Origin of the sequence: Hyunsoonleella ulvae (assembly GCF_016827605.1) — a bacterium.
Taxonomy (GTDB): domain Bacteria; phylum Bacteroidota; class Bacteroidia; order Flavobacteriales; family Flavobacteriaceae; genus Jejuia; species Jejuia ulvae.
Window position 1 is genome coordinate 57,672 of the sequence record NZ_JAEPJQ010000006.1, and the last position, 115,343, is coordinate 173,014.

General features: G+C 34.5%; 84 protein-coding genes and 1 tRNA gene (1 of these 85 only partly in view). 54 read left to right on the top strand and 31 right to left on the bottom strand.

Annotation, left to right across the window (positions count from 1 at the left end; all coding sequences use genetic code 11):
* Window positions 1-133: 133 nt before the first annotated feature.
* Both JS605_RS14470 and folP read right to left on the bottom strand, forming a co-directional pair.
* Window positions 134-517, bottom strand: coding sequence for an endonuclease domain-containing protein (locus tag JS605_RS14470; RefSeq protein WP_203258440.1), 384 nt, complete (start codon window positions 515-517; stop codon window positions 134-136).
* 145 nt (window positions 518-662) lie between these two features.
* The gene (gene folP / locus JS605_RS14475; RefSeq protein ID WP_203258441.1) at window positions 663-1,484 is read right to left on the bottom strand and encodes a dihydropteroate synthase; all 822 of its coding nucleotides are present in this window, start codon (window positions 1,482-1,484) and stop codon (window positions 663-665) included.
* A 110-nt stretch (window positions 1,485-1,594) separates the two neighbouring features.
* Here folP and JS605_RS14480 point away from each other — a divergent pair, with 110 nt between their 5' ends.
* The 12 genes from JS605_RS14480 to JS605_RS14535 all read left to right on the top strand — a co-directional run bounded on the left by JS605_RS14480 (window position 1,595) and on the right by JS605_RS14535 (window position 12,821).
* Complete coding sequence (locus JS605_RS14480) at window positions 1,595-2,134, top strand: DUF1599 domain-containing protein (RefSeq protein WP_203258442.1); 540 nt, start codon at window positions 1,595-1,597, stop codon at window positions 2,132-2,134.
* A gap of 43 nt (window positions 2,135-2,177) precedes the next feature.
* On the top strand, window positions 2,178-2,534 hold the full coding sequence (locus tag JS605_RS14485; protein ID WP_203258443.1) for a four helix bundle protein: 357 nt from the start codon (window positions 2,178-2,180) through the stop codon (window positions 2,532-2,534).
* A 178-nt stretch (window positions 2,535-2,712) separates the two neighbouring features.
* The gene (locus tag JS605_RS14490; RefSeq protein WP_203258444.1) at window positions 2,713-4,026 is read left to right on the top strand and encodes a BT_3928 family protein; all 1,314 of its coding nucleotides are present in this window, start codon (window positions 2,713-2,715) and stop codon (window positions 4,024-4,026) included.
* A 6-nt stretch (window positions 4,027-4,032) separates the two neighbouring features.
* A complete protein-coding gene (locus tag JS605_RS14495; RefSeq protein WP_203258591.1) occupies window positions 4,033-5,109 on the top strand; it encodes an ABC transporter permease in 1,077 nt (358 codons plus the stop codon).
* Window positions 5,110-5,118: 9 nt separating this feature from the next.
* The gene (locus JS605_RS14500; protein WP_203258445.1) at window positions 5,119-5,607 is read left to right on the top strand and encodes a TlpA family protein disulfide reductase; all 489 of its coding nucleotides are present in this window, start codon (window positions 5,119-5,121) and stop codon (window positions 5,605-5,607) included.
* A 64-nt stretch (window positions 5,608-5,671) separates the two neighbouring features.
* Window positions 5,672-6,421, top strand: a complete 750-nt coding sequence (gene tpiA, locus JS605_RS14505) for a triose-phosphate isomerase (RefSeq protein WP_203258446.1) — start codon at window positions 5,672-5,674, stop codon at window positions 6,419-6,421.
* 360 nt (window positions 6,422-6,781) lie between these two features.
* Complete coding sequence (locus JS605_RS14510) at window positions 6,782-7,243, top strand: hypothetical protein (RefSeq protein ID WP_203258447.1); 462 nt, start codon at window positions 6,782-6,784, stop codon at window positions 7,241-7,243.
* Between the two features lie 59 nt (window positions 7,244-7,302).
* On the top strand, window positions 7,303-9,240 hold the full coding sequence (locus tag JS605_RS14515) for a tetratricopeptide repeat-containing sensor histidine kinase (RefSeq protein ID WP_203258448.1): 1,938 nt from the start codon (window positions 7,303-7,305) through the stop codon (window positions 9,238-9,240).
* Window positions 9,237-9,872 carry a response regulator gene (locus JS605_RS14520; protein WP_203258449.1) on the top strand — a complete coding sequence of 212 codons (636 nt, stop codon included), beginning with the start codon at window positions 9,237-9,239 and terminating at the stop codon, window positions 9,870-9,872. The genes JS605_RS14515 and JS605_RS14520 overlap by 4 nt, the downstream gene beginning before the upstream one ends.
* Before the next feature lie 155 nt (window positions 9,873-10,027).
* Window positions 10,028-11,638, top strand: coding sequence for a T9SS type A sorting domain-containing protein (locus tag JS605_RS14525; protein ID WP_203258450.1), 1,611 nt, complete (start codon window positions 10,028-10,030; stop codon window positions 11,636-11,638).
* 42 nt (window positions 11,639-11,680) lie between these two features.
* A complete protein-coding gene (prmA, locus tag JS605_RS14530) occupies window positions 11,681-12,517 on the top strand; it encodes a 50S ribosomal protein L11 methyltransferase (RefSeq protein ID WP_203258451.1) in 837 nt (278 codons plus the stop codon).
* A gap of 28 nt (window positions 12,518-12,545) precedes the next feature.
* Window positions 12,546-12,821 carry an ATP-dependent Clp protease adaptor ClpS gene (locus tag JS605_RS14535; RefSeq protein ID WP_203258452.1) on the top strand — a complete coding sequence of 92 codons (276 nt, stop codon included), beginning with the start codon at window positions 12,546-12,548 and terminating at the stop codon, window positions 12,819-12,821.
* 62 nt (window positions 12,822-12,883) lie between these two features.
* Here the strand turns inward: JS605_RS14535 and JS605_RS14540 are convergent, their stop codons facing one another.
* The 5 genes from JS605_RS14540 to JS605_RS14560 form a co-directional block, all read right to left on the bottom strand.
* On the bottom strand, window positions 12,884-14,296 hold the full coding sequence (locus JS605_RS14540) for an MBL fold metallo-hydrolase (protein WP_203258453.1): 1,413 nt from the start codon (window positions 14,294-14,296) through the stop codon (window positions 12,884-12,886).
* A gap of 107 nt (window positions 14,297-14,403) precedes the next feature.
* Window positions 14,404-15,195, bottom strand: a complete 792-nt coding sequence (locus JS605_RS14545) for a sulfite exporter TauE/SafE family protein (protein WP_203258454.1) — start codon at window positions 15,193-15,195, stop codon at window positions 14,404-14,406.
* Window positions 15,196-15,609: a DUF6691 family protein gene (locus tag JS605_RS14550; RefSeq protein ID WP_203258455.1), complete on the bottom strand. Its 414-nt coding sequence runs from the start codon at window positions 15,607-15,609 to the stop codon at window positions 15,196-15,198.
* Between the two features lie 4 nt (window positions 15,610-15,613).
* Window positions 15,614-16,171 carry a YeeE/YedE family protein gene (locus JS605_RS14555; protein WP_203258456.1) on the bottom strand — a complete coding sequence of 186 codons (558 nt, stop codon included), beginning with the start codon at window positions 16,169-16,171 and terminating at the stop codon, window positions 15,614-15,616.
* 188 nt (window positions 16,172-16,359) lie between these two features.
* Window positions 16,360-16,989: a Crp/Fnr family transcriptional regulator gene (locus JS605_RS14560; protein ID WP_203258457.1), complete on the bottom strand. Its 630-nt coding sequence runs from the start codon at window positions 16,987-16,989 to the stop codon at window positions 16,360-16,362.
* Window positions 16,990-17,072: 83 nt separating this feature from the next.
* Between JS605_RS14560 and JS605_RS14565 the strand changes: the two genes are divergently transcribed.
* The 4 genes from JS605_RS14565 (at window position 17,073) to JS605_RS14580 (ending at window position 20,203) form a co-directional block, all read left to right on the top strand.
* Window positions 17,073-17,146: transfer RNA gene (locus JS605_RS14565), tRNA-Arg, on the top strand.
* A 499-nt stretch (window positions 17,147-17,645) separates the two neighbouring features.
* The gene (locus tag JS605_RS14570) at window positions 17,646-18,083 is read left to right on the top strand and encodes a sigma factor-like helix-turn-helix DNA-binding protein (protein WP_203258458.1); all 438 of its coding nucleotides are present in this window, start codon (window positions 17,646-17,648) and stop codon (window positions 18,081-18,083) included.
* Between the two features lie 37 nt (window positions 18,084-18,120).
* Window positions 18,121-18,621, top strand: a complete 501-nt coding sequence (locus tag JS605_RS14575) for a LytR/AlgR family response regulator transcription factor (RefSeq protein WP_203258459.1) — start codon at window positions 18,121-18,123, stop codon at window positions 18,619-18,621.
* Window positions 18,622-18,814: 193 nt separating this feature from the next.
* Entirely contained in the window at window positions 18,815-20,203 is a 1,389-nt protein-coding gene (locus JS605_RS14580; RefSeq protein ID WP_203258460.1) for a sigma-54-dependent transcriptional regulator, read from the top strand.
* Window positions 20,204-20,206: 3 nt separating this feature from the next.
* On the opposite strand, the gene JS605_RS14585 is transcribed toward JS605_RS14580, so the two are convergent.
* From JS605_RS14585 to JS605_RS14640, 12 genes are all read right to left on the bottom strand, one after another.
* Window positions 20,207-21,043, bottom strand: a complete 837-nt coding sequence (locus tag JS605_RS14585; protein WP_203258461.1) for a TauD/TfdA dioxygenase family protein — start codon at window positions 21,041-21,043, stop codon at window positions 20,207-20,209.
* Window positions 21,044-21,251: 208 nt separating this feature from the next.
* Entirely contained in the window at window positions 21,252-23,351 is a 2,100-nt protein-coding gene (locus JS605_RS14590; protein ID WP_203258462.1) for a histidine kinase dimerization/phosphoacceptor domain -containing protein, read from the bottom strand.
* Window positions 23,352-23,557: 206 nt separating this feature from the next.
* Entirely contained in the window at window positions 23,558-24,301 is a 744-nt protein-coding gene (locus tag JS605_RS14595) for a cysteine hydrolase (protein WP_203258463.1), read from the bottom strand.
* A gap of 64 nt (window positions 24,302-24,365) precedes the next feature.
* Entirely contained in the window at window positions 24,366-24,776 is a 411-nt protein-coding gene (locus JS605_RS14600; RefSeq protein ID WP_203258464.1) for a DUF1348 family protein, read from the bottom strand.
* Between the two features lie 65 nt (window positions 24,777-24,841).
* Window positions 24,842-27,094, bottom strand: coding sequence for a catalase/peroxidase HPI (gene katG, locus JS605_RS14605; protein ID WP_394369025.1), 2,253 nt, complete (start codon window positions 27,092-27,094; stop codon window positions 24,842-24,844).
* A gap of 42 nt (window positions 27,095-27,136) precedes the next feature.
* Entirely contained in the window at window positions 27,137-27,547 is a 411-nt protein-coding gene (locus JS605_RS14610) for a nuclear transport factor 2 family protein (protein ID WP_203258465.1), read from the bottom strand.
* Between the two features lie 513 nt (window positions 27,548-28,060).
* Window positions 28,061-28,780: a glycosyltransferase gene (locus JS605_RS14615; RefSeq protein WP_203258466.1), complete on the bottom strand. Its 720-nt coding sequence runs from the start codon at window positions 28,778-28,780 to the stop codon at window positions 28,061-28,063.
* Window positions 28,777-30,147, bottom strand: a complete 1,371-nt coding sequence (locus tag JS605_RS14620) for a dihydrolipoyl dehydrogenase family protein (RefSeq protein ID WP_203258467.1) — start codon at window positions 30,145-30,147, stop codon at window positions 28,777-28,779. Before JS605_RS14620 ends, JS605_RS14615 begins: the two co-directional genes overlap by 4 nt.
* A 20-nt stretch (window positions 30,148-30,167) precedes the next feature.
* Entirely contained in the window at window positions 30,168-31,157 is a 990-nt protein-coding gene (locus tag JS605_RS14625; RefSeq protein ID WP_203258468.1) for a type I glyceraldehyde-3-phosphate dehydrogenase, read from the bottom strand.
* A gap of 1,480 nt (window positions 31,158-32,637) precedes the next feature.
* Complete coding sequence (locus tag JS605_RS14630) at window positions 32,638-34,278, bottom strand: M56 family metallopeptidase (RefSeq protein WP_203258469.1); 1,641 nt, start codon at window positions 34,276-34,278, stop codon at window positions 32,638-32,640.
* Window positions 34,279-34,280: 2 nt separating this feature from the next.
* Complete coding sequence (locus tag JS605_RS14635; RefSeq protein WP_203258470.1) at window positions 34,281-34,640, bottom strand: BlaI/MecI/CopY family transcriptional regulator; 360 nt, start codon at window positions 34,638-34,640, stop codon at window positions 34,281-34,283.
* Window positions 34,641-34,809: 169 nt separating this feature from the next.
* Window positions 34,810-35,178, bottom strand: a complete 369-nt coding sequence (locus JS605_RS14640) for a hypothetical protein (protein ID WP_203258471.1) — start codon at window positions 35,176-35,178, stop codon at window positions 34,810-34,812.
* A 182-nt stretch (window positions 35,179-35,360) separates the two neighbouring features.
* Here JS605_RS14640 and JS605_RS14645 point away from each other — a divergent pair, with 182 nt between their 5' ends.
* Entirely contained in the window at window positions 35,361-36,302 is a 942-nt protein-coding gene (locus tag JS605_RS14645) for a calcium/sodium antiporter (protein ID WP_203258472.1), read from the top strand.
* Between the two features lie 13 nt (window positions 36,303-36,315).
* Window positions 36,316-37,056 carry a DUF6503 family protein gene (locus JS605_RS14650; protein ID WP_203258473.1) on the top strand — a complete coding sequence of 247 codons (741 nt, stop codon included), beginning with the start codon at window positions 36,316-36,318 and terminating at the stop codon, window positions 37,054-37,056.
* 51 nt (window positions 37,057-37,107) lie between these two features.
* Here JS605_RS14650 and JS605_RS14655 read toward each other — a convergent pair whose 3' ends face one another.
* From JS605_RS14655 to JS605_RS14675, 5 genes are all read right to left on the bottom strand, one after another.
* Window positions 37,108-38,688: a hypothetical protein gene (locus tag JS605_RS14655; RefSeq protein ID WP_203258474.1), complete on the bottom strand. Its 1,581-nt coding sequence runs from the start codon at window positions 38,686-38,688 to the stop codon at window positions 37,108-37,110.
* A 73-nt stretch (window positions 38,689-38,761) separates the two neighbouring features.
* Window positions 38,762-40,036: an adenylosuccinate synthase gene (locus tag JS605_RS14660; protein ID WP_203258475.1), complete on the bottom strand. Its 1,275-nt coding sequence runs from the start codon at window positions 40,034-40,036 to the stop codon at window positions 38,762-38,764.
* Between the two features lie 16 nt (window positions 40,037-40,052).
* Window positions 40,053-40,523, bottom strand: a complete 471-nt coding sequence (locus JS605_RS14665) for a Fur family transcriptional regulator (RefSeq protein WP_203258476.1) — start codon at window positions 40,521-40,523, stop codon at window positions 40,053-40,055.
* A gap of 22 nt (window positions 40,524-40,545) precedes the next feature.
* Complete coding sequence (locus tag JS605_RS14670) at window positions 40,546-42,765, bottom strand: RelA/SpoT family protein (protein WP_203258477.1); 2,220 nt, start codon at window positions 42,763-42,765, stop codon at window positions 40,546-40,548.
* A gap of 54 nt (window positions 42,766-42,819) precedes the next feature.
* Complete coding sequence (locus JS605_RS14675) at window positions 42,820-43,401, bottom strand: non-canonical purine NTP diphosphatase (RefSeq protein ID WP_203258478.1); 582 nt, start codon at window positions 43,399-43,401, stop codon at window positions 42,820-42,822.
* 49 nt (window positions 43,402-43,450) lie between these two features.
* Here JS605_RS14675 and JS605_RS14680 point away from each other — a divergent pair, with 49 nt between their 5' ends.
* Window positions 43,451-43,840 (top strand): hypothetical protein, encoded by a 390-nt coding sequence (locus tag JS605_RS14680; protein ID WP_203258479.1) that lies wholly within the window; start codon window positions 43,451-43,453, stop codon window positions 43,838-43,840.
* 11 nt (window positions 43,841-43,851) lie between these two features.
* On the opposite strand, the gene JS605_RS14685 is transcribed toward JS605_RS14680, so the two are convergent.
* Window positions 43,852-44,223 carry a thiol-disulfide oxidoreductase DCC family protein gene (locus JS605_RS14685; protein WP_203258480.1) on the bottom strand — a complete coding sequence of 124 codons (372 nt, stop codon included), beginning with the start codon at window positions 44,221-44,223 and terminating at the stop codon, window positions 43,852-43,854.
* Between the two features lie 155 nt (window positions 44,224-44,378).
* On the opposite strand from JS605_RS14685, the gene JS605_RS14690 reads away from it, so the two are divergent.
* On the top strand, window positions 44,379-44,678 hold the full coding sequence (locus tag JS605_RS14690) for an HPF/RaiA family ribosome-associated protein (RefSeq protein ID WP_203258481.1): 300 nt from the start codon (window positions 44,379-44,381) through the stop codon (window positions 44,676-44,678).
* A gap of 1 nt (window position 44,679) precedes the next feature.
* Here the strand turns inward: JS605_RS14690 and rlmH are convergent, their stop codons facing one another.
* Window positions 44,680-45,153: a 23S rRNA (pseudouridine(1915)-N(3))-methyltransferase RlmH gene (rlmH, locus tag JS605_RS14695; protein ID WP_203258482.1), complete on the bottom strand. Its 474-nt coding sequence runs from the start codon at window positions 45,151-45,153 to the stop codon at window positions 44,680-44,682.
* 110 nt (window positions 45,154-45,263) lie between these two features.
* Between rlmH and nadC the strand changes: the two genes are divergently transcribed.
* From nadC to priA, 4 genes are all read left to right on the top strand, one after another.
* On the top strand, window positions 45,264-46,124 hold the full coding sequence (nadC, locus tag JS605_RS14700; protein WP_203258483.1) for a carboxylating nicotinate-nucleotide diphosphorylase: 861 nt from the start codon (window positions 45,264-45,266) through the stop codon (window positions 46,122-46,124).
* Between the two features lie 93 nt (window positions 46,125-46,217).
* Window positions 46,218-47,171 carry a YihY/virulence factor BrkB family protein gene (locus JS605_RS14705; protein WP_203258484.1) on the top strand — a complete coding sequence of 318 codons (954 nt, stop codon included), beginning with the start codon at window positions 46,218-46,220 and terminating at the stop codon, window positions 47,169-47,171.
* On the top strand, window positions 47,161-47,589 hold the full coding sequence (locus tag JS605_RS14710) for a DUF2147 domain-containing protein (RefSeq protein ID WP_203258485.1): 429 nt from the start codon (window positions 47,161-47,163) through the stop codon (window positions 47,587-47,589). The genes JS605_RS14705 and JS605_RS14710 overlap by 11 nt, the downstream gene beginning before the upstream one ends.
* A 24-nt stretch (window positions 47,590-47,613) precedes the next feature.
* On the top strand, window positions 47,614-50,064 hold the full coding sequence (priA, locus tag JS605_RS14715) for a replication restart helicase PriA (protein WP_203258486.1): 2,451 nt from the start codon (window positions 47,614-47,616) through the stop codon (window positions 50,062-50,064).
* A gap of 98 nt (window positions 50,065-50,162) precedes the next feature.
* On the opposite strand, the gene JS605_RS14720 is transcribed toward priA, so the two are convergent.
* Complete coding sequence (locus JS605_RS14720) at window positions 50,163-50,858, bottom strand: LytR/AlgR family response regulator transcription factor (RefSeq protein ID WP_092580221.1); 696 nt, start codon at window positions 50,856-50,858, stop codon at window positions 50,163-50,165.
* A 200-nt stretch (window positions 50,859-51,058) separates the two neighbouring features.
* Here JS605_RS14720 and rpsF point away from each other — a divergent pair, with 200 nt between their 5' ends.
* The 6 genes from rpsF to hisS all read left to right on the top strand — a co-directional run bounded on the left by rpsF (window position 51,059) and on the right by hisS (window position 55,197).
* Window positions 51,059-51,397, top strand: a complete 339-nt coding sequence (gene rpsF / locus JS605_RS14725) for a 30S ribosomal protein S6 (protein ID WP_203258487.1) — start codon at window positions 51,059-51,061, stop codon at window positions 51,395-51,397.
* Window positions 51,398-51,399: 2 nt separating this feature from the next.
* Window positions 51,400-51,696 (top strand): 30S ribosomal protein S18, encoded by a 297-nt coding sequence (gene rpsR, locus JS605_RS14730; RefSeq protein WP_130938278.1) that lies wholly within the window; start codon window positions 51,400-51,402, stop codon window positions 51,694-51,696.
* A gap of 13 nt (window positions 51,697-51,709) precedes the next feature.
* Entirely contained in the window at window positions 51,710-52,162 is a 453-nt protein-coding gene (gene rplI / locus JS605_RS14735; protein WP_203258488.1) for a 50S ribosomal protein L9, read from the top strand.
* A gap of 105 nt (window positions 52,163-52,267) precedes the next feature.
* Window positions 52,268-53,158, top strand: coding sequence for a glycerophosphodiester phosphodiesterase family protein (locus tag JS605_RS14740; protein WP_239000367.1), 891 nt, complete (start codon window positions 52,268-52,270; stop codon window positions 53,156-53,158).
* Window positions 53,159-53,208: 50 nt separating this feature from the next.
* Window positions 53,209-53,679, top strand: coding sequence for a DUF6495 family protein (locus tag JS605_RS14745; RefSeq protein WP_203258489.1), 471 nt, complete (start codon window positions 53,209-53,211; stop codon window positions 53,677-53,679).
* Window positions 53,680-53,817: 138 nt separating this feature from the next.
* Window positions 53,818-55,197: a histidine--tRNA ligase gene (gene hisS / locus JS605_RS14750; RefSeq protein WP_203258490.1), complete on the top strand. Its 1,380-nt coding sequence runs from the start codon at window positions 53,818-53,820 to the stop codon at window positions 55,195-55,197.
* 70 nt (window positions 55,198-55,267) lie between these two features.
* On the opposite strand, the gene JS605_RS14755 is transcribed toward hisS, so the two are convergent.
* From JS605_RS14755 to JS605_RS14770, 4 genes are all read right to left on the bottom strand, one after another.
* Window positions 55,268-58,480 carry a LamG-like jellyroll fold domain-containing protein gene (locus JS605_RS14755; protein ID WP_203258491.1) on the bottom strand — a complete coding sequence of 1,071 codons (3,213 nt, stop codon included), beginning with the start codon at window positions 58,478-58,480 and terminating at the stop codon, window positions 55,268-55,270.
* Window positions 58,481-58,622: 142 nt separating this feature from the next.
* Entirely contained in the window at window positions 58,623-61,814 is a 3,192-nt protein-coding gene (locus JS605_RS14760; protein ID WP_203258492.1) for a LamG domain-containing protein, read from the bottom strand.
* 252 nt (window positions 61,815-62,066) lie between these two features.
* Window positions 62,067-69,164, bottom strand: a complete 7,098-nt coding sequence (locus tag JS605_RS14765) for a choice-of-anchor D domain-containing protein (protein WP_203258493.1) — start codon at window positions 69,162-69,164, stop codon at window positions 62,067-62,069.
* 224 nt (window positions 69,165-69,388) lie between these two features.
* The gene (locus JS605_RS14770) at window positions 69,389-77,224 is read right to left on the bottom strand and encodes a M14 family zinc carboxypeptidase (protein ID WP_203258494.1); all 7,836 of its coding nucleotides are present in this window, start codon (window positions 77,222-77,224) and stop codon (window positions 69,389-69,391) included.
* 534 nt (window positions 77,225-77,758) lie between these two features.
* On the opposite strand from JS605_RS14770, the gene JS605_RS14775 reads away from it, so the two are divergent.
* The 24 genes from JS605_RS14775 to JS605_RS14890 form a co-directional block, all read left to right on the top strand.
* On the top strand, window positions 77,759-78,760 hold the full coding sequence (locus tag JS605_RS14775; protein WP_203258495.1) for a GntR family transcriptional regulator: 1,002 nt from the start codon (window positions 77,759-77,761) through the stop codon (window positions 78,758-78,760).
* A gap of 326 nt (window positions 78,761-79,086) precedes the next feature.
* Complete coding sequence (locus tag JS605_RS14780; RefSeq protein ID WP_203258496.1) at window positions 79,087-79,914, top strand: SDR family oxidoreductase; 828 nt, start codon at window positions 79,087-79,089, stop codon at window positions 79,912-79,914.
* Between the two features lie 21 nt (window positions 79,915-79,935).
* Window positions 79,936-80,904 (top strand): Gfo/Idh/MocA family protein, encoded by a 969-nt coding sequence (locus tag JS605_RS17725; protein WP_203258497.1) that lies wholly within the window; start codon window positions 79,936-79,938, stop codon window positions 80,902-80,904.
* Window positions 80,905-80,914: 10 nt separating this feature from the next.
* Window positions 80,915-82,090 (top strand): mannonate dehydratase, encoded by a 1,176-nt coding sequence (gene uxuA, locus JS605_RS14790; RefSeq protein ID WP_203258498.1) that lies wholly within the window; start codon window positions 80,915-80,917, stop codon window positions 82,088-82,090.
* 18 nt (window positions 82,091-82,108) lie between these two features.
* Window positions 82,109-82,951: a 5-dehydro-4-deoxy-D-glucuronate isomerase gene (gene kduI, locus JS605_RS14795; protein ID WP_203258499.1), complete on the top strand. Its 843-nt coding sequence runs from the start codon at window positions 82,109-82,111 to the stop codon at window positions 82,949-82,951.
* A 3-nt stretch (window positions 82,952-82,954) separates the two neighbouring features.
* Window positions 82,955-83,749, top strand: coding sequence for a gluconate 5-dehydrogenase (locus tag JS605_RS14800; protein ID WP_203258500.1), 795 nt, complete (start codon window positions 82,955-82,957; stop codon window positions 83,747-83,749).
* A gap of 1 nt (window position 83,750) precedes the next feature.
* Window positions 83,751-84,929: a DUF4861 family protein gene (locus tag JS605_RS14805; protein WP_203258501.1), complete on the top strand. Its 1,179-nt coding sequence runs from the start codon at window positions 83,751-83,753 to the stop codon at window positions 84,927-84,929.
* 8 nt (window positions 84,930-84,937) lie between these two features.
* Window positions 84,938-86,353: a glucuronate isomerase gene (gene uxaC, locus JS605_RS14810; protein WP_203258502.1), complete on the top strand. Its 1,416-nt coding sequence runs from the start codon at window positions 84,938-84,940 to the stop codon at window positions 86,351-86,353.
* A gap of 7 nt (window positions 86,354-86,360) precedes the next feature.
* On the top strand, window positions 86,361-87,332 hold the full coding sequence (locus tag JS605_RS14815; RefSeq protein ID WP_203258503.1) for a TRAP transporter substrate-binding protein: 972 nt from the start codon (window positions 86,361-86,363) through the stop codon (window positions 87,330-87,332).
* A gap of 3 nt (window positions 87,333-87,335) precedes the next feature.
* Window positions 87,336-87,827: a TRAP transporter small permease gene (locus JS605_RS14820; protein WP_203258504.1), complete on the top strand. Its 492-nt coding sequence runs from the start codon at window positions 87,336-87,338 to the stop codon at window positions 87,825-87,827.
* 2 nt (window positions 87,828-87,829) lie between these two features.
* The gene (locus tag JS605_RS14825; RefSeq protein WP_203258505.1) at window positions 87,830-89,134 is read left to right on the top strand and encodes a TRAP transporter large permease; all 1,305 of its coding nucleotides are present in this window, start codon (window positions 87,830-87,832) and stop codon (window positions 89,132-89,134) included.
* Between the two features lie 474 nt (window positions 89,135-89,608).
* Complete coding sequence (locus JS605_RS14830; RefSeq protein WP_203258506.1) at window positions 89,609-92,752, top strand: SusC/RagA family TonB-linked outer membrane protein; 3,144 nt, start codon at window positions 89,609-89,611, stop codon at window positions 92,750-92,752.
* A gap of 12 nt (window positions 92,753-92,764) precedes the next feature.
* Window positions 92,765-94,666, top strand: a complete 1,902-nt coding sequence (locus JS605_RS14835) for a RagB/SusD family nutrient uptake outer membrane protein (RefSeq protein ID WP_203258507.1) — start codon at window positions 92,765-92,767, stop codon at window positions 94,664-94,666.
* Window positions 94,667-94,715: 49 nt separating this feature from the next.
* A complete protein-coding gene (locus JS605_RS14840; protein ID WP_203258508.1) occupies window positions 94,716-97,760 on the top strand; it encodes a SusC/RagA family TonB-linked outer membrane protein in 3,045 nt (1,014 codons plus the stop codon).
* A gap of 25 nt (window positions 97,761-97,785) precedes the next feature.
* Window positions 97,786-99,513 carry a RagB/SusD family nutrient uptake outer membrane protein gene (locus tag JS605_RS14845; protein WP_203258509.1) on the top strand — a complete coding sequence of 576 codons (1,728 nt, stop codon included), beginning with the start codon at window positions 97,786-97,788 and terminating at the stop codon, window positions 99,511-99,513.
* A 38-nt stretch (window positions 99,514-99,551) separates the two neighbouring features.
* Window positions 99,552-100,691 carry a DUF5627 domain-containing protein gene (locus JS605_RS14850; protein WP_203258510.1) on the top strand — a complete coding sequence of 380 codons (1,140 nt, stop codon included), beginning with the start codon at window positions 99,552-99,554 and terminating at the stop codon, window positions 100,689-100,691.
* A 262-nt stretch (window positions 100,692-100,953) separates the two neighbouring features.
* Window positions 100,954-102,357, top strand: a complete 1,404-nt coding sequence (locus JS605_RS14855; protein WP_203258511.1) for a 3-keto-disaccharide hydrolase — start codon at window positions 100,954-100,956, stop codon at window positions 102,355-102,357.
* Entirely contained in the window at window positions 102,347-103,690 is a 1,344-nt protein-coding gene (locus tag JS605_RS14860) for a Gfo/Idh/MocA family protein (RefSeq protein WP_203258512.1), read from the top strand. Before JS605_RS14855 ends, JS605_RS14860 begins: the two co-directional genes overlap by 11 nt.
* Before the next feature lie 3 nt (window positions 103,691-103,693).
* Window positions 103,694-104,887, top strand: a complete 1,194-nt coding sequence (locus tag JS605_RS14865; protein ID WP_203258513.1) for a Gfo/Idh/MocA family protein — start codon at window positions 103,694-103,696, stop codon at window positions 104,885-104,887.
* A 2-nt stretch (window positions 104,888-104,889) separates the two neighbouring features.
* Window positions 104,890-106,311: a sialate O-acetylesterase gene (locus tag JS605_RS14870; protein WP_203258514.1), complete on the top strand. Its 1,422-nt coding sequence runs from the start codon at window positions 104,890-104,892 to the stop codon at window positions 106,309-106,311.
* Window positions 106,312-106,470: 159 nt separating this feature from the next.
* Entirely contained in the window at window positions 106,471-110,001 is a 3,531-nt protein-coding gene (locus JS605_RS14875) for a family 78 glycoside hydrolase catalytic domain (protein ID WP_203258515.1), read from the top strand.
* 104 nt (window positions 110,002-110,105) lie between these two features.
* On the top strand, window positions 110,106-112,205 hold the full coding sequence (locus tag JS605_RS14880) for a BNR-4 repeat-containing protein (protein ID WP_203258516.1): 2,100 nt from the start codon (window positions 110,106-110,108) through the stop codon (window positions 112,203-112,205).
* Window positions 112,206-112,379: 174 nt separating this feature from the next.
* On the top strand, window positions 112,380-113,723 hold the full coding sequence (locus JS605_RS14885) for a family 43 glycosylhydrolase (protein WP_203258517.1): 1,344 nt from the start codon (window positions 112,380-112,382) through the stop codon (window positions 113,721-113,723).
* A 20-nt stretch (window positions 113,724-113,743) separates the two neighbouring features.
* Window positions 113,744-115,343, top strand: partial view of a glycoside hydrolase family 3 N-terminal domain-containing protein gene (locus tag JS605_RS14890; RefSeq protein WP_203258518.1) — the 5' portion only. 665 nt of this gene lie beyond the right edge of the window; only the first 1,600 of its 2,265 coding nucleotides appear in the window; it begins with the start codon at window positions 113,744-113,746; the stop codon falls past the right edge of the window.

Sequence of the window (115,343 nt, forward strand, 5' to 3'; positions counted from 1 at the left end):
TATTTTTACACACCCCTTAATCCCCTCTTTCTAGAGGGGAAACTGTTGCGAATAATTTACCATTAATGGATTTTCAATATCATATATATTTTTATTTTTGAAAATATGAGTGTCCCTCCTCGGAAGGAGGGAGTCAGGGAGGTGTAAATCCATTTTCTTCAAATTTAAAAATATAATCCTCTATAGCCCTTATAACATTGTCAATATCATTCATTATTTGATAATCTGAAAATCTTAGAACATGAATCTCTAATTCATTTAAGCGTCTGGTTTTCTTTACATCTTTTTCGTAAACTTCAATTAATTCATGCAAATAACCATCACATTCAATAACTAGCTGTAGTTTATTGCAAAAGAAATCAACAATGTAATTGTCAATTGGTTTTTGTCTATGAAAATCATAACCATACATTTGCTTTCTTCTTAGGTAAGTCCAAAGTCTAATTTCAGACTTGGTGGAGTTATTTCGAAGTTGTCTGGCGAGCTCCTTAAGTTTTGGATTGTAATAGATTTTCATTTTTTGCGTTTTACACACCCCTTATTCTCCTCTTTTTAGAGGGGAAACTGTTACTTTTACTTTTTTGTGCTACAATATAATAAGTCTGTAGTTTTAAGAGTTTGAGTGTCTTTTCTATTTAGGGAAGGAGTAAGGGAGGTGTTTTTTAATGTAAAGCCTCTACCAATTTTATAGCTTCCACAGCCTCCTTAACATCATGTACACGTAAAATAGAAGCTCCTTTTTGTAAACCGATGGTATTTAAAACAGTAGTGCCATTTAAAGCGTCTTTAGCTGAGGTTTCTAAAGTTTTGTAAATCATAGATTTTCTTGAAACACCAACTAGTAAAGGTTTTTCAATTATTTTAAATAATTCCAGTTTATTTAAAAGCTCAAAATTTTGTTCCAAAGTTTTAGCAAATCCAAATCCAGGATCAATGATAATATCAATAACACCCAGATTCCTCGCTGCTGCAATTCTTTCAGAAAAATAGAAAAGGATGTCTTTTACCAAATCTTCATATTGCGTTAATCCTTGCATAGTTTGTGGAGTGCCGCGCATGTGCATCATAATGTACGGTACTTGCAATTCAGCTATAGTTGGTAACATGTTGTTATCCAATTGTCCTGCCGAAATATCATTAATTAAAGCGGCGCCTGCTTCTATAGATCGTTTCGCAATAGTACTTCTAAATGTATCAATAGAAAGTAATGTTTCCGGAAATTCGTTTAAAATTAAGTTTACAATTGGTAGAATTCTACTTAGTTCTTCATTTTCGGTAACATGATCTGCACCAGGTCTGGAGCTATAAGCACCTACGTCAATAAAAGTAGCACCTTCATTTAATATTTGTGCTACTTGTTTTAAAATAGAAGCTTCATCCTTGTATTTCCTGCCATCGTAAAAAGAATCTGGTGTTACATTTAAAACACCCATTACTTTTGGGGTTGATACATCAACAAGTTGGCCTTTACAATTTATGGTCATTATTAGGTATGGTGTAGTGTTTGTATCTGGTTTAAAACTTTAAACCCTAAACTTTGAACATTCTAATTATTTATGCGAAATTTACGCAAATTTAATGCTAAATATCCCAGATGCAAGATACTTCAAAACAATATGATGCGGTAATAGATACCTGTAAAAGTTTATTTGTGAAAAAAATGAGCGATTACGGTAGTGCATGGCGTATATTGAGATTACCGTCATTAACAGATCAGATATTTATAAAGGCACAACGCATAAGAGGTTTGCAACAAAATGACGTGCAAAAAGTAGATGAAGGACAAGAAAGTGAATTTATAGGTATTATAAATTACTGTATTATGGCATTAATTCAGTTAGAGAAAGGTGTTGTGGAGCAACCCGATATGTCTACTGATGAGGCCAAAGCGTTATACGAAAAACAAGTAGCCATTACTAAAAAGCTAATGGAAGATAAAAACCATGATTATGGTGAGGCATGGAGAGATATGCGAGTGAGTAGTTTAACAGATTTGATTTTGCAAAAGTTATTGCGTGTAAAACAAATTGAAGATAACCAAGGTAAAACATTGGTAAGTGAGGGTATTGATGCTAATTATCAGGATATGATTAATTACGCAGTTTTTGCTTTAATTCTGCTTGGGCAGAACTAAATCAAAAATAAAATTCCAAAAAATAAAACTCTAAATTCCAAAAGTGTTAGAAAGTAAAAGAGCATACAATCTAGAAGAAAGAACTTTTGAATTTGCTAAAGATTGTAGGTTTTTGATAAAAGACTTAAAACCGACAATTTCTAATATTGAAGATGGGAAACAGTTGGTAAGGTCGTCTGGTTCAGTAGGTGCTAATTATATTGAAGGCAATGAGAAATTGGGAGACAAAGATTTGAAATTCAGATTAAAAATTGCCAGAAAAGAAGCTAAAGAGAGTGAATATTGGCTGAAACTGCTTAAATCACTTAATAAAAAGGATCAGGAAAGGATTGAAATGTTACAATTAGAAGCAAATGAATTACGTAAAATATTATCAGCCATTATCAATAAACTTGGATGATTTTAGCACTTTTATAGTACTAAGTAAAGTTTAATAACTTATGATAGTTGAGTTTTTAATTAGGGATTTATATAGAATTTGAGTGAGCTTTGGAATTTAGTTTTTTGGAACTTGGAATTTATAAAGAATTTGAGTGGGCTTTGGAATTTAGTTTTTGGAACTTGGAATTTATAAAATTATGAAAGTATTAGTAGCAATAAGTAGAATCTTAGTAGGAGTATTATTTATCTTTTCTGGGTTTATAAAATTGAACGATCCTATAGGGTTTTCGTATAAACTTCAGGAGTATTTTAGTCCAGATGTATTAAATATTTCATTTCTAGAACCTTATGTACTTCTAATATCAGTTTTTGTAGTCGTTTTTGAAGTAGTTTTAGGGGTGTTTTTACTAATAGGTTACAAACCTAAATTTACAGTTTGGAGTTTGTTACTCATGATTGTATTCTTCACTTTTTTAACGTTTTATGCTGCTTATTTTGAAAAAGTAAAAGATTGTGGCTGTTTTGGAGACTTTTTAAAATTAGAGCCTTGGGAATCTTTTGGTAAAGATGTAGTGTTATTGCTATTTATCCTGATTCTTTTCTTTGGTGTTAAATACATAAAACCAGTGTTTTCAAAATTACCTACAACAGTAATGGCTTTATTAGGTTTTATTGTAAGCTTGTGGTTTGGGTATCATGTGCTCATGCATTTACCTTCTATAGATTTTAGAGCTTATGCCATTGGTAAGAATATTAAAGAAGGTATGACAATTCCAGATGATGCGCCCAAACCAATACAAGAGTATAGCTGGAAGTTTAATGTAAACGGAGAAGAGCAAGTTATAAAAACTAAAGGTGCTTACCCTGATGTTAAAGGCGAATTTGTTGGTGTCGAAACCAAAGTAATTCAAGAAGGTTATACGCCTCCTGTAGTAGATTTTTCAATTGAAAGTGAAGATGAAGATTTAACCACTCACTTTTTGGATCAAGACAATCTAATAGTTGTGATATCATATAGTCTAGAAAAAATAGATCCAGACGGTGCTTCTAAATTAAAGAAATTGCAGGATAAGGCCAGAGTCAATAATTATCATATTATTGGTTTAACAGCTTCAGGGGCAGATGCCAAAGAGCGAATAAATGAGGCTTACACTATAGATTTTGAATGGTACTTATGTGATGAAAAGGCCTTAAAAACCGTGGTGCGTTCTAATCCTGGAATTATTGAGTTAGATAAAGGTACTGTAATGCAAAAAGTACATTGGAATGATATTGAGTATTTGGAGTTGCCTGAAGTAGAGAAGAGACCTGAAAATGTTAAAGAGCATGAATCCATTTTGTATTTGATAGATGGTGTAGTTTCAACAAAGGAGGATGCAGACAAATTAAACCCAGATACTATTGAGTCAATTTCGGTTTCGAAAGATGGTTCGGCAAAAAAAGAATTAGATTCAATTAATTCAGTTAATAACAGCAATTATAAATCCTTAGTCGTGATCGAAGTAAAATAAGTTGTTCTGATAAACTACTTCCTAAATAAAACCCTCTACGCTATACTCACACTATTCGGAGTGGTAACCGTCATATTCTTTTTGTTCAATGTGCTTCCGGGTGACCCTGCACAAATGATGATGGGGCAAAATGAAGATAGTGAACAACTTGCCAAAGTAAAAGCAAAATATGGTTTTGATAAGCCAGTTTTAATGCAGTATGCCTATTACATTAATGATTTGTCTCCATTGTCATTTCATTCTAAAAACAAAGAGGATTACACGTATTTGGGAGAAAATAAATATAGTGCTACACCGTTGTTTTCTTTAGGGAATACAACCACAGTAATAAAATTTCCATATTTACGAGAGTCATTTACCAAACAAGGTAAAAAAGTAACACAAGTTTTAGGAGAAACATTGCCTAATACATTCGTCTTGGCAGTATCAGCAATTATTATTGCTATAATTTTAGGGATTTTATTGGGAATAGTCTCAGCGCTTTATAAAGATAGGTGGTTGGATAAAACCATTCAAATCTTTAGTACCCTTGGTATGAGTGTTCCCTCTTTTTTTAGTGCAATTCTGTTTGCATGGTTATTTGGATATGTGCTGCATGAATTCACTAATTTAGAAATGACAGGTAGTTTATATGAGTTAGACGACTTTGGAGAAGCCATGCATATTAAATGGAAAAATCTCATTTTACCAGCTATAGTTTTAGGTATTCGTCCGCTGGCTGTAGTTATTCAGTTAATGCGTAATTCACTACTAGAAGTTTTTAATCAGGATTATATCAGAACTGCTAGGGCGAAAGGACTAAGCGAATTTCAAATTATAAAACGTCATGCTGTCAAAAATGCATTAAACCCTGTAGTTACAGCTATTTCTGGTTGGTTTGCATCTATGTTGGCAGGTGCCGTTTTTGTGGAATTTATTTTTGGTTGGAACGGATTAGGTAAAGAAATAGTAAATGCATTAAATACATTGGATTTGCCTGTAATAATGGGATCCGTTTTAGTAATAGCTACCTTATTTGTAATGATTAATATTTTAGTCGACTTAATCTATGTTTGGTTAGATCCAAAAGTTAAATTACACTAAAAGTATAATATGAAAAAGATAAGTTATTTATTATTAATGGTGTTAAGCTACTTAAGTTGCGCAGAACCACCAACACAATTTAATGAAGCCGCATTAAACGATACATTTATAGATTTAGAGGGAAACGAAGTCTCTTTACAATCAATCTTAGAGAAGCATAAAGGTAAAACTATAGTTATAGATATTTGGGCATCTTGGTGTGGTGATTGTATAAGAGGTATGCCTAAGGTAAAAGCACTTCAAAAAGAATATACAGATGTGGTATATCTATTCTTTTCATTAGATAAAGGAATAGAAGCTTGGAAACGCGGAATAAAACGTTACGATGTTGTAGGCGAGCACTATTATTTGCCAAAAGCCAAAAAATCAGCCTTTGGAGACTTTGTAAATATTAGTTGGATTCCACGATATATGGTAATAAATAAGGCTAGCGAAATCGTTGTATTTAATGTTATTGAAGCTGATGACGATAAGTTGATAAAAGCTCTGAAAAATTAAGTAGTTTTGCAGTAAATATTCAATTACTAAAAAACATTTTTTACAGAAGTTTTAAAACAATATTATGAGAAAACATATCGTAGCTGGAAACTGGAAAATGAATAATGATTTGGTGCAAACCGAAGCGTTAATTTCAGATTTAAAACAACAAACCAACTCTGGCGATGCAGAGGTAATGGTAGCACCAACATTTACAAACTTAGCATTAGCAACAAAAGCTTTAGAAGGTTCAGGGATAGAAGTTATAGCACAAAACATGCATTTTGCGTCAAATGGTGCCTACACGGGCGAGGTAAGCGCAGATATGCTAAAGAGTGTTGGTATAAATACTGTAATTTTAGGACATAGTGAGCGTCGCGAATATTTCAACGAAACAGATGCGTCATTAGCTCAAAAAGTAGATGCGGCATTAGCCAATGGTATGCGCACTATTTTTTGCTTTGGAGAAGAATTGGCTGATAGAAAAGCAGGAAATGAAGAAGCTGTTGTAGAAAGTCAAATTAAAAATGCGTTATTTCATTTAGAAGCAAGCGCATTTAAAAATATAGTTTTGGCTTACGAACCAGTTTGGGCTATAGGTACAGGAGAAACAGCAACACCAGAGCAAGCACAAGATATGCATGCCTTTATCAGAAAAACGCTAGCAGCCAAGTATGGTGCTGAAGTTGCTGATGAAGTGTCTATCCTTTACGGTGGAAGTGTAAAACCAGCTAATGCGCAAGAGATTTTCTCTAAACCTGATGTAGATGGTGGCTTAATAGGAGGGGCTTCGCTAAAAGCAGAAGATTTCTTTGCTATTGTAAACGCATTCTAAGGAATAATATATTTTGTCATGCTGAACTTGCCTGTACTGAATTTGTTTCAGTATTTCAGCATCTTATAATAAAAAACCTGTCAGGTAATACCTTTCAGGTTTTTTTATTTTCAAAAAAGTACCAAAATAGAGAGGAACTTTTGTTTTAAAAGACTGTTTTTTGCTGGTACTTCCGCATTAGGGATTGAGTAGTGAAAGCCTGCCAGCCGGCAGGCCTGACCCCTTGTGGGTAATGCCCCAAATAAAAAATACTACAGGCTTAAGGGTATTCCCTGATTTTTTACAAATCAAGGAATGCCCTTAACTGTTTTATATTGATATACAATAGCTTGCAACTATAAATATTAATACAAATAAGATATGAAAATTTTATGCAGATGTTTAGCTATAGTAATAATGGTTGCTACAATTTTAAGTTGTAGTAAAGATGATAATGACATTACAACTATGGGATTCTCGCCAGAGCTTCTTAACGGAACTTGGCGCATTAGTTTATTTACCGATGAAAGTAGTAACCGAACTTCAGAGTTTAATGGCTATGAATTTACTTTTAATGTTGAGCAGGAAACTGCTATTGTGTCTTATAACGGGGCATCTCAATCAACTTTGGTTGAGGTGTTTCAACAAGACATTGAAGGAGAAGATATGTGGGTGGTTTATACTGATTTTGATCTGGACGATCTTGGTAATGCTGATTTAGACGATTTAGTTGAGGATTGGTTAGTTACAGAGGTTAATAGCGATGCTACTGTTATAAGCTTTAGAGAACTTTATAGTAACAACACACCAGAAGTTTTACAATTGTCTAAAGTTTCAAATTAGTCATTTAAAAGAATTAATATGAAATTAGGTATCTTGTAAGTAACTATAAAAACTTTTAATTGAAAAATTGCGTTCTGTATATAACCCTAATTGTAATTGCCGGTAGCAGTTATTCCCAAAATGAAAATTTTTATGATAGCATTGCAAAAGTTATCGTAGAGCAAAAGTCTGATAGTTTAAAGGCAAGTAAATATTATGATGCTGCAGCATATAGTGCTCAAAAATTATCTGATCTTAAACTAATGCGATTATACACAGACAGTTCAATGTATTATGCATTGCGTTCTGGTCATAAGGATTTAGAGGCAAAGAATCATTTTGCATATGGTGTTTTAGAGCGATTGGCCGGCAATTATTCTAAAGCATTATCTCATTTACACAAAAATATAAACTATTTTGAAAACGACTCTTTAATGAAACCTTATGCAATGTTTCAGGTTGGAGTTATACATAGAAATTTAGGGGATTTAGAAAAAAGTTTAAGTACTTATTTAGAGATACTAAGTATTTTTCAAACACGTAAAGATACTTTTGCAATAGCATCTACTTTAAATAGTATAGCTGTATTGTACGGGGAAATGGAAAGCTATGATAAAGCAATTTCTAATTTTAAAAATGCCAAAGCACTTTTTATTGCCAAAAACGTTGAACGGGATATTGCCAATACAGATAGTAATATTTCTGAGATGTATTCTAAAAAAGGAGATTATAAAAGTGCTTTAGAATATGCTAATAGTGCACTAGAGGTAGCTAAAAAGATTCAGCATAAGAACTTGATAGGGAAATCCCTGCATTCCTTAGGGAGTATACATGCTTTATTTGATGTTGATAAGGGGATAAAGTATTTGCTTGATGCAAGGGAAATCCTTTTTGAATCTAATTATTCAAGAGAATATATCAATATCAATAGAGAAATAGGTTATTTATACTTCAAAAATAATCAATATTCCAAGGCAAAATCATATTTGAATGAAGCTCTAGAATTGGCTATTGAGAGCGAAGTTTTGTCTGAGATAAAAATAGTAACAAAAATTTTAGCAGATATTTATTCTAAAGAATCAAATTTTAAAAAAGCTTATGCATACAGATTACAATATGAAACTGCCCGAGACTCAATTTTTAACAAAGAAAGCGAGGAAAGTTTAAATGCATTGCAAGTAAAATTTGAAACAGCTAAAAAAGACAAAGAGATTGCAGAACAACAGCTAAATATTGAGCAACAAGAACTAGAAATTCAAAGGAAAAACTTCCAACAAAAAATTATGATAGTGTTGGTTATAGCACTTTTGCTAACATCAATTTTAATTTGGTTTTTATACCAACAACGTCAAAAACGGAAAGATCAGGAAATCATAAGTTTAAAACGTGAAAAGCAAGTGAAAACATTGGAACTACTTATGGAAGGCGAAGAAAAAGAGCGTTTACGCATTGCTCAGGAGTTGCATGATGGTGTTAATGTAGATTTATCAGCTATAAAGTATAAACTTACCTCGCTTTTAGAAAAGAATAACCAAGTGATAAACGAAGCTGTATCCATGATTGATAAATCTTGTAAACAAGTACGTGCCATTTCACATAATTTGGTACCACCTGCACTCAAGAATTTTAGTTTAGTTGAAGCTATTGAAGACTATTGCAGTACATCAAATGCTATTCATAATATCCATATTAGGTTTCAACACCTGGGTAATGCAATAGCGCTCTCTAAAAAGGCAGAAGCAAACGTATTTAGGATAGTACAAGAATTGGTAAATAATAGTATTAAACATGCTGAAGCTACAGAGATTGATGTGCAAATAAGCCATCAGGATGATAGTATTCAATTAACAATAGAGGATAACGGAAAGGGATTCAACATCAACCAAGAAGGAAATCATGGTATTGGACTTCAAAATGTTTACTCTAGAATAAAATATCTTAATGCCAAGTTAGATGTTACTTCTGATAATAAAGGGACGTCTTATGTTATAGATATAGATGCAAAAGAAATTATATGATAACCAAGATAGCAATAACTGATGATCATCAAATGGTTTTAAAAGGCATTGAAACTATGCTTGCAGAAACTAAAGAGATTAGTATTGTGGGACTTTATAATAGTGGAAAACAAACACTGGATAATGTTCAAAAAGATAATCCAGATATATTATTATTAGATATTAACCTTCCAGATATTAACGGCATTAATCTTTGTAAAGAATTAAAATCATCTAACAAAAATTTAAAAATAATAGCCATATCTAATTACGATGATGTGTCATTTATTAAAAGAATGCTCAGCCATGGAGCAGATGGCTATTTGTTAAAAAACACTGATAAGCTAGAATTATTAACAGCCTTTAAAGCGGTGTTAAATGGCGAGCAATATTTACAAAGAGATATAGAAAAGAAACTGCTTGATCTTTCCATTGGGAAAACATCAAAAAACCCACTTTTGGTAAAATTGACAAGACGGGAAAATGAAGTTTTACTTGCTATTGCTGAAGAATTGACAACCCAAGAAATATCTGAAAAACTCTTCATCAGCCCAAAAACGGTGGAAACACACCGTATGAATATTATGAGTAAACTTGGTGCAAAAAATAGTGTTGGAATTATTAAGGCAGCAATTGAAAATGGATTGATTTAGAATGCCTCGTTAAGTAGAATCTAAAAATAGTTTTTCAATATTAAAATTATAATCTAAGGGTATTCCCTGATTTTTTACAAATCAAGGAATGCCCTTAACTATTATCGATGCAGACAAAGTAATTTTATTAAGGTTTTTAATTATAAAATTATACTATGTTTCGTTTATTACTTTTTACTGGATTACTCGTTATTTCAAATTATTTAAATGCACAAGGTTGGGGAGAAATACAAAAACTTACACCTGATGACAGAGCTATAGGAGATGAATTTGGTTGGTCTGTTGTCATGCAAGGAGATTTAGTTGCAATTGGAGCTAAATCTGAAGATGGTTCAAGTAGTGATTATGGCGCAGTTTATATTTTTGAAAAAGATGCTACAGGTAATTGGGTGCAAACTCAAAAATTCCGTAATTCTGATGTAAGACAGTTTGATAGATTCGGGCAATCTATAGCTATAGACGGTAATTATATGATTATTGGTGCGCGCAGTCAAGATTTTGATGAGAATGGAAATAATTTTATAGATTCTTCAGGTGCTGCTTATATTTTTGAAAGAGATAACAATGGTAATTGGAATGAAATCCAAAAACTTGTAGCTTCAGATAGAGAAACATTTCAACCACTTTTAGGAGAAACGGTTGCTATAAATGGTAATTATGCTGTAGTTAATGCTCCTTTGGAAGATAAAGGACTTGCAGGGCAGGAGGATATTGATAAATCAGGAGCATGCTATATATATGAACGGGATACCAATGGTGTTTGGAATGAAGTGCAGAAAATAGTATCGAGTTTTAGAGGTGTAAATGAGCGTTGGGGAGATACATCTCTTGCTGTTTTAGGGGATATTATTGCTGTTGGTGCATTTAGGGACGATACAGATGTTCTAGGAGAAAATGAAATTCCCAGTGCAGGAGCAGTGTATCTTTTTCAGCGCGATACTAATGGTGTTTGGAACCAAATTCAAAAAATTGTAGCGTCAGGTAGAGAACAAGGAGAATGGTTTGGTCGGTCAGTCGACCTGTATGGGAACACATTAGTAATTGGTGCTGCTAACGAATATTTACAAGGTAATTTAAGCACACAATATGGTGCTGTATATGTGTTTGAAAGGGATGTAAATGGCGTTTATATTGAAACTCAAAAAATTAAACCAGATGCATTAATACATCAATCAAAATTTGGACATTCTGTAGACATAGATGGTAATCGTATGATTGTTGGAGCTCATTTTATGGATATAGGAAGTGTATCCTTTGGAGGTGCAGCTTTTATATTCGAAAAAGATACTAATGGGGATTGGAATCAAACTGCTGTCATGTATGATGATGCAGTAAATTCTGGAGATGATTTTGGATATGATGTTGCGATTAGTGGCGGTTTTGCAATAGTTGGGGCTTTTGAGCAAGATGAAGATAATATGGAATTAAATCCATTATCGCAGGCAGGTGCAGCATACCTATTTGATGTTAATGAGCCTAATACTTTAAGTTCATTAGCTACGTTAAGCATAGTTGATAAAGATGCTAATTCTAACATTAGGGCTTACCCAAACCCAATTAAAGAAATGCTTAATCTTGATTTAGGAATGTATTATGCTAATGCTACTATTCATGTAAGTAATATTTTAGGGCAAAAAATTATTTCTAAAACATATCTAAACTCAAAATCAATTCAGTTAGAATTTTACCAACCAAAAGGAATATATATGGTTAAGATAATGACCGAAAATAAAATCATTTCTGTATTGAAGGTCGTTAAATACTAATTTGAGAAAATTACGTGTAACTTTGCAGTCTAAAATTGTTACATGTCAAACATTATTTACATTGGCTACTATTTCAAAGTAAAACCATTGCAGCCAGCAGTAGAAATTCTAATTGCAGAATTAGGATATGCAGGTTTTGAGAGTTTTGTGGAAACAGAAGAAGGCGTAACAGCATACATTCAAAAAGAAGAGTGGAGAGCAGATATTTTAGAAGATATTCAAATATTGAATTCTGAAGAATTTAATATAACATTCACTTTTGAAGAAATAGAACAAACCAATTGGAATGCAGAATGGGAAAAGAATTTTAATCCTATTATTGTTGATGGTATGTGTGCAGTACGTGCACCGTTTCATGAGTCTTTCAATACTGAATATGATATTATTATTGAGCCCAAAATGAGTTTTGGTACAGGGCATCATGAAACTACACACATGATGATTCAGCATATTTTAAAGAACGATTTTAAAGACAAAACAGTCTTAGATATGGGCTGTGGTACAGGCGTTTTAGCAATATTAGCAGAACAAAAAGGAGCAAAACCTATAGATGCTGTAGATTACGATAATTGGTGCTATTTAAACAGTATAGAAAATGTAGAGCGTAACCAATGTAAACACATTACAGTGATAGAAGGAGATGCATCTGTATTGGGTAAAAATAAGTATGACATCATTATAGCGAACATTAATCGTAATATTTTGATGCAGGATATGGAAACTTACATATCATGCCTCAATAAAAAGGGAATGTTGTTTTTAAGTGGATTCTACAACAATGATATACCGATGATTAAGGCAGAATGCGAAAAGCATCTGTTAAAATTTGAAGAAAAATTGGAGAAGAACAATTGGGTGTCATTAAAATTTTTAAATTAGTGTAAAAATTGCTCCCTAAAGATTAAAAATGAGTTCAAAAGAAAAAGTATCCGAAGAGTTATTACTCGAAGAAGACGTTTTAAAACAAAACGAAATTGTATTGTACAATGACGATGTAAATACATTTGATCATGTTATCGATACATTAATTCATGCTTGTGACCATACTGCAGAACAAGCAGAACAATGTTCTTTAATTGTTCATTATAAAGGAAAATGTACCGTTAAAACAGGAGAATATGATGATTTAAAACCACGCTGTTCTAAACTTCTTGAAGCTGGACTGAGTGCTGAAATCGTTTAGATATTTTTATTAAAATATATGCTGACCTACTGGATTTTAGAATCTGGTAGGTCTTTTTTTATTTATAAGGATGAAGGACAAACAAAATCAGTAGTAGGTAAACTTGTTTTTTTAATGGCAGCAAAACCACCTGCAATGTCAACCAGTTTATCAAATCCACGTGCTTTTAAAATAGATGCAGCAATTACAGACCGATACCCGCCAGCACAGTGTACATAATAGGTTTTGTCCTTATCAATAACATTCATGTTGTCATTAATATAATCTAAAGCAAAATGTTGCACACTATTTCCTTTAAGATGTTCTGCAATATACTCGCCCTCCTTTCTCACATCTAAAACATGAATTGTTTCATTATTAAACTGATTTGAGAAGGCTTCGGCAGAGATTGAAGTAATAGTTTCTATGTCCTTACCAGCATTTTTCCACGCTTCAATACCTCCTTGCAAATACCCTAAGGTGTTATCGTAGCCTACACGAGATAATCTTGTAACGGTTTCCTTCTCGCGTCCTTCTGGTGTTATCAATAAAATAGGCTGTTTTAAATCTGTAATTAAGGCGCCAACCCAAGGTGCAAAACCACCATGAATCCCAATAAAAATAGAATTTGGGATATGGGCTTTAACAAATTCCTTTTCGTTGCGAACATCTAATACCAAAGCACCTTCTTGATTGGCTATGTTCTCAAAATCTTCAGGTAACAAAGGGGTGTTACCTTGTTTTAATATAGTTTCGAATGTATCATAGCCTACTTTATTCATCATTGCATTTTTTGCGAAATATTGCGGAGGAGGCGTGATGCCATCTAAAACTTCTTTAATAAATTCCTCTTTGGTCATATCTGCTCGTAAAGCATAATTGCTCTGTTTTTGCTCTCCTAAAACACCTATGGTCTCCTTACTTAAATTTTTACCACAGGCAGAGCCGGCACCATGAGCTGGATATACAATAACATCATCAGATAAGGTCATGATTTTATTTCGTAGTGAATCATATAACATTCCAGCTAAGTCTTCTTTGGTTAAATCAGATTTAATGGCTAAATCTGGGCGACCAACATCGCCTAGAAACAGGGTGTCTCCTGAAAAAATAGCATGTTCTTTCCCGTTTTCGTCTATGAGTAAAAACGTAGCAGATTCTAATGTATGCCCAGGTGTATGCAGTACCTTGATGGTAACATTACCTAATTGGAATTCTTCGTTGTCTCTAGCTTCGTGAATGTCATACTCTGTTTTAGCACCAGGTCCAAAAATTATTGCAGCACCAGTTTTTTTTGCTAAATCTACATGACCAGAAACAAAATCTGCATGGAAATGTGTTTCAAAAATATACTTGATTTTAGCATTTTCTTTTTCTGCTTTATCTATATATTGTTGTGTTTCTCTAAGAGGATCTATTATGGCTACTTCCCCATTAGATTCTATGTAGTATGCTCCTTGCGCCAAACAACCTGTGTAGATTTGTTCTATTTTCATTACAAAACTATTTTGTCATTCCCTCGAAGGAGGGAATCTTTTAAATAATACATTATAAAATTACTAATCCTGCTTGTTATGGTATGTAACTATTATCACATTTAAATTTATTTTAACTCTCTGTAAATAATATAGGTAGCCATAATGAGTATGAAATACCCAAAACTTTTTTTGAGTTTTTCTCCACTGATAAATTTTGATAGATACACACCTAAAATAATACCTAATATTGCTATACCTGTGAATGTTAAAAGAAATCCCCATTCTATATTTAAAGTTTGTACATCTCCAATAAAGCCTATTAAGGAATTTATGGTTACTATAATTAAAGATGTACCTACTGCTTTTTTCATGGGAATATTTGCCCAAAGTACAAGTGCTGGTACGTATAAAAAACCGCCACCAGCTCCTATAATTCCTGTAATTGTACCAATAACTAAACCTTGTGCAAATGTTTTATAATAAGGTTGACTTTTAGAATTTGTTATCTTGTTTTTTCCATTTTTTATCATGGAATAAGAGGCAATTATCATGATGATGGCGAAAAATATCATCATACCCATATCCTTTGTAAGGTTGAAACTTCCTATGCCGAATAATGTGTCTGGAATCCCGGGTACTAAATAACGCCTTGATAGATATACCGCAACAAACGATGGGAATGAGAATGCTAATCCTGTTTTAAAATCTACCAATCCTTTTTTGTGTTTTTGATATGTACCTACCAAGGACGATGTCCCCACCACAAATAACGAATAAGCTGTTGCTAACACTGGGTTATAGCCTAGTAGGTATACCAGTAAGGGAACGGTCAATATGGAGCCACCACCGCCAATTAGCCCTAAAACCAAACCTACAATTAGAGCACCAATATATCCTACAATGTGTACGGAATTCATTTAATGGGGCAATTTGTTTTTTAGGAGTCCGTAAATAAAGGTTCCAAATATGGCAGCTGTTATAACGATTAGCATACTCCACACTCCTGTACCTAAAAGAATATACATGGGGCCAGGACAAGCACCGATAAGCGCCCAGCCAAAACCAAAAATTGTCCCACCAATTATGTAGCGTATAAATCCGTTCTCCTTTTTTGGTACAAAAATAGCTGCACCCTTTATGCTTTTTATGTAACCTCTTTTAGAAATCTGTAAAAACAAAATACCTGATGCTATAGCAGTACCTATGATGCCATACATATGAAAAGATTGGAAACGAAACATCTCGTAGATGCGATACCATGATACGGCTTCTGATTTTACTAGAACTATGCCGAAAAAGATACCAACCAATAGAAATTTTAATGCTTTCATAAGGTTAAAAAATTAAGGGTAAAATAAAGTTTGTCATGATTAGTCCACCAATAAAAAAACCGATAACGGCTATTAGTGATGGTTTTTGTAAACTGCTCAAGCCAGTAATGGCATGACCAGAGGTACAACCTCCTGCATATCTGGTTCCGAAGCCAACTAATAAGCCCCCTATTACCAATAGTAAAATTGCTTTTGGAGATGCCAAAACATCTAGGCTATACATTTCGTTGGGTACTAATGTTTGTCCCGGGTTGTTAAACCCCATAGTTTTGAGTTCTGTTATTGTGGTTGGGTTTAAATCTGTATTTGAGTTGTTTGACAAAAATTGTATTGCAATAAAACCACCAATAATGGCACCTAAAACAACGGTAAGATTCCATATTTGTTCTTTCCATTTAAAATTGAAAAAGTCGGCAAACTTCCCTGCTCCGGCTATAGTACACAGGGTTCGTAGGTTTGAGGACATACCAAATGTTTTTCCAAAGTATAGCAGTAGCGCCATGACTAAGGCAATTAGTGGACCTGAAATATACCAAGGCCAAGGATTTAAAATAGTTTCCATGTTTAGAGTTTTTATGCGAATTTATGATGAGAACTTGTAAGTTCTTGTAATACATGTTACATAACAAGAAGTTACAAGTGATAATTTTATAATGAAGTTGGTGGATGGGGGAGTTGGGAATGGAATCTTCGCACATGTTGGATAGAAGTTGTTGTTGTCATACTTGTCGGTAAGTAGACTCAAAAAAATTAAAACACTTCTATTTTGTTTCGGCTTAGTTTTATTTTGTTTTGGTTTTCTAACTGTTTTAGTATACGTGACACTACTACACGCGAGGTGTGCAAATCTTCAGCAATGTCCTGGTGTTTTACAATAATGGTGCTAGAGTTGTAGAGTTGGGTTTTGTTGATGAGGTACTTGTAAAGGCGTTCATCCATTTTCATGAATGCTATATTATCTATGGCTTCTAACATTTCGTCAAAACGGGATTGGTAACTTTCCAAAATAAAATTTCGCCAGCTGGCATTATTGTGAAACCATTTTTGCATGTTTTCAACGGGAATAAGTAGTAGTTTAGAATCTTTTTCGGCCACTGCTCGTATTTTACTTTTTGTGGTGCCCATACAGCAGGTAAGTGACATGGTACAGGTTTCCCCAGCTTCTAGAAAATAAATTAAAAGTTCGTTACCTAGATGGTCCTCACGTAATATTTTAATGTTTCCTTCTAATAGTAAAGGGATATGTAGTAGTGGTTGGTTAATGTCAATAATAATATCATTAGCAGTGTACGTGGCTATTTTGCCTATACTTTCTATTTCTTGTAAAAGCGTATGGTCTAGAACGTGACTAAATTTTTGTTGTAGTAGTGTGGAAGTCATAGTCAAAAATAATCATTTCGAATTTTGAAATAAAAGTTTGGTTAAGATTTAATAAAAAATGTATATTTGCAGCCACTAAAAAAGGCCTCGTAGTTCAACTGAATAGAATACCTGATTACGGCTCAGGCGGTTGCAGGTTTGAATCCTGCCGAGGTCACGAATAAAACAAAATCCCAGTGTTAAATCAAGCTTGCTTGAATTTATAAGCTGGGATTTTTGTTTTTCAAAGCGGAGCTTTGTTAGGATATATTATCCTGCCGAGGTCACGAAACGGGACAAATTCTTAAAATTAAGATTGTTTCGTTTTTTTGTCTCAAATCTTTTGTTGATGCTGGAAATTCTCCAAAGTAGTAGATTAATATGCATGGTATGATTTTTTTTATTTGGAAAACTGAATTTATTTTAAAATATCAAACCAGTGAGCAGTCTTTTACTACCAATATATGATTCAATGTGTTTTTTGTCTTAATAAAACTACAAGAATCAAAGCATTTAGATTTTTTGTTTAACCTTATATATTGTATGAATCTCATATTTTGTATTTTCTATTTAAATAATTAATGTTTTTGTAGTTTGTAACATGTTGTTTTTTAGTTATTTGTATTAATTATTTGTTAATGGCATAGCTTTGGCTTATCTATAAATCATTAAGAACAATGATTAAACAAAATATGGAAAACTTAAATATTAGTACGGATATGGAAATTACGAAAAACTTAGATTTAAATAGTAGTATTATCAAGAATAGTATTGATAGACTTACTTTAAAAATGCAATTTTTATTAAAAAAACTTTCATTCAGAAAAACAGAATTAAAAGTTTTAAAAAATCCAGTAAGTAATGAGAATATAAACACTAGGAATTTTAATAGAGCCTCAGCTTCAACAAACTTATATAGTGTTGATGACAAATATTCGAAATTCAATGAATGCCTTGATAACATGCCAACGATCCAAAGAAAAGCATTTAAAATGAAAACGTTTGCGCAATATAAAACAGCTTTTATTTGTAAAGATTTGGGTATTACCGAAGATGCGTTTTGGGGTTACATAAGTAAGTCTAGAAAAGAACTAATGATAGCTTTGGATCTTTAACTTTTTGAAATATTATTAACTTAAAACTGATAAGGCTATGTTATCATTTAATTACCAAGCACCAATTTATACATTCATGTCTATCGTGGATAATATTAACTATCTCTATGAAGAAGTATCTGCAAATAAAATTAATGCCGACACTAATGCTTTAGAGGAAGAAGTTGATCAAAATAGTGATACTTCTGTAGAACCCATAAATTGTAAAGGACGTATTTTAACATGTTACCGTAATGACCTCTTAGTTGTAAATGCCTCTGACATAGCTTTTATTTACAAAGAAAATGCTATTACCTATGTTGTAACTCTTGACGGTAAACGAAGCATTACCAATGATAGTTTAGATAGTTTGTTTGAAGTATTAGACCATCATTTTTTCTTTAGGGTAAATAGACAAATTATAGTAAGAGTTTCAGCTATAAAAAGGATAATTAAAATGGGTAGTGGACTAAAAGTTGAAACACATCCGTCATCTGAAAATCTAATTATTGTAGGGAAAAACAAAACCTTTGCTTTTAAGAAATGGCTGAATGGTTAAGTTTTTTTTGAAAGATTAAACAAAGCGAAACTAAAACTAATTCTTTTAAGAAAAATAAGCGCATAATACATTATTTAACAATCAAATAGGTAAAAATACTTTATATTTATTAGGTTATTGGTTAACTTCCAAAAGTTTGATATAGAAACATCAGTATAGTATTCTGCTGTTTATTTTAAGATAGAAACGTATAATGGGGAAAGTTCTTATTGTAGAAGACGAATTTATAATAGCTCAAGATTTACGAGGTATAGTTTCCGGTTTGGGTTATGCAGTAATGGGCATGGCAAAGTCAGCAAAAGAAGCCATCGCGAAAATAGAAAACGAACGTCCCGATTTAGTTTTACTTGATATTAATTTAATTGGAGACGTTAAGGGTACAGATCTAGCAATAACACTAAAGGAGCAATATGGACTAAATTTTATATACATTACTTCGTTCTCAGACTCGGAAACCCTTCATGAAATGATGCAAACAGATCCGTTAGGTTATATACTTAAGCCATTTGATGATCGTGATATTAGGGTTGCTTTAGAATTAGGTTTTAGTAAAATGGATGCCGAAGTATCTGTAGTAAAGAAGCCAAAACAAGACGCCTCTTCCTCATCTGAAATCTATACAGATCTAGATGCTACACATATTATAGGAGAAAGCAATGTTATAACAAATACATTAAAACAAGTACAAAAAGTTGCATTTACTGATGTAACTGTACTTATTCATGGTGAGACAGGAACTGGTAAAGAACTAATTATGGAAGCCATTCATAAAAGTTCACCAAGAAAAAATAAGCCATTGATAAAAGTAAACTGTGCCGCCTTACCTGCTGATTTAATAGAATCTGTGTTATTTGGTCATGAAAAGGGAAGTTTTACTGGAGCTACCGAAAAAAAAATTGGAAAGTTTGAACAGGCCAATGGTGGTACTTTATTTTTAGACGAAATTGGAGAACTGCCTTTAAGTAGTCAATCTAAGTTACTGCGTTGTATTCAAGAAAAAGAAATTGAAACAGTAGGCGGTATTATGTCTAAAAAAATTGATGTTCGTATCATTGCTGCTACCAATAGAACTTTAGAAGAAGAAGTAACTAAAGGAAACTTTAGAGCAGATTTGTTTTTTAGATTAAGTATTTTTCCAATAGCTGTGCCTCCTTTAAGAGAGCGTGGAAAAGATATTGAATTATTAGCCAATTATTTCATGGATCGTTTTTCAAAAAAAATTAATAGACCACGTCCGGAATTGGGAAAAGATAATCTTAAACATATAATGAATTATAATTGGCCAGGTAATGTAAGAGAGCTGCAGCATTTTGTAGAACGTGGTATTTTATTGGCGGAGGATAATATATTATTTAACTCATTAACTACTAAAGGTACAACGCACTCTGATAATTCAGAGAAATCGTTCGAACTAAAATCACTTCAAGATGTAGAACGAGATCAAATTATTCAAACTTTAAAGTTTTGCAAAGGTAAAATACGTGGTGCAGGCGGTGCTGCAGAAATTCTTAAACTACACCCAAGTACTCTTGATTTTAGGATTAAAAAGCTTGATATTAAAAAAGATAGCGATTACAAGTAAGTATTAAAAATAAATACCTTCTGTTGTGCTGCGTCTTGCTAATGAGGTTTTAGTTGTATCTGGTGTAGAAACTTCCCTGCGCGATATAGTATAGTTATCTATGATAACAATATCACCCGAGCACCATTTATGATTGTATACTGAGATGTGTTTTGAGAACAATTCATTTAATTTAAAAACAATTTCATTACTGTTTTTAAGCATAATTTCTCCAGTTGCCTCACAAATATTAAATACTTCTTTCACAAATCTAAAATCAAAATAAAGACTTTGTTTTCCGGTAAAAGGATGAACGCGTAATAATGGATGCACAATATCTTCTCCAGAGTACATAACATTAATACCCAACCAGTCTTTTTTTTGTTCTTCACTAATATTAGAACAAACTTCATGTAAGCTAATAAATGCAGTTTCCCAGTTGGAATTTACATCATCTAATATTTGGAAAACACTTATGTGCGGAGGGTTTTTTAAATTTGGATGATCACAATGCCATAAGGCACTAGATAGATATGTATTATTGTTAGTTACTACTTGTTCGTTAATAATAGTATGAGGGCTAATGTAGCTTACATTTTTATTTGCTCGACCAAAAAAATTAGTGATTTTAATTTGTTCTTCTTCATTTAATATGCGGTGAGATGGTATAACTAACATGCCTTTATCCATTAATAAAGTTTTTAGTTTAGTTATATCTTCATTGCCAATATTAGTTAAATCTATTTTAGCATTTACTCTTGTACCAAATGAATTTTCTATATTCTCAACTTCAAGATCATTACTTTTTATTAGTTTTTTTAAACCTATATTATTTAAAATTCTTTTAAACTCTATGCTCATCCTTTTAGCTATTAATTGGTAATAGATTTTGTATTGCTACTATCCACACATAAAGATGCAATAGACATGCCACATAATGGTAAAAACTTATTTAATTTATGTTTCTAAAAATCAGTGTGTTAAAAGACTTTTTATTTGGTTTAATTTAGATTTTAATTGAAAATAAACACAATATTTAATGGAAGTTACTATATACTGTGTATTTAGGCTAGGTATTGGGTTCTTCTAATATTATATTAAAACGAGTTCCATTATCCTTTGTAATTTCTATATTACCATGTAATTGCGACACCAGACCATGTACCAATTGAAGACCATAAGAAGTTACATTCTCCAAGTCAAAATCAGCGGGAAGTCCTTTGCCATTGTCCGCAATAATAAGCTTGTATTTAGTGGTGTTTTCAATTTGATGAAATCCAATTGTAATGGTGTTATCCTGGTCTTTAATATCTGTAAATGCATATTTGTATGAATTTGTTATTATCTCGTTAATAATGAGACCTAATGGAACAGCAAGTGCTATTTGGATATCTTTCTTTAACAAGTTAAATTCAAATTGAATAGAATTTTTACCTACATCAAGACTCTTTTGAATGTTAGCAACTAACTCTTTAATATAAGAATATACTGCAACTTTAGAGAATTGATTGCTGTTATATAGGTTTTGGTGTATAATGGCCATAGATTTTATTTTATTATGGCTCTCCGTTAGTATATTTTTTAATTCCTTATTACTACTATTATTGATTTGTGCTCCGAGAAGACTTAAAATAATTTGTAGATTATTCTTTACACGATGATGAATTTCTCGCATTAATAATTTGTTTTCTGCATTTTTTTCCCTAATTATCTTTAAGGCTTTTTGTTTTAAGCGGTACCTATTGAACATAACAGCTAAAAGTGTGGCAATGAGTATTAAAAACAAAACCAAAGCCAGTTTGATGTTATTGTCTTTTTTAGTTCTTAGCTCTTGTAGTTTATTTTCATTTTCTAAGTTTTCTATCTCTTTGTTTTTAGCTGCGGTATTTTTAAAAAAATCAAAACGTTCTGTAACTTTTAAATTTTGCTCATTATATAATATTTTTAGATTTTTAGTGTATAATTTGTAGTATTCAATACTTTTTTTATGCTTATTTTGAAGTTCAAACATCTCAGCTATACGAAGGTAAGCCTGGGTAATATCAGTGTTGATAAACCCATTCGCCTCATTTTTTGCTAAATATTTTTGGTATTTTTTTATTGCTGCATCATAAAATATGTTGGATTGTTTTTTTAAACCTTTTCCTAGATAGACATTCCCCAACCCCATCAAACAAGCTCCCTCTCCAAAATAGTCTGTAACTTTCTTATAGTGATCTAAAGCTTTCTTATGATACAATTCAGCATTATCATAATTCTTTAATCGATAGTGACAAAGTGCAAGACCATAATAAATATTTGATTTAGAGTTTTTTATATCAAGAGCTAAAGCTTCTTGGTAATATTTAATAGATTCAGAATGATTGTAAAAATGAGTATAACAATTGGCTAAATTTATTAAAGGTGCATAGACGAATGCTGTATTATTATCTTGGTAAAATAGCGCTACTGATTTTTCATAGTTAGGTATCGCTTTTTCAGGCTGATTATTAGCTTCATAGGCCTGCCCTAAATTCAAATAAAATAGTCCTTTACTTTCTAAGGAAATATTAGGGTTCTCCGCTAGGGGTAACACTTCAAGCAACACTTTGGTGATAATATCTGTACCATAATTGTATTCAATGTACCATGACGTTAAATCTACGGCTCTATCAAACAGAATAGGCTCGGATATTTTATAAGACTTTGCCACTTTATAGGCATTTTCTAGATGATAAATATGCATGTCATCATCATATTCTAAATAACTGATGCTAGAATAGCGAAAGTTTAATAAACTCAATCCCTCTCCGTAATCCAAACGTTCAGAAATCTTCTTAATTTCATCAATAAAAACTTTTGCACTATCAATCTCTTGTAATTCCAAGTGCTTAAAAGCCAAATGGTCCAAGGCATCAATTCGTTGCTTTGGTAAGGTGTTTTCATCTTGAGTGAGTTTTAAAATTTTATGGGCATAATGCGATAAACTATCATAATTTCTAGTGCTATACTTTTTATAATAACTGCATAAGGCCAGTAGCGAGGTTACTTTTTCTTGTGTATCATTGGCCTTATTTACTATGTTATGTAAGCTGTCTAAAGTTTTTGTATTGGCTTTGGTTTGTGTAAAACCATAGGAAGGAAGTAATAGAATAGCAAATACGCAAAAAAAGCATTTGTAAGGATTCATAATTAACTAATTAGTTTATAATAAAAAGGATATACTTTTTAAACTAAGCTTCAGGTGCTTCTAAGGTAATCAAAAAAGATTTACAGCGTATTGATAGTTAGGTTAACATGATTAAACTAAACCCGTTGCGCATTTTGGTTATACTTTACTTTAATGTTGTACCAAAATGTTCAACGGGTTGATCAACTAACTAAAAACCCTATACTTTAATTTTTTTTCATCATCTTAAAATCTTTTAAATCTGTAACTAACTCTTCAGTGGTATACACTTTACTGGCTATCATTTTGTAATTGGTTTGTGCTGCTTGGTTTCCATCTAATCCAGGAAGTTTAGCCGAAGCTGTAGCATCGCCTACAACAGCAACTTCAAATCCGTTTTCCCCAAGTTCTCTCATATGCGATTCTGCACAAAGATTACCAGACATACCAGCTAATATTATCTTATCAATTTTTTGCTTTCTAAGTTGTAAAGCCAAATCATTAGATTCTGGCCCGAAAACTTTATGCGGACCTGTTACTACAACTCTGTCTTTGGCAATATATTTTTTATAACGTGGTAACCAATCTGCTCCAGAGCCTTCAAAACCTTCAATTTTTAATTGATCTCCTCTATCAAACATGCTTATATTGTGCATCAATTTTTCCAATACCCCTTCAAATTTCCATACATGGTCGTGTACATAGTAATAATGAGGAGATACAAAAACCGGTATATCATACTGTTCTGCAAGTTTAAAGATTGTTTCTAAGTTTTCAATAGTATTGTTTTCTTTTACGCTTTCTCCAACTGCGCCCCAAGCTACGCCACTAGGACTAAGAAAATCGTTTTGAGGGTCAGTAATCACTATAGCTGTGGTTTCGTCTATTACAAAACCAGGTTCTGGTAATTGTGCATACACACTTGTAATTCCTGTAAGGATTGCTAAAATCGTTCTAATTAAATTTTTCATATTTACTGATTTTTATAGTTTATATTACATTGTTAAATGATTTGGGTGTTAACATATAGGTCTTCTAAAGTTTTCTTTCTGATGCTGTAATTTTTTCATCAATAATACTAGTGTATCTTCTTAGGATTAGACCGTTGGTATCATATTCACAAATTTCATTACCATTTGCTCTATACCATTCATTCTCACTATTTTGATATTCATACTCAAAGTGTCCCGCTATTATATGATCAGTAAATACTGCCAATTCTTTTTTGAGTTTGAAATTAAATTCATTGTTCCATTTTTTGATTAGAAAGTTTTTAACTTCAGTTCTATTTTTGATAATTGTACCTACAATATGCCATTCCGTATTAACGGCATAATTCTTAGATACTTTTAGCGGGTCTTTGCTGTTCCAAGAATCTTCTGATAATTGCACTTTTTGTTTTGCAGTTTCTTCGATAAAAGGTGGTAATGGAAATTTTTGTTCCATAATACATAATTCTGTGATTATCAAATCAGTATTTAAAATACTTATATGCAATGTTAGTAGCTAGGTTAGTTTTTTAAATCAAATCGGTCCGCATTCATAATCTTCGTCCATGCTTTAACAAAGTCCTTCACAAATTTTTCTTTATTGTCATCCTGGGCATACATTTCGCAATAAGAACGCAATACGGAATTTGAACCAAAAACCAAATCAACCCTTGTAGCTTTCCATTTAGTAGCTCCTGTTTTTCGGTCTACAATGTCATATAAATTTTTAGAGACAGGCTTCCATGTATATTTCATGTCTGTAATATTTATAAAGAAGTCATTACTTAGTTGTCCTATATTTTCTGTGAATACACCATGATTTTGATTCTCGTAATTTACTCCTAGAACTCTCATTCCACCAACTAAAGCAGTCATTTCAATAGCGGACAATCCAAGTAATTGAGCTTTATCTAACATCAATTTTTCAGGCTCTACGTCATAATCTTTTTTTAGCCAATTTCTAAATCCATCATGGAGAGGCTCTAGTACTTCAAAAGATTCTTTATCAGTATGCTCCTGCAAAGCATCTCCTCTTCCTGGACTAAAAGGAACGGTAATAGTTATATCTGCATCTTTTGCTGCTTTTTCAATAGCAGCGGAACCAGCTAGCACAATAAGATCTGCTAAACTGATATCTTTTGAGAATGAAGTTTGAATTGAGGTTAATTTACTTAAAACCTGTTGTAATCTTTCGGGTTCATTTCCTTCCCAATCCTTTTGGGGAGCTAATCTGATACGTGCTCCATTTGCGCCTCCTCTAAAATCTGAGTTTCTAAAAGTTCGTGCACTATCCCAAGCTGTGGCAATCAAATCTGAAGTACTTAAACCTGCATTCAGTATTTGTGTTTTTAAATCTGCAATTTCAGATTCTGATAAGGTGTAATTTACAGAAGGAATAGGGTCTTGCCATATTAAATCTACTTCTGGAACATCTGCTCCTAAGTATCTTTCTTTAGGCCCTAAATCTCTATGCGTTAATTTGAACCATGCTTTGGCAAAAACTTCTTCAAAATATGAAGGGTCTTTATGAAATTTTTCTGAAATTTCACGATACTTTGCATCCATTTTCATTGCCATATCGGCATCTGTCATAATGGGGTTTCTACGAACACCTTTAATATGAGCATCAAAGGGTTTGTCTTCTTCTTTAATATTGATAGGTTCCCATTGCCATGCACCAGCAGGACTTTTTTTCAATTCCCAATCGTGGTTAAGCAGTAAATGAAAATAAGTATGATTCCATCTATCAGGTGTAGAAGTCCAAGCACCCTCAAGACCACTTGTTACTGTATCTTCTGCATTTCCTTTTTTGGTTGGATTGCTCCATCCTAAACCTTGTTCATAAAGATGAGCACCCTCTGGACTTTCTCCTAATATGTCTGCATCACCATTTCCATGACATTTTCCTACCGTATGCCCACCAGCGGTTAAGGCCACGGTTTCTTCATCATTCATAGCCATTCGTTTGAAAGTCAATCGAATGTCGTGTGCTGTTTTTATAGGATCTGGGTTTCCATCAACACCTTCTGGGTTTACATAAATCAACCCCATTTGTACAGCAGCTAAAGGATTATCTAGTGATTCTCTATTCGTATCATCTTCATAACGATTATGGGTAGCCGCTAACCACTCTTTTTCCGAACCCCAGTAAGCATCTTTTTCTGGGTGCCAAATATCTTCTCTTCCTCCAGCAAAACCAAAGGTTTTAAAACCCATAGATTCATAAGCCATATTGCCTGCTAAGATTATTAGGTCTGCCCAAGAAATTTTATTTCCATATTTCTTTTTAATGGGCCAAAGTAACCTTCGCGCTTTATCAAGGTTGGCGTTATCTGGCCAACTATTGAGAGGTGCAAATCTTTGATTTCCAGTTCCTGCACCACCGCGACCATCTGCAATTCGATACGTTCCTGCTGCATGCCACGCCATACGAATCATTAATCCTCCGTAATGTCCCCAATCAGCTGGCCACCAATCTTGGCTGTCAGTCATTAACTTTTTTAGGTCTAATTTCAATGCTTCTAAATCTAATTTTTTAAATTCATCTGCATAATTAAAATCTTCTCCGAAAGGATTTGTTTTTGTATCATGTTGGTGAAGTATATCTAAGTTCAATGCTTTTGGCCACCAGTCCATCACATTGTTTTGTGATTCAGAATTAGCCCCATGCATTACAGGGCATTTACCTTGTTCTAAACTGTCCATAGTATTGTTTTGTGATTTAGAATTAGCCCCATGCGTCACTGGGCATCTACTTTGTTTTAAACTGTCCATAGTATTGATGTATTTTTTTATTTTGGTTATTCTATTTTTATTTTATAGTTTTCTTTCAGATGCATTAATTCTTAGATCGTTAATACTAGCATACCTTTTTTGCATAAGACCATTGGCATCAAATTCCCAATTTTCATTTCCATAAGCACGATACCATTGGCCTTCTTTGTTCTGATATTCATACTCAAACCTAACGGCAATTCTATTATCCTTAAATGCCCATAATTCTTTTTTGAGCTTATAATGCAATTCGTTTTTCCATTTGTCTGACAAAAAGTTTTGAACTTCTTCCCTGCCGTTAATAAATGTATCTCTGTTACGCCATTCCGTATCTACGGTATATGCTTTCGACACCTTTACAGGGTCTTTACTATTCCAAGCATCCTCTGCCAATTGAACTTTTTGTTTTGCCGTGTCTTCGGTAAAAGGTGGCAGTGGTGGTTTTTGTTCCATGAATCATTTTTTTTGAGTTCTATTTAATAGTTCAAAACTAGCTTTAGGTGCTGTTTTTTTTATCCTCTTAATCATTAGGGGCTTAGATTAAGAAAAGTATACAACATTAGAATAAACTAAACACGTGCCAAAAGCGTATTATGTTTTTAAATTATTAATTTTCAGTTATTTATGTATATTTTTAGATTTAAATACAACTACAAAAAGCACAACATATTAAATATATACAGTATCTACTACTCTGAAATTTTATAATGGCAAGTGAAGTTATTATTATAGTCTGATAACAACTTAGTTAATGAAGGTGCTGGTCAAGTGTATTTATCTAAGAGTTATTTAAATGATATATATCCAGCCCTAGGTTTATTACCCATTGTATTCCAATGAAAATCTTGAGTATCTGTTTAGAATATTCGTTGTTTAGCGCGTAGTTCGTTTAATTTTTTCGAAAGTAATTTAGACTTTATGGCGTAGAACCCAATTCTGTTTGATTTCTTTTAGGATTAATGCTTCTCAACGCACATCTTTATACAACTTCACAAGAGTATGTGGTGACACTCCCATTTTAAAAAGTATTCGTATAAAAACCCATTGGAGTCTTGTTTTAGTAAAGCCAGCCTTGATATGTCGTCTTGCAGAAACAACAATTTTGGGCTCTCTTATCTTTATCGTTTGAAAACTTTCACTCATCCTTTTGGAAAAATCATAATCCTCCATAATAGGTATTTCGTTGAATCCATTTAATTTATCAAAAACGTTTCGTTTCACAAAGATACCGTTGTCTCCATAAAAAATTCCTTTATCCGATTGTTCCCGTTTATCAAATATTCTCAAGTTTAAAATATTACCTAACCGTTTAATTTTAGCATTATGACTATCGAAAATATTAGCAAAACCACCTCCATCAAAGCCTTCTCTACAAACTTGAGCGATTGACGAAAACGTGTTTTCACTAAGTTGCATATCTGCATGAACAAAAAATAATAAGTCACCAGTTGCTACAGAAGCAGCTTTGTTCATTTGACTAGCTTTTCCTTTCTTCTTAGTAGCAACAACATTGACCGATTGAAGTAAAGCCAAAGTCACTGTACTGTCTGTGCTACCTCCATCTGCCAAAATAATTTCTACCTTACCATCGTAATATTGTTTTTTTAGCTCAGTGATAATTTTATTTATCAGCAGCTCTTCATTATAAGCCAAAATAATAGCAGATATTTTTAATTGACTGCTCATGGTAAGGTTCTTAAGTATCGGGTAAATGCTTTTTTTACGATTTCTGTATAAGTGGGGTAAGCGAAAATAGTATCTGCCATTTTTGTAGCGGGAATTCTATTTTTTATGGCTATGGTTAAAATTTGAATCCATTCACCTGCATGGGCGCCGACTGCTTCTGCTCCAATGACTAAATGATCTGTATCAAAAATTACTTTTAAAAATCCACCAGTATTTCGATCTGTAATAAATCTATCTATTGAAGCATTTACTGTAAAGACTCTTATATTGCTTTTTCCAATTTTTGCAATAGCTTCTGCTTCGTTTAAGCCTACATGTCCAATCTGAGGCGTAGTAAAAATTGCCCAGGGCAATACACTCAAGTCATCCTCTTTAGATTGAGGTTTCAAAATATTATGAATAGCAATATTGGCCTGATGGGAGGCGGTATGCGTAAATTTAAATCGTGTTGTAACATCACCGCAGGCATAAATGTGAGGTACCGAAGTTTGCAAGTATTTATTGGTTGAAATGCCATGCGGTAAGTATGCTATGTTTGCATTTTCCAAGTCTAACCCCTTAACATTGGCAGACCGACCTGCGGCTGAAAAGAAATAGTCTGCTTGAATGTTTTTTTGAACTCCATCGACTTCGTAGATTAAAGTGTTTTTATTTTTAAATGCCTTAATATTGGCATTTAAAATTGATTGAATGCCGTCCTTTTCTAAGGCTTTAGTAAGATGCGCTCCTATTTCAGGATCAGTTACCTTTAAAATACGTTCATTCCTCTCAATAAAAACAACTTCAGAACCCAATTGTGCTAGGGCTTGTCCTAATTCTACAGAGATTACGCCTCCTCCAATAAATACAATTTTTTTAGGTTGCTTCCTTAATTCCCAAAAGTTTTCATTATGCAATAGTTGTACCTTTTCAATCCCTTCAATAGGTAATATTCTAGGTGACGAACCTGTACAAATAATAAAGTTTTTTGCTTTTAATGTTTTGTCTCCAACACTTACAGTATTTTGGTCTAAAAACATGGCTCCTGATGTATTTACATAAACATCAATACCCATTTTTTCAAAAACATCAGGTGTCTCATGAGCATAAATACCTTGCACGACCTTATCTACCTGCTCCATAATTTTTTTGAAATCTACTTGAGGTTGTTGGATATCTATTCCCAAGTCCTTCATTTTAGAGATGCTTTTGTAGGCTTTTGCAGCATTCAGTAAGGCTTTACTTGGCACACAGCCATAGTGAGTACATTCGCCTCCGATTTTATTTTTTTCAATCAAAGCAGTTTTCAGTCCTTTACGATGCCCAGTAGTAGCTGCTACTAGTCCTCCTGAACCTGCCCCAATCACAATTAAATCGTATTCTACCATTTTTTTATTGTTAAATTTGGTTAAATGTTTTCTAAGATCTGGCGAATCATTTGGTTGGCAAATCCCCATTCATTATCATACCACGCCAATACTTTTACCAAATCTCCGTCCACAACCTTCGTCATTTCTAAATCAATAATGGCCGCATGAGGGTCTTTGATAATATCACTTGAGACGATAGCATCTTTGGTTGCTCGTATCACATTTCTGTAGCGGTCTGTTTCTGCTTCTTCTCTAAATATTTGGTTCAATTCTTCTTTAGAGGTATTCCTGTCCATCACAAGGGTAATATCCGAAATTGAACCAATCGCTAGCGGTACTCTTATTGCCATTCCATCAAAGATACCCGCATATTCGGGCATTGCTTTGGTAGTGGCAGTCGCAGCACCTGTAGTAGTGGGAATTAGATTATTCATCCCCGTTCTTCCCATCCTAGTTTTTTTAGAAGGTGCGTCTACCATACTATTAGATGAGGTGTTGGCATGAATTGTAGTCATGATAGCTTTTTTAACACCAATCCTTCTCCCCAAAATTTCGATAACTGGACTAATATTATTAGTTGTACAACTGGCACAGGAAAATATGGTGCTTTTTCCATCTTTTGTGTTTACTCCATGCACTACGGTTGGTACACCACCACTTGAAGTTGGTCCGGAAATGACCACTATTTTTGCGCCCGCATCCACATGTTTTAGGGCGTCTTCTTCTTTGGTAAAAAAGCCTGTGCTTTCGATAACGATATCTACGTCCAGTTTTTTCCAAGGCAGGTCAGCTGGATTTCTTTCGGAATAGAAAGGAATAGATTTGCCACTCACTACTAAAGTGTCTTCAACAACTGTTACTTCTTTTTCAAAAACGCCATGGACACTATCGTATTTTAACAGATAAGCAATATTGTCGATAGAAGCAATATCATTGACTGCTACTATTTCTAATTCAGGATTTTCTAATATTATTTTTAATGAGGCCCTTCCTATTCGCCCCATGCCGTTTATTGCTATTCTTTTCATTTTAATTATGGTTATTTAGTATAATGTCTTCATGAATACTTTTCTTTTTTCGGCGTTCTATTTAATAGTTAATAACACACTCATTTAGTTGCTATTTTATTTCATCTTATTGATTATCAGGATGAATTCATTTAGATTAAGAAAAGTATACTACACTAGAATAAACCAAACATGTGCCAAAATCGTGATTTAATTTAAGTTATTCTTTTTCAGAAAGTTATGATTATTTTAGGTTTAAGCAGAACTACAAAAAGCACAACATACCGTACATATACAGTATCTACCTCTCTTTAATTTCATGATGGCATGTGATGTCTAGTTCTGAAATATCGCTACAGATTTTTAAGCTGGGTTTCGATATATCATCTCAGGGCTTTTTTAAGGGCTTTTACGAAGCTTGTCAGTTTAAGGCTTTAACTAAGGTAGCTTAACTTGCACGCTATAAGATTATAGCATTTGTGTTTACTAAAGTTAAATTTTGAAGAATTGTATTATGAATTTTTTTTAAAATGATATCATTCTATAATGCTTAATGTCACCTACTTTAAATTAATAAAAAGATAAATTATCTACAGAAGTTTTTTAGTAATAAAGAAAAGTAAATTCATATAGGAGTTAGACATGTAATATGCTTAGTTAATAGTGTCCTTTTCCTGTTAAAGTGTTAACTACCATATATTCTATCACAGTATTGTAGCTAATAATTTATTTTAGTTCATAACATAATATTTATTAAGCTTTAGTGATGAGGTTTTTTGTAAGTAGTAAATATTGAGAATGACACAAATATGGAAGAAGATATTGATTTAGGATGCATGAATATATTGGTCTTTTATTAATCCAACACATTCTTAGTTACATACCAACGCCAACCAATTATAGCCAACTGTAGTTTATTGGCCTTGGCTAAGTCTAATTTTTGTTTGGAGTAGCTTGGTAGAATAGTTTTGTTAACCTTAGCTAAAAATTTAAAAACTTGCTTTTTCACTTAAAATTGTTGTACAACAAAAATAGTAAAACTTATTCTAGACTAAGTTTTACTTTTTTAAGTTAAATACTAGAAATAATTAATAGTATTACATCAACTAAAAATTTGGCAAGAGTTATCATTTTATTCGGTTTTAAGGTTAATAATTATCAATGTTTTCTCAATATATAGATTGGCGATATTGTTTACCAAACGTTTTACGTAAAATCGATGAATTTGAATAGTGATTTGTAAGTAAAAAAATGATATTGATTTCGATATTTATGTGACTCTCTATAGATATGTATTAAAATGAAATTTTTATTTCAATTTTTATTTCATTTTGTAATAATTGTAGGGGTTTTTGAGAGCGTATTTTTAAAACCAAGGGGGATTTTATCTTGAAATCTTTGTTTTTATATAGTTTTATCTTTTTTATCTTAAAAAATTTAACAAAAAAGACTGTCCTTTAAGACAGCCTTTGCTAAATATTTAGTAATAAGTTTAATACTATTATTTTTTCTTTTTAGTAGTAATCTCAATTACACCGTTTTCTCCTTTCTTCCCATATTTTTTAATAGCCTTTTTGCCTTTCAGGACTTTTATACTCTTTATATGTTTAGGGTCAATGTTTTTAAATTTATTTTTCCCTATTTCTTTTCCGTTAACTATATAAAGGGGGGCTAAATCATTCTTACTTAAAAAAACTACGTTTTTCTCATTACTATTCTTTTCCTCCTCTATTAACATTTCAAATTTCTTTTCATCCCCATCATCAGAGATAATTTTTACATGATTGTCTTTGATAATAGCATGATTTCCCGTTTTACCAGAAGACTCAAAAATAATTGAATCTGTACTAATAATACGCTTTCCTTGTTTAAAAACGACACCCTCTTTATTATTCGTTGTGTCATCTGTTTCAATATGTAATGTAAGTTTACCGTCATAATAATGTGTTTCCTTATGGCCTGAAGTAGTGCCTACAGATAAGACTCGATCTTTACCTTTCCCCTCTACTATGATATTTATGGTTTTAATTGGGTCTTTTGAATCTGCTTGATACCTAACACTCGAATATGGTGAATTTAGTTCAATTTTAATAGCAATTATCTCATCATTATTGTTGCGCTTTAAAGCTTCAAATTTAGAACTAACCCCTATCTTTTCTAGTTTCTGTGCTAATTTACTTATAGCGATATCTGTATAGTTTTTAGTTATTAAAAAAATATCGGTGCCTTTATTTAAAGGTTCTGTTTCTTGAGTGTTGTAGGTTTTAGTTTTGGATTCAGAATTGGGTACTTCTGCTTCGATAAAAACTTCTTTTGTGCTAAAACTCATCAGAAATACTGTTAATAGAGGTAGGATAAGTAAAAGCTTTAGTTGATTTGATTTTTTTGATTTCGATTTGTGTAACATAACGATTCGTTTTTTGATGAATGAATTATAAAAGTTATTATTTGATGCCAATTGATGAGTTGGCATACTTGTTTTTAGTAATGTATATTGGTATGATTTTTTACATGTAGCGTTTACAACGGCAGTTCTATCAGCCAAAAACTCTAAATTTTGTTTTAAACTTCTAGCATAAAACCATACAAAAGGATTAAACCACAATGAGATACATGCTAATTGCATGAGCAAAACATCAATAGAATGGTGCTCCTTTACATGCACTTTTTCATGTGATAAAATTTGTTCTAGTTCTTCAGAGTTAAATTGATTGGGGTTGTAAACTATCCATTTGAAGAATGAAAATGGAGAAATGCTTTTTTGGGTTTCTATATATATAAACCTACCTACTTGTTTTTGCTTATTACCCCAAAAAATACAGAGTAAAGTGCACAACTGTAATGTAAACCGGGCTAAAAATAGTACTAAACCTATACAGTAAATGACCAATACATAATTTAAATTAGTATTTGATGTTTCAACTTGTGCAACTTCGACAGTTTCAAGAGCAAAGTTGGAAACATCCACTGGGGTATATTCTATATAAATTGGAATTACTACAACTGGCAATATAAAGGTTGCTGCTAAACCAATTAGTAAAAACACCCTGTTCCATTTAAAAAATGTGTCTTTTCTTAAAAAGACAATATAAAACATAAAGAAAATTGTAATGATACCGCAGGCTTTTAGTATATAACACATGGCTATTTTCCTTTTTCAATTAGATCGATAATTTCTTTTAAATCGGAAACACTTATTTTTTCCTCCTTTGCAAAAAACGATACTACGTTTTTGTAGGAGTTATTAAAATAATTATCAATAGCCGCCGTCATAAATCCTTTTCTATATTCCTCTTTTTTTACGATAGGATAATACTGGTGTGTCTTTCCATAGGCGTTATAAGCTACATATCCTTTATCCTCTAGGTTCCTTATTATAGTAGAGAGAGTATTGTAATGCGGTTTCTCTCCTTTAATTTCGGCAAGTACATCTTTTACAAAAGCTTTTTTTAGCTTCCATAGTATATGCATTATTTCTTCTTCTTTGTTTGTTAATTTCTCCATGTATTTAAAATTAGACGTAATACTTTGATAAACTAGGATAGTACAAATATAACTATTTTTATAGTTATAAAACTAAAAATATAGTTATTTAACGAAATTTTTAGTTTTTTGCATAAAAAAAGCAGCACTTAGTTATGTGCTGCTTTAACATATTTTATAATTAGGTTACTTAATTTCCATATATAGGAAAACATCTAAATTTATCTTTATCGACACCTACACCGCATTCCCAATCACGTTCTGGAGGTACTCCTCCTTCTTCTTTCTCAATTTTGTAAACTAAGTAATTTTTGTTCATTAACCCCCACATCTCAACACCATCATCATTATACGTAATTAAACGTTTAGAGCTGTCTTCATCGTTTACATACTTAGGGCCTTTAGTATGGGTTTCATCTATGGTGTAAGTCCCATTAAGACTACTAGTGCCACTAATTTCTAGGGCAATAACCCTATCTGGTTCGTTTGTGCAGGAATACAGGAGTATTAAGATAAAGCCCAACACTGAGTAAAGTTTAATTTTAATCAATTTTTCCATAAGGTTAAGTTTTTAATTTGGTTTTTTAAATCTAACTATAGATTTTTCATTTACTTATTCAATTATAGTTTATTCGATAAATAACAATTACAGGTTGTAGTTTATCGGTATTACATCAATAATATGCTTTTCTTAATGTAATACGATTTGAATCTAAATAGTATCTTCGTAAAAAAAAGTGTATGAGTATCCTTTGGGTAATTTTTGGTTTTATTTTGCTTGTTGTAGGAGGGGAGTATTTGGTACGTTCTTCCGTGGCATTGTCGTTTAAATTCAATATTTCTAAAATGGTAATAGGTATGACGGTTGTGTCCTTTGCAACCTCTGCCCCAGAGCTGTTAGTGAGTTTGCAAGCAGCATTTTCTGGTTCTCCTGCTATAGCCATTAATAATGTGGTAGGATCTAATATTGCAAATATAGGTCTAGTATTAGGGGTTACCGCTTTGGTGGGGCCTATAGTTGTAGATAGGTCGTTCTATAAGTTGAATTGGCCTGTAATGATGGTATTTTCAATCTTACTGTATTACTTTTTAAAAAACGATAACGTATTGTCGGCTATTGAAGGCGGCGTCTTATTTTCAGGATTAATACTCTTTATAGTGGTATTAATTAAACATGCCAAAAAGGATTCTATACCAGATGAGGTGGATGATACATTGGCCACAGTTTCAAATTTTAAAATTATCATTTGGCTGTTGATAGGAGCAGTAGCATTGTATTTTGGTAGCGAGTGGCTTGTAGATGGTTCTAAGGAAATAGCACGCTCAGTAGGTGTTAGTGAAGCTGTAATAGGCGTATCTTTAATAGCCATAGGCACTAGTGTACCAGAGTTAGCAGCATCAGTAATTGCTGCTGCTAAACAAGAAAAGGCTATTTCTCTGGGAAATTTAATTGGATCTAATATTTTTAATATAGCATCGGTTTTGGGTTTGACATCACTTGTAAAACCAATTGAAGTTACTGCATCCCAAATTCTAAACAACGATATTTTTTGGATGTTAGGTTTTGCAGCGGTACTGATTCCTCTTATTTTTATCCCTAAGCAAATGCAAATAAGCAGGTTTAAAGGCTTTTTTTTAGTACTGGCTTATAGTGTTTTTATGGTTTTTGTTTTTAAAACTTAAACTTTATATTTCAATGAAATTATTCTACATTTTTGTTTTCGTTAGTTTTTTATACGCCTGCAACGCATCTAAAAAAGTATTAACTGCTCAAGATATCGTTAACAATGCTATTGCTAAACATTGTAATGGGAATTGTGAGAACAGCACTATTACTTTTAGTTTTAGAAATAAAACATATAAAGCGTTTAAAAACAAGGGGATATACGAATATGAGCGCACATATAAAGATAGCTTACTTGCTGTAAGGGATGTCTTGACCAACGATGGTTTTAAACGTTATGTTAATGATACTTTGGTTGTACTGAATGATGACGAAAAATTTAAATATGCCAATAGTGTAAATAGTGTGCATTATTTTGCCCAATTGCCTTATGGCTTAAATGCGCCAGCAGCTAATAAATTATTGTTGGGAGAAGCCACAATAAAAGGAAAGCAGTATTATGAAATTGAAGTAACTTTTGATGAAGAGGGTGGGGGGAAAGATTTTGAAGATGTATTTGTATATTGGATAGGCAAAGATGATTTTGCATTAGATTACTTAGCTTATAGTTACGCAGTGAATGGCGGAGGTATAAGATTTAGGGAAGCTTACAATAAAAGAGTTGTAAATGGCATTACATTTATGGATTACAATAATTATAAGCCAGATAATTTAAATATAGAGTTAATTATACTGGATGATTTATTTCAAGAGGGAAAACTTAAATTAATATCTAAAATAGAAACTAAACATATTGAGGTTAGTGTAGAGTAATAGTGTAAAAAAAAGAGACCGCCGTAGCGATCTCCAACAAATCTAATATGTTTAATTTACTTTTAGTTTAACAATCCTGCCATTTTTCTTTTTTTCTCCTAAAAGAAATACCGTTTGGTTATTTAAATTAGCGATGCCGTTATTTACTTTATAGTATACTTTTGAGTCTTTATCGTCAATTAATTTCTTATAATCAAAGTTTCCTTCTTCATTAACTGATACGATATAAAGATTAGATTTTTTTGACGAGGTTTGTCTAAACGCTATTCTACCATTATTTAGTTTAGTAATGTTGTCTGAACAGTTGATAAAGAAAAAGGTTGAGTTTTCAATAGGAAGCGTCGTAAAAGAACTAGTAGTAAAGCCAGTTTGGGCTTTGTTAATATTTCTAGCCCATTTTAAATTTCCATCTGCATCCAAACGGACAGCCATTATATCGTTAAAGTGATAGACCGTATAAGTATTCCATCCTCCATTAGCATTCATTGTTGTATAAGTTGATATGAAAAATTCTTCAGCATTTATTACGATGTCCCCATTGGCCATGAGGTAAACCCCCTTAAAGTCAATGTTTTTTATCCCCTTGTCTTTTTTACGTTTTTTCTTATTTTGTTTGTTTCCGTATTTGTCATTTAAAAATTTATCAGAAAAATTATTGAATTTGCTGTAATTTATTTCAAGGCTATTGGGATCCAAATCATATACGCAAACCCCATTAATTTTACTCTCTTTATCATTACCAAAAAAACCTGTACAAACTAACCTGTTGTTATTTTTTAATAAATGTAAAGATTCAATTAATTTACCTGTCGTTTTAAAGCTGGTGTTTTCTGTGTTTGTTGCACTGACTTTGTAAAGCTCAAAATGATAATTTACTTTACCATCTTTTTTATCTCGTTTAGTACCTTTTTCGTATGATTTTCCTAAAAAGTATACGGTGCCATCAGTATCATCAACTTCAAAGCTATTGTATTCAAAAAGGTTGTCCTTTATATCTTTTGTAATAAGCTTATCAAATACTAATTCGAATTCATCATTAAAAACAAACACTTTATGAGTTTCTTGATCCTTGTTTTTAATGTCAAAATTAATAGCGAAGAATTTATTATTAGAAGAAAAGATAACTTCTCCCATGTGATTGCCATCAATTTGTCCCCATCCATTATTTATAAAAAAAGGAAATAGAAATACTCCAAAATATTCTTTGATATTCTCCTCAGAGAATTTGAGTAAATTTTCGGTAGAGAAATCTAGTGTAGATATATTGGATGAAGAGACATTAATGGCAATAGCTTTTTCTTTCTTTAACTCTTCAATTTCTATTAAGTGAAGTTTGTCATTTTTTAAAAAAGCGTTCTTAATGGTCTTATTTTTAACTTCGTAGTCTAATGTTTTGATTTCGTTTAAATCCTGATCAAAACATTGGATATAGTAGCCCTTAAGCTTTTGCATCATACCTCCGTAATATGATCTGATAGTAACTATGCCCCCATTTTCACTTTCCAGTGTGAATGACAACCTGGAGTTTTTTTTCTTATCCTTAAATATTTCGCTTTTAGTTATAGAAACATCTTGAGAATAAAGTATTGTGCTTATTGAGATAAAAAAAAGCAGTAAGAGAGATTTTTTCATTTATGTTTAGATTTTTTGGTGGTTACAAATCTAACAAAATAAACGAAAGCAAAAACTGACTTAAGTCAGATGTTTAACCTCTAAAAATAGTCTGTTTCCTATCTGGCCCTACAGAAACAATGGTAATTGGTATCTCCAATTCTTTTTCTAAGAAATCTATGTATGTATTCAGCTCCTCAGGAAATTGTGAAGCCTCCGTCATAGTGGTTAAATCTTCACTCCATCCTTTAAATTCAGTATATACAGGAGTAACGTTTTCTGGCTCTATGTTATAAGGTAAATGTTTAATTTCTTCGCCTTTATAGTTATATGCTGTACATACTTTAAGGGTTTTAAAACCGGAAAGTACATCGCCTTTCATCATATTTAACTGGGTAACACCGTTTACCTGGCATGCGTATTTTAGTGCTACTAAATCTAACCAGCCACAACGTCTTGGTCGGCCTGTAGTGGCCCCAAACTCATGACCTACTTTTGCCATAGTAGCGCCATCTTCATCAAATAATTCTGTAGGGAAGGGGCCAGAGCCAACTCTGGTTGTGTAGGCCTTAAAAATTCCAAATACCTCTCCTATCTGGTTAGGCGCAACACCTAAACCTGTACACGCTCCAGCTGCTGTTGTATTACTTGACGTTACAAAAGGATAGGTTCCAAAATCTATATCCAACAACGAACCTTGCGCACCTTCTGCTAGTATTGATTTCTCACTTTTTTGAGCTCGATATACATATTCCTCAGAATCAATAAATGTAAGAGACTTTAATACTTCAATAGCTTCAAAAAATTCAGTTTCTAATTCTTTTAAGTCATATTCTATGGATGCATCATAATAGTCTATCATAGATTGATGTTTGTCAGCCAAACTTTGGTAGCGTTCCTTCCAATCTGCAAGCTCTAAATCTCCTACACGAATACCATTTCTACCAGTTTTATCCATATATGTTGGACCTATACCTTTTAGTGTAGAACCTATTTTAGCTTTACCTTTTGATGCTTCACTAGCTGCATCTAAAAGGCGGTGTGTAGGTAGTATGATGTGTGCTTTTCTTGAAATTAACAACGATTTTCTGTAATCTATGTTTTGTTCCTCAAGTTTATCTAACTCTTTTTTAAAAATTACAGGATCTATTACTACGCCATTGCCTACTAAATTAATTGCATCGTCATGAAAAATTCCAGAAGGTATTGTGTGTAATACATGTTTTCTGCCATTAAATACTAAGGTGTGTCCTGCATTTGGACCTCCTTGAAAACGTGCTATAATATTGTAGTTTTTTGTTAATACGTCAACAATTTTTCCCTTGCCTTCGTCTCCCCATTGTAATCCTAGTAGTAAATCTACTGCCATTTTAAAAGTAAATTAGTTAGTTGTCCTCGTCGTTAGTTTTTGAAGTTTTTCTGTTTCCGTAGAAATATAACGAGTGGTTGTTAATTTCAATATTAAAAACCTCTTCGATAGTTTTTTTGATGGATTGAATTCTTGGATCGCAAAATTCTATAACCTCACCAGTATCTGTTAAAATGACGTGGTCGTGTTGCCTGTCAAAATATGATTTTTCGTAATGCGCTTGGTTTTGTCCAAATTGGTGCTTTCTTACCAGTTTACATTCCAAAAGTAGTTCTATGGTGTTGTATAGTGTTGCACGAGAAACGCGATAATTTTTATTTTTCATATTGAGGTATAAAGACTCAATATCAAAATGCTCATTACTATCATATATTTCTTGAAGTATAGCGTAGCGTTCGGGCGTTTTTCTATGTCCGTTTTCTTCTAAAAAGGTAGTAAATACACTTTTTACAATCTCTTGGTTTTTGTTATCTGTATTTGAATTCATAAATGCGCTGCAAATTTACACTTTAAACTCTGGAAACCTTATCAATACCATTAATTTTTTTAAGATTATCCAATATTTTTTTTAACAATGCTTTGTTCTTAACTACAAGCTTAATTTTACCGGAGAAAATACCATCATCGGTTTCAAAGCTTAAGCTTTTCATATTAATGTGTAAGTTGTTAGAAATAACTTTAGTAATGTCGTTAACAAGTCCCATGTGATCAATACCAGAAATTCTAATCTCAGTGGCATATTCCTGTTGGCTCGAATCAATCCATTTTGCTTGCATAATCCTGTAAGCATAATTGGATTGAAGACTTAAGGCATTTGGACAATTGTGCTTGTGTACTTTAATACCTTCTGAAACTGTTAAGAACCCAAAAACGTCATCGCCAGGTATAGGGTTGCAACAGTTTGATAGTTTATAGTCTAGCTTTTCTCCTTCTTTACCAAATACCAAAGAATCGTAGTTAGAGGTAATCTCATCCTTATCTATTTGTTCTTTTGAAATGGTTTGCTTTCTTGTGATTTTGTTCTTTATGAAACTAACAAGTACATTGTTTCGTGAAGCAGCAAAATCCTTAAGCATAGCGTTGTCTATAGAGCCAATACCAACCCTGTAAAATAAGTCTAAACTGGTTTTGAGTTTAAAATGCCTTACTAAATGGTTTACTGAAGATTCGTTTAGTGTTATTTTAAGCTGTTTAAGTTTACGTCTTAAAACCTCTTTACCTTCTTCTGCAATAAGTTTTCTATCTTCCCTAAGCGCAGATTTTATTTTTGCTCTTGCCCTAGCTGTGGTAGTATAATTTAACCAGTTAGCATTGGGTTTTGAGCTTTCTGATGTAATAATCTCAACCTGATCCCCACTTTTTAATTCATGGCTTAGCGGTACAAGTTTTCCATTAACACGTGCACCACGGGTGTGCATTCCCACTTCTGTATGGATATGGAACGCAAAATCTAGAGAAGTAGCCCCTTTTGGTAATGATTTTAATTCCCCAGCGGGTGTAAACACAAATATTTCTTGTGCGTATAGATTAAGTTTAAATTGCTCTACAAAATCAACCGCGTTTAAACTTGGATTTTCAAGAGCTTCTTGCAGTCTGTTAATCCAGTTTTCTAAGTTATCTGTTTTTTCAGCGCCTTGTTTATATTTGTAGTGTGCTGCATACCCTTTTTCTGCAATTTCATTCATGCGCTCACTACGTATTTGTACTTCAACCCAATTGCCTTTGGGGCCCATCACGGTAATATGTAGTGCTTCGTAACCTGTTCCTTTTGGGGATGTAATCCAATCTCTAAGGCGTAGTGGGTTGGGTCTAAAATGATCGGTAACTATTGAATATATTTTCCAAGCTAAAAACTTTTCATTTTGTTTATCGCTCTTGTAAATAATTCTAATGGCAAATTTGTCATAAACCTCATCAAAAGACACGCCTTGGGTTACCATTTTCTTTCTAATGGAAAAAATGGATTTTGGTCGTCCTTTTATAGTATAATTAAAATCTTCTTTATCTAGTGATTTTTTGATAACGGCACTAAACTGTTCAATATATTTATCCTGCTCCTCCTTACTTTCCTTAGTTTTTAGAAGTATGTCATTGTATACTTCAGGTTCGGTATATTTTAAAGCTAAATCCTCAAGTTCGGTTTTAATATTATAAAGCCCTATTCTATGAGCTAACGGCGCATAAATATATAGGGTTTCTGAGGCAATTTTTACCTGTTTATCAGGGCGCATGGCGTCCATGGTTTGCATGTTGTGCAAACGATCTGCTATTTTTATTATGATAACGCGTACATCATCATTTAAGGTTAGCAGCATTTTCCTAAAATTTTCGGCTTGTAACGAGACATCCATATCCTGTTCCTTACTTAAGGAGGATATTTTTGTGAGCCCATCAACAATTCTGGCAACCGTTTCGCCAAATAATTGCTCTATATCATCAATGGAATACTCTTCGCAGTCTTCAACTACATCATGAAGTAATGCGGCAGCAATAGAGGTGGCATCCAAGCCAATTTCTTGCGCCACAATTCTTGCCACAGCCAAAGGATGGAAAATATAAGCTTCCCCAGACTTTCTACGCTGGTCTTTATGCCCATCCAAAGCCACTTCAAACGCTTTTCTGATGAGTTTTTTATCATCGTCAGACAGGGTGGTATAACTAACCTTTAAAAGGTTTTTATACGCTTTGGCTATTTCCTTATTCTCTTTTTCAATTTCTTCTTCAGACATCGAATAAAAATAAGATAAACCACTTTAATAGCCAATACAGTTTTTCTCTTTTTTTTAAGAAAGTGTATTTAGAAAATTAACAAGCTGTTTTACTGCTTTTCCACGATGTCCTATTTGATTTTTTATAGATAAATCCATTTCAGCGAAGGTTTCATCATAGCCTGTAGGCTTAAAAATAGGGTCGTAACCAAATCCCTTACTACCATACTTTTCTCTGGTAATGTGACCTTTGCAGATTCCAGTGAAATTAGATAGCTTGCTGTTTAATGAAAGTGCAATTACGGTTTTAAATTGGGCACTCCTACTGTCAGCAAACTTCAAGTTTTTAAGTAATAAATCCATATTGTTTACTGCATCTCTTTGTGGACCAGCATACCGTGCTGAATAAACTCCGGGAGCACCATTAAGTGCATCGACCTCTAAACCTGTATCATCAGCAAAACAATCATAGCCGTAATTTGTTTTTACAAATTGTGCTTTTTCAAAGGCATTACCTTCTATAGTTTCCTTAGTTTCTGGGATATCTTCAAAACATCCAATATCTTTTAAACTTAGAAGTTTTATGGTTTTAGGAATTAAAACTTGAACTTCTTTGAGCTTATTAAGGTTGTTGGTAGCGAATACGAGGTGTGTCATTATTTTAATTAGCTTTATGAGCAATAAAACAAATCAAAATTTATTAGATATGAAAAAAATATTATTAACCATATGCATAGTTTTGTTTTGCTTTTCATTTGGGCAAAGTCAAACCGTTAAATTAAAGGCAAAAAAGCCTAAGTATGAAAATGTAAAATATAGGAATCCTGGAGAGACAACAAGTCCTTTTTTTATTGATAGAATTGTGTATTCAACAAATTATAAGGGAAGAGATAAAGAAAATTTATATCAAATTTCTATTTATGGGAAAGCAAATGGAAAAACCAAGCAGGTGCATTACACAGCGAAATCTGTAGAAGAATTTGATTATTATAGAAGGGTTTTTAACGGCAACTATAAAGAAATATTGGTGTTTGAAAATGATTATAAGGTAGGTGGAAAAACCTATTTTAACGTTGCCATAGCAGTGGAATACTAAATGTATTTAGATTAAAAACTGATAGTGCAACTTTTAGATTTTCCGAACCAGGCCACACGGTTTTTTGATGCCATTTTGTAAATACCATCTCTAATTAATCTTGGAATAAAGGCCAAAAGTGCAGCTACGCGTTGCCATTTAGGTATTTTAGATACAATTTTTAAAAAGCCATCAGAGTGTGTTTTTACACCAGCCTCATCAATTAAGATAACAGTATCTAACTGATGGGTAGGATAACCGTACGTTTTGAGGAGTTGTTGGCCGTAAGGCGATTGAAAGGCTACAAATTGAAATAAATTAGCTGGAGCAAATTTTAATAACCAGCCCACAACACCGTTGCATAGGTTACACTCGCCGTCAAAAATAATAATGTCTTTTTTCATGATGTATCAAATGTCTTTTATTGTAGACGAAAAATGTGGAGCTAGCTTTCAGAGGATTATAAATTTTTAATTTTTTTTATGATTTAGGTCATCAATCATAAGAGACGAAATTTGTATCTTAGACTATGTATTAACAATTAAAAAGTAAATGGATTATGACAGTAAATTTTCAATATGTAGATGTAGACGTAAGTAAAACACTTTCGGCGTTTACCGAGGAAAAGTTAGGTAAATTGTTTAATAAATATGAATTTTTGATAAGTGCCATGGTGTACTTTAAGCAGGATGAAAAAGACCATGATGCTGGAAAAATATGTAATATAGAATTAAGTCTACCAGGGCCAAGAATCTATGCCACATCTAACGAGCATAATTTCGAGGTGTCAGTACGGGAAACAATTAAAGACCTAGACCGACAACTAAAAAAGCGTAAACAAGTTTTTAATGCGTACTAAACTATCGATGATGGTAGGGTTCGTTTCTTAAGATAGTAAACCCTCTGTATAATTGTTCGATAAAAAATAAACGTACCATTTGATGGGAAAATGTCATTTTTGAAAGTGATATTTTCCTATTTGCTATTTTGTATACGTCCTCAGAGAATCCATAAGGCCCACCAATCACAAAAACTAATTGTTTTTTTCCAGAATTCATATGCTTTTGAAGGTAACCAGAAAAATCTACCGAAGAATATTGTTTCCCATGTTCATCCAAAAGTATTAAAACATCATGAGGTGATACCTTTTTTAAAATAAGTTCGCCTTCTTTTTGTTTCTGTTCTATTTGGCTCAGGTTTTTAACCTTTTTCAAATCAGGAATTATTTCAAAATCAAAAGAGATGTAATGGGAGAGGCGTTTTTTATAAATATCAATTAAGGCAATAAGTTCTTTATTGTCCGTTTTGCCAATAGCTAATAGTTTTATAGTCATATTGCAAAATTACGATTTCCTTAATTTATCAGATTAGCATTTTTTACCATTAAAACTAAAAAATTCGCAAATTAAAGTTCCATTTATTATTTTAGCGCAAATTCCCTAATATGATTACGAAAGAGTATTTTGAAAAAGAAGTAGCTTATATTATCGAAAATGCTATAAGAGAGGATGTTGGAGATGGAGACCACAGTTCACTAGCATGTATTCCAGAGAACGCCAGAGGAAGAGCTAAGCTTTTAGTAAAGGATAAAGGTGTAATAGCAGGTGTTAATTTTGCGAGACGTGTTTTTGACTATGTTGATAAAAAACTTAGGGTAGAAGTTAAAATTGAAGATGGTACTCCTGTATCTTATGGAGACGTAGTGCTTTATGTTGAAGGGCCTTCGCAATCTATATTGAAAGCAGAGCGAACACTATTAAATGCAATGCAGCGTATGAGTGCCATTGCTACTAAAACGCACTCTTTTGTTGAGCTTCTAAAAGGAACAAATACCAAGATTTTAGATACCAGAAAAACCACCCCTGGCATTAGGGTTCTTGAAAAGTGGGCAGTACAAATTGGAGGAGGTAAAAACCACCGTTTTGCACTCTACGATATGATAATGCTAAAGGATAATCACATAGATTTTGCAGGCGGTATAACCAAGGCTATAAACATGACTAAAAATTATCTAGCCGAAACGGGAAAAGATTTGCAAATCATGGTAGAGGCGAGAGATTTGGTTGAGGTAGAAGAAATTCTGCAGAGTGATGGTATATATCGTATACTTTTAGACAATTTTGATTATGAAGATACCAGAAAAGCTGTTGAGCTTATAGGCGATAAGTGCCTTACGGAGTCTTCAGGAAACATCAATGAAACTACCATTAGGCATTATGCAGAGTGCGGTGTAGATTATATATCTTGCGGCGCTTTAACACATTCTGTCCATAATATGGATCTCAGTTTAAAAGCTGTTAAATAAGCTTGTTGTTTTTTTATACTATTACTTAAACTTAGTGCTACTAATTTTTTAACTTGCATACTGTAAGGCAAAAAAGAAAAATTTTAGCAGTTAATGACAAAACCTATTGAAGACAAGCTAGATAGCATCCCAGTAGTTAATCTCTTGGTTAGGTTTTTAAAGCAAATTAAACTACCCGGTTTTGAAGGTTTGTCTGTTTACGATTTATTGGAGCTTTATGCTTTAGGGATTGTAAAAGGGGCACTCACTACTAGAGCCAGTGCCATAGCTTTTAGTTTTTTTACCGCTATTTTTCCGTTTTTACTGTTTGTAATTATCCTTATTCCGTACATACCAATAGATAATTTTCAAGCTGAATTTCTAGAATTTTTGAATTCTTTTTTACCACCCCAAACCTCAGATTTTTTCTTCTCTAATATTTTTGATAACATCAGTGGTAGTGGTGGGGCAGGGTTGATCTCTTCGGTGTTTTTGTTATCGATGCTATTAATGGCTAATGGTGTTAATGCTGTGTTTTCTGGTTTTGAAAACTCATACCATCAACAGCTTACGCGCAATGTGTTTCAACAATATTTATATGCTTTGGGCATTGCATTAATATTGGCATTTTTGGTATTGCTTACTGTTGCCGTTTTTGGGTATTTTCAAATTTATATTTTAAGCCCTATTTATGAAAGCCTGAGTGGAGAAGTTTTAACCGATGACAACAATGGTTTGGGTTGGGTAGTTTTTGCAAAGTATACGTTTTTTGTAATCATGGTGTATTTGGCAACGGCAACCCTTTATTATTTTGGAACGAAAGAGGGGAGGAATGCGCGATTTTTTTCTATTGGTGCCTTATTAACCACCTTGCTTATTATTTTAACATCGTATCTGTTCGGTGTCTATATAGATAATTTTTCAAAATATAATGAGTTATATGGTTCAATAGGAGCTTTGTTGATCCTGTTGTTATATTTATGGCTTAACTCTAATATTCTACTGTTAGGATACGAATTAAATGCTTCATTAAATATTTTAAGAAAAGTGAATAGAGATGAAAAATAGGTATTTTATTTTGATATTGTGTTTGGTATCATGCGCTGTTTCTGCTCAAGACATTTTTGGAACATGGAAAACCATTGATGATGAAACAGGAGAGGCAAAATCCATAGTTGAAATTTATGAAGAAAATGGTAAGGTTTTCGGTAAGATTATAGATATTCTAAATCCAGAAAGGCGTAATGCAATTTGCGATAAATGTGAAGGAGAAGATAAAGGAAAACCCGTTATTGGTTTTGTACTGATACGCGATATGGAAAAAGACGGTTATTATTACGAGGGAGGTACTATTTTTGATCCGCAAAAGGGGAAAGAATACAAGTGCCGGCTTGGTTTAGACAAAGATGATAAAGATGTATTGCAAGTACGTGGTTACATAGCTTTTTTCTACGCAACGCAATATTGGCAGCGCATAAAGACCTAAATCTAAAAATAAGAATTTCTCAGCTTGTCACATTTTATAGATGTTATATTACCCATTCCATTACAGAAATTATTTACTTATAGGATAACTTCTGCTGAAGCTACATATTTAAGTGTAGGGATGCGAGTTTCAGTGCCTTTTGGTAAATCTAAAATATATACAGGAATTGTTTCTAGAATTCATACTGAAGCGCCTTTAGTTTATGAAGCCAAAGACATTCATCAAATTTTAGATGAAACCCCTATAGTAAACAAAATCCAATTAGAATTTTGGGAATGGATTGCTAACTACTATATGTGTACGTTAGGTGACGTTATGCGCGCAGCTTTACCAAGTGCTTTTATTTTAGAAAGTGAAACCATAATCACAAAAACAAAGGAACAGCTTAACGATGAGGATTTAAAAGACGACGAGTTTTTGGTGTACGAAGCCTTACATCATCAATCTTCTCTTAAAATTCAAGATGTGATGAGCATTTTGGATAAGAAAACTGTTTTACCAGTAATTAAGCGATTAATTGATAAAGATGCCATTTCTGTAGAGGAGGAAATTTTTGAAAAATATAAACCAAAGCTGGTACGCTATGTAAAGCTGGGATCAAATTTTTCTTCGGAAGAAGGTATTGAAACATTACTAGAAGATTTAAATAGAGCACCAAAACAACGGCAAGTGGTTATGACTTTATTTATGCTTTCTTCAAAAACCAAAAAACCTATTAAGGTTTCAGATCTGGTTAATGAAAGTGGAGCCTCATCTTCAATCATAAAAGCATTAATAGAAAAAGCTGTTTTAGAGGAATATCATATTCAAACAGATAGGATTGAGTTTTCTGGAGAAGTAGCTTCTGCTTCTAAAACGTTAAATGCGCATCAAGAGCATGCTTTGTCAGAAATAAAATCAGAGTTTGAGCATCATCATACGGTTCTGTTACATGGTGTAACCTCTTCAGGTAAGACGGAGATATACGTTAAGCTTATAGAAGATGTATTGGCAAAAGGAGCGCAGGTGTTGTACTTACTACCAGAAATAGCATTAACTACACAATTGGTAAGTAGGTTGCAGAACTATTTTGGGGAAAGAGTAGCGATATTCCATTCTAAATATTCTTCCCATGAACGTGTTGAAGTATGGAATAATGTTTTAAAAAACGTTGAAAAAGCACAAATAGTTTTAGGTGCCCGTTCGTCGATATTCTTACCATTTACAAACTTAGGACTCATTATCGTAGATGAAGAACATGAACAATCCTTTAAGCAGTTTGATCCCGCACCGCGTTATCACGCCAGAGATGCAGCTATAGTATTAGCGCACAAGCACCATACAAAAACACTTTTAGGGTCTGCAACACCAAGTTTAGAGAGTTTTTTTAATGCAAAGCAACAACGTTATGGTTTTGTAGAATTAAAGTACCGTTACAATAACGTATTAATGCCAGATATAGAGCTTGTAGATATAAAGGACAAGCATAAGCGAAAACTCATGAAAGGGCACTTTAGTGACAGACTCATTGAAGAAATGACAGAAACGCTCTCAGAGGGACATCAAATTATTTTGTTTCAAAACCGTAGAGGGTATTCCCCAATAATAGAGTGTAATACTTGTGGGCATGCACCACAATGTCCTAACTGCGATGTGAGTTTAACATACCATCAATACAGAAACCAGTTGCGCTGCCATTATTGTGGCTATAATACCCCTATGCTAAAGACCTGTAGTGCCTGCGGAAGCCCAGAATTAGATAATAAAGGTTTTGGTACGCAGCAAATAGAACAGGAAGTAAAACTATTGTTTCCAGAGCGTAAAGTAGCCCGCATGGATTTAGATACCACAAGGGGGAAATATGGTTATGAAAAAATTATCACAGCGTTTGAGCAACAAGAAGTAGATATTTTGGTAGGCACACAAATGCTTACCAAAGGTTTGGATTTTAGAAATGTAAGGTTGGTAGGTGTAATGAATGCTGACAATATGTTGAATTTCCCTGATTTTAGAGCACACGAGCGTAGTTTTCAACTTATTACGCAAGTATCAGGTAGGGCTGGTAGAACAGATAAAAGAGGAAAAGTGTTGGTGCAAACTTATAATCCATATCACAATATCTTACAGCAAGTATCTTCCAATAATTACGATGCTATGTATAAGGAACAAATGGACGACCGTTTTAACTACAAATATCCACCTGTTTACAAACAAATAAAAATAACATTAAAGCATAAAGACTATAATAGGGTAGAGCAGGCCTCTATTTGGCTGGGTAAATCGCTACGTCAAATATTTGGAGATAACGTTTTGGGGCCAGAGTCGCCACCAATCTCAAGAATACGAAATCAGTTCCACAAAAATATCTTAGTTAAGATTCCAAAAAAACAGTCTTTATCAAAAACTAAAGAAGCTATTATTAAAATTAACAATAGCTTCTTTAGCGTTAAAGATTTTCGGTCGGTTAAAATAATTTTAAATGTCGATAATTATTAGTAGTATATCATTCTGAAGGTTCTTTCAGAAAATATGAGTTAAAATAATTTTTATAAACTGTAATTGTTAGTTCAGTTTGACAATAACCTAATTAAGGTCTAAATATTATTTAAAGCATCAACCAATTGTGTCTTTTTGTTGCGGCTTAACGGTATTTCGTAAGCGCCAACTTCCACATTTTTACTGTTAAATCTATCAATCTTATCAAGATTTACAATATAAGATTTGTGAATTCTTAAAAATTTGTTTTCGGGTAATTCAGCTTCAAAAGCTTTCATAGTAGATAATACTACTAGGCTTGTTTCTTCTGTAACTAATTTTACATAATCACCAAGTGCTTCAATCCATTTAATGTCCTTAATGTATACTTTACGTTTTTTAAGGTTACTCTTCACAAAAATATGCTCACCTTCTTCTTCATGGAAATCAAGCGTTAATTTATGTTGTTCAAGAGCTTTTTCAACAGATGTGTTAAAACGTTCTTTGGTAATTGGTTTGTGTAAATAATCGGTAGCATCATAATTAAATGCTTTAAAAGCATATTCAGTTTTACCGGTTACAAAAATAATTTGGGGTTTTTTGTTTAATACGTCTAAAAGTTCAAAACCATTTAGCACTGGCATTTCAATGTCTAAAAAGATTAAGTCTACTTGATGCGTATTTAAACCATTTTTTGTTTCGAGTGCGCTACTGTACTCCGCTATTAAGTTTAGTGAAGGGTGATTTTCGACTAACTTAACAATAGAGAGACGTTGTATCGCTGAATCGTCTACTACTACACAGTTTAAAGTCATAACATTTTATATTATTTCGGTTAAGATATCGACAATAGTACGATAATTTCCGCTAAAAACCAAAAATCATCGGTAAACTGTTTGTTTTAACATAATTTTAACAGTTTTTTGCTACTATCAATTTAATGCTTGGAAAGTGTTGTAATATAGTAAAAAATGGTTATTTTTGCAGCCAATTTTTAACAATAAAATAGATTTTTATGAATCATTATGAAACTGTTTTCATCTTAAATCCCGTTTTATCTGAAGATCAGATAAAGGAAACAGTAAAGAAATACGAGGATTATCTCGTTTCTAAAGGTGCTAAGATGATATCAAAAGAAGATTGGGGGCTTAAAAAATTAGCTTATCCAATCCAGAACAAAAAAAGTGGTTTTTATCACTTATTTGAGTATCAAGTTGCTGGAGAAGCTATCGAGCAATTAGAGGTTGAGTTTAGACGTGATGAGCGTTTCATGCGTTACTTAACAGTGAAATTAGACAAGCACGCTGTGGCTTGGGCAGAAAGAAGAAGAGAAAAACTTAACGCTAAAGCTTAATTATGGCATCAATAGATCAACAAGCAAAAGGAAAAAAAGACGGAGAAATTAGATATTTAACTCCGCTTAATATAGAGACGAATAAGCAAAAGAAATACTGTCGTTTTAAAAAGTCTGGTATTAAGTATATCGACTATAAAGATCCAGATTTCTTATTAAAGTTTGTAAACGAGCAAGGTAAAATTTTACCAAGACGTTTAACAGGAACATCATTAAAGTACCAACGTAAAGTGTCTGTTGCTGTAAAAAGAGCACGCCATTTAGCATTAATGCCATACGTTGCAGATTTATTAAAATAAAACAATCATAACAATGGAACTTATATTAAAACAAGACGTTGAAAATTTAGGATTTAAAGACGACATTGTAACAGTTAAGAACGGTTATGGTAGAAATTACTTAATTCCTCAAGGGCATGCTGTTATCGCAACGCCTTCTGCAAAAAAGGTATTGGCAGAAAATTTAAAGCAGAGAGCTTTTAAAGAGAAGAAAATAGTTGAAGATGCTAATAAGGCTGCAGAAGCAATCAAGGCATTAGAGATTAAAATAGCGTCTAAAGTTGGTGCAGGAGACAAATTATTTGGTTCTGTAAACAATATAGATGTTGCTGCTGCTCTTGAAAAAGAAGGTCATGCGATAGATAAAAAATTCATCTCTGTTGCTGGTGGAAATGTAAAACGTTTAGGGCAGTACAATGCTACTATCCGTTTACACAGAGAAGTATCTGTAGAATTACCATTTGAAGTTGTAGCGCAGGCTAACTAATTTCAAAATTCTTAATACATTTAAAACCGTTTGGAGATACTCTAAACGGTTTTTTTATTAAAGCTAATGGTGCATTCTAAAAAATGAGCATCAAATTTAAATTTAATGATGAAGAGAATATGTATTGTTTTTTTAGTATTTCTTTGTGTTTCATGTAAAAGTGAAACGCAAAAACAAGAAGGGATTGTTGTAAAAAATTACAATACACCGTCTGTTTTACTAGAAACTTTTAAATATACTCCAAACGCAAAACCTTTAATAAGTGTACATCGAGGGGGAAAGGGCATTAAGCATTATCCAGAGAATTGTTTAGAAACTTTAACATATATAAGTGATAGTATACATGATGCTATTTTTGAGATTGATGTAGCAAAAACGAAAGATGGTATTTTGGTATTGATGCACGACAATACACTAGAGCGTACATCAACAGGAAAGGGAAAAATTACAGATTATACATTTGCAGAATTGCAAAACTTTAATTTAAAGGACGATTTTGGAAATATAACAATATATACAATACCTTTATTTAGTGATGTATTAAAATGGGCTAGGGACCATAACGTAATTTTAACCATTGATATTAAACAAAGTGTTGCAGTAGAAAACGTAGTTGCATTAATTAGGGACGCAAAAGCACAGGATATTTCTGTAATTATCACTTACGATTTAAAGCAGGCAGAACGGGCTAATGCAATTGCGCCAGAGCTATTGCTCTCGGTTTCCGCTAGAAATAATAAAGAATTTGAATGGTTGTTGCATTCTGGTATTCCTACCGAAAATATGTTAGCTTTTACTGGTACACGCTTATCGCCAGACAGTCTTTACCATAAGATTCACAAAAATGGTATTAAAACTATGCTTGGTACGTTAGGAAACTTAGATAAACGTGCAGAAGCTAGAGGAGATTCTCTTTATAGGGTATGGGTTAGTAAAGGCATAGATATTATAGCTACCGATAGGCCTTTTGCAGCAGCAACTGCCATTAAAAATTAAAAGTTTAACCAATAGTATAATTTTTCTAGATAGAATAATTAATTAGGTATATGAAGTATAGAAGACTTACAAAAGAACAATTTGAAGAGTTGCACCAAGAATTCATCAACTTTTTGGCAACACAATCTATAACAGCTGATGAATGGGCTAATTTAAAGGAAAATAAGCCTGAAGTAGCAGAAATGGAACTAGATGTGTTTAGCGATTTAATTTGGGAAGGTGTACTAAACAAAGCAGAATATTTAGAGCATTTTGCCCCGCAACATATGTATCTATTTAATTTAGGGGAAGAAAAAATGCACGCCATAGTGGTTAATGTTAAGAACGATGCTGTAGATATTACAACAAAAGAAGGTTATAATTGGTTGCGTGAAAACTTAATGGACGATAGTGTGGAGTTTTTACAGGCAGACAAAGATTATTCAGAAGATAAAAATCTGGATAAATTTATGATGATTGAACAAGGTGCATCCATAACCAAAGGCGAGTTATATCATTATTTTGATAATTTAATTAATTAGTTCCGTCATTCCTGCTTAGGCAGGAATCTATTTCAAGATAATCTATTATTTTTGTTGCTCTTCATCATAAATTAACTATTATGGTAGTATGATGCGGAGTAACACCTAAAACAAATACCTGCGGTAGCAGGCTGTAATATGGCACAAAAACCATCTATCCCAAAAGGTACAAGAGATTTTAATCCAGAGCAGGTAGCGAAGCGCAACTATATTTTTAATACCATTAGAAGCACTTTTGAAACTTTTGGATTTCAGCCGATTGAAACGCCGAGTTTTGAAAATTCTAGTACGTTAATGGGAAAATATGGAGATGAAGGCGACCGTTTAATTTTTAAGATTTTGAATTCTGGGGATTATTTATCAAAAGCTAATGAAAAAGCTTATTCTGATAAAGACTCCAATGCATTAACTCCAAGTATTTCAGAAAAGGCGCTTCGTTACGACTTAACAGTGCCATTTGCCCGTTATGTTGTACAACACCAAAACGATATAGAATTTCCTTTTAAACGCTACCAAATACAACCTGTTTGGCGTGCCGACAGACCACAAAAGGGACGTTTTAGAGAGTTTTACCAATGCGATGCTGATGTGGTAGGAAGCGATGCTTTGTGGCAAGAGGTAGAATTTATTCAGCTTTATGATACCGTATTTTCTAGTCTGAAATTAGAAGGTGTTGTGATTAAAATTAATAATCGTAAAATACTTTCAGGCATTGCAGAAGTTATTGGAGCAAGCGATAAATTGATTGATTTTACTGTTGCTCTAGATAAGCTTGATAAAATAGGAGAGGAGAAGGTAAAACAAGAGATGTTGGGTAAAGGTATCCCACAATCTGGAATAGATAAATTGGCACCTTTATTTTCTATCTCTGGTAATTTTGAATCTCAAATTGATAGTTTAAAAGCTATTTTATCTGTCTCTGAAGAAGGAAAAAAAGGGATTGAGGAATTAGAATTTATAAATAATGCCATTTCTGAGTTAGGCTTAAAAACGGCAGTACTGCAATTAGATGTTACTCTGGCAAGAGGACTCAACTACTACACGGGTGCAATTTTTGAAGTTGCAGCACCAGAGGGTGTAAAAATGGGATCTATTGGTGGCGGTGGTCGTTACGATGACTTAACCGGAATTTTTGGTATGCCTAATATAAGTGGTGTAGGTATTAGTTTTGGTTTAGACCGTATTTATCTAGTGTTGGAAGAATTGAACTTGTTCCCTGAAACTGTTTCTAAAAACGTTGAGGTATTGTTTATTAATTTTGGCAACAAGGAGGCTTTGTTTAGTATGAAAGCCATTAAGCAGTTACGTGAAGCTGGAATAAACGCAGAGCTATATCCAGATGCAGCTAAGATGAAAAAGCAAATGACGCATGCGAATAGGCGACACATACCTTATGTAGTATTGGTTGGGGAGGAAGAGATGAGCTCTAATACCTATGCGCTTAAAGATATGGTATCTGGTACACAGGAAAAGCTTTCAATAGAGGCGTTAATTTCTAGCGTAAAAAAGAAGTCCTGAAGGTCAGTTCAGGACTTGAAATAGTTATTTTCGAAATTAGATTTGGGGTATTATGACTAACTCAAATAAACTATTGTATCACTATCTTTTTTGATATTTTTCCAGATTCGGCTTCTACGCTGATAATATAATTTCCGGCAATGTTTTTTGGGATTTTGTACTCAATATTCTCTTGGTTAGAATTAAGTTGTAATTGAAATAGGGACTGCCCGAGAATATTAAACATTTCTACCTTTTTTATGGTTTTGGTTTTAGGGTTTTTAATGATAATAGCTTGCTTTTCACTAACAAAGAATACTTCAATATCATTTTCCAACTCTAATTCATCATTACCTAATGTCTGCGCTTTTGCAAAGGTAATTTCAAACCTGTTTAAATGGGAACCAGCTGGTATATTGGTTTCATATTTTGTTTGTAGCAGGTCATGGTATATACCAAGTTCTTTATCGTGTAAAAATATCTCAAGGTTATCAGGGACATTTTCCAGTTTATCGAGTGTAATGCTGTTAAAACCAGTGGTTTTTGTGTGTATACCTAGAGGGATCTTAGTGTCTTCGGTAATAGTATCTATGGCCTGAATGATGTACTTTTCATTGCCAATCATCCAATACATGTCATCCATTTGCGTATCTATGTATTTAGAATCGTAACCCCAATCTACACCTGTGGTGGCTTTTTTATCTACGGTAACCAATAATTGCCTTCTGAGTGTATTTATAGAGTTAAATCCTAATCTAATTCTAGTTCTTGTATCTTCTGTTTTAGGTGCTAAGTTTTTACTGGACTTTTTGGAATTTTTACCTTTAACAAAGAGTGAACTTGAGCCATCCTCGATTTGAAACACACGTTGGGCATTATTAAATTTAATGGTACCACCCGTCTCAGCAGTAACGAAAAAACCTTGTCCTACGGGGATATATCTTCCAGGAATTTTGGTTGGTGTGCCACCAGAGGCTACATCTGGGTCTGTAGTGCCTATGGCGGCAGCTGGTACGCCTCCAGCCAAGGAATAGGTGGCATAACCGCCTTGGTATTCATTGGCTATATGCGATCCGCCTCCCCAGTGCTCCCAGAAATATAATGTTCCTGTGGTAGAGCCTGGGCCTGCAATGGTAGCACCATTATCTAATATAAATTGTTCGGCGTCTATTGCAGATGGGTAAGGGTTACCTACTAAATAGTCGTTACCTGCATTTATGGTTAGGTTTATATCGCCATTATTTGGTTTGCCTTTTAATACATAATTCTGCTCGTCGCTAATAGAGCCGCTTCCGGGACCTTTCATGGTAAAACCTTCTCCAACCTTAAGGGTTCCAGATTCCCTTACGTGTTGCCATGAGGCATAATCGTCACTCAATCGGTTACTGAACTTCCAAATCCAATAATCTGCAATTCCTAATGGAGATGCTGCACCGTTATATCCTGAGCTTAAAAAGTTGACATTCTCAAAAATATCAGTAACGCTAAAATCATTATTGTTTGTGGAATTGTTACTCATGCCTACTGGTGAGGACCAATAATTATAGGTATATGTATCTGCGGTACCTTGTTGGTCTTTTTCTAAGGTGCCAGCACTTACAGGATCTAATGTGCTATCTTGATTTTGTATGAGTTGAGACTCGCCTTCTAAATCTATATCTCCATTTAGTTTTATGTACCAACTATTAAAAAGACCAGAGTTATTTGTAACATGTAGTGAAGATCCACTATTTAATAGTATTCCTACCGTATTTATATCCTTGTCAATTTCTAGATCGCCGTTTATCTGTACTATAGCACAGTCTGGTATTATATTGTGTATGTCCCATACACTTCCATGTTCCCAATTACTTGAATTACTCCAATCTCCACTACAGGACGAAGTGGTAATATATGGTAATGGAGCAGTGTATTCTTGATATGTCCTCATATTATGTAACTGTCCGTCTACATTGGAATCAGAGTCGTCAGGCGTGTATCCAGTATCAATAATGCCCATTTTGTAGTATAAAATTAGGTCACTCCAAGATAAATCTTCAATGTCTTTGGGTATTACAGTTCCTCTTACATTTCCACTGTTGTTTTCAATCTCTTGATTTATTTGTCTGTGCAATTGCTCTTGATTAAGTGCTTTATCATAAACCCTACATTCATATATGGATCCCTCAAAATAATTATTGTCATTATAAGTATTCCTTCCAATTTCAAAATCATGGTCTGTATTCCAGTCATCTAGGTTATTTATTGATAAACCTACTAAACTTGGAGTCGTGTAGTTGTATATACTAGAGCCGTTTAAGAACAACTCAAAAGTTCCTGTTGCGTTATTAAACATTAAAGTGGCATGATACCATATGTTATCATTTAATAATGCGTCTGGGATATCCGGAGAATCTATATCCGACCCAAGATTGGTCTTCATAAACCCCTTAAGTCTCTTATTGGCATCTACATACAACCTAAAATTACGTTGCCCCATAATTTCGCCACCATCTGACCCTGTATCCATTTTAAACCATGTCATCATAGTAACTTCAGATTTACCTCCTAAAAAAGCACTTCTGCTGATATAATCGTTTACACCATCAAAATCTAATGTTTGTGGAATACAAAAACTAAAGTCGCCTAAACCAGAACCGTGGATTCTAGATGTAGAACAAGAACTACAATCTTCCCATAAAAAACTAACACTAGTTATATAATCTGAATCAGAAAAGTTAACCCCTACCATAGCGTTTGTTCCTGTTGTAGAGGAAGCATTGGCGTCAACTACGCCAGTAGTGTTATCTGAGGTATAAGATGGTGTTGCAGAATTTGTAAAAGTTGGATAAATAGTTCCTCCTGAAACTGTTGTAGCACTTATCGTGTACATATCTCCGTGTCCTCCTCCTGCATTAACATGTAAAAGATCAAAAGATAGAGCATAAATGGGGGAACTAAATGTAATAGTACATGTAATTCCTGTGGATGAAAAGCCAGTAGTATATAGGTCTAAATTTTCAGTTGTACCTCCACTTGCAGATGTTCCAACTCTAGGTGTCTGTCCTCCCCAGCTGCCAAGTGTACTTGTTTCTCCAGTAAATGTTACTGTGAAGTCAATACCTGAATTGTCTACATTGGAAAAAGTATTTGTAATAGCACCATCAGGAGTCCAATTATATTCATTACTGGCTGACGGGGTAGAGGCCCAATCTAATGTAAAGTTCTCTCCGCAACTGGGGGGAGAGTGAAGTTGTGCAAAAACTTTTTGAGAATAAAACAAGAGAAATGCCACCAATACAATGACGATAGTAAAATTCTTCATAATGTAGGTTATTTAGTTGGGGACTAAATACTTAGGTTGGCTAATGCTTATATTTGGTCTAGACAAATATAATTTTTTTATTCATAAAACTACGATAAAAAGCATAAAATATCGATAAAAAGTATAATTTGTATTAATAAACTTAATTTATGAGTACTTTTTTTGAGATTTTCCCCAAATCGGTTTCAACATTTAGAATAAAATTCCCTGAAATGTTTCCTGGGATACGATACTCTAAGTAATTTTTGTTGGAATTTGTATTTAAATTGAATAATGATTGTCCAAGGATATTGAACATTTCAACTGATTTTATGGTTTGGGATTTACTATTATTAATTATGATGCAATTATTTTCGTTTGAATAATAGATGTCAATCCCTGTTTGGTTATTGTGCTCTTCTGTACTTAAAGTTTGAGCCTTGGAGAATGTAATTTCAAATCTGTTTAAATGCTCTCCAGCTTCTAAGTAAGTTTCAAATTTAGATTGTTGTAAATCGTGGTAGAGGTTAAGTTCTTTATCATGTAAATAAATGTCTAGGTTTTTTGTAGAATTCTCTATGGCATCTATTTTAATGCTGTTTAAGCCGGCTTTATCTGTATGGATACCTAATGGAATTATAGTTTCATCAGTTATAATATTGTCTATGGCTTGAATTAGATATTTTTCATTGTTTAATATCCAATACATATCGTCAATTTGCGTATCAATATATTTTGAATCGTAGCCCCAGTCTATTCCAGATGTTGCATGTTCATCTATAGTTACAAGGAGCTGTCTGTTTAGGTTGTTTACGGAATGAAATCCAATTCTAAGCTTCATCCTTGGGTCTTCAGTAGTACGCGCTTTATTTGTTGAGCTATTTTTAAATGCAATTGCGTTGGTGTCATTTTTATTATAGAAAACACGTTGGCTATTATTGAATTGTATTTCCCCATCGGTTTTAGCGGTTACATAAAACCCTTGGCCAACAGGAATATATCTTTCGGGAATCCTTATAGATACGTTCTCTGTTGTTGCTGTGGTATTAATAATGCCTTTGGTTACGGCAGGAATACCTCCAGATAGTGAAAATGTAGCATAACCTCCTTGGTAATCGTTAGCAACATGCGAGCCTCCTCCCCAATGTTTCCAGAAGTACAATGTACCATTAATGGCTCCTGAACCTGAATCGGGTTTATTATCTAAAAGAAATTGTACGGCATCTATAGCTGAAGGGTAGGGGTTGCCTACCAAGTAGTCATTTCCAGCATTTACTACTAAATTAATATTTGCATTATTGGGTTTGCCTTTAAGTATATATCCTTGTTCATTATCATTTGCGACTGAGCCCGGACCTTTCATGGTAAAACCTTCCCCAGGTATAATCTCTCCCGTACTTCTAATTTGTTGCCACGAAGCGTAATCATCACTTAGCTTATTACTAAATTTCCATATCCAATAATCAGCAATGCCCAAAGGAATCTCAGAGCCATCATAGCCATTGGTTATAAATTCCACACCATCAAAAATATCTTTAACAGTGTAATTGACATTATTTGTTGTAGTGCTTTGTTTGCTTACTGGTGAGGCCCAATAATTATAGGTATACTTATCAGCGGTACCTTTAATGTCTTGTTCTAAAACCCCACCACTGTTTGGGTCTAACGTACTATTTTTGGTTTGTATGAGTTGCCCTCCTCCCTTTAATTTTATGGTTCCATTTAGTTTTAAATACCAAGAGTTAAATAAACCTGTATTGTTGTTTACGGTAAGGTTTTTTCCTTGGTTTACTATTAATCCTGTGGTTTTTATATTTTCCTTGGTCTCTATATTGCTTTGTATCTCAACAATGGCGTGTTCGGGAACATAGTTGTGAATGTTCCAAACATCTCCATGTAACCAACTATTGGCATCTTTCCAATCGGTATTATCGGTAGTATTTGTAATGTAGGGTAGTGGTGCTGTATACTCTTGGAACGTAGTCATATTGTGTAGTATTCCATTTCTATTGCTAAGAGAACTATCAAAAGCATAACCTGTATCTAAGATGTCCATTTTGTAATAGAGTATTAAATCGTTCCAAGCTAAGTCAGCAATATCCTTAGGGATTGTTTCTCCTCTTACATATCCACTATTGTTTTTTATTTTTTGATTTATTTGTTGGTGTAATTGGTTGGTATTTAATACTGTTTTATAGATCCTTGACTCATTAATAGATCCTTTAAAATAATTTTTTTTAATTTCGGTGTTTCTGCCTATTTCAAAATCGTGGTTCGTATTCCAATCAGGGGTGTTGTTAATTGTTGTATTGGTAAGTGTAGCATCGGAATAACTCCAAATACTATTGCCATTTAAATATAAAAGAATAATACCGGTGCCTCCATCATACACTACAGCTACATGTTGCCATACATTAGCTTCAATTAGTGCTTCGGTAAGATCGGGAGAAACTATTTCTAAGCCATTATCAGTTTTTATAAAAGCTCTTAGCTTATTGTTGTTATCTATATATAATCTAAAATTACGTTGCCCTATAATTTCACTTGCATTTGGGTGGCTATCTGCTTTAATCCAAGACATCATTGTTATTTGATCATGGCCTCCTAGAAACGCAGGAGTGCTTATATAGTCATCTTCTCCATCAAAGTCTAATGTTTGTGGTGTGCAGAAACTAAAATTCCCAATGCCTGTGGCATGTGCTTTTTCGGGTGAACAGCTTTCACAATCTTCCCAGAGAATGCTTATACTTGTTATATAGTTTGGGTCAGCAAAGTTTACGCCTACAATGGGATTTTCTCCAGAGGTTAAATTAGAAACCGCATTCACAATTCCTGTTGTTTCATCAGTGGTATATGAAGGGGAAGGGGAATGCGTAAACTTGGGGTAAATTGTATCTCCTTTTGAGTTTTTCCCTGTAATGGTATATTTATCACCGTTTACTTCGTATACGTTGATATGATGTATATCGAATGATAAAGCATATATGGGTTTACTAAAAGTTATGGTGCAGGTAATGCCTTCGTTAACGAAGCCATTGCTTAACAAATCGATGCCTTTGTGTAGGTAACTTGATTTTGTTCCTACTTTTGGGGTTTGCCCTGCCCAAAATCCTAAAGTGCTTGTTTCTCCAGCAAATGCTATTGTGATATCTACATTAGAATTGTCAACATTGGTAAGCACATTTGATAGGGCACCAGAGGGCCAGCCATACTCATTTGAATTTTCTGGGTAGGTTGACCAATTTAATGTAAAATTATTGCCACATTCTGGAGTATTGTGGAGCTGTGCAAATGTTTTTGAAGTCCAAAAACAGAGAGAGAATATCATCGAAACGATAATAGCAATATGCTTCATGTTGTAGGTTATTTAGTTTGGAGCTAAATATTTGTTTGTGTATTAAATAACACTGGGCTAATATAAATATTTCTTTTCATAATATCGATAAAACGTATAAAAATATCGATAAAAAACATTTCAATGTTTAAAGAACATTTGCAAACACAAACTATTCTAGTTTTTATTTTAGCTTATAATAAAAAAGTTAGGACTTTTAGTAGTAACTAAAATATCCTAACTTTTAATATAATTTACCTCATATATAGGTTATTATTCTATAATGACTTTTTGAGAAATAGCTTTGTCGTTATCTAGATGCACTTTTACAAGATATACACCTGTTGAAACGCCATCTACCTCATGTTCAATTTCGCTTTTATTTGATGCTTCATCAAAATGTTTTAAGGACTGGCTTAGCAAATTGAATATCTCTATTGAATTAACAGTTCGTTCTTTTGGGTTTTGAATGATTAGTGTATTTGCATCATTGTGGTAACGAATTTGTACATCATTAAACTCAAAATCATCTGTTCCAAGTAGTGTACTATCACTACTAAAGGTTATTTCAAATCTATCCTTATATTCTCCTGGCGATAAGTTGATAGAATAGTCACTTTGTTTTAAATCATGATATGTATTTAATTCTTTATCATGTAGATAGATGTTTGTACTGCTTTCAATGTTTATCAACTCATTAATCCTTATCGTTGCCATACCTGATTTTGAAATTTTTAGCCCAAGAGGTAATTGTTGGTTTTCTTCAAAATTATTTACTCCTTGGATAACCAGAGGTGTATCGTTAAAATTCCAATACATGTCTTCATTTCCAACATCTAACAAAATGGCATCATATCCAAGATCAAAATCATTTGTAGTTCTCTCATCAACACCAACAAGGAGTTCACGATGGTACCCGTCAGGAGAATCAAACATTAATCTAATTTTTTGTCTTTTATCTTTTTCTGTGTTGTTTGCAGTAGATGATTTTTTATTGTTATTACTTTTTACAAAAATAGAGCCTGTATTTGATCCAGATACAGTTTCTCTCTGGAATACCCTTTGGCTATTTCTAATTAAAATGTTTCCGCCAACAATTGGTTGTGATAACCCAGTTAAGGTTGGGTCGTTTACAGCTGAAGCAAAGAACCCTTGTCCTACAGGTATGTACCTTTCAGGACGTTTTGTTCCTGTTGCATAAGTTACATTAATTCTAGCATCGTCTGATATAGCCAGAGTTCCACCAATTAAGGTTAAAGTGGCATAACCACCTTCGTAAGAACTAAGGTTGTGTGTGTTGTCTGAAAAATGATCCCAGAAATATAGGGCACCATTAATTACGTTTTGCGTATTGGTTCCTCCATCTGCAGCACTTAGGTTATCTAAAATAAAGGCATTGGCATCTAAGGCAGAAGGGTATGGGTTACCAATTAAGTAATCGTTATCAACATTTATCAGTAAACTAAAATCGCCATTATTGGGTTGTCCTAAAAATTCATAATTCTGTTCAGGAGTAAGTACACCAGGACCTTTCATTGTAAATCCTTGTCCTACCGATATGGTATTTGAGCTTCGTGTGTGTTGCCATTGCGAATAATCGTCGTTTGGTAAATTGGCATAGGTCCATATCCAGTAATCTGCATTTTGTAATGGAGATGTCGTTCCATTATACCCTGAAGTTATAAAACCAACATTATTAAACACGCTTGCTACTGTGTAATCCGCATTACTTGTAGGAGATACAGGAGAACACCAGTAATTGTAAATGTAAGTGCTTGGTACACCTTGTTGGTCTCTTTCTAGAGTACCTGTACTAGTAGTATCAAAATCACTACGGTCTGATTGTACTAATTGTGATTCTCCTTCTAGATCAAGAGTTCCATCGATTTTTAAATAATGTGTTACGGTTAAGCCTATACCTTCATTAGCAGCTGTGTCTCCATTCACTTGTAAATCGCCGCTATTTATAATTAAAGCTTGTACAGAACAATCTCTTGTCCTAGTAGCCGTAGGTGAGGCACCAAGATAAGTGTCATGGTTTATTTCTACTATATTCCAACTTATTGGTGTAACGCCATCTACAATTGATAAGGCATTAGGTAAATCTACTACCGAATTGTTTAACCAAGTTCCTGTTGCATCCCATGAACCAGTAGCTTGTGTTTCATAAGGTAAAGGAGCAGTTTGGTAATCCACTGTATTTAAATTTCGTAATGCGCCTTGAATATTATTACCAGACATATCATCTGTGTTTGTATATGTGTATACTGACATTGGGTAATAGCCAGCCAAATCTGTCCATGGTATACTGCTAATTTCACATTTTGTAATAGTTGTTGGGATAACATCTCCATATTCTAATGCTAAGGTACTATCATCAATGATTTCTTGATTCATAACATACCTTAATTGATCCACGGAAAGTGCTACATCCCAAACTCTTACTTCATCAATATTTCCAGCAAAATAATCTGTTGTATTCGGGTCGAAACCGTCAGCAGCAGCCACTAAGAATTTTTGTGAGGTAGCTACTGGTGCTGGTAAAGCATTTGAAGCAGCTTCTACACCATCTATATACAGTCGTGCAGTTCCACTCTCATAAATTACAGCAACATGGTGCCATTTATTTTCAGGAATGACGACAGTAGTATTAACGGTACCTGCTCCTCCGTTCACTGAGAATTCTAATTGTCCAGAGCCATTAATTCTAAGATCGTACCCTTCAGAATCTGCAGCATTTCTCTTAGACATGATAGAGGCGTTTATTGTACCTGTATCTCTTTTAATCCATGCAGACATAGTGAACTCTGTGGTATTTAAATCTAAGTTATTTTCCATATCTACATAATCCACAACACCATCAAAATACACAGAACGTTCTACCACTATCTGTGGCGCATATCCAAACGTAATGTATTTGGTGCCGTTAAAATTATAGTCGGCTTCCAAGTTACCACTGCCATCTGGAGTCATAACTCTGTAATCTGCAGTAGGGTCAAATACACCTGTGTCTGAGATAAACATGTAATAATTCCCTGGAGGCGTTATGTTTCTTATCGCATTTTGAGGTATTCTTACGCTACAGGATGGAATGTCTCCACCTGTTTCTACTACTTTCCATATACGTTGCATTGCTACAAATGATACTGGTGTAGATAATCCAGAAATACCATCACTCATATCTACAGCAACTGATGATGCCGCAAGGTTTAAATCAGCACCATTATTACCCCACATTAGGAATTCCCTATCATTAAAATTTGTCGGATTACTTGTGGTATTATCACTATTTGTATCATAAATATCAGATAACCCAATGGTTAATATGCCTTCAATGAGTCCTGTACCGTCAGTAGCATCATTAGAACTACTAGATTGTTTTTGTGTTAATTCAGAGGCATCATCTCTACCTATACCTGCAACATCGTAATTATAACCACTGTTGGCGCTTGTATCCCATATTACTGTATCTTGTGAGTCAATATAATCTCTATCATTGAGGTTAACTGCTGTAGTACTAGCTGTATCATGAAGTGTGATACCATATTTAATACAAAGCGCAGATAGAATTTTATGTTGGTCTGTTGATGAGTTGGCCTGAGAGTAACTTAAAACCTCACCTATTTTCCCATCGAAGAAGGTGTCGAAAGGGTGTCCGTTTATAGAAATACGCCCACTACCTAAACAATAATATGAATTTAGGTATTCTACGAATGGAAGAATGTCATAAGGGGAACTTGAAACATGACCGGTAGCATTATCTATTCTAATTCCATTTTTGTAAATTTCTGTAGACGTATTGGTGGCGTTGTTTTTAATATTGAAAACAATAACTTCATTATCATAAGAATCTGTTGCGCTGGAATACGTTCTACCCCAGGAGCCTTGAGATCCTAAGCCAGCTAAACTTGTTGGAACTGTACTTACCATGTGGTTTACCATAGAATTATGCTGGCTGAACCTTTGTGAACCTGCACCAAAATATAAGCCACTACCATCACTATGCATTGTTTCTACAGCATGTCTTCCAGATAAAGGTGCTTGTGTATTAGATAGTTGGTCGTCTATTACGCCATCAGTTTGTATTACAATAAAATATTCTCTTGCAAAATACCCACCTTTACCTTTCATAACGTCTTGGTTAGCCTTAACAAAGTCAACATAGGGATTAAAGTTGATGTTATTGGTCGCACTATTATAAAATACAGGACTTGTTGCAGTAACACTTACAGCATCATTATCTTGAGCTTGATCTGTCCATGTTGCAATATCTGATCCATCTGTTACTACGCCAATTTCAGAATCAGCTTTTAGCCAGAGTTTCAGGTTATTGGTAACACCTCCTGGTGCGTAACTTGGATCAGCAAAAGGCGTGTAAGGATCTCCATGTATAAACACATTATCAAAGTTAAACCCATCACCATTTGCGGTTTGGGATGCAAAACGTATTCTAAATTGAACAGTAGCTACATTATCAAGAGCCGAAGGTAAATCAATGCTTGCTTGTTCGGATAAATTTCTTATCGGAGAGAAAGACTCAGAACTATTATTTCCGCTCCAGCCATTTACTGCTCCTAATGCGTTTACACTAGCCGAGTTGTACCATTGCGTTCCATCACCCATAGCTCCCAAAGTGGTCCAAGTAGATCCATTAGTTGAATATTCTATTAGAGCACCATCATTAGCATCTGTATTATAACGTATGTCTATACTAAACTTTAAATTGTAGAAACCAGTTAAATCTATTACTGGGCTTGTTGCGTATGTATCGGTATTTGTTAAATAGTTGTTGTAGCTATCAGTATACCAGTAATTTGCTTCACATATATCAGTAGTGTTTGTACCGTGTGTCCATGTTGAGCCAGAGCCACTGTTAGTCATAGTCCATCCTCCATCGTTGTTGTCAAAATTTTCGTAGTAAATGGTGTATGTTGGTGGGCCGCTAATTCCTGTACCTTGAATATCAAAAGTATAAGGGTTTTCATCTCCATCGTCATTTGCTATAGATACAGTTGCAGTTCTAGTACCTAGAGCGCTAGGGTCGAATGTAATTTCAAAAGTAGTGCTGCTGCTAGCTGCTATAGTAGCTGAAGGGATACTTGTTACAGTAAAATCTCCTGGGTGAGCACCACCAATAGTTATATATGGAGAAGCTCCTGTAAGATTTAAACTAGATACTGTACCTAGGTTTTGAATGGTAAAGGTGTTAGCATTATTACCACTAGTAACTACAATGCTACCAAAATCTGTGTCGTCGCTTGTATCTGGTGTGGTATCACCATCAGCGATATCAACGCTATTACCTTGAATATTTATTTCTTGTACTGTGGTTATCCCCGTACCTTGAATATTAAAATTATATGGGTTTTCATCAGAATCATCATTAGCGATACTTACTGTAGCGGTTCTTAAGCCTGTTGCGCTTGGGTTAAATGTAATGGTAAATGTTGTACTGCCACTGGCAGCTACAGTAGCTGAAGGATTTGCTGTTAGTGTAAAGTCGGCTGCATGGGTTCCGCTAATTGTAATGTAAGGGGATGGGGCTGTTAAATTTAAGGTTGCAGTACCTGTATTTTGGATGGTAAACGTATTGGCGTTAGTACCAATTGTCACGTCAACATTTCCAAAATCAGTGTCATCAGATACATCTGGTGTAGTATCTCCATCTGTAATTGTGGTTGCATTACCAATAAGATTTATTTCTGGTTCTGGTGCTGTGTTGTAAAGAGAGATATCATCTACGGACATATCACTGTTAAAGCTACTTCCTGTAATACCTTGAATTCTTAATTTGATAGTTTGCCCAGCATAAGCAGCAAGGTTTAACGTAACGGTAATCCAAGCGTCTCCATTGGTTGTTTGAACTTGTCCAGTTTGCGACCAAAGATTTGTAGGGTAGGTAACTCCACTATCAGTACTAATGTCTACATTAAGGGTTCCCATATCTGCTCCATACATGTGGTAGCTAAAGGACAGTTCTGGATTTGTTAGGCCAGTAAGGTCAAAACAAGGACTAAAAAGATTACTAGTATTATTGTAATTTGAACTTGCTTCCGTATAAATATAATATGTTCCACCGCCAGCACCAGTAGGACCAGTTGCTGATGAAGTGGTTCCACCACTATTAACGGTCCAATCAAAATTATCAGTTGTATCTTGAATCCATGCACCAACTGTGTTGGTTTCAAAATCTTCAGTGTATGGAAAACTACTAACTGTTGAACCACAAGGATCTACCCCTGTGCCTTGAATATCAAACGTGTAAGGATTTTCATCAGAATCATCATTTGCAATACTTACGGATGCAGTTCTAAGGCCTGTAGCACTAGGATCAAAAGTAATTGTAAATGTTGTACTACCGCTAGCAGCTACTGTTGATGCTGGATTAGCCGTAACTGTAAAATCGGCTGCATGAGTACCTGAGATGCTTACTAGAGGACCACCAGTAAGGTTTAATGTTATAGTACCTGTATTTTGGATGGTAAATATATTTGCATCTGTAGCACCAGTAATATTCACACTACCAAAATCTGTATCGTCGCTTACATCTGGAGAAGTATCCCCATCAGTAATATCTGTTCCATTACCTTGTATGTTTATATCTGGAGCTATTGCAGTCCATGTAAGAATAACTAAACCTGGGGCACCATTTCCACCAACGCCATTTCCATCTCCAGAAGCACCACCGCCACCGCCATAGTCCTCACCGTTTTGTCCGTCGTTATCGTTTCCACCATTACCACCGTTTCCAGTTCCGCCATTACCGTTGTTTGTGCCACCAGCACCACCACTTGGTGTGAAAGTACCTGTAGCATCTTGACCGTCGCTTCCGTTACCACTATCACCTGCAGCCCCACCGCCAGCTCCTCCTTCGTCTAGATCGCCATTACCACCACTTCCTCCAGAAAAGGCTACTTGACTGGTAACAGTGCCTGTAAAAGAACCACCTCCACCAGCACCACCAGCTCCTCCACTACTTGTTGATGTAAAACCACCACTACCTCCATTAGCAGTTATTGTACCTATGGTGTGTGAAACAATTGTATTACCACCATTACCTCCATCATTTCCGTTCGAAGTTGCTCCAATACCACCTGAGCCAATCGTTACTGTAATATTATCTCCTGGTGTCACAGCTAGCGTTCCTCCTCGGAATCCGCCTCCTCCTCCTCCGCCGCCGCCATCGTTACTGCCTTCGTCTGCACCACCACCACCGGCCCCCCAGGCCGATACATTTACAGATGTAACTCCAGAGGGAACTACAAAAGTACCGCTTGAGGTGTAAGTTTGACTTTGGGAAAATACATTCGAGGAAAATAGAATACCTACTATAAGTATAGTAAACTTTAATAAAAAAGTAACTTTTTTCATGAGAGGTTAAATTTAGCTTGGGACTAATTATTTAAGCTCCAAATATAAAATACAACTCCATGAAATACAAAAATAATCGATGAAATACATAATATATATTGTATATTATTGATAATCAGTTAATTAATTTTTTTGGATTTATATGTTTTTAGTGGGGCAACCATATAAAATAAGAGGTTGAACTTTTACAAAGCTCAACCTCTTATGAGTCTATTTATTTTTGATTAAAACTTTATTAACTGTCTCATCATAGAGAATCCAGTTTCAATATTTATGATTTTTACGACATATGGAGCTTGGTCTAGTTGATCTAAACCGCTTACTCTTATTTTTCTATTAGTACTTGAATACTGTCTGTCAATAACTAATCTACCATTCATATCAAATATCTGTATACCAAACTCTACACTATTATAACTTGAAGGTAAATCAATGTTAATAGTATTACCAAATGGATTTGGTAGTACAGAAATATTTCTGAATTCTAATTTGTCTCTATCAAGCGTGGTTTGGTCAAACCCGTCACAATCTTGATCAATACCATCATCTGTGATTTCTGGTGCTCCGGGGTGTATACTAGCTCCGCTACCCGGCGTGTCATCACAATCAGTTACAGGAAGTACGCTAGACGTGTATTCTATTCCTGGAGATGAACAATCAGAAACCGTTGATATTGCGTAACCATCACCATCAGCATCTAAATACCAAATAGTTTGAGGCGTCACTGTAAGGTTCAGCACATCGTTAGCCGTACATCCATCGTTGGTAATGGTAAGCCCAGACTGGCTTGTTGTATAGTCCTGTCCATTGGCTGCCCAAGTGTAGGTCTCTCCTGAACAGATGGTGGCATTGGTCACGTCATCTGCAGGTTTAGGCGTCACTGTTAAGTTAAGCACGTCATCCGCCGTACATCCATCATTGGTAATGGTAAGCCCAGACTGGCTTGTTGTATAATCCTGTCCATTGGCTGCCCAAGTGTAGGTCTCTCCTGAACAGATGGTGGCATTGGTCACGTCATCTGCAGGTTTAGGTGTTACCGTAAGGTTCAGTACATCATCCGCCGTACATCCATCATTGGTAATGGTAAGCCCTGACTGGCTTGTTGTATAATCCTGTCCATTGGCTGCCCATGTGTAGGTCTCTCCTGAACAGATAGTGGCATTGGTCACGTCATCTGCAGGTTTAGGTGTTACCGTAAGGTTCAGCACATCATCCGCCGTACATCCATCGTTGGTAATGGTAAGCCCTGACTGGCTTGTTGTATAATCCTGTCCATTGGCTGCCCAAGTGTAGGTCTCTCCCGAACAGATGGTGGCATTGGTCACGTCATCTGCAGGTTTTGGTGTTACCGTAAGGTTCAGCACATCGTTAGCCGTACATCCATCATTGGTAATGGTAAGCCCGGATTGTGACGTGGTATAGTCCTGTCCATTGGCTGCCCATGTGTAGGTCTCCCCCGAACAGATGGTGGCATTGGTCACGTCATCTGCAGGTTTAGGCGTTACCGTAAGGTTCAGCACATCGTTTGCCGTACACCCATCGTTGGTAATGGTAAGCCCAGACTGGCTTGTTGTATAGTCCTGCCCGTTGGCTGCCCATGTATAGGTCTCTCCTGAACAGATGGTGGCATTGGTCACGTCATCTGCAGGTTTTGGCGTAACAGTTAAGTTTAGTACATCATCAGCTGTACATCCATCGTTAGTAATGGTAAGTCCAGATTGCGCTGTTGTATAATCTTGGCCATTAGCTGCCCATGTGTATGTTTCTCCTGAACAGATGGTGGCATTGGTCACGTCATCTGCAGGTTTAGGCGTTACTGTTAAGTTAAGCACGTCATCCGCCGTACACCCATCGTTGGTAATGGTAAGCCCAGACTGGCTTGTTGTATAGTCCTGCCCATTGGCTGCCCATGTATAGGTCTCTCCCGAACAGATGGTGGCATTGGTCACGTCATCTGCAGGTTTTGGTGTTACCGTAAGGTTCAGTACATCGTTAGCCGTACACCCATCATTGGTAATGGTAAGCCCAGACTGGCTTGTTGTATAGTCCTGCCCGTTGGCTGCCCATGTGTATGTTTCTCCTGAACAGATGGTTGCATTGGTCACGTCATCTGCAGGTTTAGGCGTTACTGTTAAGTTAAGCACGTCATCCGCCGTACACCCATCGTTGGTAATGGTAAGCCCAGACTGGCTTGTTGTATAGTCCTGCCCATTGGCTGCCCATGTATAGGTCTCTCCCGAACAGATGGTTGCGTTTGTTACGTCATCTGCAGGTTTTGGTGTTACCGTAAGGTTCAGTACATCGTTAGCCGTACATCCATCGTTGGTAATGGTAAGCCCTGACTGGCTTGTTGTATAATCCTGTCCATTGGCTGCCCATGTGTAGGTCTCTCCTGAACAGATGGTGGCATTGGTCACGTCATCTGCAGGCTTAGGTGTTACCGTAAGGTTCAGTACGTCATCCGCCGTACATCCATCGTTGGTAATGGTAAGCCCTGACTGGCTTGTTGTATAATCCTGTCCATTGGCTGCCCATGTGTAGGTCTCTCCTGAACAGATGGTGGCATTGGTCACGTCATCTGCAGGCTTAGGTGTTACCGTAAGGTTCAGTACGTCATCCGCCGTACATCCATCGTTGGTAATGGTAAGCCCTGACTGGCTTGTTGTATAATCCTGTCCATTGGCTGCCCATGTATAGGTCTCTCCCGAACAGATGGTGGCATTGGTCACGTCATCTGCAGGTTTTGGTGTTACCGTAAGGTTCAGTACGTCATCCGCCGTACATCCATCGTTGGTAATGGTAAGCCCTGACTGGCTTGTTGTATAATCCTGCCCATTGGCTGCCCATGTATAGGTCTCTCCCGAACAGATGGTGGCATTGGTCACGTCATCTGCAGGTTTAGGTGTTACCGTAAGGTTCAGCACATCGTTAGCCGTACATCCATCATTGGTAATGGTAAGCCCGGATTGTGACGTGGTATAGTCCTGTCCATTGGCTGCCCATGTGTAGGTCTCCCCCGAACAGATGGTTGCGTTTGTTACGTCATCTGCAGGTTTTGGTGTTACCGTAAGGTTCAGCACATCGTTAGCCGTACATCCATCATTGGTAATGGTAAGCCCTGACTGGCTGGTCGTATAGTCCTGTCCGTTGGCCACCCATGTGTATGTTTCTCCCGAACAGATGGTTGCGTTTGTTACGTCATCTGCAGGTTTTGGTGTTACCGTAAGGTTCAGCACATCGTTAGCCGTACATCCATCGTTGGTAATGGTAAGCCCTGACTGGTTGGTCGTATAGTCCTGTCCGTTGGCCACCCATGTGTATGTTTCTCCCGAACAGATGGTTGCGTTTGTTACGTCATCTGCAGGTTTTGGTGTTACCGTAAGGTTCAGTACATCGTTAGCCGTACATCCATCGTTGGTAATGGTAAGCCCTGACTGGTTGGTCGTATAGTCCTGCCCGTTGGCTGCCCATGTATAGGTCTCTCCCGAACAGATGGTTGCGTTTGTTACGTCATCTGCAGGTTTTGGTGTTACCGTAAGGTTCAGTACATCGTTAGCCGTACATCCATCGTTGGTAATGGTAAGCCCTGACTGGCTTGTTGTATAGTCCTGTCCATTGGCTGCCCATGTATAGGTCTCTCCCGAACAGATGGTGGCATTGGTCACGTCATCTGCAGGCTTAGGTGTCACGGTTAAGTTAAGTACATCATCCGCTGTACATCCATCGTTGGTAATGGTAAGCCCTGACTGGCTGGTCGTATAGTCCTGTCCGTTGGCCGCCCATGTATAGGTCTCTCCCGAACAGATGGTGGCATTGGTCACGTCATCTGCAGGTTTAGGTGTTACCGTAAGGTTCAGCACATCGTTAGCCGTACATCCATCATTGGTAATGGTAAGCCCGGATTGTGACGTGGTATAGTCCTGTCCATTGGCTGCCCATGTGTAGGTCTCCCCCGAACAGATGGTTGCGTTTGTTACGTCATCTGCAGGTTTTGGTGTTACCGTAAGGTTCAGCACATCGTTAGCCGTACATCCATCATTGGTAATGGTAAGCCCTGACTGGCTGGTCGTATAGTCCTGTCCGTTGGCCACCCATGTGTATGTTTCTCCCGAACAGATGGTTGCGTTTGTTACGTCATCTGCAGGTTTTGGTGTTACCGTAAGGTTCAGCACATCGTTAGCCGTACATCCATCATTGGTAATGGTAAGCCCGGATTGTGACGTGGTATAGTCCTGTCCGTTGGCCACCCATGTGTATGTTTCTCCCGAACAGATGGTGGCATTGGTCACGTCATCTGCAGGTTTTGGTGTTACCGTAAGGTTCAGTACATCGTTAGCCGTACATCCATCGTTGGTAATGGTAAGCCCTGACTGGTTGGTCGTATAGTCCTGCCCATTGGCTGCCCATGTATAGGTCTCCCCCGAACAGATGGTGGCATTGGTCACGTCATCTGCAGGCTTAGGTGTCACGGTTAAGTTAAGTACATCATCCGCTGTACATCCATCGTTGGTAATGGTAAGCCCTGACTGGCTGGTCGTATAGTCCTGTCCGTTGGCCGCCCATGTATAGGTCTCTCCTGAACAGATGGTGGCATTGGTCACGTCATCTGCAGGCTTAGGTGTTACCGTAAGGTTCAGTACGTCATCCGCCGTACATCCATCGTTGGTAATGGTAAGTCCAGATTGAGCTGTTGTATAATCTTGGCCATTGGCTGCCCATGTATAGGTCTCTCCCGAACAGATGGTGGCATTGGTCACGTCATCTGCAGGCTTAGAACAACCCACATTTGCAGTTAAGGCTAATTCATCAATAGCAATATCACTATTAAATCCATTTCCTGTTGTTCCTGAAAATCTGAGTCTAATAACTTGCCCGTCGTAATTACCTAAATCTATAGTTTGTTGTGACCATGCTGCTCCACTGTTTGCTTGTTGTTGTCCACTTAAGATAGGTGTATTAGTTACTACATTTCCAGCTGCATTAAGTTGACTCCACGTGACTCCATTATCTGTGCTTACATCAACAGACAATGTTCCCATATCCCCTCCGTACATATGATAATAAAATGAAAAACTAGCATTTTGGTATCCATTTAGATCAAAACATGGACTGATGAAATTTACATTAACATTTGCTCCAATTCTATTGGTTCCAGGAGGGGTGGAAGCTTCAGCATAGTAGTAATTTCCACCACCATTATAATCTCCTGACGGACCTGTATTAGTAGAAGGTGTGCTTCCAGAATTCAAGGCCCAATAAGAGCTATCAGTACCAGGGTTTATGGTATCGTCATTAGGGTCTTGTTCCCAATCTGTTGAACCTGAATCAAAATTTTCAGCATAAGGATATGAAGAGATAATAGTTCCTGTACAAGCGGTTCCAGTAAAGTTTACTGATGAAGAATAGCTTGATGTGGAGACACCGCACCTTGTAGCGACTTGAGCTTCATAATCTGTTCCGTCTATTAAACCGTTTATTGTATAAGTATTAGTAACAATATCTGTTACGGTTGTCCAAGTTGGAGCACCAGTTTCTCTGTATCTTACGTCATAAGTAGCTGATGGTATATTATCCCAGCTAAGTATAGCTGATAATGCTGTTGTTGTTGTATCTGCTGTAAGTCCAACGGGTGCAATGGAATTATTACATGGGATTTGAATATCTAAAATTTTAAAATCATCAAAAATAAAACCATCGAATGTAGTGGTTAAATCGTCCTCTCTATTGGTATCGTCTGATTTAAATCTGAATCTGAATTCTATGTTACTTTGTCCTAGTAGAAAGCTATTGTCTTCATTATTGATAAGAATTTCTTCCATTACCCATTTATCCATGCTATCTCCATCATAAATGGTTTCTCCATTGGTTGATTGGTGTTGTGCAAGTGTATTGTTGTTACCATAAATACTGAAAGAATCAGACCTTTTAGAGATGTGGAAATTAGTTAGTGATGTTGCTGCAGGTTTATTATATCTACCACATAAAGCAGTCCAATTACTACCTCCATCTGTACTTGCTTCTAGTTGTACCAAGTCAAAATTTCTCTCTAAATCCCATTTCGCATAAAATTGTACTAATGCTTGAGAAGAAGATGATAAATCTATCGTGGAATTTAATGTAATGGTTTTGTTTTCATTATTACTATAAGCGCCTGAGGGCGAATCTGTAATAGCTGTAGAACCAATATGGGAGTCTCCTGTGGTTCCCCATGTACCTCCTGATGTTGTCCAGTTTGAAGTGTCTGTATCATTGTCTTGGAACAGAACAGTAGGTTGGTAATATTTTATATAATTTGCGCGATAGATAATAAAATCATTATTACTTAAAGTAACTTGAAACTCAATTTCATCATTTGGTTGAATTCCAGCATCTAATGTATAAGGTACATTTAAATTTCGTTGCTCCAATTTTGTCCATCCAGATTGTACAGAAGGAGAGGTTATTGAGGTAATGTTTGCAGAAACTGGTGTAACCGTAAGTGTAATATCGTCGTAAGTCTTACCTAAATATTCTACACCAAAGGTTAAGTTTCCCGATGTAGATGATATGTCACTTGTATTTAGGTCGTGAAATTTAGCATATTTTCCAGAGTGAATAACTGATAAATAATTCATACGTAAAGCACGTCTAGCGATATCTATAATCAATGTAGTAGTAGGCCAAAAATCATCTCCATTTTCTGGAGCGAAAGCCAATACATCTTTTCCGGAACCTGAGCTTGTTTGTCCGCCAGAAGTTACAGATGGTCCACCTAGCATCCAGTCGTTAACATCTCCGTTAGCTTCGTATAATGTGTTTGGTGCCGACCCAAAAATATACCTATTATGATGTGTTAAATCAGTACATATTTTTGCATATTCATCTTCTCTTCCGGAGTCGATTGCTGATGCATTACCATTATAAGAAGAAGTCACGATGGAATTTAAACCACCGTGATGGTTTACAGCTACTTTAATATCATGTGCGGCAATGAATTCTTGTACAATTTGTGTTTCAGGCTCTGATCCTGCCGAGGGCCCTCTATATGTATTACTACTTGTTGTGGGTGAGGAACCAGTATTGTCCCATCCCCAGTAATAGTTAAAGTTTCTATTTAAATCAACCCCTCTAACATTATTAGATGAACTCGTAGTGCCATTATCTGCAACTCCAGGTCTTAAATTTTTACGCTGTAATCCTCCACCAGATGGGGCTATAACCTCATTCCAACGATATCCATCAGGGTTACTGATTGGTATGATGTAGATTTCTTGATTGTCTACTATGTTTTTTACAAAAGGGTCTGTACTATAGTTTTCAAGTAAATACCACATAAAATAGAAAGTGTTCATAACACTACTAATCTCACGGGCATGCATTGCACCAGTAATTAGTGTTTCAGGCTCATTTGCTTCATCTGTATCAGGGTTATCTGAAATTCTAACATAGTACACAGGTTGTCCAGCCCATGTTGTACTACCCGTAGAATTTCCGTGAGTTACTGTTCCTGAAGTAGAAGCATCTGTTCTCACGGATATTAAATTTGGATACATACTACGCATCAAATCTAATTCAGCATAAGCCTCACTTAATGTTAGTGCTCCACCCATACTACCTAACTTAAAGTTTGTAGGCTCTATCCAATCAATTTCTTCACAATCATCATGTTGCGTTGGGTTATCAACTAAGCTACTCTTTTTGCTTAACGTTTTGCTTGCCCTCTTTTGAGCTGCGATCTGTTGGGATAGTCTTAGTTCGGCTTGGGCAATTGGTAATTCAATTGCATTTCTTTCACTATAGTAAGTAGTGAGATCATCAATTAAGACATTATAGGAAATGCCTTGATTGTCTAGAAGCTGTAATTCAGCATAACTAAGTTCCATTTGCAAATTATTGTTAACGAACTTAGGTCCACAAGATAAAGCTATTCCAGCCTTTTGGATGTTTTGTAATGTGCTAACTGAAGGGTTAGGTATGGAGATTCTTTTTGGCGTTTGATTTATTACCTGAGAGAAACCATAATTAATAAGTAAATTGAAAATTGCTAGCAAAACAATTTTCTGGCAGGTAGTTTTTTTCATCAGATTTAGGGGTTAATGAATTACAGGGGCTAATATAGTATTTTACAATTCAAAACTCCATGAAAGGCAAAAAAAATCGATGAAATACATTTTTAAAATTGTTTTTCTTATATTTAAATCTTGTTTTTTAGCTGTCAAATTATATTTTTTATTTCTGTAAATCAATTGATTAGGTGTTTATAAATATGTGTTGTAAGATAAAAAATACAATATTAGATAAGAGTGAAAAAAAATTAATCTGGATTGATAAAAATTTTATTATTCTTACAATTTTGTAGTTTAAAACTTATACCATTCCAAGTAAATATTAATAGCTCAAAAGTAGTGAGATAAACTAAGTTAGAAGTATTGGAAAATATGGGGAATTATTTAAAGAGAGATGTGTTTTAGAAGTATAATTACCAGACACAGCAGGACAGTTGTTTGTTTTATTGATGTTAATTTGTCTTATATCCTTTAATTTTGTAGGTGTTTTTAACAAATCTGATTCTTCAGTTTGTTTTATTTTACAAACTTTTTTTAATGTTGTAAATTATGGTTGACAGCAAGGTAAAGCTGAAAAATATAGGTAATAATGATGTTCCTAAGTATAAAAAAATCTTTAATGCTTTTAAAGAATCTATAGAAACCAATGCTTTTAAACCTGGAGATAGTATACCTTCCATTAATGAGTTTAGTAAAGATTATAGATTATCTAGAGATACTGTTTTTAAGGCCTATACTTTATTAAAACAAAAAGGATTTATAAAGTCTACACCAAATAAAGGTTACTATGTTGCTGATAGTAAAATAAAAGTACTTTTACTCATAAGTACATTTAAAGCCTATAAAGAGGTATTGTATCACTCGTTCATGCAGAATTTACCAAGTAACGTTATTGTTGATTTTCAATTTCATCATTACAATGTAAAGAATTTTAAGTCTATGCTAGATATTGAGGAAGGGGAATATTATAAATACATTATTATGGGTTTTGACCATCCTGAAGTAAAAAGAGCTATTTCTAAAATTGATAGGAATAGGCTTTTATTAATAGATTGGGATCTGGGTTCTGAAAAAACTAAAAACTACCTTCTTCAAGATTTCGGACAAGGGTTTTATAACTGTTTAGAGCAAGGGTTACATTTATTTAAGAAATACAATGAAATCAACTTTGTTTATCCTGAGTATACTTATCACCCGTGGGAGAGTGTAGAGTATTTTAAAAAGTTTTGTGATACCTATGGTATTAAGTGTAGTATTACCAAAAACTCTAAAGACTTGAAAGTGAAACGTCATACCGCATATATAACTGTGAATGATAGAATGTTATATGATTTACTCGACCAATGTATTACTGAAGACTTGGAACTTGGTAAGGATGTTGGCTTGCTTTCATATAATGAAACTCCAATCAAGAGGTTTATTTACAAAGGTATTACAGTAGTATCAATAGACTTTAAAGAGTTTGGTGCAATAGCAGCAGAGTTTGTTAAAACAGATAACGCCATTAGAAAATTTTTACCTACAAAATTAATAATAAGAGACTCTTTGTAAAATCATCTTACTTAGATTCTTTTAGTTGTTAACTACATTACAATCCCAAATCTTACCCTTATAAAGATGTTTTTTAATATATTGCAAAGCAGGACAGAGCAGGACAGGTTCATTTGCTTTCTTAACTATTTTTGTTTGTAGATAAAATGACTTGATGCCAAGTGTATTTCTCTAGCTTTAAAGTACGAAAAAGGTAGTTGATAGTACATTTTTCTTAAGCGTTTTAAATAAGTAATAAAGTAATGCTTTTTTTTGTTCTGGAGTTTTAAACGAGGATTAAAACAGCTTTAAATATTAAATTAAATAACTGATCAAACCATAACTAAATGACTAAAACAATAGTATTAACAGGTGCAGGAGGTGTACTTTGTGGCACATTAGCAAAGGCACTAGCAAAACAAGGACACAATGTGGCTTTGTTGGATCTTAGGAAAGAGGCCGCAGATGAAATTGCAAACGAAATTAATTCAAGCGGAGGCAAGGCCATAGGCGTTGCTGCTAATGTACTTGAAAAAGAATCATTACAAAATGCTAAAAAGGAAGTTAATGGCGCATTTGGGGATTGCGATATTCTTATTAACGGCGCTGGGGGTAATCATCCGTTAGGTACCACTTCAAATACTCATTTTTTGGAAAGTGATTTAGAAAATAAGGCTGAAGGCTTTAAAACATTTTTTGATTTAGATACTAGCGGAATAAAATTCGTATTTGATTTAAATTTTATTGGGACATTATTGCCAACTCAGGTGTTTGCAGAAGATATGATAGGTAAAGAAGGTTGTAGTATATTAAATATTTCCTCGATGAATGCCTTTACGCCTTTAACCAAAATTCCAGCATACAGTGGTGCAAAAGCAGCAATATCTAATTTTACCCAATGGTTAGCGGTTCACTTCTCAAAGGTAGGTATTCGAGTGAATGCTTTGGCTCCAGGTTTCTTTTTAACTGATCAAAATAGATCTCTATTAACAAACTCAGATGGAAGTTTAACCCCACGTGGAAATCAAATTATAGACCAAACCCCCATGGGTAAGTTTGGTGAGCCTGAAGACCTTATTGGAACTACGTTATGGCTGTGTGGAGAAGGCGCCTCATTTGTGACTGGGGTAGTCATCCCAATTGATGGTGGATTTAGCGCTTATAGTGGAGTGTAATTTAAAATTTTAAAACGCATAGTGATTAACGATACAGTAATTTGGGGAATTATTGGTTGCGGCGACGTAGCCGAAGTTAAGAGTGGGCCAGCATTTCAAAAATGTGAAAATTCTAAACTACTGGCAGTGATGCGTAGAAATGCCAGTTTAGCTGAAGACTTTGCTAAGCGTCATTACGTGCCTTTTTGGTATAGCGATGCTGATAAACTTTTAGCAAATCCAGATGTTAATGCGGTTTATATAGCAACACCTCCTTCTACACATTTAGAATATGCAATAAAGGCTCTGAATGCTGGTAAACATGTATATATTGAAAAGCCAATGGTATTAAATGATGCAGAGGCAATTCAATTAGAAGAGGCAGTTGGCAATAGCAATCAAAAGCTAGTGGTAGCGCATTATCGCAGATTTTTACCAATGTATGCTAAGGTAAAAGAACTCATAAATACCAATGCCATAGGGGATATAAAGTTTGTAGATTTAAGATTTTTACAGCCTTATAACTTTAATGATAAAGCCACATGGAGATTAGACGCAGAAGTTTCAGGAGGAGGTTATTTTCATGATATAGCCCCACATCAAATAGATTTAATGTACTATTTTTTTGGAGCATATAAAAGAGCAACAGGATTGGCTGTAAACCAATCAAAGATTAATAATGTTGATGATACTGTTAACGGTGTTATAGATTTTAGTAATGGTGTTCAATTTAGAGGGATGTGGTCTTTTGCTATTCCTGAGTATTTAGAAGAAGATCGCTGCACTATTTATGGAGACAAGGGAACAATTGAAATTTCCTTCTATAAGGAAAAACTTGTGTTGAACTCGAGTAAAATAAATAAAACTTTCGAATTTAATAATCCAGAGAACATTCAGCAGCCCATGATACAGGAAACAGTTAATTATTTTCTAGGTAAGCGCAGTAACCCATGTCCTGTTGAAGATGGAAAATTGGTCACAAAATTAATGCAAGAATTTACAAAAAAGTAAACAATAAAAAATGGAGCAAACATGGAGATGGTACGGGCCAAACGACCCAGTATCTTTATCAGATGTAAAACAAGCGGGAGCAACAGGTGTGGTTTCTGCATTACACCATATACCTAATGGTCAGGTATGGACTGTAGAAGAAATACAAAAGCGAAAAGAAATCATAGAAAATGCTGGTTTAACCTGGAGTGTAGTAGAAAGTATACCAGTACACGAAAATATTAAAACCCGTTCGGGAGATTTTAAAACTTACATAGAAACTTATAAGCAAAGTATAGAAAATTTAGCCAAATGTGGGATTAATATTGTATGCTATAACTTTATGCCAGTACTAGACTGGACAAGAACAGATTTAGCCTTTAAAGTAGAGGATGGTTCTGAAGCATTACGTTTTGATGTTACCGCATTTGCAGCATTTGAGTTGTTTTTGTTAAAGCGACCAGGAGCAGAAAGTGATTATACAGAAGCACAACAATTGGCAGCTAAAGCTTATGCGGATGGATTGTCTGAAGAGGAAAAAACCAAATTAGTAAATAACATTATCGCTGGCTTACCAGGAGCAGAAGAAGGATATACATTAGAACAGTTTCAGGGTATCTTAGATACCTATAAAGACATCGATGCGCAAACATTAAGAGGGAATTTGGTAGCCTTCCTTAAAGAAATTATACCAGTAGCATCAAAAAATGATGTGTTGATGTGCATACACCCTGATGACCCTCCATATCCAATTTTAGGATTACCAAGAGTAGTAAGTACAGAGGCCGATTATGCATACTTATTTGATAACGTGCCAGATTATGCTAATGGTATTACGTTCTGTACAGGGTCTTTAGGTGTTAGGGCAGATAATGATTTAGTTAAGATTTTTCAGCGCTTTGCTGATAGAACACATTTCTTGCATCTAAGAAGTACAAAACGTGATGAAGCAGGTAATTTTTATGAAGCAGATCATTTAGATGGTGATGTAGATATGTATGGTGTAGTAAGAGCTGTTTTAGAAGAAGAAAAACGAAGAAGGGCAGAAGGTAGAACAGATACTGCGATACCAGTAAGACCAGACCATGGACATCAAATGTTAGATGATCTAAATAAGAAAACCAACCCAGGATATTCAGGTATAGGTAGATTAAGAGGTTTGGCAGAAATACGCGGTTTAGAATACGGACTAAAACACATTATATAAACGATAATCACTAGAGTTATGAGCACAAATTACGAAACGAGATACGCATCGAGCCCACAAGCAGTAAAAAAATATGATACACAGGAGTTAAGAGATGAGTTTTTAATACCAGATTTAATGCAGAAAGATAACATTAAATGGGTATACACACATTATGATAGGTACATGGCAGGAGGTGCAATGCCAACAGCCGAAGCATTGTCTCTAGAAACAATAGATCCTTTAAAATCTGAATTCTTTTTAGAACGAAGAGAATTGGGGATTATAAATGTAGGTGGTGCAGGAACTATTGTAGCAGATGGAGAAACGTTTACTATGGCACACAAAGATGCCTTGTACCTTGGTAAAGGCGTAAAAGATGTAGTTTTTAAAAGTGATGATGCTAATAAACCAGCAAAATTTTACATGAATTCGGCACCAGCACATACATCTTACCCAACAAAACATGTAGCTAAAGTAGATGCTAACAAAATTGAACTTGGAAGTTTAGAGACTGCGAATCATAGAACCGTAAGTCAAATGATTATCGGTGGTATTGTAACAACTTGCCAATTGCAAATGGGGATGACAGAACTTAAAACAGGCTCTGTTTGGAATACAATGCCATCACATGTTCATGATAGAAGAATGGAGATTTACTATTATTTAGATATTATGGATGAACAGGCAGTTTGTCACTTTATGGGAGAACCACAGGAGACACGTCATATATGGATGCAAAATCACGAAGCAGTAATTTCTCCACCATGGTCTATCCACTCAGGATCAGGAACTTCAAACTATACCTTTATCTGGGGAATGGCAGGAGAGAATTTAGATTATGGCGATATGGATGTTGCTAAAATAACAGAATTACGATAGGCTATGAGTATCTCTTTATTTGATATAAAAGGCAAAATAGCCTTAGTAACGGGAAGCACACACGGTCTTGGTATGGCGATGGCAAGAGGCTTAGGTTTGGCAGGAGCAACTATAGTTGTTAACGGAAACTCATCTCAAGAAAAAATAGATAAAGCCGTAGCGCAATACAAAAGCGAAGGTATTAATGCTGTAGGTTATAAATTTAATGTAACCAACGAAGCAGAAGTAAGTGCAGCTATATCTAAAATTCAAGAAGAAGTAGGGCGTATTGATATACTAATCAACAATGCGGGGATTATAAAAAGAACTCCTCTAATAGATATGGAGGTTGCCGACTTTAAACAAGTTATAGATGTAGATTTGGTAAGTCCTTTTATAGTGTCTAAACATGTTGTGCCAGCTATGATAGAGCGAAAAGCAGGTAAGGTTATAAATATTTGCTCCATGATGAGTGAATTAGGGCGTAACAGCGTAGGCGCTTATGCAGCTGCAAAAGGTGGTTTAAAAATGCTCACACAAAATATGGCTACAGAATGGGCAAAGCATAATATCCAAGTAAATGGTATAGGGCCAGGGTATTTTGCCACATCGCAAACCGCACCAATACGTGTAGATGGACACCCATTTAATGATTTCATAGTAAACAGAACACCAGCAGCCAAATGGGGAGACCCAGATGATTTAGCTGGGGCAGCCATATTTTTGTCATCTAAGGCTAGTGACTTTGTAAATGGTCAAGTAGTATATGTAGATGGCGGTATTTTAGCGACCATAGGAAAACCATCTAACGAAGATTAATATGAAAACAACACCAATATTCGCATTACTTACACTTTGCTTAGCGTTTTTTAATTGTAAAAGCGAGTCGGGACAGATTGTAACTGTAAAGAACACTTTAGATATATCACGGAGTTTTGAAACTGTTGAGATTAATGTATCTGATATAATTTTATCGCAAGATGAAAGTATTGAGGGTATTGGAGTTGTAGATGTTGAAACAGGTAATGTGTTAGTTTCCCAGCTCATTGATGAAGATCAAGATGGGAGTGCTGATGCGTTATTGTTTCAAACAGACATTGATGCCAATTCAGAAAAAAGATTTAAACTATTACAAGTTGAAGCATCATCCAGACCAGATGTAAAAGAATATTGTTATTCTAGATTTGTACCAGAACGTACTGATGATTACGCGTGGGAAAACAATAAGGTGGCATTTAGAACCTTTGGGCCTGTAGCGCAAAAAATGAAGGAAGATGGTGTTAAAGGAGGTACGCTTTCTAGTGGTATTGATGCTTGGTTAAAACGTGTAGAGTATCCTATAATCAATAAATGGTACAAGCGTAATGATGAAAAATTAGGAGCTTACCATTATGATATAGGAGAAGGTTTAGATAACTTTCATGTAGGTGTAAGTAGAGGCGTAGGTGGTTTGGCAGCAAAAATAGACACCACTTATTATGTGTCTAAGAATTTCACAAAATGGACAACCATTGCAACTGGACCAATACGTACAAGCTTTATATTAGAATATGCTAATTGGAATGCGAATGGTAGTCCTATTTCAGAGACCAAGCATATTTCTTTAGATTATGGAAGTAATTTATCTAAATTTGAGGTAGAACTATCCGGTGTTGAAACTATTTATGCGGGGTTAACACTGCATGAAAAAGATGGTAATGATACTCAAAACACCAAGGCAGGCTACATTTCTTACTGGGAGCCACATGGCGATTCTGAATTAGGGACAGCGATAGTTGTACCTAATGGAAATATGATATCTTCAGAATTGTTTGATACTCCAGTTAAAGATTGGAGCAACTTATATGCAAACATAAAAATAGATGAAGGTAAAGTAGTTTACTACGCTGGATTTGGTTGGAAAAAAGCAAAAGAGTTTACTACCGAAGCAACATGGAATAATTATTTAGAAACATTTGCAAAAAAAGCAAATAACCCGTTGGTGGTTACCTTGAAATAAAGCACTAAATGAAATCAACTAAATTTATAACAGATAATTTTATATTACAATCAGATATTGCAGTACAACTGTATCATGAGTATGCTAAAGATTTACCAATTATAGATTATCACAATCATTTATCACCACAAAAAATTGCAGAAAACCAGCCTGTTAAAAATATTACGGATGCATGGTTAGAAGGAGATCATTATAAGTGGAGGGCAATGCGAGCCAATGGTGTCGAAGAAATTTTTATCACAGGTTCTGCTACTTCAAAAAAAGAAAAGTTTTTAAAATGGGCAGAAACTGTTCCTTATACCTTAAGAAATCCTTTGTTTCATTGGACACATTTAGAGCTTGAACGTTATTTTGGGATAGATGATGTGCTGCAACCAAACACAGCAGAGACTATTTATGAAACAGCAAATGCAGTTCTAGAAAATAAAACACCAGCTCAGCTTTTGGAAGATATGAAAGTTGAAGTAATCTGTACTACAGATGATCCTATTGATGATTTAAGATATCATAAAGAAATATCAGAAAAAGGGTTTTATACTAAGGTGTTTCCAACGTTCAGACCAGATGCGTTATTATTTATAGAAAAAGAAAACTTTAGTGCCTACATAAGTAAATTATCGGGGTGTGTTGGGTTTTCCATAGAGTCATTAGATGATTTATTAAAAGCTATAGAAAATAGGGTTTCGTATTTTGATGCAGCAGGTTGCCGTTTGTCTGATTATGGGATGGAAGAAATATATGCAGCAGATTTTACAGAAGCAGAAGCAGATACCATATTTAAGAAACGACTATCAGGAAATAAAATTTCAAAAGATGATGTTAAGCTATACGCATCATGTGTTTTGGATAAGTTATGTAAAATGTACCATGCTAAGGGATGGACACAACAGTTTCATGTGGGAGCCATAAGAAATAATAATGATAGGTTATTAAACCAAATAGGTTTAGATGCGGGTGTAGATTCTATTGGGGATTTTCCAGCGGCTAAGTCTATGTCTAAATTATTTAATAGATTAGATAGCACAAATCAATTAGCAAAAACAATTTCATATAATTTAAACCCTTCGCAAAATGAAGTGTTTGCTACCATGATGGGCAATTATAGTGAAGGGGGTACACCAGGAAAAATGCAATGGGGGTCTGGCTGGTGGTTTTTAGATCAAAAAGACGGCATGGAAAAACAGATCAACTGTTTATCTAATATGGGGTTGTTAAGTCGATTTGTAGGAATGCTAACCGATAGTCGAAGCTTTTTATCTTTTCCTAGACATGAGTATTTTAGACGTATCTTGTGTAATATTCTTGGCGAAGATGTCAAACAAGGACTCATACCTAACGATTTGGAATTTTTAGGAAAGATGGTACAGGATATATGTTATTACAATGCAAAAAACTACTTCGGTTTTAGTAATTACCGAAAATAAATAAGACATGAGAAAAACACTTGCAATCTGTTTACTTTTTTTAGTGGTTTTATCCTGTAAGAAGGATGAAAACAAAAAGGTACTCTATCTGGCCCATACCTTGCCTCAAACACATCCTGTTCATAAAGGGATTGTAGAATTCCAAAAGATATTAAATAAGAAATCTAATGGCGAGCTAACAATTAAAATATTTCCTGATGCACAATTAGGTTCAGAGCGAGAAGTTTTAGAACTGTTACAAATTGGTAGCGTGGCTATTACTAAAGTAAGTGCGGCAACATTATCTAATTTTGTGCCAGAATACCATGTGTTGGGAATTCCGTATCTGTTTAGAGATAAACAACATATGTTTGATATTTTAGAAGGGCCAGTTGGTAAATCCATATTAGAAAAAGGGGAGAAATTTTGGCTACGTGGTTTATGTTATTATGATGCAGGAAGTAGAAGTTTTTACACTTCTAACAAAGCGGTAAGAACCCCTGAGGATTTAAAAGGGTTAAAAATTCGTGTTATGAACAATCAAATGGCTATAAATATGGTAAACTCATTGGGAGGTGCAGCCACACCAATGGCTTATGGTGAGTTGTATACGGCAATACAACAAGGTGTTGTAGACGGAGCCGAAAATAATCCGCCATCATTTGTGTCATCCAATCATTACGAAATTAGTAAGTACTATACACTGGACGAACATTCCTCAGTGCCAGATGTTTTATTGATAGGGACAAAACAATGGGAAAAATTATCCGATCAAGAGAAAACTTGGGTGCAAGACGCAGCTAATGAGTCTGCTCAAGCTCAAAAACAGTTCTGGAAAGCATCGGTTGATGAAAGTATGAAAATAGCTAGAGAAGCTGGTGTGGAGATTATAATTCCTGAAAAATCTTTATTTGCAGAAAAGTCAAAATCAGTCTTGGAAGAGTTTAAAAAAGAACATCCAGAGCTAATTCAACTGGTTAAGGATATAAAATCTAATTAAAATATGAGCACGTCTACATCTATATTTAGTAAAGTAGTCAAGTTTATGGAAGTATTCTTGATTATCATATTCACGCTTCTGGTTTTTGATGTGTTGTTTCAAGTGTTTTCAAGATACGTATTAAAAGCTTCGTTTTCATGGACAGAAGAGTTGGCTAGGTTTTCATTAATCTGGATGTCTATTTTAGGCGCAGCATACCTAAATGCTAAAAGAGAGCATTTATCAATGGATTTTCTTTACAGGAAATTTTCAGACAAGACGAAAAAGAAAGTATCCATCCTCATAGAAGTATTTATCTTTTTGTTTGCATTAATTGTTATGGTAATAGGAGGTTTAAACCTTGTATATACCACGTTGCATTTAGGACAATTATCAGGGACGTTGCGCATCCCTCTAGGATATATTTATGCCATTTTACCATTTAGTGGTTTACTAATTATGTGGTTTTCAATTATCCATATAACACAAATTTCTAAAAACCAATTAACCGACTAATCATGAGTATAGAAGTAATAAGTATAATAGTTCTGTTTGCTAGTTTTTTTGTGCTTTTAATGCTTAAAGTGCCAGTGGCGTACAGCATTGGTATTTCAACAACACTTAGTTTGTTATTAAATATAGATAAGCTACCAGGTCTTACTACTATTGCCCAACGAATGACAACGGGCATAGATAGTTTTGCGCTTTTAGCAATTCCGTTTTTTGTGTTAGCGGGAGAAATCATGAAACAAGGCGGTATCGCCAATAGACTCATTAATTTTGCAAAATCGTTGGTAGCTAGCTTACCAGGAGGTTTGGCCTACGTAAATGTATTGGCTTCTATGTTGTTTGGAGCTATTTCAGGAAGTGCAATTGCAGCTACTTCAGCTATTGGTAGTATCATGACCGATAGGATGGAAGAAGAAGGCTATCCAAGAGAATTTAGCGCTTCAGTAAATATTACATCATCAACAACAGGATTGTTAATTCCACCAAGTAATATTTTAATAGTTTATGCTTTAGCTAGTGGAGGTACTGCCTCTGTAGCGGCTTTATTCATTGCTGGTTACCTGCCGGGGATTTTGTTAGGTTTAGCGCTTATTGGATATATCGTTTTTGTAGCCATAAAACGTAAATTTGCAAAAGGCCAACGTGCTACATTAAGAGAGGTATGGAGCCATTTCAGAAAAGCATTCTTTAGTTTATTAATGCTTGTTATTGTTGTAGGGGGTATTGTGGCAGGTGTTTTTACAGCTACAGAAGCTTCAGTGATAGCAGTTTTATACGCAGCCATACTTGCACTTATTTATAAAGATGTGACTTTAAAAAGTTTTCCTAATATATTATTGAATAGTGCCAAGACTACCGCAGTAGTAATGTTTTTAATTTGTACATCTATGGCAATGAGTTGGTTGTTTTCATTTGAAAGTATTCCTGCGTTAATGAGTAACTTCTTATTAGAACAATTTAGTAGTAAGTTTGCTATATTTCTTGTTATCAATTTAACATTATTAGTTATAGGAACTTTTATGGATATGACTCCAGCAGTGTTAATATTTACGCCTATTTTCTTACCAGTGGTTATGGCATTGGGCATGGATCCGGTACATTTTGGTATTGTTTTGGTGCTTAATTTATGTATTGGCTTATGTACGCCACCAGTGGGAACTATACTTTTTGTGGGAAGTGGTATAGCCAAGGTTTCGGTATCTCAAGTTGTGAAACCGTTATTACCATTTTTACTAATTATGGTAATAGTTCTGTTTTTAATAACATATATTCCAGAAATTTCTATGTGGTTACCTGGATTATTTGAGTTGTAATTATCTAACCAAGTCTGTAGGCTGTACTTTTCACTCTCTATTCTGAGCTTACTTATGTTAAAGTACTTTAAGTCTGCTAATTCTTATAAATAAGTAGAGTTTTATCTATATAAATTTCAATAATTAATCCCATTATAATATTTAAACAAATATTATAATGGGATTAATTTATTCTCTGTCTAAAAATAACAAAACTTCAACTCAGAACATTCAAAATGTATAGAGGGTTGTGTAAATAAAAGTAAAATTTAGTCTCATAAATGGTATTATTATAAATAATTTCTTACTTTTAATTTAGAGTTCTTAAAACGGCGTTATTACCCAAATACCCAACGTTACAGTATAGTACAGGATAGTTAAACTGCTAATATGTTGTAAAATTGTTAACATATATTTAAGACTAAAGTCACTTCATTCAGTACTTAGATATACAAACTAAATAAAACAATTTAAATGTTAAAACTTAAACTCAAAATGAAACAAAAATTTAAAAGGCAATCCCCAGTCTTTGGGTTTGTGTTGATGCTTATGCTGTTATTTTCTAGTAACGTAAGTATTAGTGCTCAAACTCAGGAAAGGGTTTCAGGAACAGTTAGTGGTCCTGACGGATTTCCAATTCCCGGGGTAAACGTTCTTCAAAAAGGTACAAATAATGGAGCTGTTACCGATTTTGATGGAGAATATAATATAGTTCTCCGGGCTGGAAGTAAAATATTAGTCTTTTCTTACATTGGTTACAAAACACAGGAGGTTGACGTTAGTGGGAAGACTAGCGTTAATGTTGTTTTAGAAGACGATGTTGAAGGTTTAGATGAAGTAGTAGTAGTAGGTTATGGTACTCAAAAGAAAGAAAGTGTAGTAGCAGCCATTACTCAAATAAAAGGAGAAGATTTACAGGAATTAACTTCAGGTATCACAAATGTAGCTGAGGCACTTCAAGGTAATTTACCTGGAGTTACCACAATACAAGGTAGTGGTGTACCTGGACGTAACGATGTACAAATTTTTGTTCGTGGTCTTGCAACATTTAACGGTACAGGTGGTCCTCTAATTCTTGTAGATGGTGTTCCTAGGCCTTTAGATAATATTGATTTTAATGATATTGAAAACCTCTCGGTTTTAAAAGATGCATCTGCTACAGCAGTTTTTGGTGTACAAGGTGCAAATGGTGTTATTTTAATTACTACAAAAAGAGGAAAGAAAGGTAAAGCGCAGTTGTCGTTACAAGCCAATACAACTTTAAAAACAGTATCTAGATTACCAGAAAAGTTAGATGCTTATAGTGCTATTTTAGAAGCTAACTCGTCCATATTACGAGAACTTCCTCATGAGGAAGCTTCTTGGCTTGCATTTAGACCAATAGAGATTGCTGATAATTATAGAAACCCTGCAAATGAAGAGGAGAGGCTATTGTTTCCTAATGTAGATTGGGAAGATGTGCTTTTGAAAGATATGGCGCAAGATTATCGTGTTAATTTATCTGTACGTGGAGGTGGTGACAAATCTAGATATTTTGGTAGTTTAGCATATCAAAAAGTATCTGATATTTTTGATGGGGCTAGTTTTGATAATGGTAAAGGTTATGAAAGTGAATTTAGTTACGACAGGTTTAACTTTCGTAGTAATATAGACTTTGATATTACAAATACTACTGAATTTTCAGTAAATTTAGGAGGGTTTTATGCTATTCAACAAACACCAGGTAGCTTAAATTTAGTAACCAATTCAATTTACGAGCTTGCTGCAAATGCTTATACTCCTGTTTTTCCTGATGGTGCATTTGGTAGGGATGTTCAAGATGTTTTTGCAAATACAAACCCTCTAGTAACCCTAACAAATACAGGTTATACAACTACAAGAACTTTTCAAATCAACACTGATTTTATTTTAAAGCAAAAATTAGATTTTATTACGAAAGGCTTGTCGGTTCAAGGGCGTTTTTCATTAGATAATAGTTCTCAAAGTAGACAGCGACTTCTGGATCCTAACCGTGATGGACAGGAAAATGTAACATATCGTATTTATGACCGCTTTTTAAATGAGATTATTGAATCTCCAGATGGTGTAAATGACTTTGATTTTGTACCATTTCCATGGCGACTTGAACCTGAAGCAATTCAAAACGGGACTATTGTTCGTAATTTATTATATGATTTTTCTTTTAATTATAGTAATACTTTTGCAAAAAAACACACAGTTACAGGGTTGTTATTGGCAAGACGTCAAGAGCGTGGTAGAGGTAGTGGTTTTTTAACACTCCGTGAAGATTGGGCATCAAGGGTAACTTACGATTACGATAAGAGATATTTCTTGGATATTAGTGGCGCATATAACGGATCTGAAAAGTATGGTCCAGGCTTCCGTTTCGATCTTTTTCCTGCAGTTGGAGCAGGTTGGACGGTATCTAATGAGGTATTTATGGAGAAAGTTGATTGGGTAAATAAGCTTAAAATTAGAGGATCTTATGGTTTAATTGGTGATGATCAAGCAGGAGAAAGATTCGAATATCTACCAACCTTTAGTATTGGAGGAGGCGCATTTATCAATCCCGAGCAATCTAATGTAAGAGAGCGATATGTATTTTACACAGAAGACAATGTTGGTAACCCCAACCTTCAATGGGAAACTGCCATAAAATATAATTTTGGTGCAGAAATAGGTTTGTTTAAAAACGCAATTAGTGCAGAGTTTGATTTTTATGGAGAAAATCGAAGTGATATTTTGATACAAAGTGATGATAGAGCTGTACCAGAATGGTTTGGTGCTAGACCTCCAGCCTTTAACAGAGGGAAAGTAGAGGTAAGAGGTTTTGAACTTGTGTTATCTGCAAATCATACCTTTGGTAACGGATTAAATATTTTTGGTAATGTTAATTATACGCAAGCAAAAGATTTAGTAATAGATAGAGAAGATCCTGAATTTCGCCCATTTTGGCAAAAAGCAGCAGGTTATCCTATCGGTCAACCAAGATCTGCCATCCCTGGTAATATACTTGCTAGTTTAGATGATCTTTATAGTTCTACACCTAGAGTTAACGGGCAAGATTTTATACGTACTGGATACTATAATTTACATGATTATGATGGCGATGGTGTTTATAACGCTAATTTTGATAATATTCCGTTTGGTTTTCCAACGAGACCACAAAGAACATGGGCTGCTACTGTAGGTGCTCAATATAAAGGATGGAAATTGTCTGTACAATTTTATGGTGCTCAAAATTCTAATAGAGATTATCTTAGTAGAACGTTTACGAATCAAACAGATACATTTTTTGCGCACGAGTTAGGGTATTGGACAAAGGATAATCCAACAGGTACACGAACGCAGCCAACCTTTTCTTTTGATCAAGGCGCTAGTGATCCCAGACGAAACTTTTGGTCTGGTTCTTTAACGAGACTAAGAGCTATTGCTTTAAATTATACTGTACCTAAGGAAACTTGCGAGAAATTAGGGGTTAAAGGGTTAAGTATTTTTGCTAATGGTAATAACTTGTTTTTATGGACAGACTTACCAGATGATAGAGAATTTAACAGTAGTCTAACTGATGATTCTAGATTTAGAGGGGATTATCCTAATTTGGCTCGATTTAACTTCGGTTTTAATTTAGATTTTTAAAAAAATAGAATTATGAAAAATAGTGTATTAAAAATAGTTTTAACCCTAGGGCTCGTATTATCGTTAGCCTGTGAGGATTATTTAGACATACCTTTAGAGGCTCAAATTGAAAGAGAAGATGTATTTGGAACTTTTCAAACGACACAAGGTTTTGTAGAAGAGATGTATAACTTGGTAGTTGATTACGGAACAAATGGTTGGTCCTTTCAAGATTATATATATGGAGATGATGGTTACAATACCCAAACTTTTAAGTATAGTACTCAGATAGATAGAGGAGAACTAGATCGTTGGGATGGAAATAGCTTAAGCTACTTACATAAAAATAATAGGTTTCAAACAAATCTAAATAATGGACCTGCCGGTAGTACTAATGAAGAACAAGGTAGAGGTAGGCCAAAAGTGTGGAGAGCTAGTATGCTAGGTATTCGTAAAGCCAATGTTGTAATTGCTAACGAAGATTTAATGGTTGGACTAACTCAGGCCGAAAAGGATGTTGTTCTTGGTCAAGCTTATTTTTTTAGAGCGTTCTTTCACAATGAAGTTATGAAGTTTTGGGGACGTTTTCCACATATCCAAGAAGTATTCACAGGATCAATTGATATACCACGACCCGAAACTTATAGAGAAGTAGCTTTATCAATAAATGAAGATTACAAAAAGGCCGCAGAGTTATTACCTGTTAATTGGGATAATGAGCCTTATGGACAAATTACTCGAGGTCAGAATGCCGGTAGGTTAACAAAAGGTGCCGCTTATGCATTTCAAGGTAAAAATTTATTATTGGCTGCGAGTCCATTAATGTTTTTTAATAATCAACCTGGAATCAATACGTATACGTATGACACTGAATTAGCTGATATGGCTGTTGATGCATTTGCTGAAGTACTTAAACTGGCACAAGCGGGTGAGTATAGTTTGGCTGCTAACATGGAAGATTATAAAAAAGTGTTGTGGGAGACGCCTAGAAACACTTGGCCAGCATTAGTGCCAGAGGCCAAAGAGTTAATTTTTGCGGGTTCTGCAGGATCGCATGTTGGCTCAACTATGAGTTTTATGTCTACTGGTATACCAAGACCTATTGCATCTGGAGGTACACAATGTACAAGTGCAACCCATAATTTTATACACAATAATTTTGGAATGGCTAATGGGTTATCCATACAAGATGATATAAGTGGGGTATATGGTACACCAACTTATAATCCTTTAAGACCATTTGATAATCGCGACCCTCGTTTTTACGCATGGATATTTGCTGATAGAGATACTCTTGGTACAAGAGCAGGTATACCAGCTGTAAACAGAACTTTAAAATTATATTCAGTTGATGCAAGTGGTAATCCTGGTGCGCATCGGGATAGAAATAATTATTCCTTTTCAGGTTACATGTTTAAGAAATTTTATCCAGAAGTTGATGGCCAATACCATTCACAAACTGGAAATAATATTATCAGAAATTTTACAGGCATACGCCTTCACATGAGACTAACAGATGTATATCTTATGTATGCAGAAGCACTTCATGTTGCTAGAGGAGCTACAACGGCCCCTAGCTCTTTCTCATTGACTGCAGAAGACGTTATCAATATATTTAGAGCCAGAGCTGGGGTGCCTAATGTACATCCTGCTATAGTTGCAGATAATAATAAGTTCATGGATGAGTTAAGACGTGAAAGATCTGTAGAATTATCCTGGGAAGCGCATAGATGGGTTGATATACGCCGTTGGGGAGTTGCGCATGAAGATAAATATAGAATTAAGACAAAATTTAATTTTGATCAGGATTGGACCTTCTTTGAAGAAGCTGTACTTGTAGACAGAGTGTGTGAGTATCCTAAACATTACTGGTTACCATTTGAACCTAATCAAACACAGTTTTATGAAGGCTTTCCTCAAAACCCAGGTTGGTAAAACAATTATAAACTCGTTTTAACTAATACTAAATACTAAAGAAAACAAAATGAAGATAAATAAAATATATAGGTTTTATACTCTCGTATGCCTTACCATGTTATGCTTTTGTGGTATGGCAACAGCTCAATCGGGCGGAACCGAGGTATCAGGAACCGTAGTTGATGAACAAGGAAACCCCTTAAGTGAAGTTAATATTTACGGTCCTAAGGGTTCTCGCGCATCCACTAATAGTGCTGGTCTATTTAATATTACTTTACCTGATGATGAAGCGGTAGTTATAAAGAAAAAAGGCTACGAATCGCAGCTTGTTAGCTTGTCTAATATTACAGGTAATATTACTCTAGTAAAATCAGAATTCTTAGCTTCAGAAGATGATGAAATAAATATGGGGGTTGCTACTAAAGATAAGCGAGACATTGTAGGAGCTATATCATCAACAAATACTAGAGACCGTTTAACGTATGATAATACGCAGTCTGTAAGAAATTATATTACTGGATTAACACCTGGTGTAATAGGTTCAACAAATATTAGAGGTTTAGGAGGTGCACTTATCGTAATTGATGGTGTTTTTGGACGTAGTATTGATCTTATAAACATGGAAGAGGTAGAGCAAATAACCGTTCTAAAAGATGCAAATGCTGTGGCATTGTATGGGAGTCAAGGTAGAAATGGTGTTATTGTTATTAATACAAAGCGAGGTAAAACTAACCAAAAAGAGGTAAATGTTAATGTACGTTCTGGTTTTAGTCGACCTATAGCATTACCTAATTATTTAGATGCAGCAAACTTTATGATACTTCGTAATGAGGCTAGAGCAAACGATGGTTTAGATCCTTTATTTGGAGTAGATCAAATCCAAAACACCAGAAGTGGTACTAACCCCATACAGTATCCAGATGTTGACTTGTATGAATTTGTACAACCATTTGTTAATAGTACTAATGTTGTTTCAGAGTTTTCTGGAGGTACTGATAAATCAAGATATTATGTCAATGTAGGTTGGATTTATGGAGAGAATTGGGTGGATATTAACGAAGATATAAATGCAGGTAACAATCGTTTTAATGTTAGAGGTAATATAGATTTTAAAGTTAACGATTGGATTACCAGTAGTATAGATGGTGTTGCAATCATAGGTACTAATAAAAGTTCTAGAGCTAACATATTAAGTGCGGCAACTACATTTTTGCCTTTTGATTATGCACCTTTAGTTCCTGTAAGTAGCATTGACACAACTAACAATCCAGAGCTAGCAACTTTATTAGCTGGTGCTAATGTTTTTAATGGTAACTTATTAGGTACTGCTCAACAAATTCAAGATAATGCGCCTTTAGCACTTGCAATAGCAGGTGGATACCAAGATAGAAGATTTCGTGTTACCCAAATTAATAACGCTATAAATTTTGATCTTTCTGGAATTACTGAAGGATTATCTGCTAAAACGTATTTAAGTTTTGATTTTTACGATCAATTTACTATATCAATAGAAAATGATTTTAGAGTTTATGATATAACTAGGTTTTTAAACAGTACTGATCCATTATCTGAGCCTTTGGAAGCTTTCGGTGTAGATGAAAGAGACCTTAGAGAGAATGTAAATTCTAATGGGTTTTTATCCAGATTAGGGGCATACGCTTTAATAAATTATGAAAAAACGTTTGCTACTAATCACTCTATAAATACAACCTTTTTGGGGTACTATAATTCACAGAAAGCATCTGGGAGAATTCAAACTGATAGAGATTCCCATATAGGATTTCAAATGACTTATGATTATAAGAAAAACCTTTTTGTTGATTTTTCTGGTTCTTATGTGCACTCCATAAAATTACCTGAAGGAAATAGAGGTGGTTTCTCTCCAACAATTGGCTTAGGTTATATTTTAAGTAATGAATCATTCTTGAAAGATTCTAATTTTGTAAATTATTTAAAGTTAAAAGCTTCTGGAGGTATCATAAAAACAGACCAAAGGCTTGGTTACTTTTTATATGATGAAAACTATTTTGCTGCTCCTGGTTTTTCTTGGGCTGATAATACGTTTTCAAATGCTAGACAAGGTATTTCTCAAGGGGAGAACCTTAACTTAGGTTATGAAGAGCGTATTGATTTAAATGTTGGCTTAGAAACTTATTTAATGAATTCACTTTGGATAGAAGCTAATTATTTTAGAACAGAGCTTGATAAACAATTGGTGGTTTTAGCAGATCAATATCCATCATATTATCAGGATTTTAGACCATTAAATAATTTTAATGCGAATTTACATACTGGGCTAGAATTAGGGCTTAACTTCAACAAAACCTTTAATGATTTTTCATTTGGTATCGGAGCTAACGTTCTATATACACAAAGAGAAGCATTAAAACGATCTGAGACTAACGAGTTTGAGTATCAAAATACACAAGGACTTGATTTATCCTCAATATTTGGATTACAAGACTTAGGTTTCTATTCAGAATCTGATTTTACAACCAATACTGAAGGTGATCTAGTTTTGAATGACGGTTTGCCAATACCAAATTTTGGTGCAGTACAGCCAGGAGATATAAGGTATGCGGATCAAAATAATGATGGTGTTATTGATCAAGATGACCAAGTAGCGATTGGGGAATCTTTTAGTCCTTGGACCTATGGAATCAATTTAAATTTAAAATATAAAAGATTTAATTTATTTGTGTTAGGTACAGGACAAACAGGTGGAGTTAGTAGTAAGTTGTTTAGTACTTTTAATAACTATTATGCCCCTAATGGTACTGATAAATACTCTGAAGTAGTGTTAGGTCGCTGGACACCAGAAACAGCAAGTACGGCAACATTTCCAAGACTATCATCAGGAGACAATCAAAATAACTTTAGACAGTCTACGTTTTGGTTATTTGATAACAGTTTTTTCAGAATCAACCGTGCTCAGTTAACATACGAATTTACGGATGCCTTGTGTGACAAGATAGGTGTTGAAGATTTTAGTGTGAATTTTCAAGGGACTAATCTTTTTGAAATATCTGAAAACCGAGACATTCGTCAACTTAGTATTGGTGGAAATCCTCAGGCTAGAAGCTATACATTAGGTGTAAGAATGTCATTTTAATAAAATAAAAAATTAGATATATAAAATGAAAAATATAACAAAATATATAACAATTATGTTTGTTTTGATAAGCATAATTAGTTGTGATACTATTTTAGAGCCTATTGATGAAAATAGATTAGACTTTGACTTTGTAAGTAGTGACCCTGCATCTGCAGAAGGTTTATTGTTAAATGGTTATTCACGTTTAACAAGTCAGTTTTCATTCAGTGAAGCTGCAACTGATGATGCAGTAACTAATCAATTAAGTAATAGCTTTAAACGTATGGCTCTTGGGGAGTTAAACTCACAGTTTAATAACCCGTTAGCACGTTGGAATAATTTTGAAAGTGTATTATGGCTAAATAAATTTTTGGAAGTTATTGAAGCTGGAGAAATAGTATGGTCTCAAGATGAAGAGATAAATGAGATGTTTTATTTGCGTATGGAAGGAGAAGCGCTAGCTTTAAGAGGCTTGCATCATTTCTATGCATTACAAGCTCATGCAGGTATTGGTACTTCAGGAGAATTATTGGGTGTGCCCTATATCACAGAGTTTATAGAGGCTGATGGAGATTTTAACTTACCTCGTTTGTCGTTTCAAGCCACAGTAGAAGCTATTATGGCTGATTTTGATGCAGCACTTGCATTGTTACCAACTGATTATGGACTAAGTGCTGGGGATGTAGACCCGCTATATGCAGGTTTCGACTTTAATAATTATGATGTAGTTAATGGATCTTTGTATGATTTAAGAATGTCTGGAAGAATAGTACGAGCTTTAAAGGCGCGTTTAGCTCTTTTTGCTGCTAGTCCCTCATTCTTAAATGATCAAGGATATTATAATATGGCGGCAACAGATGCTAGTGAACTGTTAAATACTATTGGAGGTGTTTCTGGTTTAGCGGCTAATGGCGTAGATTATTACGTAGACTATGATGAAAATAATGATGCCGAAATGATTTGGAGAAGTTCTATACAGAATACTCCAACCTCTTCAATTGAGCGTGATATGTTTCCTCCTTCTGTAAATGGTAGAGGATCTATCAATCCAACACAAAACTTTGTTGATGCGTTCCCTATGCAAAGTGGATTTCCTGCAACAACAGCTAATGGTTACGATCCGCAAAATCCTTATGCAAACAGAGATCCTAGATTAGATAAATTTGTAGTACTCAATGGAACTTCTTTTGGTGGCGGAACTATTAATACAGGTGTTGGCGGTGGAATTGATAGGTTAGATTCTATTCCTGAATTTTCAACTCAAACAGGTTATTATCTTAAAAAGACATTACGTCCTGACGTTAGGCTAAATAATGATGGTTCTACAGTTAATCAAAGACATTATAATGTTTATTTTAGATATACAGAGTTATTCTTAATTTTTGCTGAAGCTGCTAATGAAATTGGTGGTCCAGATCAGCAAATAAATGGTATGACACCTAGAGATGTAATTGCAGCAATAAGAGAAAGAGCTGGACTAGACCAACCTGATAGCTATTTAGCATCAATAACATCAATGGAAGATATGCGGGAATTAATTAGAAATGAACGACGTTTAGAATTGAGTTTTGAAGGACATAGGTTTTGGGACTTAAGAAGATGGGGTTTACCTTTAAACGAAACAGCTGAAGGCGCATTTTTTGATGGAAACGATTATACTCTAGGAATCCCTGTTGAGATAAGAAATTACCCATCATTTGCGACTTACATGCCTATACCCAATGCAGAAATCTTGAGATTTCCAGCACTTGAACAAAATATGGGTTGGTAAAATAATTGCATACTTTTAAAGAATTAAAAATATTAAACATGAAAATTAAATTAATAATAATATTTGCTATAGCCTTTAGTCTATTGTCTTGCGAGAATCAAGAATTCGTGGCTGATGATTTTGGCTCAACTTCGGTGTTCTTTCCATACCAAACGCCTGCTAGGACTTTGGTTTTGGGTGAGTACGATTTAGGCTTTAACGATAATGATAACAATGGCCGGTTTGAAATAGGTGTTGTGATGTCTGGTGTATTTGAAAATCAAACAGATAGGAGAGTACATTTTGAATTAGCTCCAGAATTGATAGATCTAACTGCATTAGGTGCAGATTCTGTAAACGTACAAATATTACCTTCGTCTTATTATACTATAGAACAACAAAGTCCTGTTACTATTCCAGCTGGTTCTATAAATGGTCGTATTCCTATTCAACTGGAAGAGGCATTTTTTAATGATACGCTTTCTTTCGCTGGAGAAAATGAAACACATTATGTAATTCCTTTACGAATTACAGATTTTGAGGAATTAGATTCTCTTTTAACAGGAGTGCCTGCTGTGGATAACCCAAGAAAGATAATAAATGAGGATTGGGTATCCTTACCCAAAGATTATACACTTTTTGGTATTAAATTTATGAATGAATATCAAGGTGTTTATTTACGCCGTGGAGGAGATAGGATTGTTGGAACTTCAGAAACAGTTACTATTGCAACTGGTGAAACAGAAACTACTAATATTGATACTACATCTGTTTATAGAGCAGAATTTGTTGTGCGAGATGAGATTGTTCCAGTGACAACAACAGGAAGAAATACTGCCAGGGTTACCAATCGTGTTAGAAGAGGTGATATACCTAGTGATGACGAGGTTAGTATAAATATGACATTTGATAATAGTGGCAATATTACGATTGAAAATGTTGAAGGAGAAAATTTCACTGTAACAGGTACAGGAAGTTGGGTAGAAGACGGTGATGAATGGGGAGGAGAAAGACGTAATGTAATGTATTTGGAGTATGAGTATAGAGATGTTCAAGTTGTAGAAGAACGTGTTTTTGGACAATTAGTTTCGCAAACAACGGTTGATTTATTACATACAGTTAGAGATACCCTAGTAATTAGAAATAGAGATGTTAAATTTGAGGAGTTCACAGTAGAATTAACTGAAGGCACACCATAATTTATCATAAGACATTTGAAACAGAAAAGGATGAGGTAAATACCTCATCCTTTTTTATTTATGCACTATATGAATAATAAAAGAGTAAATAAAAAATTTACTTATCTTGTAAATTCAGGACAGGACAGGATAGGGATAATCATTAGAATATTTAATTTTAAGAAAATTAATTAGTTTAATTTATAAGTATTTGAGTTAGTCGATACTTCCCATTATCTGCTTGTGTATTATAATGGGAAGTTTTTTAATAATATTAAATTTTATGAAAGTATTTAAATTAGGTATATCAAGTTTTATGGCCATTGTTGCATTTACAGGAATCATGTCTTCTTGTAAACAAGAGCAAAAGAAGACACCATGGGTTAATTTAATTCAAGCTAACACTCTTGATGGTTGGAATATTAAAGGAGGTAATGCAACTTATGATAATGTTGATGGGACTATAATAGGAACAACAGTTGCAAATACACCAAATACGTTTTTAAGTACAGATAAAATCTATGGAGATTTTATTTTTGAGATTGATTTTAAGGTAGATTCTACCATGAATTCTGGTATTCAAATAAGAAGCAATACGTTGCCATATTACAGAGATGGAATAGTTCATGGTTATCAAATAGAGATAGATCCTTCCAATAGAGCTTGGAGTGGAGGTATATATGATGAAAAAAGACGTAAATGGCTGCATCCTCTAGAAAATAACACCAAGGCGCAAAAAGCTTTTAAACAAAATGAATGGAATCATTATCGTGTTGAAGCTATCGCAGATACTATTAAAACTTGGATAAATGGAGTGCCAGCGTCTTATTTAATCGATGATAAAACAGCCTCTGGCTTTATTGGTTTACAAGTACATTCCATAAGACAAAAGGAAAAGATAGGTAAACAGGTAATGTGGAAAAATGCAAAAATTTTAACTGAAGATTTAGAGAAGTATTCCACGCCATCTCCCTTAGAGCCAGTTATCACTAAAAATAGTTTAACCTATAGCGAGAAGAAGTCTGGTTGGAAAATGCTTTGGGATGGAAAAACAACCAAAGGTTGGCGTGGAGCAAAATTAGATGAATTCCCAAGACAAGGTTGGGTTATAGAAAATGGAGAGCTTATTGTTTTAGCATCTGGTGGTGCAGAATCTGCTGCCGGTGGAGATATAGTGACAACCCAAGATTATAGTGATTTTGAATTACAAGTAGATTTTAAGTTAACACCAGGAGCAAATAGTGGCATAAAATATTATGTAGATACTGAAATTAATAAAGGCCCAGGGTCTTCAATTGGTTTAGAATATCAAATATTGGATGATGAAATACATGAGGATGCCAAGAGAGGATCTCATGAAGGTAGTAGAACGGTTTGTTCGCTTTACGATTTAATAAAGGCAGATTCAAATAAACCCACTAACCCAGTAGGAGAGTGGAATACAGCATATATTAAATCAATAAATAATCATGTAGAACATTGGGTAAATGACGTTAAGGTTTTAGATTATGAGCGTGGAAGCGATTTGTTTTTAAAATTGGTTTCAGAAAGTAAATATGCTAAATGGCCAAATTTCGGATTATTAGAAAAGGGGCAAATACTTCTACAGGATCATGGAGATAGAGTAGCCTTTAGGAATATTAAAATTAAAGTTCATACACCTAAAAATAAGAAGGATGAAAAATAAACGAAGAGACTTTATAAAAAAGACTGCTTTAGCAAGTGTAGGTGTCAGTGTAGTGGGAGGTGTAAATACTATGTCTGCTAAAAGTTACAATAATATTATTGGAGCAAACGACAGAATTAATGTTGCTATACAAGGACTGGGTAGAAGATATGGTGCATTTATTGGAGGTATTGCCTCTAAAGAGAATAATGTACGTTTAAAATATCTATGTGATGTTTTACCTAGCCAGATGAGTAAAGCTGCTAATAAGGTTGGAAAAAAGATTGATTACAAGATAGCATTAGAAGGTAATATTCAAAATATTATTGAAGACAAAGATGTTGATGCTATATTTATGGCTACTCCAGATCACTGGCACACACCAGGTGCTATAATGGCCATGAAAGCAGGAAAACATGTTTATGTTGAGAAGCCCTGTAGTCATAATCCTAGAGAAAGTGAACTTATTGTTGAGGCTCAAAAAAAATATAATAAAGTGGTACAAATGGGAAACCAACAGCGGTCTTCTCCACAAAGTATCGAGATTATTAGCGAAATCCATAATGGCATTATTGGGCATGCTTACAAAGCCATTGCATTTTATACTAATGGGCGTGGTAAAGTGCCAAAACCAGTAAAATCAGCACCTCCTGAAGGATTGAATTGGGACTTATTTCAAGGACCTGCACCACGAAAAGATTATATGCATGATACTTGGAATTATAACTGGCATTGGTATGGTTGGGATTACGGTACTGCAGAAATGGGTAATAACGCCACTCACGAATTGGACATTGCTAGATGGGCTTTAGATGTAAAATATCCAGAATATGTGGATGTTATTGCAGGAAAACATCAATTTATTGATGATGGATGGGAGATGTACGATACCATGGAAGCTAATTATAAATTTGCTGACAATAAAATGATCCAGTGGGATGGGAGTAGTAGAAATGGATATTCAAAATACGGACGAGGACGTGGAACTATTATTTATGGTTCTAAAGGATCTGTAATTGTAGACAGAAATGGATATGAACTTTATGACCTTAGAGGAAAACTGATAAAGGAGAATAAATCTGATGGAAAAGAAGGTGGTACTGCCCTAGGAGGAGGAGGAGATTTATCTACGAGGCATGTAGTTAACTTTTTTGATGCCATTAGAGGGAAAGAAAAGCTTAATTCACATATAGAAGTAGGAGCTATTTCTCAAATGTTGACACATTATGCAAATATTTCTTATCGAGTTAATAAAGGTTTTAATGTTGATGAAAATTCTGGAAAGATTTTTGATAGAGAAGCTATGAAACTTTGGTCCAGAGCTTATGAACCAGGGTGGGAACCAAAACTATAAAAATTGAAAAGACGATCGTTTATAAAAAAAGCGGGACTAACAACTTTAGGCGTCACTGGTGCCGGATATTTGTATGCTCAACCGTTATCTTTTTTGGGAGCTAATGATACCATAAATATTGGTGTTATTGGTACTGGAAATAGAGGTGCTGGTTTATGTTCTATAATTAATTCAATAGAAGGTATAAACATTGTTGGCTTATGCGATGTACTGCCTTTTAGGTTAAAAAAAGGATTATCTAGAGTAAACTCAAATTCAAAAGGATATGTTGATTATCGTAAACTTTTAGATAATAAGAATATTGACGCTGTAATAGTAGCAACACCTTTTAGCACTCATGCTAAAATTGCTATTGATGCGCTTGACGCTGGAAAACATGTGTATTGTGAAAAAACATTAGCAAAAGGATATGAGAGTATTGGAGCATTGGTGGATAAAGCTGAAAGTTCGAATAACATATTTCAAACAGGTCATCAGTATCATAGTTCTAGGTTGTACACTCATGTGGTAGACTTAATTAAGAATGGAAAAGTAGGTAGGATTTCAGCTTTTGAATGTCAATGGAACAGACATGGCAACTGGAGACGTCCCGTTTCTGATCCAAAATTTGAGAGAGCCATTAACTGGAGAATGTATAGAGAGTTTTCAGGTGGACTTCTTGCAGAATTGTGTTCACATCAAATAGATTTTGCTAATTGGGTATTAGATGAAACACCTGAAAAAGTTACAGGTGTTGGAGGCGTTAACTATTGGAAAGATGGCAGAGAAACTTATGATAATGTTCATCTTATATATAGTTACAAAAGTGGAGTTAAAGCATCTTTTACATGTTTAACTAATAATGCTAAGGACGGGTATCAAATTAAAGTAATAGGAGATAAAGGGACTATTATAATTGATACAAAACATGCATGGTTTTATCCAGAGGGTAAACGAGACAATAGAGTAATTGATGATGTAGATGGTGTTAGTGGAGCAACAGCCCAATGGGATGCAGAAAAAGGGATGCGTATTAATTTGGAGCACTTAAATCCAAGTAAACAAGCATTATTGGATTTTAAAACAGCGATAATCAATAATACAAATCCACTGTCAAATGTAATTACTGGTGCTAAAACTTCAATTTGTGTACAAATGGGTTTAGATGCTATGTATAACAATAAAATTGTAAAATGGGATAACAATATATTAGGTTAGGTATGCTGTCCTATATTAAAATAGCGCTTTCATTTTTTATCCTTTGTACTTTATCATTACAAAGTCAGATAGAAATTTCGGCTGTTTTTGGGGATAATATGGTATTACAACAGAAAGAACATGTTTCTATTTGGGGTAAAGATAGTCCAGGAACGAAAATAGAGATACTTTCTAGTTGGGATGCAAAAGCTAAAGCAGTAGCTAATTCAGATGGCTTTTGGAAAACCGCAATCAAAACAAAAAAAGCTTCGTTTAATCCAGAAGAATTGCAAATTAAAGGGAGTACTTCTATTACACTTCGTAATATTTTAATTGGAGAGGTTTGGTTCTGCTCAGGACAATCAAATATGGAAATGCCTTTACAAGGGCTGAGGCAATCTAAAGTATTACATGCAGAAGACTATCTTCAAAAATCAGATAATAAATACATCAGATTATATAATAATGCAAGATCAGCTAGTGTTACGCCTAGTTTTAATGTTAATGGTAAATGGAGTGTGTCAGATAAAGACGGCGCTAAAAAATTTAGTGCTATTGGCTATATTTTTGGAACCAAATTATTTGAAAAACTAAATGTCCCTATAGGTATTATAGAATCTGCTTGGGGTGGTACAAAAATAGAAAGTTGGATTCCTAAAGAAGTGTTGCTTAAATACAAGGATATTACGTTTTCTAATATTCTCCCAAAAGTTCAAAACAAACAAAAGAAACCATCGTTTTTGTATAATGCGATGATTTATCCTTTTCAAGATTTTAAAGTGAAAGGTATCTTGTGGTACCAGGGGGAATCCAATAGAAATGAACCAGAGCCTTATTACGGCTATATGCGAGATTTAATTGTCTCTTGGAGAAAGCAATGGCAAGATAAAAACCTGCCCTTTTATGTCGTACAAATTGCACCGTACAACTATACAAAGCATAGGAATTCTTCTGGTAAAAAGGCTAACATAATTCGAGAAGCACAACAAAAAATAGCCAAGGATATTAAGAATGTAAATATAGTAGTAACCACAGATGCGGGAGATTGTAACGATATCCATCCCTCAAAAAAGGAAATTATTTCCAAACGCTTATTACGAATCGCATTAGCTGAAGAGTATAGTTTAAAAAACTTAGTATACCAGAGTGCAGAGTTTAAGCGAATGGCTATTAAAGACAAATATGTAACTCTAGAATTTAAATTTCAAAAAGATGATCTTTTCGAGGGTAATAAAGACGCAAAAGGATTTGAAGTGGCAGCTTCAGATAAAGAATTTTATCCAGCTAAAGTGCTTTATTCTAAAGATAAAAAAGGAATAATTTTATATAGTGATAAAGTAGAAAATCCAGTGGCGGTAAGGTATGGATTTAAAGATTGTTTTGAAAGTAATCTAAAAACAAAATCGGGTTTACCCATATCTGTATTTAGAACTGATAATTGGTAGAATTATACCCTAAATAGTTCGAGGCATAGTTATTGAGGTTTTAACTAAAGTTTCAGGATACAACAGGATGGCTTCTGGTTTAAAATGCTATAATTTTATAAGCTATCAATCTCACATAATAATTCATTAGAAAAATCAAAATACTTAAGACGTTAATCTATGTTTAAAAAAAGTTATTTATTAGTACTACTTACCTTATTTTATGGTATAAATATAATAAAGGCGCAACAAAATAATAGCGAAAAACCAAACATCATTTTCATTCTAACTGACGACCAGCGCTTTGATGCCATTGGTTATGCTGGTAACGAGTTTGTTGAAACACCAGAAATGGATAATTTGGCTAAATCAGGAACCTATTTTAATACCGCTATAGTAACGACGCCTATTTGTGCTGCTAGTAGAGCATCTTTATGGACAGGTTTACATGAAAGGTCACATAATTATAATTTCCAAACAGGGAATGTGCGAGAGGAGTATATGGCAAATTCATATCCAACATTACTTAAAAATAATGGATATTACACAGGTTTTTTTGGAAAGTATGGTGTGCGATATAACGATTTAGATAAGCAATTTGATGAATATGAGTCTTATGACAGGAATAATCGTTACAAAGATCGCAGAGGCTATTACTATAAAACAATAGATAATGATACCGTACATTTAACACGATATACTGGACAACAAGCCATAGATTTTATTGACAAAAATGCTTCTAATAATAAACCGTTCTGTTTGTCGCTAAGTTTCAGTGCGCCTCACGCTCATGATGGTGCCCCAGAACAATATTTTTGGCAGTCTGAAATGGACCAAATGTTGGAAAGTACAACAATACCTGAACCTGCATTAGGCGATGACAAGTATTTCTTAGCACAACCAAAGATTGTAAGAGATGGTTTTAATAGACTTCGTTGGACGTGGCGTTATGATACCCCTGAAAAGTACCAGCATAGTTTAAAAGGCTATTATAGAATGATTTCCGGTATAGATTTAGAAATCAAGAAGATTCGAGAAAAACTTAAAGAAAAGGGTGTTGACAAAAACACAGTAATTATCCTGATGGGAGATAATGGGTATTTTTTAGGAGAACGCCAATTTGCGGGAAAGTGGTTGATGTATGATAATTCGATTAGAGTCCCATTAATTGTTTTTGATCCAAGGGAAAGCAAGCATCAAGATATTGATGAAATGGTATTGAATATTGATGTGCCGCAAACTATAGCAGATATAGCAGGTGTAAAAGCGCCTGACACTTGGCAAGGTAAAAGTTTATTACCAATAGTAAAGCAAGAAACAAAATCTATTGAAAGAGATACTATTTTAATAGAACATATTTGGAATTTTAGTGAAATACCACCAAGTGAAGGTGTTAGGACAAAAAAGTGGAAATATTTTAGGTATGTTAATGATCAATCTATTGAGGAGTTATACAATTTAGAAAAAGATCCTTTAGAAACTAAAAATCTTATAGGAAAGAAAAAGTATAGAGAAACTGCTAATAAATTAAGAGCTAAGCTTGATGAACTTATTAAGAAGAATAGTAATGAATACAGAGCAGCACCAACCGATTTAACTGTAGAATTAATCAGAGAACCTTCAACCGATGTTGAAATATTTGATTTGAAACCAGAATTTGGTTGGACCGTACCATTAGGTTCTAAATTTCAAGGTGCTTACCAAATTTTAGTAGCATCAAATAAAAAGGATATTGATCAAAATAATGGAAACATTTGGGATAGTGGGCGCGTGGCTTCTACAAGATCTACAGATGTTGAATATGAAGGCAATCCCTTAGAAATAGGAAAAACATACTATTGGAAAGTTAGAATTTGGGAGCAAGAAAATAGACTTGTCGATTATTCTGAAGCTCAAAAATTCACAACAGGAAAGCCAGATAACTACATTATTTCAACAGAAAACAAATATCTTATAGATAAGGTAAAACCAGTCAAAATCGAAAATAGAGGAGATTTCTATTTTATGGATTTTGGTAAGGCAGCCTTTGCGACGATAGACTTTAACTATGAAGCTAAAGAACCGCACACATTAACGGTTAGAATTGGCGAGATGTTAGATGATGAAGGGAATGTAAACAGAACACCACCAGCAAAAAGTAACATTCGTTATCAAGAAATTAAGGTTGATGTAACCCCTGGAAAAACAAAATACCAATTACCTATTGATCCTGTTCCAGATAAGCGTTTTAAAGGGCCAAGCAAAGCAATTCCTTTACAAGAAGGATGGCCTGTTTTACAGCCGTTTAGATATGCGGAAGTAGAAGGTGCTCAAACAGCTTTAAAAGCAGAAGATTTCGAACAATTACGATACACCAGCTACTGGGATGATAACGCAAGTAGCTTTGAAAGTAATAATGATATTTTAAACCAAGTTTGGGATTTCTGTAAATACTCCATTAAAGCAACCACTTTTGCTGGTTTATATGTAGATGGAGACAGAGAGCGCATTCCTTACGAAGCTGATGCATATCTTAATCAGTTAAGCCATTACACCACAGATAGGGAATACGCAATAGCGAGACGTACCATAGAGTATTTCATGAAGAATCCTACTTGGCCAACAGAGTGGCAACAGCATGTAGCGTTATTAATTTATGCAGATTATATGTATACCGGAAATACGGAATTAATAGAACGTTACTATGAGCCATTAAAACATAAAACACTTTATGAACTTTCTAATGAAGATGGGTTGATAACATCTACAAAAGTTACCGAAGAGTTTATGTATAAGCTAGGGTTTGAAAAAGGTTATAGAAAACCATTAACGGATATTGTAGATTGGCCATCAAAGAATTTTGCAGGAAGCAAAACAAAAGGAGAACGTGATGGTTTTGTGTTTAAGCCTTACAGTACAGTTATTAATGCGTTCTTCTACGAGAACATGAAAATTATGGCTGAGTTTGCTACTTTATTAGGAAAAACTCAAGAAGCTTTAGATTTTGAATATAGAGCAGCAAAAGCTAAAAAAGCAGTGAATGAACAAATGTTCGACAAAGAGCGTGGTATTTATGTAGATGGCATTGGTACAGACCACGCATCTTTGCATGCTAATATGATGCCTTTAGCATTTGGATTAGTGCCAGAAGAACACTTTAGTTCAGTTGTAGACTATGTTAAATCCAGAGGAATGGCTTGTAGTGTATATGGTGCACAATTTTTAATGGATGGTTTATATAATGCTGGTGAGGAGGATTACGCTTTAGAGTTATTAGCCAGTAAAGCTAAAAGAAGTTGGTATAATATGATTCGTATAGGCTCAACAATTAGTTTAGAAGCCTGGGATTATGAGTATAAAGTTAACTTAGATTGGAATCATGCTTGGGGAGCAGCACCGGCTAATGTGATACCTAGAGGGTTATGGGGTATTAAACCTAAAACTCCGGGATTTGGTATTGTTACTATTAAACCACAAATGAGTAAATTAAGATCAAGTGCGATTACTGTACCAACTGTTAGGGGGGGCATTAAAGCAAAGTACACTTATAATGGTGCGCGATTGCAAACTTATGAAATTGAAATTCCAGGAAATATGGTTGGTGAATTTTCGCTAAATGACTTAGGAGGAAAAGACCTAATCCATAATGGTGAAAAAGTACCGTCTGCTTTCAATTATATAAGATTACCTCCAGGTAAACACACCATTCAACTTAAAATAAACTCATTTTAAAGGAGAATGAATAAATAATTAAAAAGCCAGTAAGATTATTTTATTACTGGCTTTTTTGTAAGCCTTCTAAAGAAATAAAGACGAAACTTTAAAAAATTAGAAAAATGAAAAAGAGTTACTTTGTGTTATGTTTGTTGTTAGTGTTTTGTTCTTTAGTTGAAGCTCAAAAAGAATTAGTTGCTACATTAGACAGTTCAACTAGAGTGTCTGGCGATGGAGAAGGAGGCTTGTTTTTTGCAGGAACAAGGGATGTAAATTATAGATTTGCTCAAAGAATTTCACCTCACGGAGATTGTGTAGATGTTGTTAACGGCTATGCATTTGTAACTTGGTACAAAGGTGGTATGGATACTCGAAATCTAATGCTATCAAGAAAAAACCTTAATGTACCAAATTCCGATTGGGTTACTATTGAGTTCCCCCATAAACATATTGGTCAAGGAGGGGAGCTTCTAAATGGTACAGGTATAAGAGGAGATTCTCATAACACTGCAGCTATAGGTGTCAGTACCATAGATAATACCATTCATATTTTATATGATATGCATGCCTATAGTTCATCTTCTTTACCTAACGATTTCTTTAACTATTCTGTTTCAAAAACGAATATGGCATTTGTGCCTGATAATGAGTTTACTTTGGATATTTTTAATCCAAAGCAAAACTATTTAAAGTTAGGAGAGAGTTACGAAAGAGCAACTTATCCAATGATCCATAGAGCAGATGACGGAAGTCTTGTAGTAAGATATAGAGAAGGAGGCTCAGGTAATGGAGATATTTTAATGGCGCATTACGATGGTAATGTATGGACTAATAATTGGTTATTTCATGAAGGGACATTACCATTGCCCAATAGAAACAATATGTATGGAGGAGAACGTTTTATAAATGGTAAGTTTTATTCTGGTTTTTCTATCCGTTATGCTACAAATAAAGAAAGTAGTACTAGTAATGGTTACCTAATAAATAGTGGTTTGTATTATGCTTATACTAATGAAGTCCCAAAAAGTCAATCTACTCAGTGGTTTGATGTCAACGATAATCCTATTTCTCTACCTATACAAAATAATGTAAATCCAAACTTAGATCCAGTTCAGATAGCACAACCAGGAGATGATCATGGTACAGCGGCATTACCTCGATCATCTTTCGATCCAGCATGGACAGTTACTGAAAATGGTGCTATACATTTTATTACCAGAGTTGATAATATAAATGTACATTATTATAAGCTTGCTTCAGATGCTAATTTTTCAAGTGCTGCAGGTGGCCTAATTCCTAATCCTCAAGTTCGTGGGGAAATTTATAGTTATAAAAATCATATATTCATGGTGGAGCTGTTAGGAGGTAAAGTGAATATAAAAACAACATTAGAAGGACAAAATGATTGGAAAATAGTTTACACAGGAACAGAGACTATAAACTTTGCTCATTTTAATGCTTTTGTTGAAGGTAATAAACTATACGTCTATCTTATGGAAGATACAGGAAATAATACACCAGGAGTTGGAGACAAACGCCCATTGTATTTTCAAGAATTTGCATTATCTGAAGTTGATGCCCCAGTTTTAATAGCATTAGAAGCTGAAGATTATACAACAGCTAGTAATGATATTAATGTAGGATTTGGCACTACGGCTTCTGGAGGAGAATATATAGATGCTTTTTCTTCAAATCAGTTTATAGAACATAAATTTCAAGTTACCACAGCTGGTACTTATGACTTTATTCTTTTAGCAGCAAATAGGAATAGGGATGACTCCATTATGGATATAGAAATTAATGGAACTTTATATGATAATGTTTTAATAACAAGAACATTTGATTGGAATATATATTTAGAAACAAGAATTTCAAATATTACCTTAAATGAAGGAGAGAATAAAGTAAGACTTACGCAACAAAGATCATTATCCAGTGAACCTGATAGAATTGTTTTTGAACTTAAATCATCATCTTTAAGTACTAGCGATTTTACAAATCAAAAAGTAGTAGTATATCCTAACCCAAGTGAAGGTGTTTTTAATATTCAATCTAATTTGCAAAACCTTAATTATAACTTAGTAAATATCCAAGGTCAAGTTATCCAAAGTGGTGGGGTTTCTCAAAACAAGGTAGATTTTTCTAACCATGCGAGAGGGATTTATTTTTTAGAATTATCCAATGAAAATAATAGACTTGTTAAAAAGATAGTTATTAAATAAACAGGCTGCACATAATTATTCATATAATGAAGCTATAGGTATATTTATTAGGTCTGTTTCTGTTAGTATTTGCATGATACAGCAGGACAGATTTGGATGTGTCAAATAATATATTTACACTATTATTTTTTTTGTAATACTTCTATTAGTATAACCTTTTATAGTGTGTTTGTAATGAAGAAATTAAGCCTTAGTATTGTGCTTGTTTTAACTGGTTTGATGTCTTCAAATACTCAAAATCCAATAGTGTCAAACAAAGGGTTAAACGATCCTCATATTCATATTTTCAACGATACTGCTTATGTTTATGCGTCTCATGATAAATCCATTGACAATGATAAATTTACTATGGAAGATTGGTGGATATGGTCTTCCTCAGATTTGGTAAATTGGACAAAGCGAAGTGTTTTAGATCCTAAAGACACCTACATTGGTAAGGATTTTTCAAGATGTTGGGCAACAGATATAGCCCATAAAAACGGAAAATATTACTGGTATTTTTCTGAAGGAAATGAACAAACAGGTGTGGTGGTTGGTAATACACCTGTGGGACCTTGGAGAGATGTATTGGGCAAACCGCTATTGCATTCAGATTTAACACCAACCCACGAATATGATATGGCGCTTTTTGAAGAAAATGGCGAGCATTACATCATTTTTGGGGTATGGGACTATTATATTGCTAAACTTAATGATGATATGGTGAGTTTAGCAGAAGCACCAAAGAAAATTAAAATTAATAACCCACGAGGTCCCTATAATCCAGATGGTAAGAATACAAAGATGCCAACCGATGATAAACCTTTTGTACACATGTACAAAGACAGATATTACTTGTCATGGGGCTGTTTCTACGCCATATCCGATAATCTTTATGGACCTTACGTTTATAAAGATTCTGTGATAAAAGAAGGTAGTTTTGTAAAAGGCTTCGATGCGCCTACATGGCCAAATGGGTTTTTACAAGGGCGTCATGGTAGTTTTTTCGAATGGCATAACCAATGGTATTATATTTATTGTGATATTAGTCAAACAGGAAATCGTTATTTTAGAGATAGCTTTATAAGCTACGTTCATTATAAAGCCAATGGAGACATGGCAACAGTAAGAATAGATGGTGTTGGAGTTGGTAACTATAATGCCAATGGCAGTATTGAAGCAGAAGACTATTTTGAAGCAGAAGGAGTTGTAAAAAAAGAGAATACCATTGGAGGTTTCTCTGTACAACCCCAAAAGGAGTTTAGCTATCTAATATACCCAAATATTAAAGGATTGAAGGATAAAAGTAACTTAGAATTAGAGGTTATGGCAACGGCAACCTTAGAAGTAGAAGTTAGGGACGATAATCCTCAAGGAAATTTGTTATTTACCTGCGAAATACCAAAAAATGAAATTTTTACATTTCAAAAAAGAACGTTTAAAACAAAAGACCTTAAAGACGAGCAATCACTTTGCTTTGTTTTTAAAGACTTGGATGAGACATCATTCAAATTAAATAGATTTCAATTTAAAAACTAAACACTTATTAATAAAGACTAATGAAGAAATTACTGTTTTTAGCATTACTCGCAATTTTGTCTTCCTGTAAAGACGGGGATTCAAGTTCTAAAGATTACAAAGACACCTCTCTATCTATAGAGGAGCGTGTAGAAGCATTATTACCTAAACTTTCTATTGAAGAAAAAGTGGCACAAATGCGGATTTTTCACGCCAATATTGGTACAAAACCCGATGAGAACGGCAACTTAAAATTATCAGATAGAGTTATAAAAAAATTAAAGTTAGGTATTGCGGGGATTAAAAACCCAGGAGAACATATCGATGCTGTAGCTGCAGCAAAGCTTAATAATGAGCTTCAAAAATATATCATAGAAAATAACCGTTGGGGTATACCTGCATTATTCGTTACAGAATCCTATAACGGTGTTGATGCAGAGGGCTGTACTAAGTTTGGACGCCCAATGACATCAGCGGCTTCATTCAACCCAGACTTAGTAAGAAGACAATGGGATGTAGTTGGAAGGGAAGCACGTTTAAGAGGAATGCATATGTGCCACTCGCCTGAGGCAGATATCGTACGCGATCCACGTTTTGGACGTATGAGTGAAGCTTTTGGAGAAGATACATATTTAACAACTCAAATGGTTAAAAATGCCATTATTGGTGTACAAGGTAATTATGAAGGTCTTGGAAATGGTACACATATTGGAGCTGTTGCAAAACACTTTGCGGGATATGGACAAGTATTGGGAGGTTCTAATTTTGCAGCCATAGAGATTTCAGAAAGAACTTTAATAGATGAAATTTATCCACCGTTTGAAGCTGCTGTAAAAGAAGCTAAAACATTAGGGATTATGGCATCACATGGTGATTTAAACGGAGTAGCAAGTCATGGTAATCCAGAATTATTGACAGGGGTTCTTAGAGATCAGTGGGGATTTGAAGGTTATGTAGTTTCAGATTCTAATGATATTGCACGTTTGTTTTATTTTATGAATGTTGCAGAATCGCCTGAAGCTGCTGCGCAAATGGGCTTGGAGGCAGGAATTGATATTGATTTATATGCTGAGGATTCTTATGCATATCTGCCAGAAATGGTAAAGAAAAACCCAGAACTTGAAAAACTGATTGACAGGTCTGTAAGGCGTGTATTAAGAACAAAATTCATTTTAGGACTTTTTGATAATCCTTACATCAACATTGAAGATGTAGAGAAAGGCAACAGGGCAGCCTCTTCTTTAGAATTAGCAAAAGAATCAGATTTAGAATCTATCATTCTATTAAAAAATGAAGATAAAGCACTTCCACTTTCAAAAGATAAGTCTTTAAAAGTAGCTTTGATAGGACCACTTTTAAAAGAAAATACAAAAGAGATGTTTGAATCTGTTGCTGGAAATAACGTAAAGTTTATTGCCGAAAAAGGATTTCAATTAACCAACCAAAAAGGTGGTGCACCAGAACTTTTAGATAGAAATCCAAAAGCGATAGCGAGTTTAGTTAACAAAGCTAGATCTGCTGATGTGTCTATTTTGTTTTTAGGAGGGGATGAGTACACTTCAAAAGAAGCATATTTTAGTAATAGCACTTTAGGAGACAGAGCAACAATTAATCCTGTAGGGCCACAAGATGAGTTAGTTG

Bases quoted from the DNA above. Each gene is read 5' to 3' on its own strand.
- JS605_RS14820 (WP_203258504.1), top strand. From the start codon at position 87,336: ATGAGCACGTCTACATCTATATTTAGTAAAGTAGTCAAGTTTATGGAA.
- JS605_RS14840 (WP_203258508.1), top strand. From the start codon at position 94,716: ATGAAGATAAATAAAATATATAGGTTTTATACTCTCGTATGCCTTACC.
- JS605_RS14835 (WP_203258507.1), top strand. From the start codon at position 92,765: ATGAAAAATAGTGTATTAAAAATAGTTTTAACCCTAGGGCTCGTATTA.
- JS605_RS14645 (WP_203258472.1), top strand. From the start codon at position 35,361: ATGAGTATCCTTTGGGTAATTTTTGGTTTTATTTTGCTTGTTGTAGGA.
- JS605_RS14510 (WP_203258447.1), top strand. From the start codon at position 6,782: ATGAAAATTTTATGCAGATGTTTAGCTATAGTAATAATGGTTGCTACA.
- JS605_RS14755 (WP_203258491.1), bottom strand. From the start codon at position 58,480: ATGAAGAATTTTACTATCGTCATTGTATTGGTGGCATTTCTCTTGTTT.
- JS605_RS14470 (WP_203258440.1), bottom strand. From the start codon at position 517: ATGAAAATCTATTACAATCCAAAACTTAAGGAGCTCGCCAGACAACTT.
- JS605_RS14860 (WP_203258512.1), top strand. From the start codon at position 102,347: ATGAAAAATAAACGAAGAGACTTTATAAAAAAGACTGCTTTAGCAAGT.
- JS605_RS14575 (WP_203258459.1), top strand. From the start codon at position 18,121: ATGTTATCATTTAATTACCAAGCACCAATTTATACATTCATGTCTATC.
- JS605_RS14675 (WP_203258478.1), bottom strand. From the start codon at position 43,401: ATGACACACCTCGTATTCGCTACCAACAACCTTAATAAGCTCAAAGAA.
- JS605_RS14780 (WP_203258496.1), top strand. From the start codon at position 79,087: ATGACTAAAACAATAGTATTAACAGGTGCAGGAGGTGTACTTTGTGGC.
- JS605_RS14535 (WP_203258452.1), top strand. From the start codon at position 12,546: ATGAGTTCAAAAGAAAAAGTATCCGAAGAGTTATTACTCGAAGAAGAC.
- tpiA (WP_203258446.1), top strand. From the start codon at position 5,672: ATGAGAAAACATATCGTAGCTGGAAACTGGAAAATGAATAATGATTTG.
- JS605_RS14500 (WP_203258445.1), top strand. From the start codon at position 5,119: ATGAAAAAGATAAGTTATTTATTATTAATGGTGTTAAGCTACTTAAGT.
- JS605_RS14765 (WP_203258493.1), bottom strand. From the start codon at position 69,164: ATGAAAAAAGTTACTTTTTTATTAAAGTTTACTATACTTATAGTAGGT.
- JS605_RS14650 (WP_203258473.1), top strand. From the start codon at position 36,316: ATGAAATTATTCTACATTTTTGTTTTCGTTAGTTTTTTATACGCCTGC.
- JS605_RS14870 (WP_203258514.1), top strand. From the start codon at position 104,890: ATGCTGTCCTATATTAAAATAGCGCTTTCATTTTTTATCCTTTGTACT.
- JS605_RS14845 (WP_203258509.1), top strand. From the start codon at position 97,786: ATGAAAAATATAACAAAATATATAACAATTATGTTTGTTTTGATAAGC.
- JS605_RS14545 (WP_203258454.1), bottom strand. From the start codon at position 15,195: ATGAATTCCGTACACATTGTAGGATATATTGGTGCTCTAATTGTAGGT.
- JS605_RS14660 (WP_203258475.1), bottom strand. From the start codon at position 40,036: ATGGCAGTAGATTTACTACTAGGATTACAATGGGGAGACGAAGGCAAG.
- JS605_RS14635 (WP_203258470.1), bottom strand. From the start codon at position 34,640: ATGGAGAAATTAACAAACAAAGAAGAAGAAATAATGCATATACTATGG.
- JS605_RS14760 (WP_203258492.1), bottom strand. From the start codon at position 61,814: ATGAAGCATATTGCTATTATCGTTTCGATGATATTCTCTCTCTGTTTT.
- JS605_RS14880 (WP_203258516.1), top strand. From the start codon at position 110,106: ATGAAAAAGAGTTACTTTGTGTTATGTTTGTTGTTAGTGTTTTGTTCT.
- JS605_RS14550 (WP_203258455.1), bottom strand. From the start codon at position 15,609: ATGAAAGCATTAAAATTTCTATTGGTTGGTATCTTTTTCGGCATAGTT.
- JS605_RS14850 (WP_203258510.1), top strand. From the start codon at position 99,552: ATGAAAATTAAATTAATAATAATATTTGCTATAGCCTTTAGTCTATTG.
- JS605_RS14540 (WP_203258453.1), bottom strand. From the start codon at position 14,296: ATGAAAATAGAACAAATCTACACAGGTTGTTTGGCGCAAGGAGCATAC.
- kduI (WP_203258499.1), top strand. From the start codon at position 82,109: ATGAGCACAAATTACGAAACGAGATACGCATCGAGCCCACAAGCAGTA.
- katG (WP_394369025.1), bottom strand. From the start codon at position 27,094: ATGGACAGTTTAAAACAAAGTAGATGCCCAGTGACGCATGGGGCTAAT.
- JS605_RS14825 (WP_203258505.1), top strand. From the start codon at position 87,830: ATGAGTATAGAAGTAATAAGTATAATAGTTCTGTTTGCTAGTTTTTTT.
- JS605_RS14875 (WP_203258515.1), top strand. From the start codon at position 106,471: ATGTTTAAAAAAAGTTATTTATTAGTACTACTTACCTTATTTTATGGT.
- JS605_RS14680 (WP_203258479.1), top strand. From the start codon at position 43,451: ATGAAAAAAATATTATTAACCATATGCATAGTTTTGTTTTGCTTTTCA.
- JS605_RS14570 (WP_203258458.1), top strand. From the start codon at position 17,646: ATGATTAAACAAAATATGGAAAACTTAAATATTAGTACGGATATGGAA.
- JS605_RS14655 (WP_203258474.1), bottom strand. From the start codon at position 38,688: ATGAAAAAATCTCTCTTACTGCTTTTTTTTATCTCAATAAGCACAATA.
- JS605_RS14640 (WP_203258471.1), bottom strand. From the start codon at position 35,178: ATGGAAAAATTGATTAAAATTAAACTTTACTCAGTGTTGGGCTTTATC.
- rpsF (WP_203258487.1), top strand. From the start codon at position 51,059: ATGAATCATTATGAAACTGTTTTCATCTTAAATCCCGTTTTATCTGAA.
- JS605_RS14685 (WP_203258480.1), bottom strand. From the start codon at position 44,223: ATGAAAAAAGACATTATTATTTTTGACGGCGAGTGTAACCTATGCAAC.
- JS605_RS14830 (WP_203258506.1), top strand. From the start codon at position 89,609: ATGAAACAAAAATTTAAAAGGCAATCCCCAGTCTTTGGGTTTGTGTTG.
- JS605_RS14720 (WP_092580221.1), bottom strand. From the start codon at position 50,858: ATGACTTTAAACTGTGTAGTAGTAGACGATTCAGCGATACAACGTCTC.
- nadC (WP_203258483.1), top strand. From the start codon at position 45,264: ATGATTACGAAAGAGTATTTTGAAAAAGAAGTAGCTTATATTATCGAA.
- JS605_RS14670 (WP_203258477.1), bottom strand. From the start codon at position 42,765: ATGTCTGAAGAAGAAATTGAAAAAGAGAATAAGGAAATAGCCAAAGCG.
- JS605_RS14620 (WP_203258467.1), bottom strand. From the start codon at position 30,147: ATGGTAGAATACGATTTAATTGTGATTGGGGCAGGTTCAGGAGGACTA.
- prmA (WP_203258451.1), top strand. From the start codon at position 11,681: ATGTCAAACATTATTTACATTGGCTACTATTTCAAAGTAAAACCATTG.
- rplI (WP_203258488.1), top strand. From the start codon at position 51,710: ATGGAACTTATATTAAAACAAGACGTTGAAAATTTAGGATTTAAAGAC.
- uxaC (WP_203258502.1), top strand. From the start codon at position 84,938: ATGAAATCAACTAAATTTATAACAGATAATTTTATATTACAATCAGAT.
- JS605_RS14855 (WP_203258511.1), top strand. From the start codon at position 100,954: ATGAAAGTATTTAAATTAGGTATATCAAGTTTTATGGCCATTGTTGCA.
- JS605_RS14885 (WP_203258517.1), top strand. From the start codon at position 112,380: ATGAAGAAATTAAGCCTTAGTATTGTGCTTGTTTTAACTGGTTTGATG.
- JS605_RS14770 (WP_203258494.1), bottom strand. From the start codon at position 77,224: ATGAAAAAAACTACCTGCCAGAAAATTGTTTTGCTAGCAATTTTCAAT.
- JS605_RS14555 (WP_203258456.1), bottom strand. From the start codon at position 16,171: ATGGAAACTATTTTAAATCCTTGGCCTTGGTATATTTCAGGTCCACTA.
- JS605_RS14590 (WP_203258462.1), bottom strand. From the start codon at position 23,351: ATGAATCCTTACAAATGCTTTTTTTGCGTATTTGCTATTCTATTACTT.
- JS605_RS14520 (WP_203258449.1), top strand. From the start codon at position 9,237: ATGATAACCAAGATAGCAATAACTGATGATCATCAAATGGTTTTAAAA.
- JS605_RS14625 (WP_203258468.1), bottom strand. From the start codon at position 31,157: ATGAAAAGAATAGCAATAAACGGCATGGGGCGAATAGGAAGGGCCTCA.
- JS605_RS14815 (WP_203258503.1), top strand. From the start codon at position 86,361: ATGAGAAAAACACTTGCAATCTGTTTACTTTTTTTAGTGGTTTTATCC.
- JS605_RS14690 (WP_203258481.1), top strand. From the start codon at position 44,379: ATGACAGTAAATTTTCAATATGTAGATGTAGACGTAAGTAAAACACTT.
- JS605_RS14600 (WP_203258464.1), bottom strand. From the start codon at position 24,776: ATGGAACAAAAATTTCCATTACCACCTTTTATCGAAGAAACTGCAAAA.
- rpsR (WP_130938278.1), top strand. From the start codon at position 51,400: ATGGCATCAATAGATCAACAAGCAAAAGGAAAAAAAGACGGAGAAATT.
- JS605_RS14615 (WP_203258466.1), bottom strand. From the start codon at position 28,780: ATGAGCAGTCAATTAAAAATATCTGCTATTATTTTGGCTTATAATGAA.
- JS605_RS14480 (WP_203258442.1), top strand. From the start codon at position 1,595: ATGCAAGATACTTCAAAACAATATGATGCGGTAATAGATACCTGTAAA.
- JS605_RS14710 (WP_203258485.1), top strand. From the start codon at position 47,161: ATGAAAAATAGGTATTTTATTTTGATATTGTGTTTGGTATCATGCGCT.
- JS605_RS14740 (WP_239000367.1), top strand. From the start codon at position 52,268: ATGATGAAGAGAATATGTATTGTTTTTTTAGTATTTCTTTGTGTTTCA.
- JS605_RS14745 (WP_203258489.1), top strand. From the start codon at position 53,209: ATGAAGTATAGAAGACTTACAAAAGAACAATTTGAAGAGTTGCACCAA.
- rlmH (WP_203258482.1), bottom strand. From the start codon at position 45,153: ATGACTATAAAACTATTAGCTATTGGCAAAACGGACAATAAAGAACTT.
- uxuA (WP_203258498.1), top strand. From the start codon at position 80,915: ATGGAGCAAACATGGAGATGGTACGGGCCAAACGACCCAGTATCTTTA.
- hisS (WP_203258490.1), top strand. From the start codon at position 53,818: ATGGCACAAAAACCATCTATCCCAAAAGGTACAAGAGATTTTAATCCA.
- JS605_RS14775 (WP_203258495.1), top strand. From the start codon at position 77,759: ATGGTTGACAGCAAGGTAAAGCTGAAAAATATAGGTAATAATGATGTT.
- JS605_RS14805 (WP_203258501.1), top strand. From the start codon at position 83,751: ATGAAAACAACACCAATATTCGCATTACTTACACTTTGCTTAGCGTTT.
- JS605_RS14705 (WP_203258484.1), top strand. From the start codon at position 46,218: ATGACAAAACCTATTGAAGACAAGCTAGATAGCATCCCAGTAGTTAAT.
- JS605_RS14630 (WP_203258469.1), bottom strand. From the start codon at position 34,278: ATGTGTTATATACTAAAAGCCTGCGGTATCATTACAATTTTCTTTATG.
- JS605_RS14490 (WP_203258444.1), top strand. From the start codon at position 2,713: ATGAAAGTATTAGTAGCAATAAGTAGAATCTTAGTAGGAGTATTATTT.
- JS605_RS14585 (WP_203258461.1), bottom strand. From the start codon at position 21,043: ATGAGCATAGAGTTTAAAAGAATTTTAAATAATATAGGTTTAAAAAAA.
- JS605_RS14595 (WP_203258463.1), bottom strand. From the start codon at position 24,301: ATGAAAAATTTAATTAGAACGATTTTAGCAATCCTTACAGGAATTACA.
- JS605_RS14525 (WP_203258450.1), top strand. From the start codon at position 10,028: ATGTTTCGTTTATTACTTTTTACTGGATTACTCGTTATTTCAAATTAT.
- JS605_RS14560 (WP_203258457.1), bottom strand. From the start codon at position 16,989: ATGACTTCCACACTACTACAACAAAAATTTAGTCACGTTCTAGACCAT.
- JS605_RS14610 (WP_203258465.1), bottom strand. From the start codon at position 27,547: ATGGAACAAAAACCACCACTGCCACCTTTTACCGAAGACACGGCAAAA.
- JS605_RS14665 (WP_203258476.1), bottom strand. From the start codon at position 40,523: ATGAATTCAAATACAGATAACAAAAACCAAGAGATTGTAAAAAGTGTA.
- folP (WP_203258441.1), bottom strand. From the start codon at position 1,484: ATGACCATAAATTGTAAAGGCCAACTTGTTGATGTATCAACCCCAAAA.
- JS605_RS14580 (WP_203258460.1), top strand. From the start codon at position 18,815: ATGGGGAAAGTTCTTATTGTAGAAGACGAATTTATAATAGCTCAAGAT.
- JS605_RS14800 (WP_203258500.1), top strand. From the start codon at position 82,955: ATGAGTATCTCTTTATTTGATATAAAAGGCAAAATAGCCTTAGTAACG.